The sequence below is a fragment of the Clostridium lundense DSM 17049 genome, assembly GCF_000619945.1.
Taxonomy (GTDB): Bacteria; Bacillota; Clostridia; order Clostridiales; family Clostridiaceae; genus Clostridium_AO; species Clostridium_AO lundense.
The window spans coordinates 461,371-576,713 of the sequence record NZ_JHVC01000001.1 but is presented as its reverse complement, the minus strand read 5'-3'; the positions used below and the strand labels follow the sequence as shown (position 1 = coordinate 576,713).

The 115,343-nt window shown below is 29.3% G+C and carries 110 protein-coding genes, 1 pseudogene, 1 riboswitch and 1 other annotated feature (1 of these 113 running past the window's edge); of the genes and pseudogenes, 23 read left to right on the top strand and 88 right to left on the bottom strand.

What is annotated here, in order from left to right:
• Positions 1-32: 32 nt before the first annotated feature.
• From T514_RS23725 to T514_RS0102700, 3 genes are all read right to left on the bottom strand, one after another.
• Complete coding sequence (locus tag T514_RS23725; protein ID WP_051541718.1) at positions 33-761, bottom strand: stage II sporulation protein P; 729 nt, start codon at positions 759-761, stop codon at positions 33-35.
• Positions 762-845: 84 nt separating this feature from the next.
• Positions 846-1,457 (bottom strand): class I SAM-dependent DNA methyltransferase, encoded by a 612-nt coding sequence (locus T514_RS0102705; RefSeq protein ID WP_027623373.1) that lies wholly within the window; start codon positions 1,455-1,457, stop codon positions 846-848.
• A gap of 219 nt (positions 1,458-1,676) precedes the next feature.
• Positions 1,677-1,841, bottom strand: a complete 165-nt coding sequence (locus tag T514_RS0102700; protein ID WP_027623372.1) for a zinc-ribbon domain-containing protein — start codon at positions 1,839-1,841, stop codon at positions 1,677-1,679.
• Between the two features lie 572 nt (positions 1,842-2,413).
• Here T514_RS0102700 and T514_RS0102690 point away from each other — a divergent pair.
• Positions 2,414-3,790: a sodium-dependent transporter gene (locus T514_RS0102690; RefSeq protein ID WP_027623371.1), complete on the top strand. Its 1,377-nt coding sequence runs from the start codon at positions 2,414-2,416 to the stop codon at positions 3,788-3,790.
• Positions 3,791-3,930: 140 nt separating this feature from the next.
• Here the strand turns inward: T514_RS0102690 and T514_RS0102685 are convergent, their stop codons facing one another.
• From T514_RS0102685 to T514_RS0102670, 4 genes are all read right to left on the bottom strand, one after another.
• Positions 3,931-5,178, bottom strand: coding sequence for a sensor histidine kinase (locus tag T514_RS0102685; protein WP_027623370.1), 1,248 nt, complete (start codon positions 5,176-5,178; stop codon positions 3,931-3,933).
• A gap of 6 nt (positions 5,179-5,184) precedes the next feature.
• Positions 5,185-5,880, bottom strand: a complete 696-nt coding sequence (locus T514_RS0102680; RefSeq protein ID WP_027623369.1) for a response regulator transcription factor — start codon at positions 5,878-5,880, stop codon at positions 5,185-5,187.
• A gap of 180 nt (positions 5,881-6,060) precedes the next feature.
• Positions 6,061-8,586: an ABC transporter permease gene (locus T514_RS0102675; RefSeq protein WP_027623368.1), complete on the bottom strand. Its 2,526-nt coding sequence runs from the start codon at positions 8,584-8,586 to the stop codon at positions 6,061-6,063.
• Between the two features lie 14 nt (positions 8,587-8,600).
• Positions 8,601-9,281 carry an ABC transporter ATP-binding protein gene (locus T514_RS0102670; protein ID WP_027623367.1) on the bottom strand — a complete coding sequence of 227 codons (681 nt, stop codon included), beginning with the start codon at positions 9,279-9,281 and terminating at the stop codon, positions 8,601-8,603.
• 415 nt (positions 9,282-9,696) lie between these two features.
• On the opposite strand from T514_RS0102670, the gene T514_RS0102665 reads away from it, so the two are divergent.
• The 3 genes from T514_RS0102665 (at position 9,697) to T514_RS0102655 (ending at position 13,560) form a co-directional block, all read left to right on the top strand.
• Positions 9,697-10,407, top strand: coding sequence for an ABC transporter ATP-binding protein (locus tag T514_RS0102665; RefSeq protein WP_034868071.1), 711 nt, complete (start codon positions 9,697-9,699; stop codon positions 10,405-10,407).
• Between the two features lie 41 nt (positions 10,408-10,448).
• Positions 10,449-12,056 carry a putative ABC exporter domain-containing protein gene (locus tag T514_RS0102660; RefSeq protein ID WP_027623365.1) on the top strand — a complete coding sequence of 536 codons (1,608 nt, stop codon included), beginning with the start codon at positions 10,449-10,451 and terminating at the stop codon, positions 12,054-12,056.
• A gap of 88 nt (positions 12,057-12,144) precedes the next feature.
• Positions 12,145-13,560 carry a glycoside hydrolase family 18 protein gene (locus tag T514_RS0102655; protein WP_027623364.1) on the top strand — a complete coding sequence of 472 codons (1,416 nt, stop codon included), beginning with the start codon at positions 12,145-12,147 and terminating at the stop codon, positions 13,558-13,560.
• Positions 13,561-13,595: 35 nt separating this feature from the next.
• On the opposite strand, the gene T514_RS0102650 is transcribed toward T514_RS0102655, so the two are convergent.
• Positions 13,596-14,108, bottom strand: a complete 513-nt coding sequence (locus T514_RS0102650; protein WP_027623363.1) for an NUDIX domain-containing protein — start codon at positions 14,106-14,108, stop codon at positions 13,596-13,598.
• Positions 14,109-14,366: 258 nt separating this feature from the next.
• On the opposite strand from T514_RS0102650, the gene T514_RS0102645 reads away from it, so the two are divergent.
• Positions 14,367-15,149, top strand: coding sequence for a putative hydro-lyase (locus T514_RS0102645; protein ID WP_027623362.1), 783 nt, complete (start codon positions 14,367-14,369; stop codon positions 15,147-15,149).
• Between the two features lie 124 nt (positions 15,150-15,273).
• Here the strand turns inward: T514_RS0102645 and bioA are convergent, their stop codons facing one another.
• The 5 genes from bioA to T514_RS26430 form a co-directional block, all read right to left on the bottom strand.
• Positions 15,274-16,464 carry an adenosylmethionine--8-amino-7-oxononanoate transaminase gene (gene bioA, locus T514_RS0102640; protein WP_027623361.1) on the bottom strand — a complete coding sequence of 397 codons (1,191 nt, stop codon included), beginning with the start codon at positions 16,462-16,464 and terminating at the stop codon, positions 15,274-15,276.
• A gap of 70 nt (positions 16,465-16,534) precedes the next feature.
• A complete protein-coding gene (gene bioD, locus T514_RS0102635) occupies positions 16,535-17,266 on the bottom strand; it encodes a dethiobiotin synthase (protein WP_027623360.1) in 732 nt (243 codons plus the stop codon).
• On the bottom strand, positions 17,259-18,236 hold the full coding sequence (bioB, locus tag T514_RS0102630) for a biotin synthase BioB (protein WP_027623359.1): 978 nt from the start codon (positions 18,234-18,236) through the stop codon (positions 17,259-17,261). Before bioB ends, bioD begins: the two co-directional genes overlap by 8 nt.
• Positions 18,237-18,255: 19 nt before the next feature.
• On the bottom strand, positions 18,256-18,825 hold the full coding sequence (locus T514_RS0102625) for a biotin transporter BioY (protein WP_027623358.1): 570 nt from the start codon (positions 18,823-18,825) through the stop codon (positions 18,256-18,258).
• A 392-nt stretch (positions 18,826-19,217) separates the two neighbouring features.
• A complete protein-coding gene (locus T514_RS26430) occupies positions 19,218-19,373 on the bottom strand; it encodes a hypothetical protein (protein WP_156939776.1) in 156 nt (51 codons plus the stop codon).
• A 436-nt stretch (positions 19,374-19,809) separates the two neighbouring features.
• On the opposite strand from T514_RS26430, the gene T514_RS0102615 reads away from it, so the two are divergent.
• Genes T514_RS0102615 through queC form a run of 6 tightly spaced genes read left to right on the top strand, consistent with a single transcriptional unit; the run spans position 19,810 to position 23,953 of the window.
• Positions 19,810-20,814 carry a 2-hydroxyacyl-CoA dehydratase family protein gene (locus tag T514_RS0102615; RefSeq protein WP_027623357.1) on the top strand — a complete coding sequence of 335 codons (1,005 nt, stop codon included), beginning with the start codon at positions 19,810-19,812 and terminating at the stop codon, positions 20,812-20,814.
• Positions 20,808-21,575: an acyl-CoA dehydratase activase gene (locus T514_RS0102610; RefSeq protein ID WP_027623356.1), complete on the top strand. Its 768-nt coding sequence runs from the start codon at positions 20,808-20,810 to the stop codon at positions 21,573-21,575. Before T514_RS0102615 ends, T514_RS0102610 begins: the two co-directional genes overlap by 7 nt.
• A gap of 10 nt (positions 21,576-21,585) precedes the next feature.
• Complete coding sequence (gene queD / locus T514_RS0102605; protein WP_027623355.1) at positions 21,586-22,017, top strand: 6-carboxytetrahydropterin synthase QueD; 432 nt, start codon at positions 21,586-21,588, stop codon at positions 22,015-22,017.
• A gap of 1 nt (position 22,018) precedes the next feature.
• On the top strand, positions 22,019-22,684 hold the full coding sequence (gene queE, locus T514_RS0102600) for a putative 7-carboxy-7-deazaguanine synthase QueE (protein ID WP_027623354.1): 666 nt from the start codon (positions 22,019-22,021) through the stop codon (positions 22,682-22,684).
• Positions 22,685-22,686: 2 nt separating this feature from the next.
• On the top strand, positions 22,687-23,274 hold the full coding sequence (folE, locus tag T514_RS0102595) for a GTP cyclohydrolase I FolE (protein ID WP_027623353.1): 588 nt from the start codon (positions 22,687-22,689) through the stop codon (positions 23,272-23,274).
• Between the two features lie 22 nt (positions 23,275-23,296).
• A complete protein-coding gene (queC, locus tag T514_RS0102590; protein ID WP_027623352.1) occupies positions 23,297-23,953 on the top strand; it encodes a 7-cyano-7-deazaguanine synthase QueC in 657 nt (218 codons plus the stop codon).
• A 112-nt stretch (positions 23,954-24,065) separates the two neighbouring features.
• On the opposite strand, the gene yqeC is transcribed toward queC, so the two are convergent.
• Genes yqeC through T514_RS0102565 form a run of 5 tightly spaced genes read right to left on the bottom strand, consistent with a single transcriptional unit; the run spans position 24,066 to position 29,755 of the window.
• On the bottom strand, positions 24,066-24,797 hold the full coding sequence (gene yqeC / locus T514_RS0102585) for a selenium cofactor biosynthesis protein YqeC (protein WP_027623351.1): 732 nt from the start codon (positions 24,795-24,797) through the stop codon (positions 24,066-24,068).
• Between the two features lie 54 nt (positions 24,798-24,851).
• Positions 24,852-27,125, bottom strand: coding sequence for a xanthine dehydrogenase family protein molybdopterin-binding subunit (locus T514_RS0102580; RefSeq protein ID WP_027623350.1), 2,274 nt, complete (start codon positions 27,123-27,125; stop codon positions 24,852-24,854).
• Positions 27,126-27,127: 2 nt separating this feature from the next.
• On the bottom strand, positions 27,128-27,577 hold the full coding sequence (locus T514_RS0102575) for a (2Fe-2S)-binding protein (protein WP_027623349.1): 450 nt from the start codon (positions 27,575-27,577) through the stop codon (positions 27,128-27,130).
• Entirely contained in the window at positions 27,568-28,365 is a 798-nt protein-coding gene (locus T514_RS0102570; RefSeq protein WP_027623348.1) for an FAD binding domain-containing protein, read from the bottom strand. Before T514_RS0102570 ends, T514_RS0102575 begins: the two co-directional genes overlap by 10 nt.
• 25 nt (positions 28,366-28,390) lie before the next feature.
• A complete protein-coding gene (locus tag T514_RS0102565) occupies positions 28,391-29,755 on the bottom strand; it encodes an amidohydrolase (RefSeq protein ID WP_027623347.1) in 1,365 nt (454 codons plus the stop codon).
• 150 nt (positions 29,756-29,905) lie between these two features.
• Positions 29,906-30,007: riboswitch (purine riboswitch) on the bottom strand.
• Between the two features lie 135 nt (positions 30,008-30,142).
• Here T514_RS0102565 and T514_RS26425 point away from each other — a divergent pair.
• Positions 30,143-30,286 carry a polynucleotide phosphorylase gene (locus tag T514_RS26425; protein ID WP_156939775.1) on the top strand — a complete coding sequence of 48 codons (144 nt, stop codon included), beginning with the start codon at positions 30,143-30,145 and terminating at the stop codon, positions 30,284-30,286.
• 186 nt (positions 30,287-30,472) lie between these two features.
• Here T514_RS26425 and T514_RS0102555 read toward each other — a convergent pair whose 3' ends face one another.
• Together T514_RS0102555 and T514_RS0102550 are read right to left on the bottom strand one after the other, a co-directional pair.
• The gene (locus T514_RS0102555) at positions 30,473-30,733 is read right to left on the bottom strand and encodes a YkuS family protein (protein WP_027623346.1); all 261 of its coding nucleotides are present in this window, start codon (positions 30,731-30,733) and stop codon (positions 30,473-30,475) included.
• A gap of 51 nt (positions 30,734-30,784) precedes the next feature.
• Entirely contained in the window at positions 30,785-31,255 is a 471-nt protein-coding gene (locus T514_RS0102550; protein WP_027623345.1) for a hypothetical protein, read from the bottom strand.
• 244 nt (positions 31,256-31,499) lie between these two features.
• Here T514_RS0102550 and T514_RS0102545 point away from each other — a divergent pair, with 244 nt between their 5' ends.
• Positions 31,500-32,426, top strand: a complete 927-nt coding sequence (locus T514_RS0102545) for a DMT family transporter (protein ID WP_027623344.1) — start codon at positions 31,500-31,502, stop codon at positions 32,424-32,426.
• Between the two features lie 54 nt (positions 32,427-32,480).
• Here T514_RS0102545 and phoU read toward each other — a convergent pair whose 3' ends face one another.
• The 15 genes from phoU to T514_RS0102470 form a co-directional block, all read right to left on the bottom strand.
• Entirely contained in the window at positions 32,481-33,137 is a 657-nt protein-coding gene (gene phoU, locus T514_RS0102540) for a phosphate signaling complex protein PhoU (protein ID WP_027623343.1), read from the bottom strand.
• 48 nt (positions 33,138-33,185) lie between these two features.
• Complete coding sequence (gene pstB / locus T514_RS0102535; protein WP_027623342.1) at positions 33,186-33,935, bottom strand: phosphate ABC transporter ATP-binding protein PstB; 750 nt, start codon at positions 33,933-33,935, stop codon at positions 33,186-33,188.
• A 13-nt stretch (positions 33,936-33,948) separates the two neighbouring features.
• Positions 33,949-34,836 (bottom strand): phosphate ABC transporter permease PstA, encoded by an 888-nt coding sequence (pstA, locus tag T514_RS0102530; protein ID WP_027623341.1) that lies wholly within the window; start codon positions 34,834-34,836, stop codon positions 33,949-33,951.
• The gene (gene pstC, locus T514_RS0102525) at positions 34,837-35,730 is read right to left on the bottom strand and encodes a phosphate ABC transporter permease subunit PstC (protein WP_034868067.1); all 894 of its coding nucleotides are present in this window, start codon (positions 35,728-35,730) and stop codon (positions 34,837-34,839) included.
• A gap of 112 nt (positions 35,731-35,842) precedes the next feature.
• The gene (locus tag T514_RS0102520; protein ID WP_027623339.1) at positions 35,843-36,730 is read right to left on the bottom strand and encodes a phosphate ABC transporter substrate-binding protein PstS family protein; all 888 of its coding nucleotides are present in this window, start codon (positions 36,728-36,730) and stop codon (positions 35,843-35,845) included.
• Positions 36,731-37,017: 287 nt separating this feature from the next.
• Positions 37,018-38,733: a two-component system histidine kinase PnpS gene (pnpS, locus tag T514_RS0102515; RefSeq protein ID WP_027623338.1), complete on the bottom strand. Its 1,716-nt coding sequence runs from the start codon at positions 38,731-38,733 to the stop codon at positions 37,018-37,020.
• Positions 38,734-38,751: 18 nt separating this feature from the next.
• Complete coding sequence (locus T514_RS0102510; protein WP_027623337.1) at positions 38,752-39,447, bottom strand: response regulator transcription factor; 696 nt, start codon at positions 39,445-39,447, stop codon at positions 38,752-38,754.
• Between the two features lie 227 nt (positions 39,448-39,674).
• Positions 39,675-40,130 carry a transcriptional regulator NrdR gene (gene nrdR / locus T514_RS0102505; protein WP_027623336.1) on the bottom strand — a complete coding sequence of 152 codons (456 nt, stop codon included), beginning with the start codon at positions 40,128-40,130 and terminating at the stop codon, positions 39,675-39,677.
• A 79-nt stretch (positions 40,131-40,209) separates the two neighbouring features.
• Positions 40,210-40,470, bottom strand: a complete 261-nt coding sequence (locus T514_RS0102500) for a YlmC/YmxH family sporulation protein (RefSeq protein WP_027623335.1) — start codon at positions 40,468-40,470, stop codon at positions 40,210-40,212.
• A 422-nt stretch (positions 40,471-40,892) separates the two neighbouring features.
• Entirely contained in the window at positions 40,893-41,666 is a 774-nt protein-coding gene (gene sigG / locus T514_RS0102495) for an RNA polymerase sporulation sigma factor SigG (protein WP_027623334.1), read from the bottom strand.
• 74 nt (positions 41,667-41,740) lie between these two features.
• On the bottom strand, positions 41,741-42,448 hold the full coding sequence (gene sigE, locus T514_RS0102490; RefSeq protein WP_027623333.1) for an RNA polymerase sporulation sigma factor SigE: 708 nt from the start codon (positions 42,446-42,448) through the stop codon (positions 41,741-41,743).
• A gap of 15 nt (positions 42,449-42,463) precedes the next feature.
• Complete coding sequence (gene spoIIGA / locus T514_RS0102485) at positions 42,464-43,264, bottom strand: sigma-E processing peptidase SpoIIGA (protein ID WP_027623332.1); 801 nt, start codon at positions 43,262-43,264, stop codon at positions 42,464-42,466.
• 156 nt (positions 43,265-43,420) lie between these two features.
• Positions 43,421-44,554 carry a cell division protein FtsZ gene (gene ftsZ / locus T514_RS0102480; RefSeq protein ID WP_027623331.1) on the bottom strand — a complete coding sequence of 378 codons (1,134 nt, stop codon included), beginning with the start codon at positions 44,552-44,554 and terminating at the stop codon, positions 43,421-43,423.
• Positions 44,555-44,569: 15 nt separating this feature from the next.
• On the bottom strand, positions 44,570-45,847 hold the full coding sequence (gene ftsA / locus T514_RS0102475; RefSeq protein WP_027623330.1) for a cell division protein FtsA: 1,278 nt from the start codon (positions 45,845-45,847) through the stop codon (positions 44,570-44,572).
• A 174-nt stretch (positions 45,848-46,021) separates the two neighbouring features.
• The gene (locus tag T514_RS0102470) at positions 46,022-47,302 is read right to left on the bottom strand and encodes a glycosyltransferase family 2 protein (protein ID WP_027623329.1); all 1,281 of its coding nucleotides are present in this window, start codon (positions 47,300-47,302) and stop codon (positions 46,022-46,024) included.
• A 404-nt stretch (positions 47,303-47,706) separates the two neighbouring features.
• On the opposite strand from T514_RS0102470, the gene T514_RS26420 reads away from it, so the two are divergent.
• On the top strand, positions 47,707-47,847 hold the full coding sequence (locus tag T514_RS26420; protein ID WP_156939774.1) for a hypothetical protein: 141 nt from the start codon (positions 47,707-47,709) through the stop codon (positions 47,845-47,847).
• A 42-nt stretch (positions 47,848-47,889) separates the two neighbouring features.
• Here T514_RS26420 and T514_RS0102460 read toward each other — a convergent pair whose 3' ends face one another.
• From T514_RS0102460 to T514_RS0102300, 33 genes are all read right to left on the bottom strand, one after another.
• Entirely contained in the window at positions 47,890-48,945 is a 1,056-nt protein-coding gene (locus T514_RS0102460) for a type IV pilus twitching motility protein PilT (RefSeq protein WP_027623328.1), read from the bottom strand.
• Between the two features lie 262 nt (positions 48,946-49,207).
• A complete protein-coding gene (gene sigK, locus T514_RS0102455; protein ID WP_027623327.1) occupies positions 49,208-49,906 on the bottom strand; it encodes an RNA polymerase sporulation sigma factor SigK in 699 nt (232 codons plus the stop codon).
• Between the two features lie 76 nt (positions 49,907-49,982).
• Positions 49,983-51,635: a penicillin-binding transpeptidase domain-containing protein gene (locus tag T514_RS0102450; protein ID WP_034867871.1), complete on the bottom strand. Its 1,653-nt coding sequence runs from the start codon at positions 51,633-51,635 to the stop codon at positions 49,983-49,985.
• 57 nt (positions 51,636-51,692) lie between these two features.
• On the bottom strand, positions 51,693-52,319 hold the full coding sequence (udk, locus tag T514_RS0102445; protein WP_027623325.1) for a uridine kinase: 627 nt from the start codon (positions 52,317-52,319) through the stop codon (positions 51,693-51,695).
• A 31-nt stretch (positions 52,320-52,350) separates the two neighbouring features.
• Positions 52,351-53,574 (bottom strand): peptidase U32 family protein, encoded by a 1,224-nt coding sequence (locus T514_RS0102440; protein WP_027623324.1) that lies wholly within the window; start codon positions 53,572-53,574, stop codon positions 52,351-52,353.
• The gene (locus tag T514_RS0102435; protein ID WP_027623323.1) at positions 53,574-54,221 is read right to left on the bottom strand and encodes an O-methyltransferase; all 648 of its coding nucleotides are present in this window, start codon (positions 54,219-54,221) and stop codon (positions 53,574-53,576) included. Before T514_RS0102435 ends, T514_RS0102440 begins: the two co-directional genes overlap by 1 nt.
• A gap of 25 nt (positions 54,222-54,246) precedes the next feature.
• A complete protein-coding gene (gene mltG / locus T514_RS0102430; RefSeq protein ID WP_169735793.1) occupies positions 54,247-55,257 on the bottom strand; it encodes an endolytic transglycosylase MltG in 1,011 nt (336 codons plus the stop codon).
• Positions 55,258-55,281: 24 nt separating this feature from the next.
• Positions 55,282-57,105, bottom strand: coding sequence for a translational GTPase TypA (gene typA, locus T514_RS0102425; RefSeq protein ID WP_027623321.1), 1,824 nt, complete (start codon positions 57,103-57,105; stop codon positions 55,282-55,284).
• A gap of 118 nt (positions 57,106-57,223) precedes the next feature.
• Positions 57,224-57,574 carry a YlbF/YmcA family competence regulator gene (locus T514_RS0102420; RefSeq protein WP_027623320.1) on the bottom strand — a complete coding sequence of 117 codons (351 nt, stop codon included), beginning with the start codon at positions 57,572-57,574 and terminating at the stop codon, positions 57,224-57,226.
• 135 nt (positions 57,575-57,709) lie between these two features.
• Complete coding sequence (locus tag T514_RS0102415) at positions 57,710-59,377, bottom strand: ribonuclease J (RefSeq protein ID WP_027623319.1); 1,668 nt, start codon at positions 59,375-59,377, stop codon at positions 57,710-57,712.
• A 41-nt stretch (positions 59,378-59,418) separates the two neighbouring features.
• Complete coding sequence (locus tag T514_RS0102410) at positions 59,419-59,877, bottom strand: Fur family transcriptional regulator (protein ID WP_027623318.1); 459 nt, start codon at positions 59,875-59,877, stop codon at positions 59,419-59,421.
• A 276-nt stretch (positions 59,878-60,153) separates the two neighbouring features.
• The gene (locus T514_RS0102405; protein WP_027623317.1) at positions 60,154-60,423 is read right to left on the bottom strand and encodes a DUF1292 domain-containing protein; all 270 of its coding nucleotides are present in this window, start codon (positions 60,421-60,423) and stop codon (positions 60,154-60,156) included.
• Positions 60,424-60,444: 21 nt separating this feature from the next.
• The gene (ruvX, locus tag T514_RS0102400) at positions 60,445-60,855 is read right to left on the bottom strand and encodes a Holliday junction resolvase RuvX (protein WP_027623316.1); all 411 of its coding nucleotides are present in this window, start codon (positions 60,853-60,855) and stop codon (positions 60,445-60,447) included.
• Positions 60,856-60,909: 54 nt separating this feature from the next.
• Complete coding sequence (locus T514_RS0102395) at positions 60,910-61,161, bottom strand: IreB family regulatory phosphoprotein (RefSeq protein WP_027623315.1); 252 nt, start codon at positions 61,159-61,161, stop codon at positions 60,910-60,912.
• 216 nt (positions 61,162-61,377) lie between these two features.
• The gene (gene alaS, locus T514_RS0102390) at positions 61,378-64,017 is read right to left on the bottom strand and encodes an alanine--tRNA ligase (RefSeq protein WP_027623314.1); all 2,640 of its coding nucleotides are present in this window, start codon (positions 64,015-64,017) and stop codon (positions 61,378-61,380) included.
• A gap of 169 nt (positions 64,018-64,186) precedes the next feature.
• Positions 64,187-64,364, bottom strand: a binding site (T-box leader).
• A gap of 52 nt (positions 64,365-64,416) precedes the next feature.
• Positions 64,417-67,605: a carbamoyl-phosphate synthase (glutamine-hydrolyzing) large subunit gene (carB, locus tag T514_RS0102385; RefSeq protein ID WP_027623313.1), complete on the bottom strand. Its 3,189-nt coding sequence runs from the start codon at positions 67,603-67,605 to the stop codon at positions 64,417-64,419.
• A gap of 78 nt (positions 67,606-67,683) precedes the next feature.
• A complete protein-coding gene (gene carA / locus T514_RS0102380; RefSeq protein WP_027623312.1) occupies positions 67,684-68,751 on the bottom strand; it encodes a glutamine-hydrolyzing carbamoyl-phosphate synthase small subunit in 1,068 nt (355 codons plus the stop codon).
• A 117-nt stretch (positions 68,752-68,868) separates the two neighbouring features.
• On the bottom strand, positions 68,869-69,864 hold the full coding sequence (gene argF / locus T514_RS0102375) for an ornithine carbamoyltransferase (RefSeq protein ID WP_027623311.1): 996 nt from the start codon (positions 69,862-69,864) through the stop codon (positions 68,869-68,871).
• Positions 69,865-69,888: 24 nt separating this feature from the next.
• Complete coding sequence (locus tag T514_RS0102370) at positions 69,889-70,677, bottom strand: ABC transporter substrate-binding protein (protein ID WP_027623310.1); 789 nt, start codon at positions 70,675-70,677, stop codon at positions 69,889-69,891.
• Positions 70,678-71,094: 417 nt separating this feature from the next.
• Entirely contained in the window at positions 71,095-72,120 is a 1,026-nt protein-coding gene (locus tag T514_RS0102365) for an AI-2E family transporter (RefSeq protein WP_027623309.1), read from the bottom strand.
• Positions 72,098-72,586, bottom strand: coding sequence for a PRC-barrel domain-containing protein (locus T514_RS0102360; RefSeq protein WP_169735792.1), 489 nt, complete (start codon positions 72,584-72,586; stop codon positions 72,098-72,100). The genes T514_RS0102365 and T514_RS0102360 overlap by 23 nt, the downstream gene beginning before the upstream one ends.
• A 230-nt stretch (positions 72,587-72,816) precedes the next feature.
• Entirely contained in the window at positions 72,817-73,239 is a 423-nt protein-coding gene (locus T514_RS25515) for a hypothetical protein (RefSeq protein WP_051541715.1), read from the bottom strand.
• A gap of 74 nt (positions 73,240-73,313) precedes the next feature.
• Positions 73,314-73,754, bottom strand: coding sequence for a cell wall hydrolase (locus T514_RS0102350; protein WP_027623307.1), 441 nt, complete (start codon positions 73,752-73,754; stop codon positions 73,314-73,316).
• Between the two features lie 354 nt (positions 73,755-74,108).
• Positions 74,109-75,176 carry a tRNA 2-thiouridine(34) synthase MnmA gene (gene mnmA, locus T514_RS0102345; protein WP_027623306.1) on the bottom strand — a complete coding sequence of 356 codons (1,068 nt, stop codon included), beginning with the start codon at positions 75,174-75,176 and terminating at the stop codon, positions 74,109-74,111.
• Between the two features lie 200 nt (positions 75,177-75,376).
• Positions 75,377-75,808 carry a Fe-S cluster assembly scaffold protein NifU gene (nifU, locus tag T514_RS0102340; RefSeq protein WP_034867863.1) on the bottom strand — a complete coding sequence of 144 codons (432 nt, stop codon included), beginning with the start codon at positions 75,806-75,808 and terminating at the stop codon, positions 75,377-75,379.
• A 2-nt stretch (positions 75,809-75,810) separates the two neighbouring features.
• On the bottom strand, positions 75,811-77,004 hold the full coding sequence (gene nifS, locus T514_RS0102335; RefSeq protein WP_027623304.1) for a cysteine desulfurase NifS: 1,194 nt from the start codon (positions 77,002-77,004) through the stop codon (positions 75,811-75,813).
• The gene (locus T514_RS0102330; RefSeq protein ID WP_027623303.1) at positions 77,005-77,442 is read right to left on the bottom strand and encodes an RrF2 family transcriptional regulator; all 438 of its coding nucleotides are present in this window, start codon (positions 77,440-77,442) and stop codon (positions 77,005-77,007) included.
• Positions 77,443-77,613: 171 nt separating this feature from the next.
• Entirely contained in the window at positions 77,614-78,885 is a 1,272-nt protein-coding gene (locus tag T514_RS0102325; protein ID WP_423219342.1) for a replication-associated recombination protein A, read from the bottom strand.
• Between the two features lie 51 nt (positions 78,886-78,936).
• Positions 78,937-79,908, bottom strand: coding sequence for a hypothetical protein (locus tag T514_RS23715; RefSeq protein ID WP_027623301.1), 972 nt, complete (start codon positions 79,906-79,908; stop codon positions 78,937-78,939).
• Between the two features lie 21 nt (positions 79,909-79,929).
• The gene (locus T514_RS0102315; RefSeq protein WP_027623300.1) at positions 79,930-80,424 is read right to left on the bottom strand and encodes a flavin reductase family protein; all 495 of its coding nucleotides are present in this window, start codon (positions 80,422-80,424) and stop codon (positions 79,930-79,932) included.
• A gap of 133 nt (positions 80,425-80,557) precedes the next feature.
• A complete protein-coding gene (locus T514_RS0102310; protein WP_027623299.1) occupies positions 80,558-81,346 on the bottom strand; it encodes a histidinol phosphate phosphatase in 789 nt (262 codons plus the stop codon).
• Positions 81,347-81,362: 16 nt separating this feature from the next.
• On the bottom strand, positions 81,363-82,271 hold the full coding sequence (locus T514_RS0102305; protein ID WP_027623298.1) for an AEC family transporter: 909 nt from the start codon (positions 82,269-82,271) through the stop codon (positions 81,363-81,365).
• 80 nt (positions 82,272-82,351) lie between these two features.
• Positions 82,352-83,377, bottom strand: a complete 1,026-nt coding sequence (locus tag T514_RS0102300) for a C45 family autoproteolytic acyltransferase/hydrolase (RefSeq protein WP_027623297.1) — start codon at positions 83,375-83,377, stop codon at positions 82,352-82,354.
• A 248-nt stretch (positions 83,378-83,625) separates the two neighbouring features.
• Here T514_RS0102300 and proB point away from each other — a divergent pair, with 248 nt between their 5' ends.
• Complete coding sequence (gene proB, locus T514_RS0102295) at positions 83,626-84,441, top strand: glutamate 5-kinase (RefSeq protein WP_051541713.1); 816 nt, start codon at positions 83,626-83,628, stop codon at positions 84,439-84,441.
• 17 nt (positions 84,442-84,458) lie between these two features.
• The gene (locus T514_RS0102290) at positions 84,459-85,748 is read left to right on the top strand and encodes a glutamate-5-semialdehyde dehydrogenase (protein WP_027623295.1); all 1,290 of its coding nucleotides are present in this window, start codon (positions 84,459-84,461) and stop codon (positions 85,746-85,748) included.
• 66 nt (positions 85,749-85,814) lie between these two features.
• Here the strand turns inward: T514_RS0102290 and T514_RS0102285 are convergent, their stop codons facing one another.
• The 4 genes from T514_RS0102285 to T514_RS0102270 form a co-directional block, all read right to left on the bottom strand.
• Positions 85,815-86,921 carry a DEAD/DEAH box helicase gene (locus T514_RS0102285; RefSeq protein WP_027623294.1) on the bottom strand — a complete coding sequence of 369 codons (1,107 nt, stop codon included), beginning with the start codon at positions 86,919-86,921 and terminating at the stop codon, positions 85,815-85,817.
• 181 nt (positions 86,922-87,102) lie between these two features.
• Positions 87,103-88,467, bottom strand: a complete 1,365-nt coding sequence (locus tag T514_RS0102280; protein WP_027623293.1) for a SpoVR family protein — start codon at positions 88,465-88,467, stop codon at positions 87,103-87,105.
• A 23-nt stretch (positions 88,468-88,490) separates the two neighbouring features.
• Entirely contained in the window at positions 88,491-89,681 is a 1,191-nt protein-coding gene (gene yhbH, locus T514_RS0102275) for a sporulation protein YhbH (protein WP_027623292.1), read from the bottom strand.
• Positions 89,682-89,685: 4 nt separating this feature from the next.
• Positions 89,686-91,608 carry a PrkA family serine protein kinase gene (locus T514_RS0102270; RefSeq protein ID WP_027623291.1) on the bottom strand — a complete coding sequence of 641 codons (1,923 nt, stop codon included), beginning with the start codon at positions 91,606-91,608 and terminating at the stop codon, positions 89,686-89,688.
• A 213-nt stretch (positions 91,609-91,821) separates the two neighbouring features.
• Between T514_RS0102270 and ltaE the strand changes: the two genes are divergently transcribed.
• Both ltaE and T514_RS0102260 read left to right on the top strand, forming a co-directional pair.
• Positions 91,822-92,853 carry a low-specificity L-threonine aldolase gene (gene ltaE / locus T514_RS0102265; protein ID WP_027623290.1) on the top strand — a complete coding sequence of 344 codons (1,032 nt, stop codon included), beginning with the start codon at positions 91,822-91,824 and terminating at the stop codon, positions 92,851-92,853.
• Between the two features lie 119 nt (positions 92,854-92,972).
• Positions 92,973-94,046 (top strand): GerMN domain-containing protein, encoded by a 1,074-nt coding sequence (locus tag T514_RS0102260; protein ID WP_027623289.1) that lies wholly within the window; start codon positions 92,973-92,975, stop codon positions 94,044-94,046.
• Between the two features lie 102 nt (positions 94,047-94,148).
• On the opposite strand, the gene T514_RS0102255 is transcribed toward T514_RS0102260, so the two are convergent.
• The 5 genes from T514_RS0102255 to T514_RS0102235 all read right to left on the bottom strand — a co-directional run bounded on the left by T514_RS0102255 (position 94,149) and on the right by T514_RS0102235 (position 97,739).
• Entirely contained in the window at positions 94,149-94,661 is a 513-nt protein-coding gene (locus tag T514_RS0102255; RefSeq protein ID WP_027623288.1) for an NUDIX hydrolase, read from the bottom strand.
• Positions 94,662-94,673: 12 nt separating this feature from the next.
• The gene (locus T514_RS0102250) at positions 94,674-96,032 is read right to left on the bottom strand and encodes a PFL family protein (protein WP_027623287.1); all 1,359 of its coding nucleotides are present in this window, start codon (positions 96,030-96,032) and stop codon (positions 94,674-94,676) included.
• 14 nt (positions 96,033-96,046) lie between these two features.
• The gene (locus T514_RS0102245) at positions 96,047-96,316 is read right to left on the bottom strand and encodes an ACT domain-containing protein (protein WP_027623286.1); all 270 of its coding nucleotides are present in this window, start codon (positions 96,314-96,316) and stop codon (positions 96,047-96,049) included.
• Between the two features lie 75 nt (positions 96,317-96,391).
• Positions 96,392-97,078 (bottom strand): hypothetical protein, encoded by a 687-nt coding sequence (locus T514_RS0102240; RefSeq protein WP_027623285.1) that lies wholly within the window; start codon positions 97,076-97,078, stop codon positions 96,392-96,394.
• Position 97,079: 1 nt separating this feature from the next.
• Positions 97,080-97,739: a tetratricopeptide repeat protein gene (locus T514_RS0102235; RefSeq protein WP_034867858.1), complete on the bottom strand. Its 660-nt coding sequence runs from the start codon at positions 97,737-97,739 to the stop codon at positions 97,080-97,082.
• A gap of 198 nt (positions 97,740-97,937) precedes the next feature.
• On the opposite strand from T514_RS0102235, the gene T514_RS0102230 reads away from it, so the two are divergent.
• On the top strand, positions 97,938-98,921 hold the full coding sequence (locus T514_RS0102230) for an alpha/beta hydrolase family protein (protein WP_027623283.1): 984 nt from the start codon (positions 97,938-97,940) through the stop codon (positions 98,919-98,921).
• Between the two features lie 81 nt (positions 98,922-99,002).
• On the opposite strand, the pseudogene T514_RS23710 reads toward T514_RS0102230, so the two are convergent.
• From T514_RS23710 to T514_RS0102205, 5 genes and pseudogenes are all read right to left on the bottom strand, one after another.
• A pseudogene (locus T514_RS23710) lies at positions 99,003-99,898 on the bottom strand (5'-nucleotidase).
• Positions 99,899-99,991: 93 nt separating this feature from the next.
• Positions 99,992-100,636: a DUF3267 domain-containing protein gene (locus tag T514_RS0102220; protein ID WP_242850543.1), complete on the bottom strand. Its 645-nt coding sequence runs from the start codon at positions 100,634-100,636 to the stop codon at positions 99,992-99,994.
• Between the two features lie 292 nt (positions 100,637-100,928).
• Complete coding sequence (locus tag T514_RS0102215) at positions 100,929-102,659, bottom strand: M56 family metallopeptidase (protein WP_027623281.1); 1,731 nt, start codon at positions 102,657-102,659, stop codon at positions 100,929-100,931.
• Position 102,660: 1 nt separating this feature from the next.
• On the bottom strand, positions 102,661-103,038 hold the full coding sequence (locus T514_RS0102210; RefSeq protein WP_027623280.1) for a BlaI/MecI/CopY family transcriptional regulator: 378 nt from the start codon (positions 103,036-103,038) through the stop codon (positions 102,661-102,663).
• Positions 103,039-103,521: 483 nt separating this feature from the next.
• Positions 103,522-107,292: a phosphoribosylformylglycinamidine synthase gene (locus T514_RS0102205; RefSeq protein WP_027623279.1), complete on the bottom strand. Its 3,771-nt coding sequence runs from the start codon at positions 107,290-107,292 to the stop codon at positions 103,522-103,524.
• Between the two features lie 196 nt (positions 107,293-107,488).
• Between T514_RS0102205 and T514_RS0102200 the strand changes: the two genes are divergently transcribed.
• The 4 genes from T514_RS0102200 (at position 107,489) to T514_RS0102185 (ending at position 111,423) form a co-directional block, all read left to right on the top strand.
• Positions 107,489-109,372 carry an LTA synthase family protein gene (locus T514_RS0102200; RefSeq protein WP_027623278.1) on the top strand — a complete coding sequence of 628 codons (1,884 nt, stop codon included), beginning with the start codon at positions 107,489-107,491 and terminating at the stop codon, positions 109,370-109,372.
• Positions 109,373-109,454: 82 nt separating this feature from the next.
• Positions 109,455-110,492: an FAD:protein FMN transferase gene (locus T514_RS0102195; protein ID WP_027623277.1), complete on the top strand. Its 1,038-nt coding sequence runs from the start codon at positions 109,455-109,457 to the stop codon at positions 110,490-110,492.
• A complete protein-coding gene (locus T514_RS0102190; RefSeq protein WP_027623276.1) occupies positions 110,476-110,865 on the top strand; it encodes a NusG domain II-containing protein in 390 nt (129 codons plus the stop codon). The genes T514_RS0102195 and T514_RS0102190 overlap by 17 nt, the downstream gene beginning before the upstream one ends.
• A gap of 27 nt (positions 110,866-110,892) precedes the next feature.
• A complete protein-coding gene (locus T514_RS0102185) occupies positions 110,893-111,423 on the top strand; it encodes a Gx transporter family protein (protein WP_027623275.1) in 531 nt (176 codons plus the stop codon).
• Positions 111,424-111,552: 129 nt separating this feature from the next.
• On the opposite strand, the gene T514_RS0102180 is transcribed toward T514_RS0102185, so the two are convergent.
• The 6 genes in view from T514_RS0102180 to rsxC are tightly spaced (at most 45 nt apart) and all read right to left on the bottom strand, a layout consistent with a single transcriptional unit that may run on beyond the window.
• Positions 111,553-112,362 carry an RnfABCDGE type electron transport complex subunit B gene (locus tag T514_RS0102180; RefSeq protein WP_027623274.1) on the bottom strand — a complete coding sequence of 270 codons (810 nt, stop codon included), beginning with the start codon at positions 112,360-112,362 and terminating at the stop codon, positions 111,553-111,555.
• A 12-nt stretch (positions 112,363-112,374) separates the two neighbouring features.
• Positions 112,375-112,950, bottom strand: coding sequence for an electron transport complex subunit RsxA (rsxA, locus tag T514_RS0102175; protein ID WP_027623273.1), 576 nt, complete (start codon positions 112,948-112,950; stop codon positions 112,375-112,377).
• Between the two features lie 45 nt (positions 112,951-112,995).
• Positions 112,996-113,601: an electron transport complex subunit RsxE gene (rsxE, locus tag T514_RS0102170; protein WP_156939771.1), complete on the bottom strand. Its 606-nt coding sequence runs from the start codon at positions 113,599-113,601 to the stop codon at positions 112,996-112,998.
• 2 nt (positions 113,602-113,603) lie between these two features.
• Positions 113,604-114,173 carry an RnfABCDGE type electron transport complex subunit G gene (locus tag T514_RS0102165; RefSeq protein WP_027623271.1) on the bottom strand — a complete coding sequence of 190 codons (570 nt, stop codon included), beginning with the start codon at positions 114,171-114,173 and terminating at the stop codon, positions 113,604-113,606.
• Position 114,174: 1 nt separating this feature from the next.
• Positions 114,175-115,107: an RnfABCDGE type electron transport complex subunit D gene (locus T514_RS0102160; RefSeq protein WP_027623270.1), complete on the bottom strand. Its 933-nt coding sequence runs from the start codon at positions 115,105-115,107 to the stop codon at positions 114,175-114,177.
• Positions 115,108-115,137: 30 nt separating this feature from the next.
• Positions 115,138-115,343, bottom strand: partial view of an electron transport complex subunit RsxC gene (gene rsxC / locus T514_RS0102155; protein WP_027623269.1) — the 3' end only. Its footprint extends 1,102 nt past the window's final position; only the last 206 of its 1,308 coding nucleotides appear in the window; its start codon lies beyond the right edge, outside the window; its stop codon occupies positions 115,138-115,140.

Genomic DNA, 115,343 nt, shown 5'->3' with positions numbered 1-115,343 from the left:
TAACGGCTTCATTCAATTAAATTATTTTAATTTTAAAGAGTTTTTTCAACATTTTTTAATGCTGAAATAAGTGCGTTCATACATTCTTCAATATCGCTGTTACTAGACTTATTATTGCCAAGCTCAATAAGAACCGCATTATTAGACAAATCTTGATTATAATACAATATTCCTTCATTACGTAATAATATTTCACATTTAACAGAGTTTGATTTATTTATCTCTTTTAATAAACTCTCAGCAAATTTTTTATTGGATTCATAGCATGGGTTCTTTTTAGTAAGCACTATTAGCATTCTTTTAGGATTCAACTTATGATCTCCAGATATATCTCTATGTATATCTAATAAAATTATATCTTCATATTTTTTTATATTTTTTGTTATTGCATCACGTGAAACCTCATATGCTTTCATATACTCCTTTGGTGGATCACATTTTATAAAGCTGCTATTTAACCCCTCATTATTAAGCCTATGGCTAATTAAAGCAGATATATCTGTTATTTTCTTACCAAAATCATATTCTTCATCAGCATGAGTATTATATATTACTATGTTATGCAAAGGTTTATCTATGTTCTTTTTTTCATTTAATTCCTTACTACTATTATTTTTTGTTTTATTCAAGGCAACATTACTTTTATCATTTGGGCTTTTAGCATTGGATTTTACCCTTAAATCGGAAAAATTGTACCATATTAAAATTCCTAAAATAAAAAATATAGCTATAATTATTATATTTTTATAAGCTTTTTTCATATTTTTTCACTTCCCTTCAACATAATTATATTAAAAACAAATTATATTATACTGAAGAGAAGTGAAATATTTATAATCTAATTACTATTTTCTTCCCTTAATTAAGAACAAAGAATAATTAATTTTTTCACCTTCAACAATTTTTTCATCATAAAAAAAAGTATTTGATTGTACATCCTTAAAACCTGCACTAATTAAAATGTTTTTAAATTCATCTTGATTAAACCCATTATGTCCATGAAAATCCGGATATTTTTTATGGAATTTGCCGTCATCTTCATCTAAATCTACTATACACAAATATCCATCCTCATTAAGTAATTCATAAAACTTACTTATAATAGCTTCAATATCATGAATATGATGTAATACCATAGAACTATATATAACATCAAATTTTTTATTTAATGAATCTTCATCCGTTATATCCAAACAATAAGGAAACATATTATCTATTTTAGATTTATCAATTTTAGATTTCACTATATCTATCATTCCTTTTGATGAGTCAATAAGAGTAATACTTTTAAATTTATTATAAAGATTAAAACTTACAAGACCTGTACCACATCCAAACTCCATAGCAGAATAATTATTTCCAATGTTAATTGAATTACTTATTTCATTTGCTATTATTTTTGCCCTATTAATTCTTTTATCAGTGTCCCAATTTTTAGCACTATCATCAAAATTCATTTATAAATCTCCCCTTATCCATAATTTTAAGATTACAACACTTCTAATTATTCTTTAACTTTTTAAATTTATAATCTTATTGCCTCTTTTATATTTAGATAATATATAATTAAATTAATGTTTCTCTTTTATCCCATTATTACTGATTTATTTATTAAAATAAAAATTTTTATATTAAAAAAAGCCATAAGAGAAAACTCTTATAGCTTTGATTAAATACTATCTATCGTATCTTCTGTTGTTGTTCTGTTGCTTTCTAGCTCTTCTGCAATCAGCACATCTTGTTGGTTCATTTTCGAATCCTTTTTCTTTGTAGAAAGCCTGTTCTCCTTCAGTGAAAACAAATTCCTTACCACAATCTCTGCATACTAAATTCTTATCCATAAATAATTCCTCCATCTTAAAGATATAGGTTGACTAACTAATCTCTAAAAGGAGAAAGTTATAATCTACTCAATCTTTATTTTTTTATTTTGTATTACTACTCAATTAGAATATCACATATTTAAATAATATGCAAGCATATTCTAATATTTAATTTACTTTGTAGTATTTCCTTTTTGGTTGTTAACTTGATGCTTTTGATTTGAATCCTTTGATTCTGAACGCTTTTTATTCCCTTTTTTAGCCATACATATCACTCCCTTCTATAGATATTCTTTGCAAGAAAATAAAATTAATTCATAGTTATATGTGTTTTTCATTATTTGTCACATGTTGTTTTAAGTGTATTTTCAATTAAAAATTTTTTTACTATTATAAGTATCATATTATAAAAAAACAGCATAAAATATGCAAAAATAATTTAAAATGTTGAGTTATGGTCATACCAATATTTACTGACAAATGATTTTTACCAAAAAAAATATTGCAAAAAACTATTGATTTATATATAAATATGCTTTATTATTTAATGAATTATTATTTTCATATTATATGGGGGTGGTTTCATTATCATGGAAAAAGAAAAAATCAATCGAGAAAGTTTTTCTGGTACACTGGCGGTTTTCTTTGCTACATTGGGGTCCGCTGTAGGTTTGGGTAACATATGGAAATTTCCATATGTGGTAGGTAAGAATGGTGGGGCAGCATTTATATTGGTTTATCTTATTTGTGTAGCATTTGTTGGCATACCTGTTATGGTAAGTGAATTCTATATAGGTAGAAAAACCCATAAAAATGTTATGGGTGCCTTAAAAGAATTAACACCTAATCCTCTTTGGAAAACCATAGGTGTCTTTGGCATTCTTACTGCATATTTTATTATGTTTTATTATTCTTGCGTTGCTGGATGGGTTTATTCCTATATATTTAAAGCTTTAAAAGGGGATTTTACAAATGTAACTGCTGATTCTGCTAGTACACTATTTGGCAAAACAGTAGTTGGTCCATGGCCTCCACTTGTATGGCAGTTTATTGCTATGGCTGTAGTTTCATTAATTCTTATTAAAGGCGTAGAAAAAGGTATTGAAAGAGTTACTAAAACACTCATTCCTGTATTATTTGTACTAATAATTGTATGTGGTATTAGAGCATTAACTCTTCCTGGAGCTTCTGAGGGACTAAAATTTTTATTTAAGGTTGATTTCTCTCAAATAACTCCTGGTGCAATATTAGCTGCAATGGGACTGGCCTTTTTTAAACTTTCTCTTGGCATGGGAACTATGGTAACCTATGGTAGCTATTTCACAAAAGATACCAATTTGATTTCTACATCAGCTAAAGTAGCTGTTGCTGACACAATAGTATCCTTGCTTGCAGGTATTGCTATATTTCCTACAGTATTCTCCTTTGGTATGAAACCTGAAGCTGGTCCTGGATTATTGTTCATGACTATACCATTAGTATTTTCAAAGTTACCTTTTGGTAATATTCTTTTAGTAGCTTTCTTTTTCTTAACTGCAATTGCAGCTACTACAGCTATGATATCTATAGTGGAGGTACTAATTGCCTACTTTACTGAAGAAAAAGGATTTAAAAGAAGTTCTGCTGTAATAATTAACGCTATCATAATATTATTAATGGGTTCTTTAGCAACATTATCTGCTGATAAGGCAAGTGTTTTAGGTAATTTATCAGTATTCTTTGGTAAAGGCTTCTTTGATACTTTTGATTTTATATCATCAAATATATTAATGCCTATTGGAGGACTTTTAATAGCTTTATTTGTAGGATATATTGTTAAAAAACAATCTTTAATTAATGAACTAAGTAATAATGAAAATCTTAAAAATATAGGACTTATTACAACTTTCAAATATGTATTGATGGGCATAACCCCAATATTATTGATAATAGTATTTTTAAGTTCACTAAATATTATAAAATTTTAATATCTTTCATTTATTGAAAACTTATTTATAATTTTTCAATATAATTAGGAACCTTATTTAAAATGCACTTCCAATGTTATATGTATACAATATTGGAAGTGCATTTTATATTCTCAGCTTCTTTTAGATTACCATTATAATTATATTGAATTCAAAAAAGTAATAGTAAAAGTGGTTCCTTCTTTTTCCTTACTTTTTACTTCTATCATTCCTTCATGTCCCTCTACTATAGATTTTGAAAGAGCTAATCCAATTCCAACAGATTCTGTATTTTTGCTTCTTTTTCCCTTATAAAATCTTTTAAATATATTGGGAATATCCTCTTTTGATATTCCTTCCCCGCTGTCCTGTACAATAACTCTAACACATACTGGAGTTCTTTCCGTAAATACTGTTACACTTCCACCATTATCTGTATGTTCTAGTGCATTTTTAATAATATTTATAAAGCACTCACTAAGCCAATTAGGATCATGTTTCATTATAATTTTTGAATTTCTATTTTTAAAAACAAGATTTATGCTTTCGTTCTCTGCCTTAACTGCTAATGTTTCTACTGCCTCTTCTACGGTTTTATTTATATCATAAACTTCCTTTTCAAATTTAATAACTCCTGCATCCAATTTTGCCAGCTTAAGTAAGCTTTTTACCAACCATTCTATTCTATTCAACTGATTCCCACTACTTTTTAAAAACTCTTTTCTCTTTTCTTCATCTAATTTTCTCTCTAAAAGTATATCATTATATATTATTAAAGAGGCTATAGGAGTTTTTAGCTGATGTGAAATATCTGATAATGTATCTACCAAAAACTGTTTTTCCTTTTGAACTGCTCCAAGATTATTTTTCATAATTATCCTCATATTATTAAAAGCATGTGCTAGCTTTGCAAAGGTTCCTTCTGCATTTTCATAAATTCCAATATCAAAATTATATTCTAATATATTTTGTGCTCCTATAATGAGTTTCTCAAGTCTTTTATAAATTATTTTATATTGGATACAATTCCCCACAAAAGCCACAGTAGAAAAACAAATTATTAGTATTAATATCCAATTTAAAACTGTAGTATAACTCTTTTTCATAGCTGGAATAAATTCAATGTTTAAACTTTCATTATAGCCATATTCATCTAGTATTTTTTTCCCTTGCTCTATGCTTTTTTCATTAGCTCCTTTAGTTACTAAAGGAATTATTTCATCCTTTAGCTGAGGATGATTTTTAACTAATTCTCCTACTATTGCTGTATTACTTTCTATATAACTTATTCTCATCTGCTCATAACCTTTATTTATAACAAAAAAAGAACAACTTAATGTTATAAAAGCTAAAATCAATATAATGGCTGAACTTCTTTTAAGTTCTGGATTACTAAAATATTTAAACATAATATGTTACCCCTTTTGCACTTCTGAATTCCAAATATATCCTAAACCTCTTTTTGTAATTATATATTCAGGACTTGATGAGTCATGTTCTATCTTTTCTCTAACTCTTTTTATGTATACAGAAAGAGTATTAGTATCAAAATATGAACCTGCTCCTTCTATTAATTTATCTAATATTTCTTCCCTACTCATTATTTTGTTAGGATTTGTCATAAATATTAAAAGAAGTTTATATTCCTGGGAAGAAAGAACTATTTCTATGCCATTTTTTTCAACCTTTGCATTTTCAGTATATAACACTATGTCACCACATTTAAATATATTTTCCCTTACAGATTTCTTTTCAAATCTTCTTTGTATAGCTTTTATCCTTGAAATAAGTTCTCTTACTCTAAAAGGCTTTGTTATATAGTCGTCCCCTCCTATATCTAAACCTAAAACCACATTTACCTCATCGTCGCAAGCAGTTAAAAATATTATAGGAACCTCACTTTTCTCTCTTATATGTTTACATACATCATATCCACTTCCATCTGGCAACATTACATCTAATAAAACTATATTAAATTCTTCTTTATTAAAAGCTTTTATGGCATCTTGTACACATGCACATCTAGTAACATCATATCCTTCATCCTTAAGTGTAAACTCTATCCCTAAAGCTAATGCTTCATCATCTTCTAAAAGAAGTATTTTATTCATATTGTAAAACCTCCCACCAAATCTATTTGTAGAATTATTATAACATAATTAAATCCATTACATAAAAAATAGTACAGCAATTTCCGGTTGACATTTTATGTTTATTAACGAACTAAAGCTTACCCTTAAGGTAAGCCTTCATCCTTTGCTACTTATTCTTTATTATTTATCATTTGCCCTCTACTCTTCTCCTCTTATTACCTCAACAATATTTTCTTTCTTAATTTTATTTAATGGTTTTACTGCTGAAATTAAACTTACTAATATTGCTATTAAAGCTGCACTGCCTATATGAGACCAAGGTATCGTCCATTTAAAACTTTTCAAACTTCTAAAGTTATAAGAATTCAAATATGACAGTACTGTTCCAATTATTCCACCATAAATACATCCATATAAAGCATACAAAATACTTTCTGTTAAAATCATTGATCGTATATTTTTATAGGTCATTCCTAATGCACTTAATGATGCAATTTCTTTTCTTCTCAAAATTAAATTAGTTGTAATAGTATTAATTATATTAACTACGCCTATTAGAGAAATTACTGCTATAAATCCATACATTAAAATTTGAATTTGGAGAATACTTGTTCTTCCTTCTTCATTTAGTTTTATAGTATTTATAATACTTACTCCACTATTATCTCCTAATGGCTGAATCCACTTTTGAAATTCCTGCTCTGCTTTTTCACTATTTAATACTATTTCTGCAGAAGCATAAGGAATTTTTTCTATATCTCTTCCACATATATTTTTAAATACATCCTTTGGAACTATTATTTGTAGTTGCTGTCCATTAGCAATAGATCTATATGGTGCATTGTCTACTACTGCCCCTACTTTAACCTTTATCATATTTTCTTTATTAAAATTAGTTATCTTATTATTAATTTTTTGATTATCTTTATTAGCTATTAAGGCATTTCTATAAATATAGAAACTGTCCCCTGGTTTCAAACTTGTAAGAGGACCTTCATACATTCCTTTCTTTCCTCTTATTAAATTATCTTTTACAATTATAATTTCATTGTCTTTAACCATTTTTTCTTTATTTATTTTTCCAGCTGTTACATAACTTTTAGTCCTATCGAGCTTAATGTCATCATAAATATCAAATGCTGTATTTAATACCATCATTTCTTCAGATTCAAATTTAGTCTTTGAGTATATATCAGGTACAATGCTTTCTGGCTCTTTTTCCTTTTTATCCTCTGAAATTAATGCTTTTGATATGTAATTTTGACGATTAGTAATTACTTCTTTTACTTCCTTATTGTTTTTTATTTTATTTATTATATCTTCTGTTAAAGAACTGTTATCTTTTTTATCTAATACACCCATTAAGAAAAAGTGAGCATTATCACTTTCCGTTTTTTTAGCTGTAAAATTCATAGTCATATTTGTAAATGAAGAGAAAAATATGAATAATGTTATGCTAATTACTATTGAAAACACTGTTATATTAAATCTCTTTTTATTTCTCTTTATATTTTTAAATGCCATTAAACTATTGATATTTAAGAATTTTTTAAATATCCTACCTCTATTTTTTCTTATTTTTTCCTTCACAATAGAATTTCTACTGCTAATAGCTACCAATGGAGATATTTTTCCTGCAAATCTTGCTGGTATTAATGCTGATACATATATAGATACTAATCCTACTAATGCACTTATAGCTAAAATTGTGTAAGATATATCCACATTCATTTGCGCAAATGCCGAATTTGACATCATTTTAAATATCTGAGCTACTACAAATATTGCAAAGACACCTGACAAAATCCCCATCGGTATTCCAACTAAACTCATTACAGTAGCTTCTCTTAAAACTATGCTTCTAATTTGCCTTGGAGTAGCACCTACAGCTCTTAAAAGACCAAATTGTTTTATTCTTTCAACAACACTAATTTGAAAAGAATTATATATAACCGCCACTGTGGCAATAACTACTATAGCAATTACAAATGCAGCTATAGAATATAATGCTTCATTAATGCTTTTATTTTCTCCCTCTCCTAAAAGTCTTATATAGTCTTCATTGGTCCCTACTTTTTTAAATGTTTTTTTCAACTCTTTAATTGTATCAGAAATATCGGCTTTTTTAGATATAGTCATATATATTGTAGCTTTATTCATATTAAATTTATCTGAATAAATTATTCCTTTAGATATTCCTCTATACTGATCATAAGCATCGTTTTTAATAAATCCTGTTAATTTAAATTCTTTTGTACTTCCATCTGAAAGTTTTAGTTTTATATTTTCTCCTATTTTGGGTGAATTATCCATATAATTTAATACCCAATTTTCCAAAGCTATTTCTCCTTCTGCTTTAGGAAGATTTCCTTCTACTGCTTTATAAGGTAAAAGTTCTAATGCGTTTTTATTAAATTTTATAAATTCTATACCCTTTGAGTTTTTTAAAGAAACTTTATTCCAGTCTTCTTTAAGTCCTATCTTTTCTATTTTAGGATTGTCATTAATTTTACTGTAATCTTTATCATTAATATCAGTAATTGATACATGAAAGGAACCATAACTCCTTATGGCATCCTGAATATAAGTATTTTGCATACTTTTTATAAATAATCCTATAGACGTAATAAGTGCTACAGAAAGTATTATTCCGCAAATTGTTAGAATACTTCTTTTTTTGTTATGCTTTAAATATTTATTAGTTATATCTTTATAGCTATTCATAACTATTTATCCTCCTACCTTATTCTTTCATCAGATTTGATTTGTCCATCTACTATGGTTATTACCCTGTCTGCCTGTTCTGCTATATTTATGTCATGAGTTATAACTATAAGTGTTTGATTATACTTTTTAGATGAAAGTCTTAAAAGCTCCATTACTTCTTTGCTATTTTTACTATCTAAATTTCCTGTAGGTTCATCTGCAAGAATTATAGCTGGTTTATTTATTAGAGCTCTTCCAATAGAAACCCTCTGTTGTTGTCCTCCTGATAATTCTGATGGAAGGTGATTTATTCTTTCTTTTAAACCTAGCATACTTATTACTTCTTCTAAGTAATCTTTGTCCACCTTTTCTTTATCTAGTAAAGCTGGAAGTCCTATATTTTCTTCTACATCTAGCACTGGTATCAAATTAAAAAATTGAAATACAAAGCCAATGTTTCTTCTTCTAAATATAGCTAACTTTTCTTCATTTAATTTATATATATTCTCTCCATCTAAATAAACTTTTCCGGAACTTGGTCTATCAAGCCCCCCTAATGCATGAAGCAAAGTACTTTTTCCCGAACCAGATGCCCCTATTATGGCAGTAAATTCTCCTCTATTAATAGAAAATGATACATCCTTTAGTGCTTCTACTTTGTTATTACCTTCACCATAAATTTTTGATAAATTTTCAACTTTTAATATTTCCATTTTTCTTACCTCTCTTTATTTTAAAATTAAACCGTAATTTTATAATTTATCCGATAGCTACGCTCCTGGATAAGTTCTTCTAAGGTTCAGATGGAGAGAGTAGTTCTCTTAAGCAAACTCCACCTGAACCTTAGAATCACTTGATAACTCATTGCTCATCTAAACTATGCTTCTATTATATTTTTTCACCACAGTTAAAACAATAACTCACATCTTACATATAAAAAACTTATCTTACAATTTTGTAATAGTTAAAATAACTCATTTACAAACCTATCTGCTAATTTTTAAAAGATAAGAATATTAATGTAGATAGTTATGGGATAAATATAAAGAATTTATAAAGTAATACTCATTATAGAAAAATTCAATTATAATGGAAATAGCTTAAAAGGAGGAGATAATTTTGATCTCAATGGAAGTCAAAAATCTAGTTAAAAACTTTGGAAAAACTGAGGCACTTAAAGGTATATCTTTTAAACTAAATGCTGGAGAAATCACTATTCTAGCAGGACCTAATGGTGCAGGTAAAACTACAACTATAAAATGCATACTATCTCTTTTAAGAAAAAATGAAGGTGATGTATTTATATTTGGTAAAAGTATAAAAGATAAATATGTACGAGAAAAATTAGCCTATATGCCAGAAACTCCTGACATATATCCATATCTTACAGTTTGGGAACACTTAAAATTTATAGCATTAGCTTATAAACTAAATAACTGGGAAAACAAAGCTTATGAAACACTAAAGACTTTTAATATTTTAGATAAAAAAAATACTTTAGGCAAAAATTTATCTAAAGGAATGAAACAAAAATTATCTATTTCTATGGGACTTTTACATAATCCAGATATATTTTTAATAGACGAGCCTTTTGTAGGACTTGATCCTAAGGGAATTAAAGATTTAAAATCTATTTTAAGTTTACTTAGAGATGAAGGTAAAACTATACTTATAAGTACACATATTCTGTCTTCTGTAGAAGAGATAAGTGATAATATTGTAATAATGAAAGAAGGTAAAGTTCTAGCTCATGGGACAAAAGAAGATTTACAAAATATGATTAATTCAAAAGAAAAAATGTCCTTAGAAGATATATTCTTAGATATTTCAAGTAGATAAAAACGAACTTAATTTAAAGACTTTGGAGGGAAGAACTTATTATGTTTAAAGACTTTACAACCCTTTCTTATATAAAAATTGCTCAAATAAAAAATAAAATTAAATATTTTTTAACCAATCCAATAACAGCTCTTAGAGAACTGGAAAATCTTATTCTTCCTATTATATTTATTTTATTAGATATGATAAGAAGAAATAATAAAAAAAGCTTTATTAATTTTTCTAATTTGAATATAGATTTAATTGGAGTATTAATTATAGCCATACTTTTTATAATTACTTTACATGTTTTATTAAAAGCATCCTCTAATTATAAACCAATGGACTTTGCTATACAGGATGTTCATTACTTATTTCCTTCGCCTATAGGCGAGAAATCACTTTGGATATTTTCTATAGTTTCAGGTACTCTCCAATTTATATTAAACTATTTCTTCTATGTAATTTTAATATGGATTGTATTATTTAGATCCCTAAGTTTAAGTATTCCAAAATTATTTTTTAGTCTAATTGGGGTATCAATAATTGTATTATTTTTCAAATGCTTAAACTTTTTAATTTACTCTATAAAAATTAGATTTAATGCTAACAAAATAGTAAGGAGAATGTGTGTATTTCTTAATATATTTATAATAATATATTTAGGAATAACCTTTTGGTTTACTGCCTCTAAATCATTTTTACATACTATTAATATTTTAAGTGCTAAAACCCCATTACTATGCTGGATGAAAAACATAATAATATATCCATTAAGTAAGGAAGGTTTTCCTTTAATAGATTTTATTTTAATTTTATTCTTAACAGTTCTAATATTTATATTTACTATCATTCTTGCTGTGGACTACTACGAAGTAGTTAGTGAAAATATAGAATTAAAAAATTTAAATATAGATGAAAGAAGCTTAGACCAAATTATTATTGAAGACTCTATGCCAAAAGATAACGATGAATTAATAACTCCAGTAAAAGAAAACTTTTTTCATAAAATAAAAGGCGAAGGAGCTTTTTTATATAAAAATTCTATATTAAGTAAAAGAAATGGATCACTAAAAAGACATTTTATTATATGTTCAGTATTAACCTTAATTTCTTTTATAGGGGGATATTATTTAAGAACTTATCCAAATAGAGATAACATTTACGCAGTAATGCTTATAATGTGCCTTTCTATGTCCCTTGGAATTAATCCTGTTTCTTCAATTAAATATGAGCTTAGTAAAACATATATTTATTTACTACCTGGAAGTGTAAAAAAGAAGCTTCTATATATAATTTTTCACAATTATACATTTTCTATATTTATATTGATGAGTATAATACTTCCTATTGGGTTAACTAGTAAAGAATACTTTCTTACATCACTTATATATTTAATAGCTTTAATAATAGTTAACTTAGCTAAAGGTCTTTCAAAAATAATAGTACATTTTTTCATTCCAGTAGATGATAAAGGAAATGGTGGAATTTTAGAAGGTATTATACAATACATTATTTTCTTCCTTCCTATAATACCGGGACTTATTATATATATTAAATTTAGACTTATGAATATTGCATTTTTATGTATAAATATTTTAGCATTTATTCTATTAATTTTTATATTATTTATAAGTGAAAAACTATTTCATTATATAGAATTAAAATAACTTAATAAGACATGAATTTAATATAATCTGTAATCGAAATATATATAATGCATAAAATAATTATATATATGTTTATAGGAGGAAGTTCATGCTTATTCATGTAGTAACGCCTGGTGAAACACTTTGGCAAATCTCAATTTATTATGGCATTCCAATTGACAGAATACAAAATGCCAATAAGCTACCAAATCCGGGGCAATTAGTAATTGGGCAATCTATATTGATTCCAATAGAAGGTACTTATCATACTGTAAGTGCAGGGGAAACATTATGGAGAATTGCTCAAACTTATGGAACTACTGTGGTCGCGATTATGAAACTCAATGGAATTACTAATGCCTATAATATTTACCCTGGTCTTACTCTATTTATACCAGCACCTATATATCAGGTTCAACGTGGAGAAACCTTATCACAAATTGCACAAAAATTTGGAGTTACCATACAAAATTTAATGAAAGTTAATAGCATTACTGATGAAAACATTGTATATCCTGGTATGACATTAGTTATTCCCATTAAAGAAAGACCTGTTATTAATGTAAATGCCTATATTGATCAGATGGGACAAGAAGCTGTGCCTATTGTATTGGAAGATGCGGAGAATTTAACTTATCTTAGTCCATTTGCCTATAAAATTCGTGAAGATGGTAGCCTACAGCCTATAGATGATGTTCCAATAATTAAGGCTGGTTATTCTAAAAATGCAGTTCCTATGATGGCTATTACCAACTTTACAGCTACAGAATTAGGTGGAAATGTTGCACATATTGTTCTTTCTAGTCCCGAAATCAGTAACCGATTAATTACAAATATTATTAATACAATGAAAGATAAGAATTATAAAGGAGTAAATATTGACTTTGAAAATGTTCTTCCAGCTGATCGTGAATTGTATAATCAGTTTCTTCAGCGTACAGTGGATCGTCTGCACCCAGAAGGCTTCTTTGTTTCCACTGCATTAGCACCAAAAACAAGTGCAGAACAAAAAGGTTCCTTATATGAAGCTCATGATTATGAAGCTCATGGTAGAATTGTTGACTTTGTAGTTTTAATGACCTATGAATGGGGATATAGACTTGGACCTCCTCAGCCAATTTCACCTTTAAATGAAATAAAACGTGTATTAGATTATGCTGTCTCTGTTATACCCAGAGAAAAAATTTATTTTGGTTTTCAATTATATGCTCGTGATTGGGTTCTTCCACATGTTCAAGGGCAGGAAGCTGAAACCTTTAGCATGCAGGAAGCTATAAGAAGAGCAGCTAAGTATGGTACAATAATCGGATATAATTCAATTGCACAATCTCCATACTATCGTTATAGGGATGAAAAAGGAGTAATGCATGAAGTGTGGTTTGAAGATGCTCGAAGTGCTCAAGCAAAGTTTGACACAGTAAAAGACTATAAACTAAGTGGCATTAGCTATTGGGTTTTAGGATATCCATTTCCACAAAACTGGACATTACTTCAAGATAACTTTACTGTTAGAAAATTAATATAGTTTATAAGTCATAGGTATTGCCTATGACTTATTTTTTAAATCCCCAATTTTTTAGCCTCTAATAAAAATGTCTTATCTCTTTCTTTAATAAATTTCCCCATATACTTATCTGGTTCGTCCTTCTCTAAAGTTAAGATAGCTTCATCAAAATCCATCCATTTAAGTATAAACCCACATTCTATCTCCTCTTTTGTATAACTTGGCTTTTGAATTTTTCCTACTACCCTTGAATAATAACAATATGATATCTGTAGTTGTTTAAAATCATCTCTAAATTCTAATATAGTTCCTACTTCCCCTAAGGTTTCAATATCTGCACCTACTTCTTCCTTAACTTCTCTTTTTAGAGCTTCTTCAATATTTTCTCCTAGCTCTATTCCTCCACCTGGTAATTTATGATAGTGGTCTTTAGAAACATACAGTATAGCTACTTTCCCACAACTATCAAAAAGTATTGTTCTAGCAGCCTTTCTAACTTTATAGCTAATATCTTCAGCTTTCTTATTTATTCCTATATGTTTTTCATAGATTTCTTTTATTAATTTCATTTTATACTCCCCCATTTACTTTCCTCTGCTAATTCTCTCATGCTATAGAATTATAATCTATATATCCTAATTATAGTATATCCTTCCACTGAAACAAAAGCACACACTATTTTAAATAAAACAGACTACTAATAAAAACATTAGAGAATCATATGTATGACTAGAATTTCCATACTTGATTTATATTATTTAAGTTCTAATATGTAAACTCCCGTATAAAATAATGAATAAGAAATAATATTAAAAGGGGTAATATTTTTGACTATTATAACAGGGGAACAAGCACGAAATGAAATTAGGACGGGGAATTTGAAAAGTCCAACACCTGGTATTGCATACGGTTATACTCAGGCTAACCTCGTAGTACTGCCATATAAATATGCTATAGATTTTTTTATATTCTGTCAGCGTAATCCTAAACCGTGCCCAATCTTAGATGTGTGCGAACCGGGGAAATTTACTCCAGTACTTACTGCCCCGTCAGCAGATATTCGTACAGACATACCTAAATACAGAATATATAGAAACGGAGAAATAAAAGAAGAAGTTAATGACATATTAAACCTTTGGTCTGATGACTTAGTAACTTTTCTTTTAGGTTGCAGCTTTACATTTGAAAAGGCTCTTTCAGATGCTGGTATTGATATACGTCATATTGAGGAAGAAAAAAATGTTCCTATGTATATTACTAATATTGAATGTATACCTGCTGGTATATTCAATGGTCCCATGGTTGTAAGTATGAGACCTATTCCTGAAGAGTTAGTTAAAAAAGCTACTGAAATAACCTCAAAATATCCAAGAGTTCATGGTGCACCTATTCATACAGGTAATCCATTAAAAATTGGCATAAAAGATATTTCAAAACCTGATTTTGGAGATGCAGTAACTATAAAAAAAGGCGAAGTACCTGTGTTTTGGGCTTGTGGAGTCACGCCTCAAGCCGCAGTTATGAGAGTAAAGCCAGAGCTCGTAATTACTCATGCTCCAGGTTATATGTTTATCTCCGATATTAAAGATGATGACCTTGTATTCTATTAAATTTAAATCTTATGTCCAAACATGCAAAAGGGAGTATGTCCCCTTTTGCATTATTTTATTACTATATCTGTAATAACAAAGACTAAAAATCACTATTTCCTCTTCTGTACAACATTGAAATTTTTTATATTTTAAAATATTCATTAATACTTTCAAAGCATGTATTTATCATAAACTCAATGTCATGCTTATTTATTACGTATGGAGGAAGAAAATATAGCACATTTCCAATAGGTCTTAATAACAACCCCTTCTCTAGAGCTATTTTATAAATCTCATATCCTACCCTTTCCTCCCAAGGAAAGGTTTCCTTTGTTTCCTTATTTTTGATAAGTTCTATTGCAGTAATCATCCCCATACTTCTCACTTCTCCAACATAAGGATGATCCTTAGCCAAATCTTTTGTTAACTTTTTTATTAATTCACCTTTTCCTTTATTATTTTCTATAACATTTTCTTCTTCAAATATTTTAAGATTTTCTAGAGCAATTGCACAGGCCATAGCATTTCCTGCATAAGTATGGCTATGCAAAAAAGCTTTTAACTCTTTATATTCTCCATAAAAAACATCATATATGTTGTTGCTAGTCATTACTACTGACATAGGCATATATCCCGCTGATATGCCCTTTGAAAGACACATTATATCTGGACTTATTTCTGCATGTTCACAAGCAAACATTTTTCCTGTCCTTCCAAATCCAACAGCTATTTCATCTGCTATAAGATGTATATTGTACCTATCACATGCTTCTCTAAGTTTTTTCAAATACATTGGTGAATATATCTTCATGCCAGCAGCTCCTTGAACTATAGGTTCTATAATTATGCCACAAAGCTCCTCATGACTCTCTTCTAATGCCCTTTCCATATGCTCAAAACATTCTGCATTACAGCTTTCTCTGGCTTTTCCATAGCTGCATCTATAACAATCTGGTCCCTTAACTCTTAAGGTATTTAAAAGCAAAGGCTTGTATATTTTATTATATAAATCTAAATCACATACAGATAAAGCTCCTAAAGTTTCACCATGATAAGCGTCACCTATAGCAGCAAATCTAATTTTTTTATTATTTCCCTTATGTTGATGATAATGAAAGCTCATTTTTAATGCATCATTAACCCTTTTATTACTATGTCCAAATAAATTTGTCCACCATGAAGATATACAATCTAAATAACTTTTTCCTTCAATATCATATAAATAACATCCTTCTCCTTTTTGGATTACTTTAAGTGGAAGTTCTTCATAGTCCTTCATTTGAGAACAAGGATGCCATATGTATTTTAAATCTTTTTCTATATAATTATTCATTTTTTCTCCTCTCTTATATATCTAATCTATATTCCTCTACACTAATTGATTTTATTTATTTTGTATGACCTTATAAATCATCCATGCATTTAATTAAATCTTCTTCATTTAAGGATTTTTCTATTGCTGATCTTATGTTTTTTATCCTTAAATTTTTTTCTTCTACTTCTAGTCCATCTATCCAAGGAACCACCGCTAAAATAGGAACATTGGTAAGCTTTTTAATAATCTCTATATTGTCATTGCAAAGCAGATTATCTTTATATCCATTTATTATTATGCCTTTCACTTCTATATTAAGTCTTTGAATATACTTTACGGTAATAGTAGTATGATTTATAGTACCAAGTCCTGCCCTAGCTACAACTATCACACCAATATTTAAATCTTTAATTAAATCCTGTAAAAGATAAATACCTTTTTCATCATGTATTAGTGGACATACTATTCCTCCACTTCCTTCTACTATAATATAGTCATATTTCTCTTTTAAATTGTTGTATTTATCGAGTATCTTTTCCTTGCTTATGCTGTTACCTTCTATTTTTCCCGCCAAATGTGGTGATACTGGCGTTTTAAAAATATATGGTGTTATATTTTCAAAATTCTCCTTTAAATTACTAACCTGACATACAATGCTTGTATCCATTAAAACATCATTGCCATTTTGTGCTCCACTTAAAGCCGCTTTAAAGTATGTAGCTTTATATCCTTTTGACCTAAGTAGATATAAAAGTCCCGAAGTTACTATGGTTTTTCCTACATCAGTGTCTGTACCAGTTATAAATATGCCTTTAGTCATTTCTTCTCACCTCAAACCCAAGTTCTTTTATCATTTCAATATCATCTGAAATCTTATTTCCCGAAGTAGTTAAATAGTTACCTGATATAGTAGCATTTGCACCTACTCTGAAACATTTCCTTCCAAAATCTTTTATAAGGTTTCTTCCCCCTGCCAATCTAATATATGCTCTTGGATTTATAAATCTAAAAATTGCTACGGTTTTCAATATTTCTTCTTCACTTAATCTTTTCATATTTTCAAGTGGAGTACCTTTTATAGGGTTTAATATATTAATAGGAATAGATGTAACCTCCAATTCTCTAAGTTGTATAGCTAATTTAATTCTATCTCCCATGTCCTCCCCCATACCTATAATTCCTCCAGAGCATACCTGAAGTCCAGCTTTCTTAACATTATTTATAGTTTCAATCCTTTCATCATAAGAGTGGGTTGTACATATCTTTTTATAATAATCTCTGCTTGTTTCTAAATTATGATGATACATGTTAACTCCTGTTTCTTTTAATGTTAGAAGCTGTTCATAATCTAATATGCCAAGTGAAGCACACAACTCCATGTTCACTTCATTCTTTAATTTTTCATATATTTTTATAACCTTTTGGAAGTCCCGTCCCTTTGTCTCTCTTCCACTTGTAACTAAAGAAAATCTATTTACACCACAATGCTGATTTTCTTTAGCTAAATCTAAAACTTCATCTATTGATACAATTTCATGTTCTTCAATATTTGTTTTATAGTGTGCTGATTGCGCACAAAATTTGCAGTCTTCTGAACATGAACCGCATTTAGCATTTATGATGGAGCACAAATTAACTATGTTACCATTAAATTTATCACGTATTCTATCCGCTGCTATAAACAATTCATTGATATACTCATTATTTATTTGTGTAAGCTTAACTGCTTCATAAAAACTGATATTTTCTCCTGCATATATTTTATTTTCTAGTAATGATATAAGATCCATAGTTTACCCTCCAAAATAATTATTGTTCTATTTTCATATATGTACATAGACCTATTTTCCTAGTTACTTTAATGATCTTAACAGAGGCTACTGCTGCTACAAGGCTTAAAACTATGTCCCCTAAAAAGCAAACTATAAAGCCATAAAATATTGCCATATAAAAAGACATACTCTTTCCTAAATATAGATTGCATATTGCATACAAATATAAAACTCCAAATAAATAAACAAAAAATAAACCTGATAAGATAATTAAAAGGGATTTAAAAATTGTAAGATCTTTAAATCTTTCTGTTAACTTTCCAATAACATATGCTGCAGCAATAAATCCAACAAGATACCCAAAGGTAGGTTTGAAGATATATGCTATTCCTCCACCTTCCGTAAATATAGGAAGCCCTAATAATCCCGTCCCAACATAAACAATCTGTGATAAAGCTCCTAGTCTAGCTCCCAATATCATTCCTGAAAACGCACAAAACAAAAACTGTAATGTAAATGGAACATATGGAATAGGAATTTTTATAAAAGCCCCTATTGCTGTTAGCGCTGCAAACATAGCTGCTAAAATTAAATCTCTAGCTTTCAAAATATCACAACTCCTTAAAATTCAATATTTAATATAACTTCTTAAAAATAATATACACTATCGAAATAGTATTGTAAACTATTTTTATACTTTAGGTTGACAATGCTCACATAGTATTATCAGACATCAACTCACAACTATTGCTCATAGAAGAGTACCACAAACTCATCTACTACTACTTATATAATGAGTAACTTTGTGATATTTTATTATGTTAATTTTTCTAATTCCTACTAAAAAACAAAAGCCTTGGATATCCAAAGCTTTTTATAGAACATACTATTAATATATTATTAAATGGTATAACATAAAATTCCATTACCGGTTTTTATGTAAAATCTTTGTTTAACTCTCCCATGTTTATTTTCCTTATTCTGATTAATTTAGTTTGCCTAAACCTTAGGTTTATATATATTATGCCTTATATTTTTAAGAACTTCAGAGAATGTTTTCTCTTTATCATCAGCATATTGCTTCTTCTGTATAAATTCAGTTCTTCCTTTATGTTCATAATTCTTGTTAGTTTCTATTATTCTATTAACCCTCATCCTGAATCCCTCCTATATATCTATACATTAGAATCTTAAAATTTAAGGGGTACAAAAATACATCCTGATTATTTCGCAATAGTTTATAACTTCATAATTCTCTATCTATTCAACTAACTTTTATCCGATTACTACCAGCTATAATACTCTCATCTTCTCAAAAGTGGGAATATTATAGCTGGTACGTCTCTGGATAGCGATTTCTCCTAAGAATTCTGTTAATAAGTTTCAGATGGAATAAAAACTCCCCCAAACATCCATTTGACTTCCTATCTTTCATGTAGTAAACTATATAATTGTAAAAACATAATAAAGACAGTTCGTAACCATCCTGTCTATAAACAAAACTAGGACGTAACTACCGGCTTAGGTAGTTTTTTGTTTAGGGGCAGATTCTGCCCTTTTTTTATTTGCAAAAATATCAGGAGGAAATATAATGAAAAAAATAGGATTAACAACTACAGTACCTGTAGAAGTTCTTATTGCCGCAGGATATACACCTGTGGATTTAAATAATATTTTTATAACATCTGATAATTATTTAAAATATATAGATATAGCTGAAAGAGATGGATTCCCTAAAAGCTTATGTGCTTGGATAAAGGGAATATATGGAGCATGCTTAGAAAATAACATAAAAGAAATAGTTGGGGTTATGGAAGGAGACTGTTCTAACACAAAAGCTCTAATTGAAGTTCTTCAATTAAAAGGAATTAAAATTTATCCTTTTTCCTTTCCTCATAGTCACAAAAAAGAAGATGTAGAAATTGAAATAAAAAAGTTTATGCATATGTTCAATGTAACCCTTGAGCAAGTTGAAGCTGTTAGAAAAAGACTTAATGAAGTTAGAAAATTAGCTAAAGAAATTGATGAATTAACATATAAACAAAACAAAGCTACTGGATTTGAAAATCATTTATATCAAGTAAGCTTCAGTGATTTTAATGGAAATATAGACTCCTTTGAAGCTGATCTAAAAAAAGTTATAAGTGATATAAAAAAAAGATCCCCAATAAATAAAAAGTTAAGATTAGGTTATATAGGAGTTCCTCCTATGACTGGTGATATATATGAATTTGTGCAAAAGTTTAATGCTCATTTTGTATATAATGAAGTTCAAAGAGAATTTGCCTTTCCTAGAGCAAATGATAGTTTAAATATATTTGAACAATATTATGATTACACTTATCCTTATAATACTGAATTTAGAATAAAAGAATTAAAAAAACAAATTAAAAAAAGAAAGTTAGATGCTATAATTCACTACACTCAAGCTTTCTGCTATAGATCAGTAGAAGATATAGTTTTAAAACAAAATTTGGATATTCCAATACTAAATATAGAAGGAGATAAGTTAAATACTTTAGATGCAAGAACTAAACTTAGATTAGAAGCTTTTCTTGATATGTTATTGGATTTAAAGGAGAGTAAAAAATGCTAGTGTTAGGTATAGATTTAGGAAGTAGAGAAGTTAAGATTGTTTTAATGGAAAATAATAAGATAATTCAAAAGAAAAAAATAAGTACCATGAGCTTTTACAGAGATTACTGTAGCTTTGATGGTAAGGTTATTGTAGATTTAGAAAAGTTAAATATAGGTCCAGTAGATAAAGCTGTATCTACTGGTTACGGAAGAAACAATACTGATTTAAAGCTTTTTACTCCAATAAATGAAATAAAGGCTCATGTATACGGAGGCATCTATCAAACTGGTTTAAAGGATTTTATACTTTTAGATGTAGGCGGCCAAGATGTTAAAGTAGTTAAAGTAGAAAAAGGCATAACTACAGACCTAGAACTTAATGAAAAATGTGCCGCTTCCTGTGGTAGATATTTAGAAAATATGGCAAGTGTACTTGAAATATCTCTTAATGAAATGAGTAAATACTATGAAAATCCCATAGAACTAAATTCAACTTGTGCAGTATTCTCCGAATCAGAGTTAATTGGTAAAATAGCTGAAGGTGTAACTATAAAAGAACTATGTGCAGGTGTTAACTATTCTTTGTATAAAAGATTACACCCTCTTTTAAGCAAATTTAAAGGTAAAAATTTAGTTTTAACTGGTGGAGTTGCTAATAATACTGCAATAAAAACATATTTAAAAACAGACTATGAAAATATATTATCTATTGAAGAACCCCAATTTAACGGAGCAATTGGATGCTGTTGTTATGGAAGTAATATTTTAAAGAAATTTTAGGAGGAAGCATATGTATATTTTAAAAGCAGAACATAGCTTTGATAGTGCCCATTTTCTTGCTGGATACGAAGGGAAATGTGGAAATATCCATGGACATAGATGGAAAGTACAAATTGAAGTTCAATCAGCTACTTTGATAGAAGGCGGTCAACTTGATGGTATGGTAATAGATTTTGGTGATTTAAAAAAAGATGTTAAAGAAATGGTAGATCATTATGATCACGCCTTGATTATTCAAGAAGGAACTATGCGGTATGAAACCTTAAATTGCATTACTTCAGATGGTTTTAAAGTAATTAATGTAAATTTTAGGCCAACAGCTGAAAACTTTGCAACATTTTTCTTTAAAATCATGAAAAATAAAGGTTATAACATAAAAAGAGCTACAGTTTATGAAACCCCTACTAATGGTGCCATATATGAAGAAAGTGAGGTAATATAAGATGCAATTTAAAGTAGTTGAAAAATTTATAAGTATAAATGGAGAAGGTACTCTTTCAGGACAATTAGCAGTATTTATAAGGTTTGCAGGTTGTAATTTAAATTGTAGTTATTGTGATACAGCTTGGGCAAATAAAAAGGATGCTTCTTATGAGTGGATGACTTCTAAAGACATTTATGAATATATAAAATCTACAGGAGTTAGAAATGTAACTTTAACTGGTGGAGAACCCCTTCTTCAAGAAGGACTAATAGAATTATTAGAAATAATCTCCAAGGATAAAAAACTTCATGTGGAAATAGAAACTAATGGTAGTGTTTTAATAGATAAATTTTCTAATTTAGAAAATCCACCTAGCTTTACTATGGATTACAAGCTGACTTCAAGCAACATGGAAGGTAAAATGGAGTTAGGCAACTTTAAGTATTTAACCAAAAAAGATACAGTTAAATTTGTATCTGGAACTATAGAAGATTTACAAAAGACTAAACACATAATAGATAAATATAATCTTGTAGATAAAACCAATCTGTACATTAGTCCAGTGTTCGGAAAAATTTCTATGGATAATATTGTAGAATTTATGAAAGCTAACAAAATGAATGGTGTTAATCTTCAAATCCAACTTCATAAAATTATTTGGGATCCAAATGAGAGAGGTGTATAAATATGGCCATTGATGTAAAAGCAATTGAGGAGCATATAAAAGGTATTTTAATAGCTTTAGGTGATGATCCTAATAGAGAAGGACTTAAGGATACACCTAACCGTGTAGCTAAAATGTATGCAGAAATATTTGAAGGAATGTGTTACAGTAATGATGAAATTGCTGAAATGTTTAATAAAACCTTTGAAGATGACTTGTCAGTAGAAGAAAACACTAATGATATAGTACTAATGAAGGACATAGAAATATTTAGTCATTGTGAACATCACTTAGCATTAATGTACAACATGAAAGTAGCAGTAGCATATATTCCTAATAAAAAAATTATTGGTTTAAGTAAAATTGCAAGAATAGCTGATATGGTAGGCAAAAGATTGCAACTTCAGGAAAGAATAGGAACAGATATAGCTTATATTATACAAAAGGTAACTGGTTCAGAGGATGTAGCTGTAATCATTGAAGGAGAACATGGATGCATGACTACTAGAGGTATAAGAAAACCAGGTACTAAAACAATCTCCACTACTTTAAGAGGAAAATTTAATAGTGATGTAATCTTAAATAATAAATTAATGATGCTTTATAAATAGCATAAAGGGACGGTGACATATGATGAATAAAGAAAAAGCAGTAGTAGTTTTCAGTGGTGGCCAAGATAGTACAACTTGTTTATTTTGGGCAAAGAAAAAATATAAAGAAGTTATAGCAGTATCTTTTGATTATAACCAAAAGCATAAATTAGAGTTACAATGTGCAAAGGATATATGTAAAAAATATAATGTAGAACACCATATTTTAGATTTAAATTTGTTAAATCAATTAGCACCTAATTCATTAACTAGACAAGATATACAAGTGGATAAAGATGCACCTATAGATGGTGTACCTAATTCCTTCGTAGATGGTAGAAACATGTTATTTTTAACCTTTGTTGCAGTTTTTGCAAAACAAAGAGGAATAAATACAATTATAACCGGAGTATCTCAAAGTGATTTTAGTGGATATCCAGATTGTAGAGATGTATTTATAAAATCTTTAAATGTTACATTAAACTTGGCTATGGATTATGAATTTGAGCTTCTCACTCCTTTAATGTGGATTAATAAAGCAGAAACCTGGAAAATGGCTTATGATTTAGGTGTTCTTTCCATAGTTAAAGAAGAAACTTTAACTTGTTATAATGGAATAAAAGGTAATGGTTGCGGAGAATGTCCTGCATGTAAATTAAGAAAAAATGGATACTTAGAATTTAAAAAAATGCATCTATAAAATTAATTTAATATTTTATATTGAGATTAAATTTCTTAATATCCATATAGGAAATGGAAAAGTCCCCTGTTCTTAACACTGGTGCTTTTCCATTTTTCTATGCTAAAAAATATTAACTATCTATTTTTTTATATATATTATATTTTGCACTTCCAGCCACAATGAGCTTAATATATTCTTCATTCATACTCTCTATAACTTTCTTTAATCTATATGAAAGTAATGTATCCTCATAATTCTCTGCCTTATTAATAAAAAGTATCCTTTCGCCACAAGAGTTTTTAAAAAGTCCTTTTTCATGCAATATTAACTTTGCTGCATAATCTATGGTCATATTTTCATAAACGGATGCTCCCGTAATATTTAAAAATTCCTCTACATTATGGACTAAATCATTATCTATAATCTTTCCTATGGTACTTATATCAAATACACCTATAGTCTTATTAGTGCCAGTTGGTACCACAGGCTCACATTCTTTCCACCCCTTCAATAGTTTCTCTTTTGAACCATCACTTTCAACTAGTACATAGTCAAAATAATTTTTAAGTTTACTACATACCTCTTTATCTATACCTATAAGTTTATTCTGTGAATTTATTTCTTTACCATAAACATATATTCCTTTTTCATTTAAATCACTAGAAGTTGAAATTTCTTCTTCCCCAACAGTTATAAAATCATATTGACTCATACGTGGAAGAAAAATTTTAGTTGTTGTAGTAACAAGTACTTTATTATCACTTCTTAAATTTTCTGCCAAAGAGAACATAAGGCTTGTTTTGCCTCCTGCTCCAACTATTGATATAAGATCATTTTTATTTAAATTAAATATCTTCTTCATAACTCCCCCTAAAAATGCAGAACACTTTTTTATTATGTGCTCTATTTTATAAATTTACTTTTCATGCATAGCCATAAATACCTTTTCTGGAGTTATAGGTAATGTTCTTATATTAACTCCTACCGCATTATATATTGCAGCTGCTATTGCAGGAGCTGGAGTATTTATTACTACCTCCCCTATAGATTTCGCTCCAAAAGGTCCTGATGGCTCATAGCTTTCCTCAAATTCTACCCTTACACTATTAATATCTTTTCTACAAGGTATCTTATATTGCATAAATGAATCTGTATCCATCTTACCTTTATAATTATATTTTACATCTTCATACATTGCTAATCCTATTCCTTGTACTATTCCGCCTTCAGCCTGTATTCTTGCAAGGTTAGGATTTATTACAGTTCCACAGTCCACTACTGCAACATAATCAATAAGCTCTGTTTTTCCTGTTTCCTTATCAACTTCAACTTCTGCAAAACCTGCCACAAAAGGAGGTGGAGAAATTTCACTACCGTAAGTTCCCATACCTGTAAGCTGCTTTGAATTAGGACCAACTATAACATTCTGGGCTAACTCCCCTAAGGTTAATTCTTTTTTATCATTTACTATTATTGCTTCTCCATCAAAATCCACATGTTCTTTTGAAATTTTTAATACTCTTGCCGCTGCTTCCTTTATCTTTCCCAAAAGCTCCTCTGCTGCTCTTACTACTGCCATTCCTGTAACATAAGTAGTACTTGAAGCATAAGAACCTGGATCATAAGGTGATACATCAGTATCTGCTGCAATAACAGTTATATTTTCCATTGATGTGTTAAGCACTTCACAAGCCATCTGTGAAAGAATAGTATCACTACCAGTACCCATATCCGTGGAACCTATTAGTAATGTATAGCTTCCATCTTCATTTACTCTTATTTCTGCTGAAGCAGCATCAATATTTGCAATACCTGATCCTTGCATTGTAATTGCCATACCTACTCCTCTAACCTTGTTAGGAGCTACTTCTTTTGAAGGATATTTTTCATTCCAGTGGATCATCTCTTTACCCTTTTCAATACATTTATCTAAGGTTGAGCTATAAAAAGTTTCTCCACCAAATGCAATAGACTTTTCCCCTTGTCTCATTAAGTTTTTCAATCTTATTTCCGTTGGATCCATATTTAATTTTACTGCTAATTCATTTAATGTAGATTCCAGAGCAAAGGTTCCTTGTGTTGCTCCATAACCTCTAAATGCTCCTGCTGTAACTTTATTTGTATAAACTACATTGCCACTAAACTTAAGGGCAGTGGCTTTATAAAGAGGTAATGTCTTTTCTCCTACCACCCAAAATGTAGTGCAAGCATGTTCTCCATAAGCTCCTGTATCTGATAACCCTTCTATGTCAACAACTCTAATCAAACCTTCTGTGTCAGCTCCAAGTCTTACTTTTAATCTCATAGCATGTCTACCAGTAGTGCAAGTAAAAGTTTCTTTTCTATCATAAATTATCATTGAAGGCTTTCCAGTTTTCCATGTAACTATAGCTGTAAATATTTCAACAGCACCTGTTTGCTTTCCTCCAAAGCCTCCTCCTAATCTTGGTTTTATAACTCTTATTTTACTTGCTGATATACCTAAAGCTCTTGAAAGTTGTCTTCTTACATGGAAAGGTATTTGTGTTGATGATACAACCACTAGTCTTCCTGTATGATCAATATAACTGAATGCCCTATAAGTTTCCATCATAGCATGTACTTGAGCCTGGGTATAATAGGTTCTCTCTATTACTACAGCACATTTTTTAATTTCCTCTTCTACATGGCCAAATTCCACATTATGAGTACATACTATATTTCTTTCTTGCTGCATTCCAATATCTATATTACAATGCAAATCATCTTCTCTATGAATAACTGTAGGGTTATCTATTGCTTTTTCAAAATCAAGAACAGCATCAAAGACCTCATATTTCACCTTTATTAATTTGATAGCTTTTAAAGCTGTTTTTTCATCCACTGCAGCTATAATAGCTACTTCATCTCCCACATATCTTACTATTTCGTCAAGTATAAGTCTATCATAAGGAGATGGTTCTGGATAAGTTTGTCCAGCCAGAGTAAATCTATTTTTAGGAACATCCTTATAGGTTAAAATACATTCAACACCTTCAATTTTCTCTGCATTTGAAGTATCTATAGATTTAATCCTTGCATAAGCATAAGGACTTCTTAAAATTTTAATACAAAGAGCATCCTTGGGAGCTAAATCTTCAGTATATACAGGCTTACCAGTGGCAATAGACATTCCATCAATCTTAGTATATGGTTTTCCTACAACTTTCATTATTATTCTACCTCCAAATACTTTTTAACTGCTCTTAATTGTCCCATATATCCTGTACATCTACAAAGATTACCAGCTAAATAATGTTTTATTTCATCATCCGTTGGATTATTAAACTCTTTTTTCATGGCTATAACAGTCATAACAAAGCCCGGACTGCAGAAACCACATTGTTCTGCTCCTTCTCTGGTAAAAATGTTTGCAAATTTTTCTGCTTCCTCCTGAAGCCCTTCAATGGTAGTTACATTTTTACCATTTGCTCTTATTGAAAGAGTTGAACATGAAAGAATTGGTTTTCCCTCTAGCCAAACTGTGCATAATCCACAACAGCTAGTATCACATCCCCTTTTCACGCTTAAATATCCTGCCTGTCTTAACGTATCTAGTAAAAATTCGTCCTTGTCAATGTCTAAAGAATGTTTTTTCCCATTTACTGTAATGTCTATTTGCATTGTACCACCTCCATAATTGCCCTTTTAACTAGCGTGCTACAAATTGCTTTTCTATATTCAGAAGAAGCTCTCATATTACTTCCAAAACTCAATTCCTCTGAAGCAACTTTTGCTGCCTGTTCAATACTAGCTTCATTTATTTCTTCTTTTGATAATAATTCAGAAGCCTTTTTAGCAATACTGGCAACCATAGGTTTTGCTCCTACAACAATCTTCCATTGATGATTAAGTTCAGATACAGATACATTTAGTATTGCATAATCACTTAAAGAATTTCTAAAGCTTTTATATACAGCTTTTCTTCCATTCTTTTTTAAATATATATTACAAAGAATGTCCTTTTCATAAGGTCTTACTAAAAAATCATCTAGTGACATTCTTCCTCCCCTGTATAGCTCTACTTCCGTATCTAAAGCTAAAAGTGCAGTAATTAAATCTGAAAAGCCATACTTCGAAAACACAGTACCTCCCACAGTAACTATATTTCTAAATTGAACACCTATTATATTTTTTACTGAATCACATAAAGCACCATTAAAATTATTATTTATTATAGGACTTACCTCTAAATCTCTAAATGTAGTCTCCGCACCTATCTTTATATATTCTTCTTCATCTATAATATAATTTAAATTTAATCTAGATAAATCAATAGCTGTTCCTATGTTCTTCTTTCCCATTTTTAAAAATACACATCCACCTAAAACAGTATTACTTCTTCTAGAAATAAGTATTGAATAAGCTTCTTCAATTGTTTGTGGTTGAACTAAATCCATTATAGTGAACACTATTTTATTCCTCCTTAAATATTCTTTATCTTATTGTTGGAAATCGATCAGGAAGGATTATACCTGCTCTTTTTCTTATTGCATCTGCCATCTTTTCTGCTTCATTTAATACATCCTCTTCTGATATAAATGTTATTTTTCTATCCTTCATTATCCATTTACCATTACACATGGTAGATTGAACATTTGTTGAATGCATTGAATAAACTATATTTGCTATTGGATCATGTAGTGGCATACTTCCTATTCCTCTTGGATTTATAATTATAAGATCTGCTTTCTTTCCCTCTTGAAGGCTTCCTATCTCATCTTCTTGAAGAAGTGTTTTTGCACCATTTATAGTTGCCATTTGGAGTATGGTTTCTGCTGGAACTGCTTTGGGATTTAGTGTTCTTCCTTTATGAATTAGTGCTGTAAGATACATTTCATCCATCATATCCATTCTATTATTACATGGTGCACCATCTGTACCAATAGATACTACAATTCCCTTTTTAAGCATTTCATAAACTTTTGCAAATCCTAAAACTTTCATTGCTGCTGCTGGATTGTGAGATGACTTCACATTGTGTAAACGAAATAAGTCAACTTCCTTATCAGTAAGCCAAACTGTATGCGCACCTAATATATTTTTATCTAAAAACCCTATTTTAGATAAATGCTCTACAGTTGAATCTCCACCTGTTCTTTCTTTTACATAATCAATTTCCTCTGGAATCTCTGCTATATGCATATGCACTCCTGTTTTATATTTATCCGCAAGTTCCTTAGTTCTAATTAATAACTCATCTGTTGCATTAAATATTGTTCTTATTGCAAACCAGTATTTAATGCGGTCATCCCCTTTGTTATTCCATTTTTCATAAGCTTCTATTTGTTTGTTTAATGTATAGTCTGTGCTTTCTCTCCAGTTAAGTGGAAGTCCTTCACCTGTATCCATAGTAGAACGAGCAAGTGCACACCTAATACCTATTTTTTCTACAGCTTTACCCAATCCATCTATATGAAAGCCCCCTGATTCTGCAAAAGATGTAACTCCTGACTTTATCATTTCTATACAGCATGCTAATGCTGATATATATTGTTCTTCTTCACTCATACTACTCTCATAAGGCCATATTCTTTCTCTAAGCCATGTTAAAAGATCCACATCATCCCCAAGTCCACGTCCAAGTTGCTGTGTCATGTGTACATGTGTATTTGAAAGGCCTGGCATTACTATTTTTCCTTTACAATCTATAATCTCTGCATCACCTTTTATTTTATCAATAGAAACATGTCCAACTTCTATTATTCTATCATTTTCAATAAGTAAATCTCCCTTTTCATATACTTGTCTAGAATCATTCATGGTTATTATATAAGCATCTTTTAGTAAAACTTGACTCATAAAAATCTCTCCTTTAATCTGATATATTTATTTTAGTAACTTGTATAAGTTCTTAAAAAATAAAAAACTCCCGAATTTTCTTCAGGAGTTTATATACATGATTAGACTTATATATACCAAATACTAAAACATTTAAAAATTTACAAGTAAAATCATAACATAAACACCCATAGTCAGGCTATTTAAGGTTGCCTGGTAGAAACACTGGAACCATATTATCCAGCATATACGAGCACGAACATCATTTATATTTTATATAATATTATTCGCTTTTAATCATTTAATATTATAATATGCCATTTTTGTGAAAATATCAACATAATATTTGAGCTATCCCAATACATATTTATAAAACTTAGTGGAAACAATTATTATGAGGTGATAAATATGAATAGTAATACAGACTCTAATAAAAAGCTTGAATTTGCAAATTTGCAAGAACAGCAACAAAAAAGAATTAAAGAAGTAGAAAGCCAATTTAATACTGAATTTGGAACAGACTACTATTTAATGGCTATGAAAAAAGATTAACATTTAAGTAGGCTGTCGCATTAAAGAATTTACATACAATATACTGTTTTGCAAGTTTGAACTCAACTCAATATATTGTAGGATTTATTCTTAGTGCGACAGCCTCTATTTGCTTAATACCATAAGAAAAAACCTATATAGCCATTTATTATTAGTTACTATATAGGTCTAAAAAAGTTAGTATATCTACTTATTAATTTCTTTATCAATTCTATTCTTTATTTCTTGTGGAGTTAATCCACTAGCATTTATTACTGGTGCCTTAGTTTCAGTATTGCTATATCCTAACATATCAGTATTATAATCTGCTGTTACAATGGCATCCATGCTATTTAATTTTGATAAATTGCTTTCTATTGACTCACTTAATATTTGTACGGAATAACCTTCCTTAGTTAAAAAATCTGCCACATTTTTTAATCCTTTTTCTACACCAATTGTTTTCATAAATCTATCACCTCGTGATTATTTTATACAAATCTCTAATAAGATATACTTCTAAATATTTGTATTATAAAACTTGTCTTTTACAAAATTATATCTAATACCTGAATATACAAAACTTATTGCAGCTAAAAAAATTGCAAGTCCCAAACCAATATAAAAAGTTGCCAAGTAAATATGTGGTATAATATCTGCTTTTCTTAAAGTAATACCTGCTGTGATCATAAAAAACATAATAATATAACCCTTTATATCAAAAAATGAAAACATACAAGGAAATTCAGATCTAGAATTTATAATTCTTTTTGTATGTTTTAAATACATTTTATAAAATACATATTTGAAGAAAAGATAAAATATAACTAGACCTATTGCAATGTTTATCCAGTAATCCGTTGTATTTTTTATAACATCAATTAAACCTAAATTTAAAATTTTATAAGATGCAAACACCCAAACAAAAGCTGCTAGGAAGAAAAGAATTCTTTTAGGAACAGCTGGTTTAATCTTATTAATCATATTCATATAAAAAACCTCCCTCATAAATTGAACATAGTTCATTTAAAGTCAAAAAAATAAATCACGTGAACTGTATATAATTGTTTTGAACCACGTTCATATTATACTCTAAAGAAAATTTCTTTGTCAATATAAATAATTCATATATATTTTCAACCATTTAGTCAATATTTTTACAAAGTATTAATTTAATGATATACTCTTATGGAAATTAAAAATAAGTTTTATATATTTCGAGAGGTAATTTTAAATGCTTAAAGAGGATGAAAAGAAAGGCTTTATTTTAGTTATTGTAGCTGCATTGTTTTGGGGATACATGGGAGTTCCTACTAAAAATTTAGGTGATTATAGTTTTGATCCATGTTCAGTATCATTTTTTAGAACTTCTATAGCTGGAATTTTTTATTTTTTATATTGTTTTATAAAAGATAGGACTTTATTAAAAACAGATAAAAAAGGTATTCTGTTTTTTATTTTTTATGGAGTTATAGCTTTTGGCGCTACATTTATTAGCTACAATGTAGCAGTTAACTATATTTCTATAGCTCTAGGCACCATGTTTATGTTTACTAGTCAAATTTGGGTTATAATTCTTTCATATTTTATATTTAAAGAAGAGTTTACTGTAAAAAAAATAGTATCTATATTATTAACTTTAACTGGCTGTTTTATGATGTGTAAAATATATGACTTAAATAATATTTCTTTAAATCCGAAAGGTATTATTTATGGACTTTTATCTGGTTTTACTTTTGCTCTTCAAATTATTTTTGCTAAGATAAACTCTAATAAGTATAATCAAAATACCTTACTTGCTTATTCTTTTATATTTGCTTCATTAAGCTTAATTCCTTTTATGGACATAAAAAATACTATACACATAATAAGTAGTTCTAATAATATATATTTTATATTAAAAAATATAATTATTATTGGGCTATTAAACACAGTTATAGCTAATGGTGCTTATGTAAAATCTGTCCAATATATAGAAGTTGGAATAGCTAGTATTATAGCTTCATTGGAAATTGTTATAGCTTCAATTATAGCTTACTTTGTATTCCATGAAACTTTAGATATAGTACAAGTTATAGGCATGATCTTAATTATTGTGTCTATCATAATATTAGAAGTAAAAAAAGAGACTTTACCTAAGCTATTTAAATTTCTAACTTAAAGCCAGTAAAACCCCATAAATAATATTTAAAGATTTTACTGGCCTAATTATAAACTATTCATTTAAATCCTTAATTTCTCCTGTAACTAAATAAATTGTCCATTCGCATATATTTGTTACATGGTCAGCCACTCTCTCTAAATATTTACATACAAATAAAAATTGAGTAGCTTGGTTAATAGTACTTTGATCCTTAGCCATAATAGGGAGCATTTCCTTAAAAACTCCACGATATATATCATCTACTTCATCATCTTTTTTACATACTAGATAAGCTTTATCCACATCACCTTCTACATAAGCATCTAAGCCTTCTCTTATCATATTTTTCACTAGTCCTGCCATTTTAGGAATATCCACTAGAGGTTTAATAAACTTTTCATCTTTTAGTACTATAGCAATCTTAGCAATATCTACAGCATGATCCGCCATTCTTTCTAAATCTGTTACAATCTTAGTAGATGTAAATATCATTCTTAAATCTTTTGCTAAAGGCTGTTCCTTTGCAATAAGTTTTATGCATCTATCCTCTATTTCCTTTTCTAAATTATCCACTATATCATCATCATCAATTACCTTTTTAGCTAATTCTAAATCTTGTTTATGAAGAGCTTCAGTAGCATCATAAATTTGTTTTTCTACAATACTACCCATTCTTAATATATAATTATGCAATGACTCTAAGTGTAAATCGAAAGTTCCCCTTGACACAGTAATCACCTCTTTTATTGTTACTATACTAGTATATATATTATAATATTAACCAAATCTTCCTGTAATATAATCCTCTGTCCTTTTATCTTTAGGTTTATAAAATATATCTTCTGTTTTACTAAACTCTACTACTTCGCCACTAAGGAAAAATGCTGTATAATCTGATATTCTCCCTGCCTGCTGCATATTATGAGTAACAATTATAACCGTATATTTTTCTTTTAAAGTATCCATAAGTTCTTCAACTTTTGAGGTGGATATAGGGTCTAAAGCAGAAGTTGGTTCATCCATTAAAAGTATTTCTGGCTCTACAGCTAAAGTTCTAGCAATACAAAGTCTTTGCTGTTGTCCTCCTGAAAGCCCTAATGCATTTTTCTTTAATCTGTCCTTTACTTCATCCCATAATGCCGCTCCCTTTAAACTTTTCTCAACTATTTCATCTAACTTATTTTTATCATTAAGACCATGTATTCTTGGACCATAAGCTATATTATCATATATAGACATTGGAAATGGGTTAGGTCTTTGAAATACCATTCCTATTCTTTTTCTTAATTCTATTTCATCAAAATCCTTATATAAATCTTTTCCTTCAAATAATAATTGCCCATCTATACGAACTCCTTCTATAAGATCATTCATTCTATTTAATGTTCTTAAAAATGTTGACTTACCACAACCTGATGGCCCTATTAGTGCTGTAACTGCATTTTTCTCTATACTAAGATTTATTTTTTTTAATGCTTGAGTACTACCATAATATAAATCTAAATCTTTAACTTCTACTACTCCCATCCACTTATCCTCCTTATATCTTTCCTGTATAACGTTCATATATAGCATTTCCAATTATTCTTGCTAAAATATTAAACAATAAAACCATTATAATAAGCACTGCTGAAGCACCGTTCCCTACCTTAGTAGCATCAGGTATCATTCCTTCAGAGTTTACTTGCCAAATATACACAGCTAATGTTTCTGCTGGTCTCATAAGACTAAAAGGTGACCCTGAAGATACAATATTACTTGCTGAAAAGTCAAGTGGTGGTGCACTCATACCTGATGTATATAATAGTGCCGCTGCTTCTCCAAAAATTCTTCCTCCAGCTAAAATAATTCCTGTAAGTATCTGAGGCATAGCAGAAGGTAATATAACATTTTTTATAGTCTGCCATCTAGTAGCACCTAGTCCTAAACTAGCCTCCTTTACTCCTGCGGAAGCCGCTCTTATAGCATTTTCACTAATTCTAGTTAATGATGGTAAATTCAATATTGCTATAGCTAATGCACCAGATAATAACGTAAATCCCCAACCTGTAAATTTAACAAATATCAATAATCCAAAAAGACCTACTACTATAGATGGCAAAGATGCCATAGTTTCTATACTTAATCTTATTATATTTAATATTTTTCCTTCCTTTGCATATTCCGCAAGATAAATACCTGCCCCAATACCAAAAGGAGCTGTTATAAGAAGTGACACAATTAACATATAAAATGAGTTGAATAACTGCGGACCTATACCTCCACCCGCTTCTCCCACCTTAGGATTTCCAAATAAAAATGAAGGTGTTATTGCAGTCAACCCTTTAAATAAAATATATCCTATCAGGGCTACTAAAAGGAGTACCACAAAACCGGAAACAACATATAAAATACCCGTCCATAATCTGTCTTTTAATTTTGCATTCATTTATTTTACTTCACTCCTTCTGCCAATAGCTCTTATTATCAAAATAAATATAAATGAAACTAATAAAAGTATTGTAGCTAATGTCCATAAAGCATCATTCCAAGCAGTTCCTGATACAGTATTTGCCATATCCATGGTTAACACTGAAGTAAGTGTAGTTGTAGGACTAATAAGATTTTTGGGAAACTGAATTGTATTTCCTATAACCATTTGAACTGCTAATGCTTCTCCAAATGCTCTAGCAATACCTAATACTATTGCTGTAAGAATACCGTTCTTTGCTGCAGGCACAATTACCTTGCTTATAGTTTGCCATCTTGTAGCCCCCAATCCATAAGAAGCTTCCACGAAATCCTTTGGCACAACTTTAATAGCATCGGATGATATACTTGCTATGGTTGGAAGTATCATTATACTTAATACTAATATCCCTGCAAGTAAACTAAAACCTACTCCACCAAATCCCTTTTTTAGAAATGGTAGAAGTACTGTAATGCCTATCCATCCATATACTACAGAAGGGATTCCAACAAATAATTCTAAAGCTGGTTGAAGTACTTTCTTACCTAATCTAGGTGATATATTATTCATGAAAATTGCTAGGGCTACACTTATGGGCGCACTGATTAAAACCGCTCCAATAGATACTAAAGTAGATCCTACAATAAAAATTCTTGCTCCAAATTGAGGATTATCTGCATCCGGCTTCCACTTAGAAGAAAATAAAAATTCACTTAGTGAATAACCTTCCTTTGTAAATATATTTATTCCTTTTGAAACTATAAAAAATATGATTGCTATAGTTAGCGCTACAATAGTTACTCCACATAATGAAGCATAAATTCTTCCTATATATTCAGTTCTTATTTTTTTTAACATACTACTTTTTTTCATATCTATCATCTTCCCTATTATACTATTCTCCATTTATACACAACCTCAATATATCTATTCATATTTTGAAAATAGAGCCAGCTGCTGCTGCAACCAGCCCTTCTTATTTATACTATTTAATATCTGTAACTGGAATATAACCTAACTTTTCTATCACACTTTTATTTTCATCACTTACCATATAGTCAAGGAAAGCTTTTGTAACTCCAGTTGGCTCTCCTTTAGTATACATATGTTCAAAAGACCAGAATGGATATTTCTTAGCTACTATATTTTCTTTTGTCCCTTCCACTCCTTCAATCTTTAATACCTTTAAATTTTGTCTTTTTTCAGCAGTTAAATAAGATAATGCTAAATAACTTATTGATCCAGGTGTTGAAGCTACTGTTTTTTCTACTGATCCGCTAGAATCCTGAGTTGTTCCTAATCCCTCTTTTTCATCTATTTTATTCATTACTGTATCTTTAAATGCGGCTCTTGTTCCTGATGACTTTGGTCTATTAATTAAGTTTATTGGTAAGCTTTCTTTAGCTCCCACTTGATTCCAATTAGTATATTTTCCTGTAAATATTCCTTGTATTTGTTCTTTTGTTAAAGAATCAACTTTAACATCTTTATGTGTTACCATTGCAAATCCAATAGCACAGACCTTATGATCAACTAGCTGTTTTACTATTTCTGCATTTTTAAGTTTTGACTCAGCAGTTACATCTGAATTTCCTATTTGCACTGTTCCTTCTGCTACCTGGTTTAATCCAGCTCCACTTCCTCCACCTTGTACGTTTATAGTAGCACTTGGATTTTTTTCTTTAAAGTTTTTAGCCACCTGTTCAACTAAAGGTTGAAGAGCTGTAGATCCAACTGAAGTTATAGTTCCTGAAATCTTGCCTTCCTGTTTTGCAGGTTCTTTCTTTTCTCCCGCACCACATCCTACAAAAACACCTGTAGTCATAGTAATTGCTAATGCAGTGATTATTGCCTTTAAACTTTTTCTTTTCATTAAGAAAAACCTCCATTCAAATTTCATTCTATCCATTACTGTTTATAAAAATAATATACTGCATCAAAGTTAAGTCATTATTATAGTTATGTTAATTATAATTAACATTAAGCTACAAAATTCTGCATAATTAATCTATGTATTATATTCCTCTACAATAATATAATTATCATTATATTAAGATTCTATACTTATAAAAAAGTATACAAAATATTTTTAATTAAAGTTGAAGGAACACATTAATCTTTATTTATTATTTCAAAAAAATAATAAGACACCCCTAAATTTTAGGAATGTCTTACCCTTTTTTTCGGTAAAGTTATTATAAACTTACTTCCCTTTCCAACTTCACTATCTACATTAATAGTTCCATCAAAACCAAGCACAATATGTTTTACAATAGCTAACCCTAACCCTGTGCCACCTTGTGCTCTACTTCTGGCTTTATCCACTCTATAAAATCTTTCAAACAATCTATCTATGTGTTCTTTAGGAATACCAACTCCAGTATCCTGTACCCAAATAATAACCTTATTATTCTGAGTTTCTGTACCTATAGTAACCTTTCCCCCATCTTCTGTATATTTTATAGCATTGTCAACTAAATTTATTATCATCTGTTTCAACTTATCACTATCACCTATAATATGAGGCACATCATCTTCTTTAATATATATTTCTATATTCTTTTTATCTGCTGAGTTCTTCATTAGATACCAAACATCTTCTATATTTTTATTCACATCTATATTTTCTTCTTTTATTTCTTTTCTATTTTCAATATCAGATAAAATTAATATATCATTTATTAATCTAGTAAGTCTTTCTGCTTCATCATTAATTATATTTAAAAATTTTTCTTTATTATTCTCATCTTCTACATATCTTAATGTTTCTGCAAATCCTTTTATAGACGTTAGTGGTGTCTTAAGCTCATGAGATACATTTGCCACAAATTGAGATCGTATATTTTCAAGCTTCTTAATATCTGTAACGTCCTGTACAACTGCTACAATACCAATAAGTTGTTTTCCATTATTTATATCTGCAGTTTTTATTCTTAAATCTCTTTCTTTAGGATAAAATATTTTTATTTCCTTATATTCATCTATTTTATTTCTAAATGAATCTTCTAATTCAAAACTTCTTATATGATCTAATAAGTTTTTTCCAATAATATCTTTATCTAATCCAAATATCTTTTTAGCATATGGATTTATCATAATTACCTTTAAATTTTTATCTACTGCTATAACTCCACTATCCATACTTTTTAAAATTGCTTCCAATTTATTTTGCTTATCCACTGCATCATTTATAGTTAACTGGAGCTTTTGTGCCATATTATTGAAGGTTTCTCCTAATTGTCCTATTTCATCCTGTGAGTATATGTTTACTCTTCTATCTAATTCTCCTGTTGCTATTCTAGAAGTTATAAACTCCAAATCCTTAATTGGCTTAACAAGCCCTACTGATAATTTCGATGAAAAAATTATGGAGATGAATATAGCAATAATAGTTACACCTATATAATACTTTACATATTTCCCTTCAAATCCAGTTATTATATTCATAGTTATAGAACTTCTTATTACATATCCATTATTTAATGCTGTAGCAAAATACATAGTATCGTTTTCAGTAGAACTACTATGTCTGATAATATTAGCAAATTTATTTCTTCTAGAACTTATTATCTCTTCCCTATTATTATGATTATTCATTTTATTTATATCTAGTAAAGAATCACCTAAAACTTTTCCATTATTATCTATATAGGTAACTCTTATTTCATTGTTTTTAAAACTATTTTTAATAAACTTATCTACATCTGATATCTTTTCTCCAGATAATATATCTATTACTAACTGATTGTTTGACTTTAATAATTTTTTTGTGTTTTCAGTATACTGATAATTCATAATAATGATAAAAAAAGCCATTATTAAAGACAAACTAATCATTAAAGTAGTCAACATATAAATCATCAATTTTTTTTTCATATAATCACCTTACATATTTTACTCCATAAAATTAAACCTATATCCTACACCTCGAATAGTTTCTATATATTTAGGACTCTTATCATCATCCTCAACTTTTTTCCTAATGTGTCTTATGTGTACATCTACAGTCCTAGTTTCCCCTATATATTCATATCCCCATATTTTATCTAATAAAAAATCTCTTGTTAAAACTCTTCCTTTATTTTTTATAAGTATTTCTAATAATTCGAATTCCTTTAAGGTTAAATCTATCTTTTCATTATCTTTTGCTACTTCATGCTTTTCAAAGTCAATCATTATATTTCCGAATTTAAAACACCTATCTACAAGTTGAATGGAAGTTCTTCTAAGCACAGCTTTTACCCTAGCCATCAACTCTCTTACAGAAAATGGCTTAGTAATATAATCATCAGCACCTAATTCCAATCCTAAAACCTTGTCTAATTCCTCACTTTTTGCAGTAAGCATTATTATAGGGGTTGTAGAAATATTATTATCTTTTCTTATTTCTTTGCAAACATCATATCCATCCATACCCGGCAACATTAAATCCAATAAAATTAACGCTGGTCTTTCCAATTTTGCAATTTTTATAGCTTGAATTCCATCCTCTGCGCAAATAGTATTATACCCATTACTCTCTAAATTAAATTTTAATAATTCTCTAATGTGTTCTTCATCGTCAATAATTAAAATTTTTTCTTCTGCCATAATAACCCTCCAACAAGTTTTTTATGTTATTTTTTATCCGATGACTGCCCGCTCTAATACTCCTATCTTCTTCAAAGTGAGAGTATTAGAGCAGCTACGTCCCTGGATAATAATTTCCCCTAAAGAATAACAACTTCTAAAGAGTAAAACTCCTTAGAATTCTGTTTATAAAAAATAATAGCTTCATGATTATTTTATCATAAAGCTATTATTTTTTATATGTAAAATTACTTATTTGAGATAAGTCTAGCTATCTCCTCCATAAAGGTATTTACATCTTTAAATTGCCTGTATACTGATGCAAATCTAACATAGGATACCTCATCAATTTTCTTTAAATTTTCCATTATCATTTCTCCTATATACTCAGATTTCACTTCTGTAAGCATTTCATTATTTATAGTTTTTTCTACTTCATCTGCAATACCCTCAATTTGACTTCTTGATACAGGTCTTTTTTGGCACGCCTTAATAAGCCCATTTACTATTTTTGATCTATCAAAGTACTCTCTACTCAGATTCTTCTTTATAACTAATATTGGCACATTTTCAACTTTTTCATAAGTAGTATATCTTTTACTACACTTAAGGCATTCCCTTCTTCTTCTAATGGACATATCATCTTCTGTTGATCTTGAATCTACAACCTTACTTTCATTATATCCACAATATGGACATTTCATATATACTCTCCCGCCTTCTTACCTTAGCATTTTTATGTTATATATATTTATATTATACACATTTTCAATATTATTTCTACTACGATTTATCCATTACATACTCACTTCCATCAACTAATATTACATCTAACCCTATTTTCTTAACTTTTTCCCATGGTATTTCTATGTCATTATCCTTGCCAAACCATGACATTTTCTGTGAAGGCAATATTATTGATAAAACTTTACACTCATCTGTATCTATTTTTAGATCCTTTATATATCCAAGTTTGACTCCTGAATTTATATCTATTATCTCCATAGTTTTTAAATTATTTATTGAAAAATACCCCATTTCCATAAATACTCTCCCCCTTATAACATCTATAATATATATTTATGTAATAATGAACTTAATATAACAAATAAAAAAATTCTCACCAATTTTTTCACGGTTTTCTTAAAATGAATCTTTACTTTGGTCTAACTGAAAATTAGAAAAACTTATTCCATAACTACAAATATCTATATAAATTAAAAAACTGACTCCTATTCAATACAGGAATCAGTTTTTAATTTCATAGGCATTTTTAAAATATCCTTGACATAGATTATATTTTAAATTTAGTATGCCAACTTATTATTTATCTCTGGCTCAATAACAATACCAATTCATTAATCCTTATAAGGTCACGCGCAACATGTTGTAATTTAAAATTTTTCATAATTTTAATAAAAAATTCTTCTTATCTGTACTGTAAAAAATTGCTTAGTAATTTTTTATCAAACGTATTTTCTCATATGCTTTAAAGCTGTTTTTTCTAATCTTGAAACTTGTGCTTGAGATATACCTATCTCATCTGCTACCTCCATTTGAGTTCTTCCATCAAAAAACCTTAGTGTTAATATAAGCTTTTCTCGGTTATTTAACTTTTTCATCGCCTCTTTTATAGATATATTCTCCAACCAACTGTCATCTACATTCTTATTATCACTAATTTGATCCATTACATATATGGCATCACCGCCATCATGGTATATTGGTTCAAATAAAGATACAGGATCTTGTATTGCATCTAGTGCAAATACTACTTCTTCCCTAGGAACATTTAGTTCCTTAGCTATTTCTGAAACCGTTGGTTCCTTATTATTCTCACCAATTAATTTATCTCTGACTTGTAATGCTCTATAAGCTACATCTCTTAAAGATCTACTCACTCTTATAGAATTATTATCTCTTAAATATCTTCTAATTTCTCCTATAATCATAGGTACTGCATATGTAGAAAATTTTACATTTTGACTTAAATCAAAATTATCAATAGCTTTTATTAACCCAATACAGCCAACTTGAAATAAATCATCTACATTTTCACCTCTATTATTGAATCTTTGTATTACACTTAGTACAAGTCTTAAATTACCTTTTATGAATTTTTCCCTACATTCATCATCCCCATTCTTCATTCGAAGCAACAATTCATTCATTTCTTTCTCTTTAAGTACCGGTAATTTAGAAGTATTCACGCCACAAATTTCAACTTTATTAATCATCATAAGTAATCAGCCCCTTCAGTGTAATTGCATTTTAATTATTTCCATAGAGACCGATTTTTATACAAAGACAAACTTTATAGCATCTTATTTATTTCTTTTTTTAATCTTTTTATAATTCTTTTTTCCAATCTAGATATGTAAGATTGAGATATACCAAGCATATCTGCTACCTCTTTTTGCGTTTTTTCTCCCTTTCCTCCTAGACCAAATCTTAAGTTAACTATTTCCTTTTCTCTACAACTTAATTTATCCATAGCTATAAGTAAGAGCTGTTTGTCTACCTCATCTTCAATTAAATTATATACTACATCATTATCAGTACCTAAAATGTCTGATAGTAAAAGCTCATTACCATCCCAATCTACATTTAAAGGCTCATAAAATGAAATTTCTGCCTTAACTTTACTGTTTCTTCTTAAATACATAAGTATCTCATTTTCTATGCATCTAGATGCATAAGTAGCAAGCTTTATTTTCTTGTCTGGATCAAAAGTATTTACTGCTTTAATTAAACCTATTGTACCTACAGAAACTAAATCCTCAACATTTACTCCAGTATTTTCAAACTTTCTTGCTATATAAACAACTAACCTTAAATTTCTTTCTATTAATATAGCTCTAACACTTTCATCACCACATACTAATTTATATACTAAATCTTCTTCTTCCTGTTTTGTTAATGGAGGAGGAAGTGCATCATTTCCACCTATATAATATACCTTTCTAGCAAATAATTTTAACTTGGATAAAATATTATTAAGCAACAATTTTATTTTTAGCATAATCTTTCCCCCTATTTATATTATTCCTCTTGATAATAAAGCTTGATAATCCCCATTATTACTTAATTTCTTCTCACAAAAGGCTACTAAAACATCCTTTTCTTCTAAATAATTTTCCTTGTGAATTTTTACATACTCAGGTTTTATAGCTTTTAGCTTTCCATAGTTTCCATTAATTACAGAATACGGTATGTAGAATGTGTCATATCCTTTAATGTCCTCATCATTAAATAAATCTTTTTCTACAATTACAACTGGCAAATTTGTTACAGGCTCAACTAATTCATTTCCTGTATCTAAAAATGCTTTTACTTCTTTTTGTGAATTTTTTAAAACAATGTCTATTTCATATATGAAAGTATTCATTTCTTTTCTATCTTTTACAAAAAATACTACTCTATGAATTACTAGATATATAATCATTATTGATAGCATAAGCTTTTTATGAGAGAAATTATATATAACTCCCTGCATCATATGTGAGTTATTATGATTAAATTCTATAAATACACAAATTCCAGCTAGTAACATAGAATATAAAATAAAAATAATTGAAGCCTTTACATTAAACAATAAATTTTTTTTTCTAAAAGTAATGAATACCATAATGAATGCCATCAATATTTTTATAATAATATTATTAAAATACCTTAGACTATCAATTAATATTGTAAATATAAATAAACTACCCAATAGCCCTCCTAAAGCTGTATAAATTCCATTTGTCCTACATCTTAGCGTATGAGCTGTAATTGAAAGTAAAAAGCTATTTACAATAAAATTTTCTAATAATAATACATCAATGTAAACAATCACATATTCTCACCTCTAGATACTATTATATACCCAACCATTTCAAAATTTTGTCATTTTTTAATATGAATTCCAGTTTTTATAATTTATAATATGGCAAAAAAATAAAAAAATCTGACCTTTTTCTTTATAGGTCAGATTTTTCATCACTTTTATTTATTATCTTCTTTGTCTTCTTAAAAAAGTTGGTATTTCTAAATCATTTTCGTTATAATTGTCAAAATTATTATCTGCTGCTGCCTCTGAATTAGCTTGAGATTGAGATTGGTTATTGGTATTATTAGCATTATTAGCTATGTTACCAACATTAAAGTTTTCACTTTCCCTCTTCTTTTCTTTTTCACATTCAAAGCCAGTAGCTATAACAGTTATTCTAATTTCATCTTTTAAATTTTCATCAATTACTGCACCAAATATAATATTTGCATCTGGATCAGCAGCTTGCTGAACTATTTCAGCAGCTTCGTTTATTTCAAGAAGTCCTAAATCGCATCCTCCAGTTATATTTAATAATACTCCAGTAGCACCAACTATTGAAGTTTCAAGTAATGGACTAGATATAGCTTGTTTTGCGGCTTCTTGAGCTCTATTGTCTCCACTTCCCTTACCTACACCCATATGCGCAAGACCTCTATCTGTCATAATAGTTCTTACGTCAGCAAAGTCCAAGTTTACAAGACCTGGTATAGTAATTAAGTCAGAAATACCTTGAACACCTTGTCTTAATACGTCATCTGCTAATTTAAAAGAATCCATAAGTGTTGTCTTTTTATCAACTATAGTTAAAAGTCTCTCATTTGGTATTGTAACTAAAGTATCTACACTATCTTTTAAATTTTTAACTCCCATTTCTGCATGAAGCATCCTTTTTCTTCCTTCAAATGGAAATGGCTTTGTTACTACTCCTACGGTTAGTATTCCCATAGATTTAGCTATTTGAGCTATAACAGGTGCTGCTCCAGTTCCAGTACCGCCTCCCATTCCTGCGGTAATAAATACCATATCAGCTCCTTTTATAGCCTGAGATATTTCTTCTTTACTTTCTTCAGCTGCTTTTTGTCCAATCTCTGGATTTGCTCCAGCTCCAAGACCCTTAGTTAATTTATCCCCAATTTGTATCTTTTGTGATGCTTGAGATAACATCAATGCCTGTTTATCTGTATTTATAGCTATAAACTCAACATTCTTTAACCCCTCTGTTATCATTCTATTTAAAGCGTTATTTCCGCCACCGCCAGTTCCAATTACCTTTATCTGAGCGAATTGCTTAACATCTACATCAAAATCTAGCACAATAATACCTCCTTATTAGAAAAAATCTGAAAAAAATCCTTTTATTTTTGATAATATACCATTATTATTTTCTTCGGAATAAGATTCATCATCTTCTTCCTCCCATACAGCCCTACCATCATTTCTTTTATGATGATTTTCTGAATTTGTATTTTGAGTTAAATTTACTTTTCCTGTTTCTATTACATCTTTAACTATTCCTACTGCAGTAGCATATATTGGGCTAGCTGCTCCTACATACTCAGGAATACCTACTCTTACCGGCTTGTCCATTATGTTCTTACATAATTCTATGCTACCTTTTGTTAAAGCTATACCTCCTCCTACTACAACTATTCCTGATACTTGTTCAAGACATCCACTCATATTTAGTTTTTTCTTAACTAAATACAAAATTTCTTCAACTCTTGCACTTATTATCTGGATAAGTAAACTATAATCTACTTCCACTACATTATCGTAGTTTGCGTTTATTTTTATTTTAAAATCTTCATCGGAAGCTTCATTATTAATTCTACCATATTTTATTTTTAATTTCTCGGCTTCAGATAAAGGTAATTTTAAACATAGAGAAATATCATTAGCTATAGTGTTTCCACCTATAGGTAACATATCACTATAAATTAGCCTGTTATTATTAAATACTGTAATATTTGTGGTTTCTCCTCCTATATCTAAAAGAAGAACACCTATTTTCATTTCCTCTTTATTCAATACTGCCTCAGCATTGGCAAGAGGCTGAAATACCATACCATTTACATTAATTCCTGCCTTTTTTATACCTTTAAATATGTTACTTATTATAGTTGACTGGCATAAAATTATTTGAGCATCAACTTCCAATCTTAACCCACACATTCCTATAGGGTCTATTATATTATCATAACCATCTACTATAAATTGTTCTGGTATTACTCCTATAATTTCTTTATCGGATGGTATTGAAATAATTTTAGCTGCTTTTAAAACTCTTTCTACATCATTTTTTTTAATTTCTCTATCTTCAGATGATACTGCTACAACTCCCCTATTTAATGTAAGCTCACAAATTTCTCCTGGTATTGATATATAAGCTTCTGTAATTTTTGAATCAATCATTCTTTCCAATTGTTCCACACAATTTTTAATACCAATAGCTGTATTATCTATATCAACAACTATACCTCTTTTTACCCCATCACAAGGAACTGAGGTAATCCCAGTTATTTGAATCTTTCCGTGCTTATCAAATATACCCGCTGCAGCACAAACTTTTGAAGATCCTATATCGATTCCTACTACATATTCATTCATCAGCATTTTCCCTCCCTAAGAGAACCATTACATTAGTATATATTCAACAAAAGATACTTTTTTCCTCTCTAGCATTTAAAATTTTTTAAATAATTTTTTAAATTAAATTGAATACTGGCATTGTATTCCATTTATCAAAAAAAGAAAGATTAAAAATCTTTCTTTTTACTATAACTAATTAGCCTTTTCCAATTCACTTATATCTACATTTCTTGTATGCATAGTATGACTCCATTCCTTGTCATTTCTATGCATTATTCCTTGTATGGATATTGGAAGCCAAGTTATAGCATAAATTGGATAAATAACATAGTACCAAAAAATTTTTAAGTCTAGTTTTTTTTCTAAAATTAATATAAAAGGTGTGTAAATAAATTGAAATATGGAAATTAAAATACCTGCAAATGTAATCATATTAAAATTCATAGAATATATATATATATAATTACTCAAGTTTGTCATAATATTGTATCCTTTAACAACATAGTTAAAGGCACCCATAATCATAGAAAATCCAAAAAGTATTATTATTATAGGTTGTATACTATATAAAGCACAATCTAAAGCCGTAAAACTAAATTTCTTTATAGCCCTTTTCATAAGCTTAAAAAAGTATCTATGTGCTACATCTGCAAAACCTTGCATCCATCTTCTTCTTTGAAACCAAGATTGCGTTAATGTTAAAGGTTTTTCATCATATATTACTGCATCATGAGCCCATCCAACCTTATATCCATTTAATACTAATTTACATGAGAATTCCAAATCCTCTGTTAAACATGTAGCTCCCCATCCAATTTCTTTTAATATCTTAGTATCTATAGAGAATCCAGTTCCACCCAGCTGATTAGATAAACCTAAATTACTCCTAGATAGCTGAAACATTCTATTTGATGTCCAGAAAGATATAGAATAACTTCCTGTTATCCAAGTATCGTTAGGATTTTTGCTATCCAAATAACCTTGAACTACCTTATATCCCTGACACATTTTTTTATTCATTTCTAATAAAAAATCCTTGTGGACTAAGTTATCTGCATCGAATACAGATACAGCATCATAGTTTTTTTCCATATTAAATATCTTATCGAACATCCATTCTAGCGCATAGCCTTTTCCTCTTTTTTCTTTATTAACTCTTTCATAAACTATAGCACCTTTTTCTCTTGCTTTTATTGCGGTTTCATCTGTACAATTATCTGCAATAACATAAACATCATACAATTCCTTAGGATATTCTAAATTGTTCAAACTATCAACTATGTTGCCTATTACAATTTCTTCATTATGAGCTGCTACTATTAATGCAAAACTTTTTTTGGGTTCTACCTTTATATTCTCTTTTTTTCTCCATATACCAAAAAATGAAATGAACAAATAATACATTGAAATAATAAATACTGTAATAGTAATAATACGGGAAATTTCATGTATTATACTGCTAACTACTTCCACTTTAACTCCCCCCTAATTCACAGTTATTTTAGCATAAATACTGCATAATTACTATACACTTGAAGTAAAAAAATTAATTATTTTATAGAAAACTATATAAAATTCCAATTTTAAGCTTTATATATAAAAGTTAAAGCATACAAATATATATTTATATATATCCATTTATAAACCTTTTATTATGCCTTTTATCGGACTTTATAGACTTTGTATACACTTTTATAATATGATATACTTATATTAAACAGTTGTTAAACTTTAAGCAACCAGAAAAGGGGGTAGAGCCTTATGAGGCGCTACGAACTGATCTATTATTTTGACCTAAGAAAGCTTCATAAAAAAGACGAATCCTTCTGGTAAATTCCTCCCTTTTACCATCAAAATATATAAAAGGAGGATTTATCATGGAATCTAATGTAAACAAAAAAAATATAAGTATATCTTCTACTACTAATGGTGATAAAAAGAAAAAAGATGTACAACTAAGTAAGGCCATGATATCTAATCAGTTTTGCATAAAAATGTTTGATTATATGATATTCTAATAAAAAGGGATCTATATAGATCCCTTTTTATTTTAGACATATTTATAATGAAATTATCTTAGATAACATTTCTCTGTCAACAGAATAACTCATAGCATCGTCATAAGATATTAAACCTTTTTTATACATTTCCGCTATACACATATCCATAGTTTTCATACCATATTTCGAGCCTGTTTGTATAGAAGATTCTATTTGATAGGTTTTTCCTTCCCTAATCATATTTTGAATAGCTGGTGTAGATATCATTATTTCAAGAGCAGCAACTCTTCCATCTCCATTTATTTTTGGGATTAATTGTTGAGATATTACACCTTTCAATACTGCCGCCAGCTGAACCTTAATTTGCTGTTGTTGATAAGGTGGAAAAACGTCTATAATTCTATCAACAGTTTTAGCAGCTCCAATAGTATGTAATGTTGAAAATACTAAATGTCCTGTTTCAGCTGCAGTTATAGCTACAGAAATTGTTTCTAAATCCCTCATTTCCCCAACCAATATAACATCTGGATCTTCTCTTAAAACAGATTTAAGTGCATTTGCATAACTTTTAGTATCTTTTCCTATTTCTCTTTGGTTTATTATAGATTTATTATGCTTATGTAAATATTCTATAGGGTCTTCTAAAGTTATTATATGCCCAGCTCTAGTGGCATTTATTTCATTTATCATTGCTGCTAGGGTAGTACTCTTACCACTGCCTGTTGGTCCTGTAACAATTACTAATCCCCTTTGTTTTGTAGTTAACTCCCTTATTATAGGGGGAAAACTTAAGTCTGATAAAGTTGGGATTTTTAGTCCAACCACTCTAATAGCCGCAGCATCACTTCCCCTTTGCTTAAAAATATTCACCCTAAATCTACCCAATCCACCTACTGAGAAGGATGTATCCATTTCCCCTTTATTACAATATTCTTCATATAAATCCCCTAATATTTCTTTAACATAATTTTCTGTATCTGTTGTAGTTAGTTTTTCACTACCTATATGAGTTAGCTGTCCATTGATTCTTATAGTTGGTGCTACACCTACAGTAAGATGTAAATCTGATGCTTTTTCTCTAACGGTAGTTTCTAATAATGAATTTAATGATATCAATTTCTTTCTCCTCTCTAATATGTAAACTTTATAATCCTTTGTTTTTCTAATATTTAAAACTTTGTTTATACCTTTAGGTATCTTTAGGGTTGCAACTTATACCAATATAGTAAAATATAACCCACTATAGTATTTCGTATACTTTAGATTAATTTTAATACTTTTCCTTATTTTACCCCAAAAGTTTACATTGTAATAATTTCTTTTTCATCCTATCTCATATTTATTTTACAATAAATTTCCCATAATATCAAAATATATATTAAATTTTCCCATTCATTTCCCTATAAAGTTTTTTTAGAGCTCTCTTTTCTATCCTAGATACATAAGATCTCGATATACCAAGTAGTGCTGCTATTTCCCGTTGAGTTTTTGCCTTACCATCCACTAAACCATATCTCATTTCAATAACCGATCTTTCTCTATTTTGAAGACATGTGCAAATCTTATTATATAATTTTTTTATTTGTATCTTATTTTCTACTATTTCAGTTATAGAATCTTCTTCACTGCTTAAAACATCCATTAAAGAAATTTCATTTCCTTCTTTATCTATACCAATTGGATCTTGTAGATATACTTCTCCCTTTATCTTTTTATTACTTCTAATTAGCATTAATATCTCATTTTCTATACACTTTGCTGCATAAGTAGCAAGTCTCGTACCCTTGTCGCTATTAAATGAATCTATAGCCTTAATTAATCCTACAGTACCAATGGATATTAAATCGTCTACATCTTTTCCTGGGTAAGAATATTTCTTAACTATATGAGCTACTAATCTTAAATTTCTTTCAACTAAAACACTTTTTGCTAAAGCATCCCCTTCTTTTAGTTTATTTAAATAATATTTTTCTTCTTCTTCATCTAATGGTTGTGGAAAAGAATTGTTACCTGTAACATAGGCTGTCAAAAAAATACTATCACCGATTATATTTAATAAACAATTTACTAGAAACACAGTAGTTCCTCCAAATAGTGCTTATTAATATAATATGATTTTTTTTTATAAAAGTGCATGTCTATATGAATATTATTTATTTTTTTATAACTTTTTCTACAACATCTTTAAATACAGGTGCTGCAGTGGTCCCACCACTTTCTAAATTTTTATCTATATTCTTTACAAACACTACCATAGAGTAATATCTATTATCCCATTTAAAGTATCCTATAAACCATCCATCTGAATATTGTTTTTTTTCATCTTTATTATCTTTATTTTTAATAATTTCAATCCTCTCTGTAGAACCAGTCTTTCCACCAATCTGTACTCCTGGAACTGCAGCAGCTATTCCTGTACCCTGATCTACAACTTTTTTCATTGTTTGTTTTAACTTATTGGCTGTATCTATTGATAATACTTGCCTTTCTTCCTTTCGCACTTTTTCCATCTCTACATTATTACTATCAACATAGCTATCTATAATATTAGGCCTTATATATTTTCCGTTATTAACAACAGTATTTACTATACTTATCGCTTCTAAGGGAGTTATTCTTATATTTTGACCTATGGAGGTTATACCTAAACTTCCATCTTCCGCTTTAGGATTCTTTATCTCTAAATCTCCACTTTGTTCTCTATCCATTCCAATTACCTTTTTAAAAAGTCCTTGCCTTTCGGATAATTCACATATTTTTTCAGATCCTATTTTTATTCCTAGTTGCGTATAAATATCATTACATGAGACTACAAAAGCTTCTTCTAAAGACAGTGTTCCATGATTTTTTGTTTCTTTATTTTTTCTATTTTCATGAGTTCCTTTACAAATAAATTTATCTTGTAATGATATATCTCCTCTTTCTAAAGCTCCCTCTAAAACTATAGTTTTAAATATTGATCCGGGGAAAAAACCATTTAAAGTTTCAGCACCTATATTAACATTAGGTAATGTATCATCTTTTTGCACCATTGCCCTAATTTTTCCCGTATCATTTTCCATTAGTATTACGCCAATTTGTTCATACTTATTATATTTACTGTTCAACATTTCTTTTATATTTTCTTGTAGATTTTTATCTATAGTTAATCTTATGTTATTATTATTATTTAAAACTTCTTCTTTGCTTTCTGTTATATTTCCATCTATATCAATATTGAAATCTATTTGAGGTATTTTATTGTTTTTTAGTTTATTATATAAATACATCTCTAAAGAATTCTTATTCTTAAAAGAATTATCACTTGAACTTTTAATACTTGTAATCATATTTTCTATATTCCAAGCTTCATTTCTATCTACCTGAGAATATTCAAAAGCATAAAATCCTTTTATACCTTTTATTTCTTTTAGCTTTTCATAGGTAACCTTATCAATATCAAAATACAATTTTTGACTACTGGATAGATATTTTTTATCTGTAAGATCATAATCACTATTATAACTTTTTAATATGTATAATAACTTTAAAAATTCTTCATAGTCTGTATCCATGTTATTTTTAATAAATATATTAGGTATTATTACAGCCTTATATTTTTTTTTATACTCTAATAGATCTTTTCCATTACAATCCAATAACTTATAATTCAATTCTTCCTTATTTTCCCTATATTTATATTGAGAATCTGCTATAACACTTAATTCATCAGCTTTCTTATACTGAAGATTTACCATTTGTGTAGCTAATATAGAAAAGCAAATTATAAACACAAAAAAAATAATATAACATCTTTTTTTAAACATAAAAAAGTACCTCACTTTCAACTATAATTTTAGCCAAAGTGAGGTATTTTATTCCTATTATTCTCCATATTGAAGTAGTTGCCTAATGTTACCTACTATTACGTCAATGGCCACTTTATTATGACCACCTTCAGGTATTATTATATCTGCATATCTTTTACTAGGTTCGATGAATTGCATATGCATAGGTCTTACTACATTTAGATATTGATTAATAACAGAATCTACTGTTCTGCCTCTTTCGTTTATATCCCTTACCAATCTTCTTATTATTCTTACATCCGCATCTGTATCCACATAAATCTTTATATCTAATAAATCCCTTAAATCCTTTTCTTCTAAAACTAAAATGCCTTCTACAATTATTATATCTCTGGGTTGAACTTTTATATTTTCAATTTTTCTATTATGTTTTTCGAAATCATAAATAGGTTTTTCTATTTCTTTTCCCTGTAATAACATTTTTAAATGATTTACTAAAAGAACAGTATCAAAAGCATCTGGATGATCATAATTAGTTTTAGTTCTTTCATCAAAAGATAAATGACTTTGATCCTTATAATAGGAATCTTGCTCTATCATCGCTATACAATCTTCATTAAATTTTTTATAAATTTCTTTTGCAATAGTACTCTTTCCAGAACCTGTTCCACCTGTTATACCTATAAGAATTGGACGCTTCATAATACTTTATTTTTCCCCCTTAATATAATAATTATTTTTCTTTACTTTTTATTAGCATATCGTTTTTCTTAAGTTCTAAATCTGTCTTTGCTGTATATATCATTTGAGCCACAGGAGTTGCCTCTATAGTATTACCATTCTCATCTTTAAGATTATTTAGTTTAACTTCAAAATTATCTCCCATAGGTCTTAATACTTCTACAGTATCTCCTTCAAAGATTTTATTTCTTTGCTCAATAATTGCTTCTTTTGATTCCTTATTGTAGCCTTTTACCACACCAACTATATCAAAATCTCTTATGTATGAGGAATTTTCATATATTTGACTATCCTTATCACCAAAATAAAATCCTGTGTAATAAGCTCTATGACTTGTTCTTAATAAATTATTCATCCATTGTTTTTTGAACACATACTTTTCAGGATTATCAAAATAACTATCTACTGCTTCCCTGTAAGATTTTACAACCGCTGCTACATAATATGCACTTTTCATTCTTCCTTCAATCTTAAAGGAATTAATTCCAGCATTGACTAGCTCTGGTATGTGTTCTATCATACATAAATCCTTTGAATTAAATATATAAGTCCCTTTTTCATCCTCATTTACTGGGAAGTACTGATTAGGTCTTTTCTCTTCTACTAAAAAGTATTTATATCTACAAGGTTGAGCACATTGCCCTCTATTTGAATCTCTTCCTGTCATATAATTGGATAGTAAACATCTTCCTGAATAAGACATACACATTGAACCATGAACAAAAGCTTCTATATCACAGTCCTGTGGTAACTTTTCTCTTATTTCCTTTATTTCTTCTAAAGACATTTCTCTTGCTAAAACTATCCTTTTTACTCCTGCATTATACCAAAATATTGCTGATTTCCAGTTTACGTTATTTGCCTGAGTACTTAAATGTATCTCTAAATTTGGTACTACCTCTCTTGCAGTCATTATTATACCTGGATCAGATACTATAATGGCGTCTACATTTAAACTATATAACTTAATTAAATATTCTTCTAATCCTTTTAAATCTTCATTGTGAGGAAAGACATTTAAAGTTATATATACTTTTCTTCCTCTATCATGAGCAAATTCTATACCTTCCTTTAATTCCTCATCACTGAAATTATCTGCAAAAGCTCTTAAATTTAATTTACTTCCTCCAAGATATACAGCATCTGCTCCAAATATTATGGCAGTCTTTAACTTTTCCAAACTTCCAGCTGGTGCTAATACTTCCGGTTTATTCATTATTTCTCCCTCCTTGTGATAACTGCTATTCCATCACCCATTGGAATTACAGAGGTTATAAATTCATCCTCTGATACCATTTCCAAGAATTTTCTCATTCTTTTTACAATAGTTATCTTTCTTCTTTTAACTAACTCATTTGAAGCTATCATTCCCCTAAAAAGCACATTATCTGCCACAATAACTCCATCTTTATTTAAAAGTCTTAAACAATGGGGAAGAAAATGATTATAATGTCCCTTACCTGCATCCATAAATATTAAATCAAATTCACCTTGAAGATTTTCTAGTACATCTAAACAATCACCTTGAACTATTTTTATATCCTTAGAAACTCCATACTTCTCTATATTATTCTGTGCTAAGTTTATCATATCCTGATCTCTTTCTACGGTTACTATTTCACAGTCTTCAATACAAGCTGTTTTCATTAAAATAGCTGAGTAACCTATAGCAGTACCCAATTCTAATATTTTTTTTGGCCTTTTTATATTTATCATAAGTTCCAAAAATTTTCCAACTTCTTTTTGTATTATTGGAACATTATTTTTATGAGCATACTCTTCCAATTCCTTAAGTATTGGGTTACTTTCCTTTATAAGCCCTCTAATATATTCCTCCATGTAGTCATAAGTAATACCGCTCATTTACAACCTCCTAGCTTAAAAGAAACTAATTCCCTTGAGTTTGTTTTTTCACCTTCAAAAACTCTTTATAATCTCTTGTAAAGAAATGAGTTCCATTATTATAAGATACAAAATACAAATAATTTGTCTTATCTGGATTTATAGCTGCCTTTATAGATGATATACCTGGACTACATATTGGTCCTGGAGGAAAGCCCTTAATAATATACGTATTATATGGGGATTTTATTTTCAAATCACTATAGTATAATTTGTTTTTGTGCTTTCCTAGAGCATATAGCACTGTAGCACAAGATTCCATTTTCATCCCTATATTTATTCTATTATAAAACACAGAAGCTACTTTTCCTCTTTCTTCATCTCTTTCAGCTTCTCTTTCTACCATAGATGCCATTGTTATTATTGTATCAATTTTATTATCATCTATGCTGTACTTATTTCTTAGTTCATTAATAGACCTATTAAATCTATTATACATAATATCAATAATATCTTTTCCTTGCATACCTTTAACTAATTCATAGGTATCTGGAAATAAATATCCTTCTAAATTATATTTTCTATTACCTACATTCTTTATATAACGTGGAAGAGGAAATTCTCTACAACTTTGTAGGAATTCCTCTTTTTTTATTATATCTTTTTCTTCCAATAGTAAAGCAATTTTTTCTATATCATATCCTTCTGGAATAGTAACTTTTACTAGATTCTTATTAAAAATCCCCTTATTTAAATCTATCATAAGTTCTTTCAAGGTTACGTCAGAGCTTATCTGATAATTTCCTGGTTTAATAGTAGTATTTAAATTATTTCTTTTTATATAAGTTTTTATTAAAATTAAATTCTTTATTTCTTTTTTATTATCTAAAGAATTTAATACCTTATATAAACTATCACCATTATTAACAATAACCCCTATATCTTTTCCTTTATCTTTGAAAGGATGATTTACTACAGATCTATAATAAGAGTAAATTCCAACTATCATAACCAGTAAAATCAAGAAACTTGTAAGTATCCTTTTTACCTTTCGCATAGCCCCCTCCATGATTATAAAAAATTACTTTCTTCTATTTGATTTTTTTCTCATTTCTGCATTTAGTATTCTTTTTCTCATTCTAATATTTTTAGGTGTAACTTCTACCAATTCATCTGATGCTATAAATTCAAGACATTGCTCTAATGACATTGGAGTTATTGGAGTTAATTTCAACGCTTCATCTGCTCCTGAAGATCTTGTATTAGATAAATGTTTCTTCTTACAAACATTAACTTCTATATCGTCTGCTCTTGAACATTCACCTGCTATCATTCCTTCATAAACCTCAGTACCTGCTCCAATAAATAGAGTACCTCTTTCTTGAGCATTGAATAATCCATAAGTTATAGATGTACCAGATTCAAATACTACTAAGGATCCCCTACTTCTTTCTGGAATATCTCCCTTATAAGCTTCATAGCCTTCAAAAAGATGATTCATTATACCATTTCCTTTAGTGTCAGTCATAAATTCATTTCTAAAGCCTATTAATCCCCTTGCAGGTACAGTAAATTCTAATCTAGTATAACCATTTACAGCTGAAGTCATATTAACCATTTCTGCTTTTCTTGGTCCTAGCTTTTCCATAACAACGCCCATAAATTCTTCTGGTACGTCTATAGTTAAATATTCAATTGGTTCTAATTTTTTACCATTTTCTTCTTTAAATATTACGCTAGGCTTTGAAACCTGGAATTCATAACCTTCTCTTCTCATAGTTTCAATAAGAATAGATAAATGTAATTCTCCTCTTCCACTTACCTTAAAGCATTCTGCTGAATCTGTTTCCTCAACCCTTAAGCTTACATTAGTTTCCAACTCTTTCATAAGTCTATCTCTTAAATGTCTTGATGTTACATACTCTCCTTCTTTTCCCGCAAAAGGTGAGTTATTTACCATAAAATTCATACTTAAAGTTGGTTCATCTATCTCTACAAAAGGTAGTGCTTCTGGTGAACCTGCATCTGCTAAAGTTTCACCTATATTAATATCAGATATTCCTGCAACAGCAACTATATCTCCTAATTTAGCTTCATCTGTTTCTTCTCTTTTAAGTCCATTATAAACAAAAACACTGCTTACTTTAACATTATCTACTTTACCATCTTTTCTTATAAGAGCAGCCTGTTGATTTCTCTTTATTGATCCTCTGTATATTTTTCCTATAGCAATTCTTCCCACATATTCATTTGAATCAATAGTTGTAATTAACATTTGAAGAGGCTGATCAATATATCCTTCTGGTGCTTTTACATTTTTAATTATAATATCAAATAAAGGATCCATATTATTGCTTTCTTCATCTAATTCTTTCATAGCTATACCTTTTTTAGCTGAACAATAAACAACAGGGAAATCCAATTGCTCATCGGAAGCACCTAATTCTACAAATAGATCAAATACTTCATCTAAAACTTCACCAGCTCTAGCATCTGGTTTATCAATTTTATTTATAACTACTATAGGTCTTAAATCAAGTTCTAAAGCTTTCTTTAAAACGAATTTTGTCTGAGGCATAGGTCCTTCATAAGAGTCAACTACAAGTAAAACACTATCTACCATTTTTAATACACGTTCTACTTCTCCACCAAAATCAGCGTGTCCTGGTGTATCAATTATATTGATTTTTATGCCATTATGCATAACAGAAGTATTTTTAGAAAGAATAGTGATACCTCTTTCTCTTTCAAGATCGTTTGAGTCCATTACTCTTTCTTGAACCTTTTCATTTTCTCTAAAAACATGGCTTTGTCTAAGCATCGCATCAACTAGAGTAGTCTTACCATGGTCAACGTGCGCTATTATAGCTATATTTCTTATATCATTTCTTGTAAATAAATTCATATTATTTCCCCCAATAAATTTAAATTTTTCTCAAAAAAATTGGATACCTAGGAGTATCCAACTTACGCTAATACATTCATTCTAATATTACTATCGTAAAAAGTCAACTTATGTAAAATTATTTCCCTATTCCGAAAGTTAAATCAATATCTACAGCTTCATTCAATATTTTCATAATGTCTTCCCATATTACACCGAATCTCGCTTCTGCCTGAAGATACAAAGAAACCTCTGGATTCATAGAAATAATAGATCCTAAGTTGTTTAACTTCCCTTCCATTTCCTTGGATAATTTTCCACAGCTCATTTGTTCAGAATATGCTTCATACTGCAATTTTCTGAAATCATTCAACATTTTCTTATTAGTCTCACTATTCTCTATTTTTTTAACTGCATTTCTAAGTTCTATAACTTCTGGACAATCTTTTAAAATTTTAGCTAATTCATGAGTTTTATCATAAATATTCATTTAAAAGCCTCCCAAATTTTCAATAATAAAACAGAACACCTTTTAGAGTATAGAGTATAGAGTATAGAGTATAAAGCATAGATTTAATTAAAAATCTATTATCTGTGCTCTATGCTCTGCACTCTGTGCTCTGAATTAAATTTCCATTATAATAGGAAGTATCATTGGTTTTCTCTTTGTCCTTTCATATAAGAACATTCTTAGAGAATCCTTTATATTTGACTTTATAGTAGCCCATTCTGTTATATGTTTTTCTTCACATTCTTTTAATGCATCTCTTACTATATTTCTTGCTTCTTCCATTAAGTCCTCTGATTCTCTTACATATACAAATCCTCTTGAAATAATATCAGGACCTGCTATAACTAATCCAGATTCTTTTTCAATAGTTACAACTACTGTAAGAATACCATCTTGAGAAAGATGTTTTCTATCTCTTAAAACGATATTACCAACATCCCCCACTCCTAAGCCATCTACAAATACCTGACCTGAAGTAACTACTCCATTTTTTCTTATGAAGTCTCTATTAGCTTCGATTACATCTCCATTATCAGCAATTATAACATTATTACTTGGAAGTCCAAGTTTTATAGCTAATTCTGCATGCTGCTTTAAATGTCTATATTCCCCATGTACAGGAACAAAGAATTTAGGTCTTACAAGAGTATGCATCAATTTTAATTCTTCCTGGCAAGCGTGACCAGATACATGAACATCAGCTAAAGCTTCATATATTACTTCAGCTCCTTTTTTAAACAATTGATTTATAACCCTTGATACTAATTTTTCATTTCCTGGAATTGGCGTAGCTGAAATTATAACCATATCTCCTGGTATTATATTTACTTTCTTGTGTTCTGAAGCAGCCATTCTTGATAAAGCTGACATAGGTTCTCCTTGACTTCCAGTAGTTATTATAACTACCTTATCCTCTGGATATTTATTAATCAAATCGATATCTATGAACATTTCATTAGCTGCATCAATATAACCTAATTCTTTAGAAACTTCCACAATATTTTCCATACTTCTTCCGGAAAACGCCACTTTTCTTCCATACTTATCAGCTGCACTTATAACTTGCTGTATTCTATGTATATGTGAAGCAAAGGTTGCTACAATTATTCTTCCTTTTGCTGTAGCAAAAATATCCTCAAAAGCTTCTCCTACAGTGCTTTCGGACATAGTATATCCTGCTCTTTCTACATTTGTACTATCTGCAAGCATAAGTATTACACCTTTTTTCCCAAGTTCTGCAAACCTAGTCAAATCCGCTACACAACCGTCTATAGGTGTATAATCAATTTTAAAATCACCTGTATGGAGTATTACTCCAAGTGGTGTATGTATAGCAATAGCAACTGAATCCGCTATACTATGACTTGTTCTTATGAATTCTACTGATGCATTTTCAAGCTTTATTATATCTCTTGCTTTTACGCATATCAATTCAACAGAACCCAGTAAATTATGCTCTTTCAACTTAGTTTCTAGAATACCTAATGTAAGTTTCGTTCCATACACAGGAACATTTAATTGTTTTAACACATAAGGAAGTGCACCTATGTGATCCTCATGTCCATGTGTTAAAAATACTCCTTTTACTCTTTCTCTATTTTTTAATAAATAACTTATATCAGGTATAACTACATCTATACCCAACATTTCTTCATCAGGAAATTTTAAGCCACAATCAATAACAATAATATCATTTTTATATTCTATAACTGTTAAATTTTTGCCTATTTCATTTACTCCGCCTAGTGGAATAACTTTAACTTTGTCTCTTTCCCTTCTCATTTTCTCCCCTCCTTTTTTATTCTTTTACTTTAGGTAATCTATTATTTTAACTCATTAGAGCATTCACTGCATAATCCATAAAATTTAACACTATGATCTTGAATTTTAAATTTATACTTTAATTCTATACTGTGCTCTAGCTCCTCTAAAAGATCTCCTTCCACCTCAATAACCTTGCCACATTTATTACACACAAGATGATGATGTTGATGGTTTTCATCTTCGTGAACTAATTCATATCTACTACATCCATCATTTAAGTCTAGCTTTGTAACTATACCCATTTCTTCAAGTAAAAGAACTGTTCTATAAACTGTAGCTAAACCTATTTCTGGACACTCCACTTTCACAAGATTGTATAATTCCTCAGTAGTTAAATGATTTCCTTCATTTTTTATAATTATATCCACAATAGCTCTTCTTTGAGGAGTAAGCTTATATCCTTTTTCTTTTAAAGAATTTTTTAATCTTTCTATTTCTTCATAAGAAAACTTTCCCATATAGGTACCTCATTTCATATATTAATAAAAATTTCTACACTTAATTATATATTTAATACTAAAGTATTGTCAATTGATAATCATTACATTAAGTTTTTCTTAGCTTCAGATAAAATTTATATTAAAAATAAATATCTTAATCTGAAGCTTAGAATAACCTATCTATACCCAACCTATTCTTATAAAATGTCATCCTTAAAATAGGTAGCTATTAGATAAAATGTTATGTAAAAAATAATAAAAGCTATGTATGGGCAACATAGCTTTTATTATGCACTAGTTTAATTCACTATCTTCTTCAGCAAATAAAGTTTCATATGCCTCTACGACAATGGCAAACTCATCATCGTCATCTACAGTAACCAATATATCATTTCCATCTTCATCTTTATCTATTCTTAATGCTATCGCTTCATCGGTATCTTCATCCTTTGGCACTACAATTACATATTCTTTATCTTCAATATCTAATTTAGTAACTACCTCAAATTCAGTTTCGTTACCTTCTTCATCCGTCAATACAATTGATGTAACATCATTTTCCATAGTTTTCACCTCACAAATTTATTAATAAATACTATCTAAGTAGCCTTGAAGTATGTATGTAGCAGCAATTTTATCTACTATTTTTTTTCTTTTCGAACGTGATAAATCTGCTTCTAACATAGCTTTATGTGCAGCTACAGTAGTAAGTCTTTCATCCCACATTATTATTTCTAAAGAAATTTCACTTTTTAAAACATCACAAAATTCTAGTACCTTTTCACTTTGTGGGCCTAAAGTACCATTCATATTTTTAGGTAATCCAGATACTATCTTTTGGACTTCATATTGAGCACATATCTTTTTTAACTCTTCTATATCATTGTCTATACCTTTTCTTCTTATAGTAGTTATTCCTTGAGCTGTTAAACCTAATGGATCGCTTACTGCAACTCCTATGGTTCTATCTCCTACATCAAGCCCTAATATTCTCATATTCTTCTCCTTTATTATGCTCAATTTTAAAATAAAAATGCCATTAAGGCATTTTTATTTTATACCTAAGTAATTTTTTAATACTTCTTCTAATATCTCATCTCTTTCAAGTTTTCTAACCAAAGCTCTAGCTCCATTGTAATTTGTAATATAAGTAGGATCTCCTGATATTAAATATCCTACCATTTGATTAACAGGATTATATCCCTTTTCTTTTAAAGAATCATATACTTGGGTAAGAATCTCTTTAGTTAAATCTCTTTTATTCTTTACCGCATCAAATTGAATAGTATTATCATTCCCCATTTTTTCTTCACCCCACTTGCCTATATATGTATTTTAAATTAAGAATTTAATATTTAAAAATATAAAGAAGCTATAAATATTTTTTCTTCACTGATGCTAGATGAACTAATTTTTTCTAGATCAGTGAGAAAAATAACGCTTTTTATTAACTGTCAACTGTTATTCAAACAATGTTGTATTTATTTATATTATAGACTATATTTTATAAATTGTATACTATTTTGCTAAATTTGACAGTATATCTTCTACCTTAGCTATTGCTTCATTAAGTTTTTCCGGAAGTTTTCCACCTGCTTGGGCCATATCCGGTCTTCCACCACCGCCGCCTCCAGCAATTGAAGCAACTTCTTTTATGATCTTTCCACAGTGGGCTCCTTTAGCTACTGCTCCCTTTGAAGCCATTGCAATAAATTGAACTTTTCCTTCAATAGCACTTCCTAATACTACTACGCCATCAGCTATCTTATCTCGAAGCTTATCTCCTAATTCTCTTAAAGTATTACCATCTACATCTTCTAATACTCCAGTAATTAACTTTATACCTTTTACTTCTTTTACATTATTTAATAGTTCATCCTCTGCTCCACTAGCTAATTTACTCTTAAGTTCATTTATTTCCTTTTCTTTATTCTTAAGCTCTACTAAATTTGAATTTATTTTACTTATTATATCCTTTTCTCCACATTTTAGTGTTTCTCCTATGGATTTTAAGGTATTTTCTTTTTCTTCCATAAAGTTTATAGCATTTAACCCAGTAACCGCTTCAATTCTTCTTATTCCTGCAGCTACTCCTGACTCAGAAATTACTTTAAACAATCCAATTTCTCCTGAATTTCTAACATGAGTTCCACCACAAAGTTCTTTGCTAAACTCTCCTACAGAAACTACTCTTACATCTTCTTTATATTTATCATCAAATAATGCTACAGCACCACTTGCCTTAGCTTCCTCTATATTCATCACCTTAGTTGCTACAGGATATACTTTCATTATATTTAAGTTAACTAATCTTTCTACAGTCTTTAGCTCCTCTTCAGTAAGTCCTGCAAAATGATTAAAGTCAAATCTCAATCTTTCACTATCTACATAAGAACCAGATTGCTGCACATGATCTCCTAGTACTTCTCTTAATGCTTCATGAAGCATATGGGTAGCTGTATGATTTTTTCTTATACTATTTCTTCTATCTTCATCTACTTTTAAAGTCACAATACTGTCTTTCTTAACTTCTCCTTCTATTACTTTAACAAAATGAAGTATTTTCCCACCTACATTCTTTTTACAATCCATTACTTCAGCTTTGCCACTTTCAAAGCTTATTATACCTGTATCTCCAATTTGTCCTCCCATTTCAGCATAGAAAGGAGTTTTCTCTACTAATATTACCCCTTCTTCTCCTGAAGTCAAAGAATTAACTAATTCTTCTCCTTTTACTATTAAAGTAATCTTTGAATCAGTTTCTACATTATCATAACCAACAAATTCCGTATCTATTTCTTTTGGTAATTTATTTATTAAAGTATCTTCGGCTCCCATGTAGTTAGATTCTCCTCTGGCAGCTCTAGCTCTCTGTCTTTGTTCATTCATTTCTTTATTAAAGCCTTCTATATCAACTTTCATTCCCTTTTCTTCTAATATTTCTTCAGTTAATTCTAAAGGGAATCCATAAGTATCATATAATTTAAAAGCTTTATCTCCTGAAAGAACCTTTTCTCCTTTTTTATTAAGTTCTTCTATATATTCATTTAAAATTTGAATACCACTGTCTATAGTTTCAGCAAATCTTTCTTCTTCTAGTTTTATAACTTTCTTTATGTATTCTTCTTTTTCTTTTAACTCAGGGTATGCACCACAAGAATTTGATATTACTATATCACATATATTGTAAAGAAAATTATGATTCACTCCTAATAATCTTCCATGTCTAGCAGCTCTTCTAAGTAGTCTTCTTAGAACATATCCTCTTCCTTCATTAGAAGGTAATATACCATCTGAAATCATGAAAGTTACACTTCTTACATGGTCTGTTATAACTCTTAAGGATATGTCAGTATTCTTATCTTTTCCATAAACTGCACCTGATACTTTAGTTACTTCATCTAGTATAGCTCTTATAGTATCTACTTCAAATATGCTATTTGTTCCTTGCATAATTGTAGCTATTCTTTCAAGACCCATTCCAGTATCTATATTAGGATGTGCTAATCTATTGTAATTTCCGTTTTCATCTTTATCAAACTGAGTAAATACTAGGTTCCAGAATTCAACTACTTTGTCTTCATCTCCTGCTTTAACAAATTCTTCTGCAGTAGTTATCTTTCCAGCTCCTCTATCAAAATGTATTTCTGAACATGGTCCACAAGGTCCTTGACCTATTTCCCAGAAATTATCATCTTTTCCTAATCTGAATATTCTTGATGGATCTATATCTGTAGATTTAGTCCATATTTCAAATGCTTCATCATCTTCTAAATATATTGTTACATATAATTTATCTTTTGGAAGTTTTAATACTTCAGTTACAAATTCCCATGCCCATGGAATAACTTCTTTTTTAAAGTAATTTCCAAAGGAGAAGTTTCCTAACATCTCAAAAAAAGTACCATGTCTTGAAGTTTTACCTACATTTTCTATATCACCAGTTCTTATACATTTTTGACATGTAGTAATCCTATTTCTAGGTGGCACTTGAACTCCTGTAAAATAAGGCTTTAATGGAGCCATTCCTGCATTAATCAACAGCAAACTATTATCATTTTTAGGCACTAAAGGAAAACTTTGTAACCTTAAGTGCTCCTTACTTTCAAAAAACTTTAAATATGCTTCTCTTAATTCGTTCAAACCCATTTTTTCCATGAATTATCTCCTCCGTTTATTTAGTTAATAGTTGAAATTGAGAGTTATAGAAGGAATCTTGTTGGCCAAAATTCCAAGTCATTTTCTTCATCTCTCCCTTTAACGTTGTAAAAATATTTTTAATAAATTTAATTAATTTTGGCATCAAAAAAGAAGCCTTGTCTCTTGAATAAGGGACGAAAGCTTCTCCGCGGTACCACCCTAATTATATAAGTTATGTAACTTATATCTCTCAGATATAATAAAGGCTCCAAAATAGCTTCAATACATTTTCCAAGAAGTTTTCACCAGCCACTTCCTCTCTTAATGGTAAAAATGTATTTACTCATTTTCTTCATAACCAAAATATTCATTTTGATAAAAATTATAAATTAAAAAATATCACATGTCAACATCTAGCTAAATTTTATATTGGCTTAAGGATTTATATTCTATATTTTCTCCATTTTTTTCAATCTTTATTCCTTGAATATACAGTTTAGCTGTGTCTAAACATGTAAAAATAGTAACATTATTTTCCACAGCCTTTCTTCTTAATTTAAACCCGTTTCTATTCATATTTTTTCCTTCAGTAGGTGTATTTATAATCAAATCTATTTCTTTATTTTTAATAAATTCACAAGCTTCTTCTATGGATAACAAATTACATTTTACACCACTTTCCATTAAGTATTTATAGCTTCCATAAGATGCATATATAGTAAATCCCAAAGTTTCATATTCCTTAATTATATTTACTCCTTCATGCTTATTATTATCATCTAAAGATACAAATATATTTCCATTAGTTATAAAATCAATACCTGCAGCTTTAAATCCCTTGTATATAGCCTTATTCAAATTATAATCTATACCTAATACTTCTCCTGTAGACTTCATTTCTGGTCCTAAAGCCACTTCTACTCCCTGCAATTTTTTTGTTGAAAATACAGGTACTTTTACTGCATAAAACTTTTCCTTTCTATATAAACCTGTAGGATATCCTAGCTCTTTTAAAGTTTTTCCTAGTATTATTCCCACAGATAAATCTACCATAGGTATTCCTGTAACTTTACTAAAAATAGGTACTGTTCTAGAAGCTCTTGCATTAACTTCAATTACATAAATATCCTTCCCATCATAGGCATATTGTATATTTATTAGTCCTTTTATTTTTAATTTCTCTGAAATTTCCAAAGTATATTGATGGATTTTTTCTAAAACATTTTCTCCTAAGCTAACAGAAGGATATATAGTAATGCTATCTCCTGAATGCACTCCTGTTCTCTCAACATGTTCCATTATACCTGGTATTAATATATTTTCCCCATCACATATAGCGTCTACTTCTATTTCTTTTCCCATGACATATTTATCTATAAGCACAGGACTTTCTTCAGACAAACTAACCGCTTCCTTAAGATATTTATATAACTCCTCTTTATGATAAATTATTTCCATGCCTCTTCCACCTATTACATAGGAAGGTCTTACAATTACAGGAAGACCTATTTTATCTACTAAATCATATGCTTCCTGTAGATTTATCACAGCTCCTCCTATAGGAGTTTTTATATTTAACTTTTCTAAAAAGTGTCTAAATTTATTTCTATCCTCTGCTAAGTCAATTGAACGAAAAGAAGTACCCAATATATTTACACCTTTTTCACTTAACTTCTTACATAGATTTAATGCAGTTTGTCCTCCAAACTGTACAATTACACCTTTTACTTTCTCTCGTTTTATAACATTCATAACATCATCTATATATAACGGTTCAAAATATAGTTTATCAGCAATATCAAAATCCGTACTAACAGTTTCTGGATTATTATTAATAATTATAGCTTCGTAGCCTAATTTATTAATAGCCCAAACACCATGAACACAGCTGTAATCAAATTCTATTCCTTGTCCTATTCTTATAGGTCCAGAGCCTATAACTAAAATCTTATCACCTTTTGTTATTATATTATCATCTTCAGAATCATAACAAGAATAGTAATAGGACGTTTGGCACTGAAACTCTCCACTACATGTATCCACCATTTTATAAACTGGTGCTATATTATTCGTACTTTTTAATTCCTCTAAGTTTTCTCTTGATATACCAATAATTTTGCATATATATTCATCTGTAAATCCCATAGCCTCAGCCTTATGAACCATGCTAATATCAGGTGTGTGATTTATTAATTCTTTTTCCATATTCACAATATTATTAATAGCATTTAAAAACCATTTATCTATCTTTGTAACACTATGAATTTCTTGTATGGTTACGCCTTTTCTTAGTCCTTCAGCTATAGCAAATAATCTTTCATCATCCTGCAGCTTTATTTTATTTATTATTTCCCCCTTAGACATATCATTCAAATTTGGTAAATTTAATCCTATTATTTCTCCCTCTAGACTTATAGCAGCCTTTAGTAAGGCACTTTCAAAACATCTATCAATAGCCATAACTTCTCCTGTTGCCTTCATTTGTGTGCCTAACTTTCTATTAGCATCTTTAAATTTATCAAAAGGCCATTTAGGTATTTTTACAACACAGTAATCTAATGCTGGCTCAAAAAAAGCACTTGAATTACCTGTTACATAATTTTTTAATTCATCCAAAGTATATCCCAACGCAATTTTTCCAGCAATTTTAGCTATAGGATATCCTGCAGCTTTTGAAGCCAAAGCACTAGATCTACTAACTCTAGGGTTCACTTCTATAACCATATAATTTTCACTATATGGATCTAATGCAAATTGTATATTACATCCTCCCTCTATTTTTAAACTTTTAATTATTTTAATAGAAGCCCTTCTTAGCATTTGGTATTGCCCATTTCCTAAAGTTTGACTTGGAGCAACTACTATACTGTCTCCTGTGTGTATTCCTACTGGATCTAAATTTTCCATATTACATACTATAATACAATTGTTCTTGCTATCTCTTATAACTTCATATTCTATCTCTTTCCATCCTACAAGGCTTTTTTCTAACAATATCTGCCCTATAGGGCTTTCTTTTATACCATGCTGACATATATTTTCTAGTTCCTCATGATTATAAGCTACACCTCCACCTGTACCACCTAGAGTATAGGCAGGTCTAATAATAACCGGAAAACCTATCTCTTTTACAAAATTTCTACATTGTTGCATATTTGTTGCAATAACGCTTGGTGGTATTGGTTCTCCTATTTCCTCCATGAGTTTTTTAAATTCTTCTCTATCCTCTGCTTTCTTTATAGACTGCTCTTTTATCCCCAAAAGCTTCACATTATATTTATCCAATATACCTATTTTTTTTAATTCCATAGCCAAATTTAAAGCTGTCTGTCCACCAAATCCAGCTAAAATCCCATAGGGTCTTTCTTTCTTTATAATTTCAGTTACAGCTTGAACTGTTAAAGGTTCTATATAAACTCTATCAGCTATATGCTCATCTGTCATAATAGTAGCAGGATTACTATTAACTAAAATAGTTTCTATTTCCTCCTCTTTTATAGCTTTACAGGCTTGTGTACCCGAATAGTCAAATTCAGCAGCTTGACCAATTATTATAGGACCAGAACCTATTATTAAAACCTTATCTATATTCTTATTTAATGGCATAATTTTTCCTCCTTTAATTTTAGCAAATAGTCCTCTATCACTATTTGCTCTCCTATAAAGTTCCATTATCTGTGCTTACTACAATCTTTCACCTGCACATTTAATAAACTTATCAAATAAATAAGAAGTATCCGTTGGTCCTGGTGCTCCTTCTGGATGAAATTGCACTGAAAAAACAGGTAAACTTTTATGTCTTATTCCTTCAATAGTTCTATCGTTTAAATTTATATGTGTTACCACTACATCCAAATCTTTTAAACTTTCTGCTTCTACTGCATAACCATGATTTTGAGAAGTTATATAGGCTTTATCTTTTTCTATATCATAAACCCCATGATTTCCTCCTCTATGACCAAACTTCATTTTATAGGTGTTTCCTCCCAAAGCTAAAGTCAATATTTGATGGCCTAGGCACACTCCAAATATTGGAACCTTATCAATAAGCTTTTTTACTTCCTGTACACTATGAAGCACATCCTTTGGATCTCCTGGACCATTGCTTAGCAAAACTCCATCAGGATTAATACTCATAATTTCATCATAAAAGCTATTATATGGAAATATTGTTACTTCACATCCTCTTTTAGTTAAGTCTTTTATTATGCTTTTTTTAACTCCAAAATCTAAAACTGCTATCTTTACCGCTTCTCCTTTTATATGTCTAGTACAATCTACACTTACTTGTTGGACTAAATTTTCCTTTCCCTGTGAAAGCATTATTTCTTTAATTTCATGAATTGATAAATCTTCATTAGAAATTACACATTTCATTGAACCAAAATTTCGTATTTTTTTAGTAATACTTCTTGTATCTAACCCACATACCCCAACTATATTTTCTTCTTTTAAAAATTCATTTAGGGATTTTTGACTTAGATAGTTTGAAGGTGTATCACATATAGACTTTACCACTATTCCTCTAGCATAGGATCTTGAAGATTCCTTATGCGCATTGTTTACTCCATAATTACCTATAAATGGATAACACATGTTTATTACTTGTCCAGCATAAGATGGATCCGTTAGTACTTCTTCATAACCTGTGGTAGATGTATTAAATACTAGTTCTCCTACAGAAGTGCCTTTTTTACCTATACCTTCTCCTATATATATAGTTCCGTCCTCTAAATATAACAATCCCTTCATCCTAAAACCTTCTTCCTAAAATTTATCCGATAGATGAACTCCCTAATAAGTTCTTCTAATCTTAGTTGGAGTAGTGTATTTCTTTTAATCAAACTCCATCTAAGGCTAAGAATCACTTTATGTCAATGTAGCTACCATAACCGATTTAATGGTATGCAATCTATTTTCAGCCTGTTGAAATACTATGGAATACTTACTCTCAAACACATCTTCTGTAACCTCTAAAGACTTTAAACCAAATTTTTCATATATCTTTTTTCCTATTTCAGTTTCCATATTATGATAAGCCGGAAGACAATGCATAAATTTAACCTTTTCATTTTCGCATTTCTTTATTAGTTCCATATCCACTATATATGGTAATAGCAGTTTTATTCTATTCACCCACACTTGTTCAGATTCTCCCATGGATACCCATACGTCTGTATATATCACATCCGCCCCTTTTATTTCTTCATCAATATTATCTGTGATAACTATTTTCCCACCTGACTTATTTCCTTCTTCCACACAATACTTTATTAAGTCTGTTTTAGGATATAGCTCCTTAGGGCAAATAATTTTAAAATTCATACCTACTTTACTAGCTCCCACCATCAAAGCATTTGCTACATTATTTCTTCCATCTCCTATATATACAAAATTTATAGAATTGAGAGGCTTATTAAAACTCTCCTTTATAGTTAAAAAATCCGCCAAAACTTGAGTTGGATGATCTTCATCTGTAAGACCATTCCATACAGGAACTCCTGAAAATTCTGATAAAACTTCCACTGTTTCTTGAGCATATCCTCTGTATTCAATACCATGAAACATACTTCCTAATACTCTAGCAGTATCTTTTATGGATTCCTTTTTACCAATATGGCTTTCTTTTGAATTTATATAGGTAACATTAGCTCCTTGATCATAAGCCGCTACTTCAAAGGAGCATCTTGTTCTTAATGATTCTTTTTCAAAAATCAAGGCTATATTTTTGCCTATTAACTTTTTCTCCTCCTGACCATTGTTTTTTTCTTCTTTTAATTTTATTGATAAATTCAATAAATATTCTATTTCATTTAAAGAAAAATCCTTTAATGTTAACAAACTTTTGTTTTTTAATTTAGTCATTATTCTCACTCCCAAATTACAATATTATTTATAGCTATCAAAGCCAAACCACTTAATTGAAAGCTTTGATAATGTTCCATCCTTTTCCATACTATCTATTATCTTATCTATTTCCTCTCTTACCTCTTTGTCCCCTTTTCTATAACCAATTCCCATAGGTTCCTTACTTATTATTTCATTTATAATTTGGTATTCTCCCTTTTTCTTGCTAATATAGTAACCACCAACCTGAGCATCCATAATTACTGCATCTACCCTTTTAGCAGATAATTCTTGGAAAGCTTCAGTTACTTTGTCATACTTTTTTAAGCTCTTTAATCCCTTTATAGTTCCAGCCACATTTTCCCCTGTAGTTCCTAACTGACAAGCCAATATCTTTCCCTGTAAATCACCTACATTTTTAATAGCTTCATTTCCCTTTTTAATCGCTAATACTTGTCCACCCATTATGTAAGGCTTAGAAAAATCTATGGATTCTTTTCGTTTATCTGTTATGCTTATACTAGCTATGGCTATATCGAATTTTTTAGAGTTGAGAGCCATTATTAGTCCACTAAAATCTACTACAGTAAATTCTGTAGTTACCCCTAGTCTTTTTCCTATTTCCTTAGCAAAGTCCACATCAAATCCAACTAAATTTCTATTTTCATCTCTAAATTCCATAGGCGGATAACCTTCTTCAATTCCTACTACTATTTTTTTAGATTCTTTAATGTTTTCCAATAAATTTAAGTTTTTCTCTTTTTTACTGCATCCTGACAATACAGCTACCATAAGAAATATTGGAATAAACATTTTAATAATTTTTTTCATAAAAAAGCCCCCTTAGATTATATTTATATATACACTTATGAATAAATATACAGTATATATTTTTCAATTTATCAAATCGCAAAATAATCTCGCGCTACATGTCATCGGTATCAGTTCTCATTAGGAATTTCCCAAAATACACCTGAATAAATTGTTGTTTATAATTATACTCAATTATTTATATTTATGCAATACTTTTTCAAAATTTTTTTTTAGACTACAGAGTATAGATTATAGTTCGACCTAATTTATAGTTGGTAATATAAAATGTATAAAAAATAGAGTAAATGAAATAATTTTTAATGCAAAATCATCTCATTTACTCTATTCATAATATTTATTCCAATACCTTTACTTCTTATATCCCCTTTATAACCTTAATGAAAGTTATTATAATTAGTATAATTTTATGTAAAGTTAAAAAATATAATAATTTATATCTTCGTATATAACTTTAATTATTACCCCTATAGGAACTGCTAATACCATTCCAAAAAAACCCCATAACTTTCCACCAATAACTAAAAGTAAAATAACTATTAAAGGATGCATACTTATATTATCTCCTATGAATTTTGGTGATATTATATTTCCTTCTACTTGCTGAATTAGATATAACCATATAGCCGTCCATAAAGCTACTTGAGGTGATTTTAAAAATGCCACAATAATCCCTGGTAAAGCCCCAAATATAGGTCCAAAATAAGGAATAATATTAAAAAAAGCATTTAAAAGAGATAACATCAAAGGAAATTCCACCTTTAAAAGTAATAATACTATGAAAGTAAGAACACCAACTATAATACATAAAATAACTTGCGTTGCTATATATCTACCTAATATTTTATCGATATCCTTAGATACTTTTCTTATTATGTTTCTACTTTTTACTGGGAAAAGTGTAAGCAATCTATTTTTTATTTCTTTTCCATCTGCAAGAAAATAATAAGCTATTATTGGTACAATTGCAAAAGATACTAAATTCTCTCCTACTTTTAAAATTCTCTCAAATGCAGTATTAAAAGCATTATCAAAGGTAGCATTAATCCTGCCATAAACATTTTGCAAAATATTATAAAACATTTTATTATTACTTAGGGGTTTTATTTTTTCATAAAATTCATTAATAAACATCTCAATTTTATATATAGTTTCATTTATGTTAGCACTTTCTCTAAATAAAGTAGGAATTAAAAAAGTTGTACTTAATACAATAATAAATATAATCAATATAATAAGCAAAACAGATGAAAAACATCTATTAAAGCCTATCTGAACCAATCTTTCATTTAGCGGTTTTAATACATAAGCCACTATAAAGGATATAAATACTAAATAACTAATATCTTTTATTATTTTTATTTTAAATAGCAATAAGGATATAATGATAAAAAGAATAAAATAGACTACATATTTTATATTATTCTTTGATAATCTCTTCATTATTTTTTCCTGCATTTAATATGTTTCCTGGTATATTAGAAAATATTAATTTATCCCTATCACCATGATATAATATACAATCCTTGCCAATAATTATATCCTTTATTAAAAAAATTTTTTTGCCATATAAAAAATTAGTAATATATCCTGTGGATACAATAACACCATATATTAAAAAAGTTTTTTCATCAAATATTATATCTTCAATCAATCCAATTATGTTTCCACGTAAATCTATTATATTCATATACATTACATCATTAAGGTGAAGAAAACTTCCCTTGTTATAAGAACTTACTATCATAGTATCATCAAATGAAAGTATATCATTTTTTAAAACATATAAAGATGGCCCAAATATCATATAAGATGTTATAGAAAATCCTAGCACTGCTCCTATATTAAAATCCACTATTATATCTTTTATGAATCCTATGCTTCTACCTTTTATATTGCTTACCTTCATAAAGAGGAAATCTTTTTTTCTATACATCATATCAACTCCAACTTATTAGGCACATTAAAATAAATAACAAGTATTTATTTTTTAAATGTGCCTTAATTCATTTTATATTTTTTCCTTTAGTATAAAAAATTATGCTTACCCTATACCAGTTAAAAATAAAGGGTAAGGAAATATCAAAATAATTCCTTACCCATTATAGATAAATACTAATATAAACCATTTAAAATTATTTAAGGATATATGTTTACAAATTTAATGGAATAAATATCTGCCAATATTGAGTAGTCTGCTGATAAATCTCTCAATATTATATAACTAATTCCAACATCAGTTAAAATTCCGTCTCTATCTTGAATTATATTTGCACCAAGTAAGAAGGTAACTTTAACTCTTTTCCCAATTTGAGTTTTTAAATATCCTTGAGTATATTCAATTCCCAATGATGTTGGAGAGCCAGGAGCAACCTCAAAATTCGACTGAAATTCAGTGGACTGTGGTGCCTGTTGCATTTGTTGTTGTAGTGGCTGTTGCTGCATTTGTTGTTGAGAAACATTAGGCATTGGCATATTTTGCATGCCACACCTGCCTTGGGCATTAGAAATACTTCTATAATAGTACGGACAATTATAATTTAAGTACCAATTAGGTGTCATGAACATCCTCCTATTTAAAATTAATTTTAAATCTTGTAATAAGTTATTTAACAATATGATGTCATTTCAGTAGATTAAGTTTGAGCATAAAGCTCTGTTGGATTATAGAAACAATGATTTAATATAGTTATTTGAAAACTACCCGTTCCATTATACGGAAATAAATATGGACACGGAGCATATGGATTAAAATACCATAGCGAGTAACCTATTGGAAATAGTCTATTGCCAGCTAATGCCCAATCTGCTATATCATAGTGTATTTGTTCTGGTGGATTTGACCAAATAGTTTGAGGATTAGGTACACCTTTTATTACTGGCCTCATACAATCATACTGACCCTCTTGATAAAGCACCTTTCTAATGTCTCCTTGACCTATTCTATGGTATTCACCATATGGAATTCGTACCCTATTCATTATAGAGGTAGCTACGGCCTTCATACCATTGTCCCCTTCACCGCCAGCTTCACATTTAATAATTCTTGCTAACAATTCCCTATCTGAAAACGCCATATATAAAACTTCTTAAAATAATATTGCTTACAATTCCAATTTATTCATCATATCCAAAAGTGTGCTTATTTATTTAAAATTACTTCATAAATAAGAAAAAATAAAACCCTGCAAAGTTGCAAGGTTTTATTAATATTCTAGAATTTTTGTTCCATAAAATTCTTTCTTTAAGGCATATGAAAAGAAATAACTAGTCAAAGATGTGACGGATATTTTGTATCAGACAAGAAGACAGGTTCCGCTGATAGTTTGTTCTATCAAAGGGTTCTGTCGACGTAGTATGATATAAAATAGACTAACATACTGACTAGTCCTTTCTTTGAATATGCCTAATTGTTCATTGTTAACTGCTAGCTAATTAACAGTTTCAATAATTCCTCCACCAAGTAGCAAATTCTCTATATAAAACACTACAGATTGTCCTCTAGTTATTGCCCTTTGTTTTTCATCAAATACTACTCTTACTCTGCCATTTTCTAAAGGTTCAATAGTAGCCAAAGAAGTTTGGGAAGAATATCTTATTTTAGCTGTAACTCTCATACTACCTTCTAGCTTATCAAATGGAATAAAGTTAACATCTTTTGCTATTAGTTCATTTTTAAATATTTTATCCTCGTCCCCTAGTACCACCTGATTTTTTGAAGGAATTATATCCGTAACAAAAACAGGTTTTCCTAGTGCAATACCTAATCCCTTTCTTTGACCTATAGTATAATATATTATTCCCTTATGCTTACCTAAAACTCTACCATTTTCATCCACAAAGTTTCCCGCCATTATTTTTTTCGGGCAATTCTTTATTATATATTTACCATGATCATTATCTGGAATAAAACAAATTTCTTCGCTGTCCTTTTTATTGTGTACATCTAATCCTATTTCTTTTGCTATTTCCCTTATTCTATCCTTTGAATAATCACCACAAGGCATCAAAACATATTTTAATTGATGCTGCTTAATATTATAGAGCATATAGGTCTGATCTTTTCTATCATCCTCTGCTTTATAAATTAAATATCTATCCCCACCTTTTTCAATTCTACAATAGTGTCCTGTAGCTATATAATCTGCTCCTAACTCTAATGCCTTTTGTAATAGAGCATCAAATTTTATATATTTATTGCAAAAAACACAAGGGTTAGGAGTTCTACCCTCAATATATTCATCAATAAAAGGAGCTACTACCTTCTGGTTAAATTCTTCAATTAAATTCACTTCGTAAAAAGGTATGCCTAAATCATCGCATACTTTCTTAGCATTCTCTACTATTATTTCAGATTCACTTTTATTTCCATTACATTTATTTCCTGGGAAAACCTTCATAGTTATCCCTATAACATCATATCCCTGCTTCTTTAAAAGATAAGCTGTAACAGAACTATCTACTCCTCCGCTCATTCCAACTGCTACTTTTTTTGTCATGCAATTCACCAATCCTCTTTCAAAAATAATAAAGATTATATACCTAATCTTCTCCATTTTCAATGATTAACTAGATTAATCTTCTCATAAAATTTTAAAACTATCAATAAATTTATATTTTTTAATAATTTGCTATAAAAAGGTAGAAATTCGCCATAGGCGAATTTCTTATTTCTTATTTATTCTTTATGCTTTGAATATTATTCTCCATGTACTTCTTCATGAATATGTTCTGAATGAGATTTCATTTCCCAAGGTTGAAGTCCTACTGATTCTCTATAGTTATTTATCGCCTTGTGTATTGCTTCTTCAGCAAGTACTGAACAGTGCATTTTTACTGGTGGAAGTCCATCTAACGCTTCTGCTACAGCTTTGTTGGTTAACTCCCATGCTTCATCTACAGTTTTTCCCTTTATAAGCTCTGTAGCCATACTGGATGAAGCTATGGCTGAACCACATCCAAAAGTCTTAAATTTTACATCCTTTATTATATTGTCTTCAACTTTTAAATATATTTTCATTATATCTCCACATTGAGGATTTCCTACTTCTCCTATACCATTTGCATCTGCAATTTCTCCAACATTTCTTGGATTTCTAAAATGGTCCATTACTTTTTCACTGTATATCATAATTATTTATCCCCTTTCTTTATAAAATCTTCCCATAACGGTGACATATTTCTTAATCTTTCTACAATTCCTGGCAATATATCTAAGACATAATCTACATCTTGTTCCGTACTTCCTGCACCTAATGATAATCTTAATGATCCATGAGCTAATTCATGTGGCAATCCAAGAGCTAATAAAACGTGTGATGGATCCAATGATCCAGAAGCACAGGCACTACCTGTAGAAGCGCAAATCCCTTCAAAATCTAAGGATAATAATAAGGCTTCACCTTCTAATCCAATAAAACTGAAGTTTGCACTACCTGGAAGTCTATTATCTCCAGCTGGGCCATTAAGCTTAGTATGAGGTATTCTTTCCATAACACCTTTTATAAGTTTATCTCTTAAACCTCTTAATCTAATAGCTTCTTCATCTAATTCAGAAACAGCTAACTCTATAGCCTTTCCTATACCTACTATACCAGGCACATTTTCTGTAGTTGCTCTTTTTCCTCTTTCCTGACCACCACCATGAATAAGATTTTCTATTCTTATTCCTTTTCTAATATATAATGCTCCTACACCTTTAGGGCCATAGAATTTATGACCAGCCATAGAAAGCAAATCTATGTTCATATCCTTTACATCTATTGGCACATGTCCAATAGCCTGAACAGCATCTGTGTGAAAAAGAATCTTTCTTTCTTTACAAATAGCCCCTATTTCTTTTATTGGCTGAATTGAAGCTACTTCATTATTAGCAAACATAACTGACACTAATATAGTTGTATCCTTTATTGCATTTTTTAAATCTTCTATATTAACTAATCCATATTCATCTACAGGTAAATAAGTAACCTCAAATCCGTTCTTTTCTAAAAATTTGCATGTATAAAGTACTGCATGATGTTCTATAGCTGTAGTTATTATATGATTTCCTTTATTTTTATTTGCAAAAGCTATTCCTTTTATAGCCCAGTTATCTGATTCTGATCCACCAGCTGTAAAATATATTTCATCCTTTTCAGCATTTATTGCTTTAGCAACTCTTCCTCTAGCTTTATCAATAGCAGTTCTTGGTTCCTCTGATATTGAATAAAATTTTGATGAAGGATTAGCAAATTTCTCTGTGAAGTATGGTAACATCTCCTCTAATACCTCTGGTTTTGTAAATGTAGTTGCTGAATAATCCATATAAACATACTTTCTATCCATTTAATTTTTCTCCTTTCGTGAAGTAGCTTTTAATTTATTATAATCATTTACCAAATCTTGTAAAGTTGTTGTTTTTGTTATCTGATCTACACTTTCTTTTATTCTAGTCCATAGAAGTCTAGTTGAACAACAATGCATGTTGCTACAGCTTCCATCTAGTGTACAATCAGCTAAATCTATTGGACCCTCTAAAACTTGTATAATTTCAGCTATACTTATATCTTTAGGTTCTCTACTTAATATATAACCACCTTGGGCTCCTCTTATACTTTTTACTAAATTAGCTTTTCTTAGAGAAGAAAATAGCTGTTCTAAATAGTATTCTGATATATTTTGTCTTTCAGATATTGATTTTATTGAAACGGGTTCATTGCCATAGTTTATAGCTAAATCTGCCATAGCTCTAACACCATATCTTCCTTTCGTTGATAGCTTCATTTCCTCACCTCTCTAGCCTTCCATGAAAGTTGACCAATTTACTAAACTTTCAAATTTATAATATCAAATCAGAGTAAACTTGTCAACTATAAAAACAAAAAAATTGGTAATAATTTTTGAAAAGAAATAGATAATAGAGTCGGATTTTTACGAAGCAAAAATCCGACTCTATTATCTACTATCTCGAATATATTTCATATATTGTAGTACCTTTTCTTCCAACTTATTTTCTCCAGGAACATAATAAGCTGAATCCTTAATATTATCCGGTAGATACTGTTGCTTAACAAAATGGTTTTTATAGTTATGTGGATACTTATATCCTATACCCCTACCTAACTTTTCTGCCCCGTTATAATGAGCATCTTTAAGATAAGATGGTATTTCACCAACATCCTTACTTTTTATATCTTGTAAAGCTTTATCTATAGCGACTATTACAGAATTAGATTTAGGTGCTGTAGCTAAAAGAATTACTGCCTGTGCAAGGGGTATTCTTCCTTCCGGTAATCCTAATTGCATTGTTGAGTCTACACAACTCTTCACAATAGAAATAGCATTAGGATATGCCATTCCTACGTCCTCAGAGGCTATAACTAAAAGTCTTCTGCATATTGATGGTAAATCCCCGGCCTCTATAAGTCTAGCTAAATAGTGAATGGAAGCATCTACATCACTACCCCTTATAGATTTTTGAAAAGCACTTAATATATCGTAGTGACTATCTCCAAATTTATCATAGTTTAATATTTTAGTTTGAGTACAATCCTTGGCGGTTTCCTCATCTATATATATTATTTCTTCATCATTAGCTCTTGTTGAATATACGGAAAGTTCTACAGCATTTAGTGCCTTTCTTAAATCTCCATTACTTACTTCTGCTATATATTCTATAGACTCTTTAGTAAATTGGATTTTTTTATTTTCAAATTCCGTCTCCAAAATACCTAGGGCTCTTTTTATTCCCCATGCTATATCCTCTTTAGTTAGGGATTTAAATTCAAATATAGTAGATCTGCTTAATATAGCTTTATATATGTAATGATAAGGATTTTCTGTAGTACTAGCTATAAGAGTTATTTTTCCGTTCTCCATAAATTCTAAAAGAGATTGCTGCTGTTTTTTATTAAAATTTTGTATTTCATCTAAATACAACAACGCTCCCTTAATTCCCATAAGTCCATCCAAATCTGATATTATATTTTTTATATCACTTAAAGATGCATTTGTAGCATTTAATTTATAGAAAGTCTTATTAGCCTTTTTAGCTATTATACTTGCCACTGTAGTTTTCCCCACACCTGGTGGGCCATAAAATATCATATTTGTTATTTTTCCTGAACTTATTATTCTATTTAATATTTTATCTTCACCTAAAATATGTCTTTGACCAACCACCTGGTTTATCTCCATTGGCCTTATTCTATCAGCTAGTGGTTTTATCTCCATAAAATCTTTTATAATCCTTTCTGAAATTATATTTTTAGTAAAAAGTTAATCTTTCAAAAGGCTATCTACGGTTTTATCTATAATTCTTTCACTGGTATTTAATATTTTCTTACTTTGATTTCTTACCGCATTTACTGTACCTTTAAATACTGCACTGACAATATTGTTATTAAATGCATATTTAAAGCTTTTTACATTTTTTTTATCTATTTCACCTAAATAAAATAAAATTTCATTTTTACCATCTAAAGAAGCTACTTTTAAAGCTTCTCTTAAGTACTTTTTAGCCATTATATTAAAGTTATCCTTCTCCATTGGTTCTTTAGTATGCATAGCTAAAAGTTGCGCACTTCTTCCAATACAAACCAAATTTTTTTCATCTTTAATTTTACTTTTTATACTCAAATTAATACTTTTTAGCAAAGCTCTTTTATAAGTCCATTTATCCTTATCTAAAACTTCCTCTATGTATTCTCCTCCAAATTCAGTTCCTAAATCAATTACTGTACCTAGTGGATCTACAGGTGACTTAGCTAAATTAAGTATAAAAAAGGCTTTTTTATAATAATTAATGCATTGAGCTAAAATCAACCAACAATATGGGTCATCTGGGTTATTTTGCACCATCTTTTGAACCCTTTCTATGTCAGAAGCCCCTTCTACTATGTCATCAACTAAAGATATTACTGGAACACCTTTAAACTCTTTTTTCATTCTACTAACAAAATTTAAGTTCTTATTTTCTTCTTCCCTTTTCCCTTTTGATTCTTTTACTTCACTTTTAAGAAGTGATTTAGCTACTTGTCTTTTCAATTTTTCTTTTTTCTTTATTTCTTCAATTTTATTTGAAATGTTGTTCTTTTGGCATTGCAACGATGCAATATTACTGTTTTCTATATTTTTTATCTCTTTATCAATTTTTTCGGCCTTAGTTTTTAAATAGCTTTCCTGCGCCTTTTCCTTTACTTTACTTAACCCAATAGTACTTAAATTGCTAATCTTTTTTATAAAACTCATAAAGAAACCTTTCTTTCTAAATTATTTAAAATAACAATCTACTATTTCTCCATAATAAAAACTATGATAGTCTCCATTTTTATAGCAACCTTCTTTTATTTCATCACATAATAGATCTGGATTCATTTTTTCCTTATATATAATTTTACATTCAAAATGCAAATCACAGTTACCTATTATAGGAGTTATAACTTTTCTACCCTGTTCAACTTGTAGATTACATTCTTTAAACTTATCCATGTCTCTTCCCGATTTAGTACCGCATAGTGTTAATTCTTTCTTCAAGTCTACATTCACAGGAATGCTTACTGTAAACTCTGAAGAGTTTTCTATAATATCAAAAGTATATCTTGACTCTCTAACCATTACAGCTAAAACTGGTTTTTTCCATTGATATCCTATATTTGCCCATCCTATAGTCATAGTATTTACTCTGTTATCATCTTTTACAGTTAAAAAAGCTCCCTTATCTTTTATAGCCTCTATTGCCTCTTCCATATGATTTAAAAATTCCATAATCCATTCCTCCTATATTTTAAATTTGAAATAACTAATAATAAAATAATTTTTTCTCTATTGACATTACAAAAATTTAAAATTGACCGTCAAAAATAAAGAATTGAGAGTTTAAGAGTTTATTATTCACCTTCTACTCTTTGTTATCTAAAACAATTGGTTTTCTCTCTTTAAAATATACAACCTTTAATCCACATTCCTTAGCAAACTCTTTTGCTAAACATATGTGCTTACCAACATTTTCTGGTCTATGAGAATCTGATCCTAAAGTTACTATCTTCCCACCCAATTCATTGAATCTTTTATATATTTTTTTCAGAATATCTATAGCTTCTTTATTGTCAAATCTTCTAGTGTTTATTTCAATAGCCTTTTCTCTGTAAATTAATTCTTTTAGTATTTCATCAATTAACTCATTATATTCCTCATAATATATATTACTATCATTATATGGAGCATATCTACATATATAATCAATATGAGATAGCGAATCTATATAATCATGCTCTTTTACACATTGAAGCATATATTTAAGGTAATCTTTATAGACTTCTTTTTTATTTTTGCCATTATAAAAATCATCTCCATATATATCATAATATAATCCATTATTCTCCACAACATGTACAGATCCTAAAATAAAATCAAAGTTGTATTTTTCACTTATTTCCCTATTTTCTTCTATGCAATCTGGCCTCATACCCATTTCCACACCTAACAGTAATTTATGGTTTCTATAGTTAATATACTTATTAAAATATTCATCTATATTAAATATAAATTCACCTGGTTGCATAAAATTTAAATCTAAATGTTCAGTTATAATAGTTCCTATATTATTATCTTTAGCTGCTTTAATAACCTCTTCTATATTCATAGAACAATCTGTTGAAAAATCCGTGTGTATATGACAGTCAAACATTGTGTACCTCCTAATTTTATAATAATGTTATTACTAATGGTATTGTAAAAATGGATAAAACTGTTGTAACAAAAACGCACTTAGCTGAAAATATTCTATCACTATTATATAATTCTGCAAAGACCGTAGTCATTGCTGCTGCAGGCATAGCTTCTAATATTACACATAATTTTAGTATATAATCATCTGCTTTTATAATTTTTAGTATTAAATATATCATAAAGGGTACTACTAATAATCTAATAAACGATATATAGTATAACTTGAAATCTTTTAATATGCTACCTACTGAAGTTTTAGCAAAACTTGCTCCTACAATCATCATAGACATTGGTGTAGTCATAGCTCCAACCATATTCAAGGTTTTATTTATTGAATCAGGAAGCTTAATGCTAAATAAAAATATAAATATTCCTATCAGTACAAATAATATGCCAGGTTGCATAACTATATCTTTTATTTTAAAATTATGCTTATCTTTCTTATTAAATAGAATTACTCCATAAGTTAACAGTATTATATTAAATGGTATACCAAAAACAGAAGCATAAAACACTCCTATTTTCCCATAAATGCCCTCAACTATAGGATAGCCCATAAATCCAAAATTGGAAAATACAGCTACAAACCTTAATATTTTCTTTTTGCTTTCATCGCATTTTATAAAAAACAATTTACTAATAAGGATTAAAAATATATGTATAATTAAAGAATATATAAAAATCAATTTTACATTTTCCCATAGATCCCTTGAAAACTCCACATTAAAAGATGATAATATTAAGCATGGTAATGTGATATTCATTAAAATATCTGTTAAACTTTTTATTGTCTGCTCTTTTATATATTCTTTTTTTCTTCCATAAAGGCCTAAAAGCATAATTATGCATAATACTACTACTTGATTTATTATATCACTGTTCATTTTATCCCCCATATAAATCTGTTATCTGTGATCCATATTCTCCGCTATGTAATCCAAAAAGATTGTTCATTTTTAAATCTTTATTTATAATCTACAAAAAATCCTTCTTGAGTATCAAAAAACTGAAGCCATGCCTTGTTCTTTTCTCTTGTATCAATAGCAAATCTAGCGCAGGTAAAATTAGGCTCATTCTTTAATGCTAAAATTGAATCACTATATTTTGTTCCTCTATAATTTAACATTTCTATAAAGCTATCAACATTTAGTTTATCGCCTTGATTTTCTATTCCTTTTATTAATAGTTCTTTTCCCTTATTTAGTCTAAAAATAGACGTACTCCCTTCTTGGACATTTATAATACCTTTATTTATATCCTTATGTATATAGTGGTTAGTATGTACATAATAATCTTTAATTTCCTCTACACTAATATGTGACGCAGTAGTTTCAATAGATACGCATTGGTTTTTATTTATATCCAAAGCAATAGCATGAAATCCTGAAGCTCTATTTGCTATATTGCATCTATTTATAAAATCATTTAAGGATTTTGCCTCACTTATATGTCTTTGAATAAAATATCTTGGAATACCTTCTATGTTCATATCATCACTGTAACAATAATTAATAGTTTTAACTATACCATGACTATTAAAACTAAAAGCATTTCCAAAAGGCATATTACAATAATCATAAGTTGTAAACCATTCATTGCCCATATCACATTTAGTAATGGCTGAATTTGATGGCTTATAAATATCATCTTCATTGTGAGCTAAAATAAATGTTCCATCTTCTCTTTTATAAACTAAAGAAGTACATCCCACCCCTTCATTTAATATTTCTGGACACATTATTAAAAAATAAACATCTCTGTTTACTGATGCTCCATCTGCTCTGCCATTTACCTCCTGTAAATATTCAGGGAATGTATCTTCTATAACTTTTTTAACCTTGTCTACCTTCTCCATGATTTCTTTATTATGTAACAAGTGTTTATAGTTTTCTAGCTCCCTTTGAATAGCTTGTCTTAGTTCTATCCCTGACATTCTGCCTCTTTCATAAGCTGTACCCTTTACATGTAAAAATCTCATCTTGTTTTCCATAATAAGCCTCCAATAAAAATATTATACTTTATTATAATATAACATTTAGATATAATAATAAAAGGTTAAGAAATATAAATTAAAATACTAATCCAAATTATATATTAAATTTAACTATTATTTTTTCACTATACATAACATAAATATAGACTTATATTTACCCATTAATTATAATAAGCATAAGTAAGATGTTTTTTGTTTTCTTAAATTTATGAGATGAGCATATAAAAAATAAGGGGGCTAAAACTATGGATAATGGAATAAAAAACAATAGAAGCGAACAAATAAAAAATGTAAAAAATATTGTAGTTAAGGTTGGATCCTCCACTTTAACTTATAGCAATGGACTACTAAATTTATCTCATATCGAACACTTAGTTCGCCAATTATCTGATCTACACAATAGAGGATATGGAATTATTCTAGTTAGTTCCGGTGCTATAGGGGCAGGTATGGGGAAACTTGGTCTTAAGAAAAGACCTGAGAGTATTCCAGAAAAACAAGCTGCTGCTGCAGTTGGCCAAGGAATATTAATGCACATGTACGAAAAAGTTTTTTCAGAGTATGGAAAAACTGTTGGGCAAATACTTCTTACAAAAGAAGATATGACAGACCCTATAAGACGTAGCAATGCTCACAATGCCTTTACTTCCCTACTGGAACAAAGGGTTATTCCAATAATAAATGAAAATGATGCAGTAGTAGTAGATGAAATAAAGGTTGGAGATAACGATACCTTATCTGCATTAGTAGCTAAACTAGTTGGAGTGGATTTATTAATCCTTATGTCTGATATAGATGGTTTATATGACTCAGATCCAAGAAAAAATAAAAATGCAAAACTTATCTATTTCGTAGATGAAATTACTGAAGAAATAGTATCTTGCGCTGGTGGTGCTGGTTCAAATCTTGGAACAGGAGGCATGGCTACAAAAATTAATGCTGCAAAAATTGCTACCTCTTCAGGTATCTCCATGGTTATAGTTAATGGAGATAATGCTGAGGTTTTAAGAGATATTTTAGATGAAAAAGAAGTTGGAACTTGGTTTAAGGCTAATAAATAATTACAGGAGGATACACTATGGATAATTTAAAAGAATATTTAATAGAAAAGGGAAAAAAGGCTCAACTAGCTGCAAGGGTACTATCTACCCTTGATACCGACTCAAAAAATAAGGTTTTACATGCTATGGCTAAAGCTTTAGAAAATAATATGAATTCTATAATAGAAGCCAACCTTATGGATATGAAAAATGGCGAAGAAAAAGGCTTAAGTAGAGCAATGCTAGACAGACTTTTAATAAATGAAAAAAGAATTTTAGATATGAGCGAAGGCTTAAGACAGGTATCTGAATTACCAGACCCTATCGGAGAAATCACAAAGATGTGGAAAAGACCAAATGGTATTACTATAGGACAAAAAAGAGTTCCTTTAGGAGTTATTGGTATAATTTATGAAGCAAGACCTAATGTTACTGTTGACGCTGCAGCACTTTGCTTAAAATCTGGTAATGCAGTAATTCTTAGAGGTGGTTCTGAAGCTATAAACACTAATAAAGTTGTAGCTAATATATTAAGTAATGCCTGTAAAGAATGTGGTCTTCCTGAAGGAACAGTACAACTTATAGAAACTACTGATAGAGAAGCTGTTAACATGATGTTAAAGTTAAATGAATATATAGATGTACTAATTCCTAGAGGTGGAAAAGGTCTTATACAAACTGTAGTTAAAAATGCTACAGTACCTGTAATAGAAACAGGGGTTGGTAACTGTCATGTATTTGTAGATGAAAGTGCAAATTTAAAAATGGCAGAAGATATTATAATAAATGCCAAGGTTCAAAGACCTGCTGTATGTAATGCTATGGAAAGTTTACTTATACACCAAAATGTAGCAGAAAAATTCTTACCTATAATTGCTACTTCACTTTCAAAATTAGGAGTAGAAGTAAGAGTTTGTGGTGAAGGTAAAAAAATAATTGTAAGCTCCACAAAAGATGAGGAAATTTTAAAACATATTGTAGATGCTACAGATGCAGATTGGGATACTGAATTCTTAGACTTAATATTATCTGTTAAAGTAGTGCCTTCTTTAGATGAAGCACTAGACCATATATACAAACATGGAACTAAACATTCAGAATCTATAATTACAGAAAACTATTCTAATTCACAGAGATTTTTAAATGAAGTAGATGCTGCTGCAGTATATGTCAATGCTTCCACAAGATTTACAGATGGCTTTGAATATGGCTTTGGTGCTGAAATAGGCATAAGTACTCAAAAACTTCATGCAAGAGGCCCAATGGGACTTGAGCAGCTTACTACAACAAAATATATTGTTTACGGAAATGGACAGATTAGAAAATAAAGTTAATAAAAGCATAGAGACATGAATATAGTATTTCTGTCCCTATGCTTTTTAATATTCTAGATTTTAATATAATTTTCTTATAGGTATTTTAAATTTTATAGTTTTTTCTATTTCTTCTAGATCTCTTTTATCTTTTTCATCTATAAATAAACAAGTGTAACCAGTTTCACCAGCTCGCCCTGTTCTACCAATACGATGTATATAGCTTTCCACATTTTCTGGAATATCATAATTATATATATGACTAACTCCGCTTATATCTAAACCTCTTGCTGCTACATCTGTAGCTATTAAATACTGAATATCTGCATTTCTAAAAGATTTCATTATTCTCTCACGTTTTGCTTGAGGTATATCACTATGTATTTTTACACAGTTATATCCACGCCCATAAAGTACTACTTCAAGTTCATCTACTCTTCTCTTAGTTCTACAAAATATAATAGCCATAAACGGATTATCTTCCTCTAAAACTTTGCATAGATCATTTCTTTTATTTCTATCTGTTGTTTCTACTACCTGCTGCTTAATATTATTAAGCGTAACTTCTTGTTTTTTAACTGCAATCATTACTGCATCATTTACATATCTATAAGCTAATTTTTTAACTTCAGAATCCATAGTTGCAGAGAAGCATAAGGTTTGACGTTTTTTAGATGTTTTCTTTACAATAGATTCTATATCATTTTTAAAACCCATAAATAATAGCTGATCCGCTTCATCTAGTACTAAAGTTTTTAATTTACTAAGATCCACTGTCCCTCTGTCTATATGATCTAAAAGTCTACCTGGTGTTGCAATAATTAAATGAATATTTTTATTTAACTTTTTTAGTTGAGACCCTATGTCTTTTCCACCATATATAGATAAGATATTTATGTCCTTAGCTTTATTAAGTTTCATAGCCTGCTCAGTTATTTGAATAGCAAGCTCTCTTGTAGGTGTTACAATAAGTACTTGAATTTCATTTATATTTTGTTTTATATTTTCAAAAATAGGAAGTAAAAAAGCAAGTGTTTTGCCTGTGCCCGTTTGTGACTCTCCTATAACATCTTTTCCTGCTTTAATAAGTCCAATACTATCCTCTTGAATTTGGGTAGGCTTCGTAATACCCATATTTTCTAATACTTTTATTATATCTTCACTAATTCCTAAATCTTTAAATTCCATAATTTATTTCCTTTCGTTATTGATTTAATCAACTTATAATAGCATAACGTTATGATTAATAGCAAATAAAAAGCACTTAGCCTTTTATGAAAGCTAAATGCTCTTTATTATATCTTAAACCTTTTTACATTAATAATATACACATCTAAAAAAGTCTATGATTACTACTAATTTATTAATTTTAAACGTAGGTAATTTGTTTATCAGTGTCACATACAATATCCAATGATTTATCATTAGAACTAGTTTTTAAAATAACTTTATGCTGCCATAATTGGACTATATATTTTAAGGTCTCTACAGCATAATTTAAATCCAATTCTCTACCATCAAACTTATGCTCTAAAAGTAAGGTTTTATTAAAAGAACTCATATCACTAACAGTAATATAAGGGATCATTCCCATACCACAGGAACTACATAGTGTGTTTTTTATTTCCTTGTATCCATCTTCATCTGAAACCTCTTCAATAACATAGTCTTTATCATGTTTGCCATATTGGAAAAGATTCATTTCAAGGCATAATTCTTCTGTTAAATATCTCCTTATAAAAGATTCATCTCTTTCCATAGATCTTACTTCAAAAATCTTTTCTTTTCCGTATTTATCCTCTAGCTCCGTAAATATTTTAAAGCCCATATAATACGGATTTATTCTTCCTTCTAATGGAGTTATTACATCATTGTGTCTTTTCAAAAATTCTAGATATAAGTCTTGAGGTAGATCTAATTTTTTTAGTATATTGTAGTGCCAATAACTTGCCCAACCTTCATTCATTATCTTTGTCTCTATTTGAGGTATAAAATATTTTGTCTCTTCTCTTACTATTTCTATAATATCATTTTCCCACGAGGATAAATCCCCATATTCTGCTATAAATCTTAAAATATCTTCTTCTGGCTCTAAAGGAATTTTATTTATATTACCTAATTCTTTTTTAACCTTGGGTTTTAATATATCATTATCCTCAAAACTTTTATAATCTTTTATTATTCTTGTTTTAAGTTCTTCATTAGTTAATTTTTTTATTCCAATACTTCTATCTCGCTGGAGCTTTATTGCATGAGCTGCATCTAAAATATTTTCTACTTCATTATATCCAATGCTAGGATCATTTATATAGTCCCTTATTCTATCTCCATGATTTTTAAACATTTCTATTGTATATTTTGCATCTGTTCCTACAACAAACAGTCTGTTATTTTTAAAGAAATCATTGTGTCCATATACATGGGCAATGGTTAATATTTGGAGTAATAAAGTATTATCTTTCATTAAATATGCTATACAAGGATCAGAGTTTATAACCATCTCATAAGGTAGTCCTGTAAGATTATATTGATAAAGTGTTTTTAGCCTGTCATAAGCCTTACCAAAGCTCCAGTGAGGATACCTTGCAGGCATTCCCAGATAAACTTCATAAGCAAGCATATCATTATAATCAATTATTTCAAATTCCTGTGGATAATAATCTAATCCGAAATCTTTTGCTATTTCTTCAATTTTTTCATTCCAGTATTCAAGTTCTTTCAAAGTATAACTCAACGAGGCCTCACCTCCTCTTATAATTAGCCGTTTATTTTTATTTCAGCTTTTAATAATTCCTTTAAAGCATTCCATAAATCTTCTTTCTTCTGCATAGTTACAGGAACGAAATTATTCTTTTTTACTTCCTGCCCATATCTTTTTCTAATAGTACTTGTATATCCATATGTCATTATTTCTACATATCCAAACAAATTACAAACATCACTTAATTCATTAGCGGCCTTTATTGCCCTTTCATTATCTTCACTCCAGTTGTCTCCATCACTAGCATGAAAAGCATATATATTATAATTTTCCGGATTATATTTTTCATTTATTATATCTAATGCCATATTATATCCACTAGATATATAAGTTCCACCAGATTCAACTTTATGAAAGAACTCATCCTCTGTTACTAACTTTGCAGTAGTAGAATGAGATATGAAAACTATTTCAGCACTTTCATATTTCATTTTTATAAAGCTATATATCATAAAAAAGAAGGATCTAGCTAAATATTTTTTATTTTGGTCCATTGAGGCAGAAGTATCCATAATGCAGATAACTACAGCATTGTATTCCTTCTTTCTGCGTGGCTTTACTCTGTAATATCTTAAATCATCTTTTTTAAACGGAAATCTTTCTATTTCTACAGTCCTTCCTTCATCATGTAATTCTTGCTGTCTTTCTCTAAGCACCCTCTTCATTCCCTGTTTCCTTTTTAGTTTTTCTACCACAGTTCTTTTTTTGGCTAGTCTTGGAGGAATACCATTTTTTTGATATCCACACTTCTTTTTTGAACCCTCCATTAGTATTTCTGAAAACTTCTTTTTCCTTAAATTAGGAAGTTCCAAATCATCAAATATATATGAAAATACATCCTCAATAGTTATTTCTGTTTCAAATATATCTTCTCCCTCTTCATTTCCTGCTCCGGCATTTCCTTTTCCACTATCCCCTTTTTCTGTACCAATTTTATCTCCCCTTTTTTCAGTACCATCTCCACTACCTACACCAGAAGAATTTTTGCCATACACAAATTGATATTCTTTAATTCCTCTTATAGGAATCTTAATTTTTTTATTCTTTGTTTGCCCAATTAAACTTTCCTCAGAAAGTATATCAACCAAATTTTTTTTGATAGACTCCTCTACTAATTTTTGATGTCTTCTTCTATCTTCTGCTGACCTATCATGGGGGATAGGATTAAATTCTCTAAATACTGCCATTATATCAATCCTTCCATAGATTATTAGCAGCATATTTTAATATTACATCACAACATTCATAGCAATATCCATTCTTCTTCATTTCTTCTACCATGGCATTATATTTTTCATTTTGTTCTTTATCTCTTACTCTGGATTTTGTTATTATTCTTGACATTTCCCTAACTGAATAAGTTAATTTCTTTTCTATGGCTTCCTTTAATGGTTCATAAGATGTGTAATCTATCTTAGCGCCCTTCCTTACCAAATAGAACATATATGATGTAACATCTGATCTAAAGCCTTTAGAGGAGGAATCGGAAATTCCTATTTGTTCTTCTATAGATCTCATAAACTTTTCGTCAGGATCTAATTGTTCTCCTGTAGCCTTATCCTTAATTTTAGTTTTGTTAACAAAGGCTTCTGCATGATCTAAATAATTATTAAAAAGACTTTCTGCTTGTTCTCTAAAACTTTGTATAAAAGCTTTAGTTATCTCTTTTTCTAATATTTTATTATATTCTTTTCTTATAGTATCTTGTAAAAAGGCTAAATATTTCTTTCTTTCATCATCAGATATATCTAAATCCTTAACTGACTTTATCATACTCTCCATAACACTTAATGGATTAATGCAATTACATTTTGACTCTGATAAAGCATTATCAATAGACTTTATTATAAATCTTGTGGATATTCCACTCATTCCTTCTCCAAGTCCTGCCTCTTCCCTTAATTCTGATATATCAACTTTTTTAGTTGTTCCCTTTTCTACTATTTCTTCACCATTATATATTTTAAGTTTAGTTAGCAAATCTACTTTGTTTGATGGAGTAAGTCTAGTGAGTATCGCAAACATAGCTGCTACATCTATAGTATGTGGTGCTATGTGAGCTGTAAAACTGCTCTTTTTAAGTATTTTTTCATATATCTTTTTCTCTTCATTTAGTTCTAAACAATAAGGTACTTCTACCTTCACTATTCTATCTAATATTGCCTCATTAGTATGATCAGATTTAAATTTATTCCACTCTGCTTCATTTGAATGAGCTACTATAACTCCATCAAAATATATCATTGAGCCTTTTCCCGGAGAAGGAATAGACTTTTCCTGAGTAGCAGTAATGATAGTGTGTAGATACTCTACATCATTTTTAAATACTTCAATAAATTCAACAAGGCCTCTATTTCCTACATTAAAAGCTCCATTTAGGGAAAAGATCCTTGGATCATCTTCAGAATATAAATCCATCTTTGATATATCTACTGAACCAATAAGCACCGATGTATCTTGATTGTTTGGATCTACCGGTGGAACTACTCCAATTCCTTTTCTTGATCTAATTGAAAAATCAACTTTCTCTATTGGGAATTTCTCATATTCTCCCTTATACTCTTCTTTTAATCTATATCTACATACTGGACATAAATCTCCTTCTATTTTTATACCTAATTCTTTTTCAAAATCTTTTCTCAAATGCTTAGGTATAAGATGCAGAGGTTCTTCTCTCATTGGACAGCCTTTTATTGCATAAATGGATTCACTATTTTCTATAGCCTTCTTTAAAGACTCTACAATAGAAGATTTTCCTGAGCCTACGGGTCCTACTAAATACAATACCTGCCTTGATTCCTCTCCTCTCATGGAAGCTGAATAAAAATAGTTAACTAATTTCATTAAAGTTTTATCAATGCCAAAAAAGTCCTTATTAAAAAAATTATAGCTCCTTATTACTTCATTACCATATATTTTCCTAACTCTTATATTTTCCTCTGGATCTAAAATTTCAATTCCCTCTTTAGTTATTAAATTATACATTCTCATATGAGCCAAATTGCATATTTCAGGATTATTCTTAATAATTTCTAAATAATCCATAAGAGTTCCTTGAAACTTTTCTCCTTTTCTTTTTTCTCTATCTTTTTCAATTAACTCTTTAAAATTCATAATTCCCTCCATAAAAATTGATAATTGTAGCCATATATTTTATTGTATTTATATTAATTTTTACTAGATTTTAGAACAAACTTTGTGTTAGCGAATAGTAATCAATAATTTTTCTATTTATAAATAACTATTATTGGAATATAATAAAATTAAGAAAGCATAGATTTATGCTATTAAAAATTAACTCTTTTAAATAACAAGGAGGGAATTATAATGAACTTTATTGATTTAAGAAGTGATACTGTAACTAAACCTACAGAAGAAATGAGAAAGGCTATGTATAAAGCCGAGGTTGGAGATGATGTTTATGGTGATGATCCAACAATAACTGAATTGGAAAGTTATGCTGCTGAATTAGTTCATAAGGAAGCATCCTTATTTGTTCCGAGTGGTACCTTTGGAAATCAACTTTCTTTGTTTACACATTGTAATAGGGGAAATGAAGTAATACTTGGAGAAGACTGCCACATAGTAATGCATGAAGTTGGTGCCCCTGCAATTATTGCTGGTGTACAGTTAAGACCTATAAAAAGTAATAAAGGTGAAATAAATCCATTTGAAGTAGAGAAGAGAATAAGAGGTGTAGACATTCACTTCCCAGAAACAGCCCTTATATGTGTTGAAAATGCTCATTCAAATGGAAAAGTTATATCTCTAGAAAACATGAAAGATATATATGAAATTGGACTAAAACATAATATTCCTGTACATTTAGATGGAGCAAGGTTATTTAATGCAGCAGCCTATCTTAATGTTCATCCTAAAGAAATTACTAAGTATTGTGACTCTGTAATGTTCTGTCTCTCTAAAGGGCTTTGTGCTCCTGTTGGCTCCATACTTGCAGGAAGTAAGGATTTTATACAAAAGGCACGAAAAAAAAGAAAAATCATGGGTGGAGGTTTAAGACAAGCTGGTATATTAGCTGCTGCTGGATTAATAGCTTTAAAAGACATGAGAAAGTATTTAAAAGAAGATCATGAAAATGCCCTTTATTTGGGTGAACAATTATCTAAAATACCTGGAATAAACATAAATCTTGACGATATCAATATAAATATGGTATTCTTTAACATGAATGATGAACTATATAATATGGATAAATTAGTAGAAGAATTTTATAAAAAAGGCATAAAAATTAATGGCCCAGAAAATGGAGAATTAAGATTTGTAACAAATTATTGGATTAAACGAGAAGATATAGATTATGTTATAAAAACCTTAAAAGAAATTTTAAATAGAAAATAAAGCCTAATTGTAAAGGTATTTCTAGTTATGTCCCCTCGCTTTTTACCATATGATTTTAATATATCCATATTTATTATCTTTCATATATATTACAAGAACTATATTAAGGAGGGTTATACATGAAAAAATATATACTAATATTTCTTTTACCTTTTATTCTACTAACTTCCTGTAATAAACCTAATACTAATGCGGAAAAAGATAAAAGTGAAAATACAAAAATAGAAACTCCTGCATCAGATAAAAATAATAATTATACTATCAAAAATTACTTTCCTTTCAAAGAAAACATTAGAATGAAATATGAAGGAAAAGGAAATGAATTTGCAGAAAAATCTGTTTACACTGATTATATACAAGGAGATAGAATTCAATTAAGAATTGTAAATCCAGGTACAACCTCTGCAAACGTACTAGAAATAAAAGATGGAGAACTACGAGCTATAGCTTCACAAGGAGAATTTTATCATAGAGATAGTATAATTGATACAAAAAATGACAATTATGAAATTTTGTTAAAAGAACCACTAGCTAAGGGAACTTCTTGGACTTTAGCTAATGGAAGCAAAAGATTTATATCTGATGTAGATAAAGAAATAGAAACTCCTGCTGGAAAATTTAAAGCTATAGAAGTTACTACAGAGGATACTGAATCTAAGACATTTGATTATTATGTTTTAAATATAGGACTTGTAAAAACGGTTTTCCAATCAAAAGGTTTAGAAGTTATAACTTCGCTTCAAAAGATTGAAGAAAATGTTCCTGTTATCCAAACTGTTAAATTCTATTATCCAAATTATAATGAAGACAAAATTATATTTGTAAATAGAACATTGCGATTTAATACTAATAACGACTTAAAGAGCATTTTAGAAAAGAATTTTAAAGAAGTTCCTAATAAAAACATAAATAAAGTTATGCCTGAAAATGTAAAGATAAATAAAGTATCTGTAGATAGTAAAGCTAATATAGTAAAAATTGATGTTACTGATAACTTTGTAAAAGAAATGAATGCTGGTAGTGGTTTAGAAGCAGCTATATTAAGAAGTATTACTAATACATTAGGTGATTATTATAATGTAGATAAAGTTTCTATAACTTTATCGGGTAAACCATACGCTTCTGGTCATATAATTCTAAAAGAAAATGAAACTCTTAAAGTAGATTATAAGGGCGTATCAGAATATAAATAAAGTAAAAAATCTGTTGAGTTAACCTCAACAGATTTTTTTACTTTCTATTTTTATACATATTAAATTAATACCTAATACCCTGTACTTACATTTAAACAATGCTCATATCTTATTTTTACTCTTTAAATAAAAATAAGCCATTATAGTCTTATCATCTTCTATCTTTCCTTGTGATATCATATCCTCAAATTCTTTAAAAGGTATCCAAAATCCTTCTGTTACATCTCCATCTTTAATTTTTTCTGAACTAAAAGAATCCCTCTTTACCTTTACTTTAAATAAATGCATAGTACTTGCACTAAACCCTAAAATAGGTTTATATGAAATGATTTTTTCTAATTCCTCCGTTTTTACATCTAACGCAGTCTCCTCTTTAAGTTCCCTAACTAAACATTCATCTATACTCTCCCCTTCTATATCTAAAAGCCCTGCTGGTATTTCTAAGGTTTCTTTCATAATAGAAGGTCTAAATTGTTTAACTAATAATATTTCATCAAATTCATTAATAACAGCAGCTGAAACTGCGCTATGATTTTTTACTATTTCATAGTTTTTTCCATTTATATTTCTTTTATATAACTTTAGCCAACCATCATATATACAAGTATCCCCCACATAAATCCCTCCTTAATTTTTAAAGCTATGTATAGGCGCAGGTATTCTGCCTCCCCTATTTACAAAATCAACACTAGAAAACTTACTTACAGCCATAATTGGAGCCTTTCCTAAAAGACCTCCAAACTCTACAGTATCACCAACAGTTTTCCCTGGTACAGGAATAATTCTAACTGCAGTTGTTTTATTATTAATAACTCCTATAGCCGCTTCATCTGCTATTATAGCAGAAATAGTTTCTTCTGGTGTATCTCCAGGTATCCCTATCATATCCAGCCCTACTGAACACACACAGGTCATAGCTTCTAATTTCTCTATATTTAAAGCTCCTCTTTCCACAGCATTTATCATTCCAATGTCTTCACTTACTGGTATAAAAGCTCCACTAAGTCCTCCTACATGGCTACATGCCATTACTCCACCTTTTTTTACTGCGTCATTTAAAAGCGCAAGAGCTGCTGTAGTTCCAGGAGCTCCACAACTTTCAATACCCATCTCTTCTAAAATATGAGCAACACTATCACCTACTGAAGGAGTTGGAGCTAAAGATAAATCTACTATACCAAATGGAACATTAAGTCTTTTAGATGCTTCTCTTGCAACTAGTTGACCCATTCTTGTAATTTTAAAAGAGGTCTTCTTTATAGTTTCAGCCACTATATCAAAACTTTCACCCCTTATACTTTCCAATGCAGACTTAACTACCCCTGGTCCACTTACACCTACATTTATTACACATTCTCCCTCTCCTACACCATGAAAAGCTCCTGCCATAAAAGGATTATCTTCTACCGCATTAGCAAACACTACAAGTTTAGCACTACCTATACCATCTCTATCTTTGGTTAACTCTGCTGTACTCTTAATTATTCTTCCCATTTGCTTTACAGCATCCATATTTATACCTGTTTTTGAAGAGCCAATATTCACAGAAGAGCATACTTTTTCAGTTACCCTAAGTGCTTCTGGTATAGATTCTATAAGAATTTTATCTCCCTTTGTATACCCTTTATGAACAAGGGCAGAAAAACCTCCTATAAAGTTTATCCCTACTGTATCTGCTGCTTTATCTAAAATTTTTGCAAACTCTACATAATCCTTATCATCTGAAGCCCCTGCTATTAGTGATATAGGAGTTACTGATATTCTTTTATGTATTATAGGTATTCCATATTCTCTTTCTATGTCTTCCCCAACCTTAACTAACTTTTCAGCTTTAGTTGTTATCTTATCATATATTTTCCCTCTTGCTACTTTACCATCAGAATTTATGCAATCTAAAAGAGAAATTCCCATTGTAATGGTTCTTATATCCAATTTCTCCTTTTCTATCATTCTTATAGTCTCTAAAATATCATATGAATTAATCATTTGCCTTCCCCCTTTTATATGCGGTGCATAGACTCAAATATTTCTTCATGCTGTATTCTAATGGATACTCCTAATTCTTCACCCTTTTTATTTAATGCATCTTTTATCCCCTCAAAAGATACATTAGATTTTCCCATATCTACTAACATAATCATAGTAAAATACTCTTGGATTATTGTTTGACTTATATCCAAAATATTTACCTTCATACTTGAAAGTTCACCGCTTACACCGGCAATTATTCCTACTTTGTCCTTACCAATTACAGTTATTATAGCCCTCATTTTATTACCCACCTTTATTTATTATTATATTTAATCCCCAAAATTTCACAAATAAATTTTGGGGATATATGCTAATTAAAAATCACACTCTATATTCATTTCTTTTAAGAATTTAATCTTTCTATCATATATTTCTTCTCTTTCTTTTATGATAGCATTCATAGGAGAATCATTACAAATTGGATTATAGGCTAGCTGCCAAGCTCTTAAATATTCCATTGATTTAATTATGGCACTACCCTGAGTATAAAACTGCTTACCTTGCATTATATCAGTTAGTTTATCACAAAACTGAAGTAATAATTCTTTTTCTAATTTTCCGCCTCCAGCCCAAACTAGCTTCGGAGATAATGAACTCCATAGATCTGATTTTGTATCTTTCCATAACTTTATAGCCTTATTTTTATCTTCATTTTTTCTAAATAATTCTTTTAATTCATTATCCATACTTTCATTAATTTCCCCATGGAATAAATTTAATATTCCTCCTGTTTTCTTATATACAGATTGATATAAAAATTCTGTTTTATCTAATGGAAGCATCTTATTATATTCTTCTAAAATAGGGGAATTTTTTAATTCAGGAAGAATTTTTAGTATTCCTGACTTGTCATTATTTATTATTGTATATTCATAAAGTGTTTTTCCATCTAATTGCTCATAAGTTTCGTTAATTGAAAATTCTATTTGAGCTAAAAATAATTTTACTGCTGATAACTGATTTGGAAACCATACACTTTTTTCTTTTGTATTATTCTCCATATTATTCTTCCTCCTTTAAAGTTCTTAAAGTTGCCATTGCTCTATCATAATCAGGATCTTCTTCTAAAATGTTATTTAATATCTCTTCGGCTCTTTCATAATCATTATCTACAGTTATATAATAAACTGCAATATTATGAAGAGACTTTAGCTTAATTTCCTTTGCATCATCAGCATTTTCGCTATAATATACAGCTTTATTAAAACACTCCAAAGATTTGTCAAAAACCCCCAATAGATTATATATAAATCCAAGATCATAATATGAGTTAGAATCATTTGGCTTTAATTCCAATGCTTTTGTAAATTTATCTTTTGATTCAAAAATATTTCCATAATACATTAAATTAATATCGCCTAATATGTATTCTTCAAAATAATTTTCAGGATAAGATTTTAATTTTTTATAAAATTCCTCTACTCCTGTTACATCCTTTTTCTCAGCAGATTTTATAAATAAGTACATTAAGCATCCCCATTCTAAATCTAATGCTTCATTATTTTTTTTCATGTAATCTTTAAAATAGTTCTGCAAACACTTTTTTCCATCTATTTCTTTCAATATACGTTCCTTATAATTTTCTTCAATTATTGCAGTTTGATACTTTTCTAAAATTGTTTTTTGATAATTTTTAGTAGTATATTTAATACTGTTACTCATTTGCTTCACTCCTTGTATTATGGTTAACATTTCTATTATATATCTAATTATATAAAAAAATCTACCCTATACTATGTTTTTAATCAATAGTTATTAATAAATATACATTTTTTCACTTTAATTTACAAGCATTTTGATAATTTATTATTTTTATTGTACAATTAAATTGGATATTTAAATTTTTAAGGAGCTGCACTTATGAAGAAATTTTTTAAGTTTATTAAAATATTTTTATTGTTAATTTTTATTTTAGTTTCATGTTTTGCTTTTATCTATAGGGGTCAAATTAAATTTTATGTGAATATAGGGAAAAAATATATTTCTTTAAAGCAAAATGTCTCTTCAATTCCTAATACTAAAAGTTTGGGTAAATCAAGTACTGCTGATATTAAAAATGTTGTTTATAAAAATACTAACAATGTTCCATTGACCTTAGATATTTATAAATCTAAAAAGGGGCTTTCTAAAGGCTCTCCAGTAATTATATATATTCATGGTGGTTCATGGGTTTATGGTAATAAAAATATTCCATCAATACTTTCTCCTATATTAGATTCTTTTCGTGAAGAAGGTTTTACTATAGTAAGCGTTGAATACGAACTTATGAAACCTGGAGTTAATTTTGACAAACTTGTATCTGATGTTAAAGATGCTATACGATGGGTTTACAAGAATAAAGATATTTATAATTTTAATACCAATGAGATAGGACTTTTAGGTATTTCAGCAGGAGCCCATTTATCTTTACTTGCATCATACTCAAACAACAATGAGTTTAGAGATGATAAAACTTTAGAAAACTATCCTTCCAAAGTTAAATATATTATTGACTTTTTAGGACCTACTGATTTAAATACTTTAGATTTTTCAAAAGTTAATTGGGATATCAATAATATTTTAAGATCTATTCCTAATATAAGTGAAATAACTTTAAAATATAATCCTGTAAGTTATATTCATAAAGAAGCTCCAAAAACATTAATGATTTATAGCAAAAATGATACTATAGTTCCTTATAAAAATGGCATTGAACTTTATAATAAATGTAAAGAAAATAATATTTGGTCAAAACTAGTTACTCTTGAAAATAGTAGCCATGATCTATCAGGCTTAAACAAAGAAGATATTCTTACCTTATCTAAAGAAGTATTAAGATTTATTCTTCAAAACTCAACTATTTAAAAACAAAGACAAAGAGTATCACACTATAGTTAATACATATAACGTGATACTCTATATTCACTATTTCATACTATATTTAATTTATAAATCTGATTTGTAAGGCACTCTGGCAGATGGTATAACCTCTGATGCAGGTCCTGCATGGGTATCCTGATCATCGAAAAATATATGTGCATTAAAAGCTTTTAATATTTTATCCTTTGATATTCCACCTAAAAAAAAGCTTCATCAACATGAACACCCCATTGTCTAAGTGTTAAAATAACTCTTTTATGTGCTGGGCTATTTCTCGCTGTTACAATTGCAATTCTTAAATACTCTGAATTTGCTACTTCCTTATCTTTTATTAGGGATAAAGTTTTTAATAGTTTACCAAATGGTCCTTCAGATAAAGGTTTATTTACATTGATTCTTTCATTTTCTAAAAATGCTTCTAACCCTTTTTCCTTATAAATTTTCTCCGATTCTTCTGAAAATATAACAGCATCTGCATCAAATGCGATTCTAATCTCATCTTTACTACCATCAAAATTTTTAGGAAGATCATAGACATGTGCTGCTGCAAAACCATTATCTACTGCCTTTTGAACATCTTCTTCACTTTTAGATAAAAAAAGATCAATCTTAAATGCATCTAAATATGGTGTAATAGATTTTCCTCCTGTAAAAGCCGCCCTTATTATATCAAGATTATAATAGTTAATTGAGTTAAATACTCTCAGTCCAGTTTCCGGACTATTTCTTGACATAACTATAACTTCTACTACTGGTTTATCAAATTTTTTATTTAAATTAAGTAAAGCTTCTATTAAGGGAAATGCGGCTCCTTTTTCTAATATTTCATCCTCATGTTCTATTTGATATTTTGAATACTCTTCCACACCATTTTTCTCATAAATATTATTTTCTTCTTCTAGATTAAATAATGCTCTGGATGAAATACCTATTACTAGTTTGTCCTTTAAATCATATGCCATAATACTTCCCTCCTTACTCAACCTTTTTATTTTGTAAAATCGTACCAATATTTTATATTACATTGAATTTCTTAAAACAAACCATAATATTTTTTAAATTTTCTTCCAGTAAGTATTCATACCACAACTTGTTAAATTTGAGCTAGAAGGTACTTGGAATAATACATTAATCAAGTTCAAAATATCTACTGAAGCGCCCATAGAGTTTAAAAGTATTAAAAACTTCATAGATGGACTTAATAATCCTAAAACTCCTAATATCAATGGTAGTATTATTGAAATAACAATAAAAGGAGCAATAGTAATAAGAATGTATCTTGATTTAGCTATTACTTCTTCTGAATACACATATCCACCAAAAGGAGTAAGCCCTATAAATGTTTCATCTGATTTTATAAAGTTTGGTATAAAAATTAAATGTATAAACTCATGTATTATTAATGTTAAAAATATCCCTAAAATTTGAAATCCATTAATGTTTATAGAAAAAGAATTTTCACTTAATCCAAATTCTTTCAAAGAAATTGGTGAGACTATGTTAATTATTGATACTGTAATTATAGCATTTAGTATCATTATTGGAACTGATATTAATATAGCACTTCCAATAGATTTTGGCTCTTTTAATTGTACCCATTGTTCTTTAACTAATGCTAAATGTTTTTCTTTGTCTGCTTTGGGCATATTATTTTTTACTTTGATATTTCCCACTCCTTTTTGCCATAATATTAACTTCAAATAATATGCTAATATTATATTTTTTATATTTCTCTCTGTCTAATTTTACAAATTAATTTTCTATATGCAGTAATTACTATATACAACTCATTACACAAATTATAGCATATTTTATCATATATTGTGTTATAACTTAATAAAACTTTTAATTAATAACTATCTAATTTAACTTAGACCACTTTTAATGTATAAAAAGCTGCTGATAAATATATTACCAACAGCTCATTATATTTAACTTATGCAATATATTGTTGTGGTTTACAAAATTCCTCCTCCCCACTGAGCAAATATCTTATTGTAAAACTTGAGAAAATTTTTCATACCACTGTTCTGGAGAGGCATACGAACCTTCTTTTACATTATTTCTATCCCCTAATAAATCAATGCATAATGACATCATAATATGAGACTTGAGCCCCTTTGTTTTTTTATCCTTAAATAAAGAAAGCATATATTCCAAAGCTTCATCTCCCATCTTTAAAATATTTTCATATTCTTTTCTATGAATCTTAATATAATCTGAAGGATTTGATGATGTCTTTGGAGAGGATATTATTATCTCTAGATTTTTTTCTACTTCATCTCTAATAAAGGTACTTGAATTGCTTGCTTTTTCCTTTATTTCACTCCAATCTTGCTTCTTTATCATAGGTATAAATTCATCTTTAAATATTTTTAATGATGAAGAATATTCTCTTATATTCTTTCCAAATGCACTATTAAAAAGGCCTCGATTAAATGAAAAATTGTCACTTTTCTCTCCATCACAAAATTCAAATGTAACTGTGTCAACATTATCTACAAGACAAAATATTACTGCTGCATTTTCTAGTACTTTATTATAGCTTATTTCTGAAAATACTTCAGGCTTAATTTTATAGTTTATAGTTATACCATAAGGTTCAGATTTTGTCTGTAAAGAAAATTGATTCTTATACTCAGAATAATTTAGGTAATCAGTAAGATTACCAACTTTATACGCTGTCCCCACATACTGCGTCTTGTATTCATATAGTTTTTCAGATTTTGACTTATTAAATTTCCCATGAGATTTTATCACTGGATTTGTAAGACAAGTTACTGCAATGAAAGTTACAATAACAACTATAGCAATGCTCCATATTACTTTTGGTTCCTTAAAATAGGCAATATATTTGATTCTTTTAGTTACATCTTTCTCTCCATTTTGAAGTGATGTAGTTCCTAATATAAACTTATTTTTTCTTAAAGCAGTTTTAAGAAGTACATTAGAATATTCCTTTTTATTTTTATTAATTTCTAAAACTCTATAATCACATAAAATCTCCATATCTCTTCTAAATACAAAAGAACAATACCACATAATAGGATTATACCAATAAACACAAAGTAATATTGTGCTTATAATATTCCATAAAACATCTTTATGCTTATAATGTATAAGTTCATGGGTAAATACGCTTATAAGTTCTTCTTTTGTATATCCTTCTGGTAATAAAATTTCTGGTTTTATTATCCCCTTTAACATAGGAGTTTCTCCACCTAATCTTACAATAACATCTTTATTTATTTCTACTGCTTTCCTACATTTATCTAATATAGACATAATATCGGAATCACTTAATATTTTAAGTTTTCTTGTTTTCTTATGAAATGAGTAATATGTGATACTCATAAACAATAACATAATTACTGCACCAACTGCCCAGATAAAAAATATATTATCTACTAAAACTTCACTAAGAACAAATTCTTTATTTTTTTCTCCTAAAGTAATATTTTCTGTAGCAAAATCTTTAGTCCCAGATGGAATACTTTTTATAAACTTTTGGGAAACTTCTATATCTTTAACCTGTGGCACAGTATTAAAAATGCTCATATTACTTTTAGGCAAAACAGGAATTACAAGTCTCATAAAAAGTACAATCCAAATGATGAATTGCCAATTGGGAGAAATTTTGCTTTTAAGAAGTTTCTTTACTATTAAAATGATACATGCTGTAATAGAAGTGGTAATAGTTATATTTATAAAATAATCTATCATACTACTCACCACCATCCATACTTTCTATAATTTTCTTAAGCTCTTCAACCTCTTTTGAAGAAAGTTCCTCCTGCTTAGCTAAAGCTGAAATCATCATTGATACAGATCCATTAAAAACCCGTGTAAGAAAATTTTTTGTTTCCTGAACTTTACATTCCTTTTCTGATACAACAGGAAAGTATTTGAAATTTGAAGATGATGATTTATCTGCATCAATTGCTCCTTTCTCCATAAGTCTTGTTACCAATGTTCTTATAGTACTATAACTCCACTTTGTATCTTTAAGATTTTGTGAAATTTGTTTTAAAGTTAAATTTGATTCTTTCCATAAACATGTCATCACTTTCCATTCTGCTTCACTAATATTATATTTTCCCATAGCACATACCTCCGACCACATTTGTAGTTATATATTCAGTCTACATCTGTGGTCGGCTCTTGTCAATATTAAGTAGTTAATTTTGTTTTTTAAATGTATATTATTGATCTATAGTACCTAAACAATACTTTATTACAATTGGATCACTACATCTGCTTGTGTAAATTCTCTAAAACCTAACCTATCAGTCTGAATTATATTCATATTTCTCTATCTCTTATATGATATATTTCTCATTTATTTACTATTAAATCTTGCTTTCATTGTACAAAATATGGAAACTATAATCAAATATACGACATATTGTAAACAAATTACCCCAAAAATAAAAACATACATAGATTTAATTTATATAATTCTATGTATGTTCTTTATTATTTATAATTTTTATTCTAAGTTTTTCTATAGTGTAATGGAGTAAAATCCTTCTAATCTATGCTCTATACTCTGTTATCTATACTCTTAAATAAAGTGTACAGCACTTTATTTAAAGTATTCCACTCCAGACTTGAAAATCTTCATATCCATTTCTCCATATACATTGATGCTAACTCTTTCTCCTATTCTCTCTGAGTGTGCCATTTTACCTAGCACTCTTCCATCTGGACTTGTTATTCCTTCTACTGCATAATAAGATCCATTAGGATTAAATTCTATGTCATAAGTAGCATTTCCATCAAAGTCTACATATTGAGTAGCTATTTGCCCATTAGCAATAAGTCTTTTTATTTCTTCTTCACAAGCTACAAATCTTCCCTCACCATGAGATACTGGCACTGTAAAAATGTCTTCTACATTTACATTGCTAAACCAAGGAGACTTATTTGAAACTACCTTTGTTCTAACCATACGAGATACGTGTCTTCCAATTTTATTGTAAGTTAGTGTTGGAGAATCCTCAGTTATTTCTCTTATTTCACCATAAGGTACAAGTCCTAACTTAATTAATGCTTGGAATCCATTGCATATACCTAAAGCTAATCCATCTCTTTTATTTAAAAGATTCATAGTAGCCTCCTTAATCCTTTCATTTCTAAATACAGTTGCAATAAATTTTCCTGATCCGTCAGGTTCATCTCCTGCACTAAAACCTCCAGGAATCATTAATATGTTACATGAATTTATAGCCTTTACCATAGCTTCTATGGATTCTTCTATATCCATTATGCTATTATTTTTAAACACTACTATATTAGATTTTGCACCTGCCTTTTTAAATGCCCTACTAGTATCATACTCACAGTTAGTTCCTGGAAATACAGGTATAAATACTTCTGGTTTAATATTTTTTAATATTGAAGTCTTCTTTACTTCACTATTGTATTTAATGTTTTCAATGTTTATATCAATAGCTTCTGCTTTAGTTTTAAATACGCTTTCTAAAGAATATTCCCAACTCTGAATTAATTTGTCTAAATTAATTTTTTCATCACCTATAACAAAATAGGACTCAGCTGTTGTTTCTCCTAATAATTTATAAGAAATACCTTTTAATTCTTCTTCCTCTTTTACTTCATTATTAAGTTCTACTACTATAGAGCCATATTCTGGTGAAAGCAAGTTGTCTATATTTATCCAAGAATCTTTTTCAAATCTAACTCCAATTTTATTACCAAAAGCCATTTTACTTACAGCCTCTACTATACCACCTTCTCCTACTGCATAAGCTGAAATTATTTTTCCTGTCTTTATAAGAGAATTAATTCTTTCATAGTTTTTCTTCAACTCTTCAAAATTTGGTACATGGTGTTTATCTCTTGGAAGACTTATTAATACTACTTTATGACCTTCATTCTTAAATTCTGGTGATATTACATTTTTCACATTTACTACATTTACTCCAAAAGCTATTAAAGTAGGTGGTACATGCAATTCTTTAAAGCTTCCTGACATACTATCTTTTCCACCTATAGCTGGTATATCTAAAGCAGTTTGAACTTTTAATGCTCCTAATAGTGCCGCAAAAGGCTTGCCCCATTTTTCTGGATTGTCACCAAGCTTTTCAAAGTATTCTTGACAACTTAATCTTATTTTACTATAATCTCCACCTGCTGCTACTATTTTAGCTACGGCTTCAATTACAGCATATAATCCTCCATGAAATGGACTCCACTCTCCAATATAAGGGTTATAGCCATAACTCATTATAGTACCAGCATTAGTTTCTCCTTCTAACATAGGAACTTTAGCAACCATACTTTGAGAAGGTGTTAATGAATATTTTCCTCCAAAAGGCATTACAACAGTTCCAGCTCCTATAGATGAATCAAATCTTTCTACTAAGCCCTTTTGACTGCATACATTTAATTTTTCTAAAGTTTTAATAAATGCACTTTCATAATTTTCATAGTCTTTATTATAGTTATCAAAGAAGTTTTCACTTTCTACTGGAGCCTTTACCATTATATTTGTATAGCTTGATGCTCCACTAGAATTTAAAAATTCTCTATCTAAATCTACAATTAAATTTTCTCTCCAATACATTCTAAGCCTTTTTTCTTCTGTTACTTCCCCAATTTTTGTAGCCTCTAAGTTTTCTTCATGGGCAAGTTTTATAAATCTATCTACATTATCTGAACTGATTGCTATAGCCATTCTTTCCTGAGACTCAGATATAGCAAGTTCTGTTCCATCTAATCCTTCGTATTTTTTAGGAACTAAATCTAAATTTATATTTAAGCCATCAGCAATTTCTCCTACAGCTACAGATACTCCACCAGCACCAAAGTCATTACATCTTTTAATCATTTTAATTACTTCTTCATTTCTAAAAAATCTTTGAATTTTTCTTTCTGTTGGTGCATTTCCTTTTTGAACTTCCGAACTACATTCTACTATAGACTTTTCATCATGTTCCTTTGAGGAACCAGTTGCTCCGCCACAACCGTCTCTTCCTGTTTTTCCTCCTAATAAGATAATGCAATCTGTTGCCACTGGAGTTTCTCTTATTACATTTTCTTTCTTTACTGCTCCTATAACTGCTCCTACTTCCATTCTCTTAGCCACAAAGCCTTCATGATAAACTTCTGACACATGACCAGTAGCTAGTCCAATTTGATTACCGTAAGAACTATAACCCTTAGCAGCTGATAGTGTTATTTTTTTCTGAGGTAATTTCCCCTCTAAAGTTTCCTCAATACTTTTTCTAGGATCTCCGCTTCCTGTTACTCTCATAGCTTGATATACATATGCTCTTCCGGATAGTGGATCCCTTATAGCTCCTCCTAAGCAAGTAGCTGCTCCACCAAAAGGTTCTATTTCTGTAGGATGATTATGAGTTTCATTTTTAAACATAACTAGCCATTTTTCCAATTTTCCATCCACTTCTATATCTACTGCAATACTACATGCATTTATTTCTTCACTTTTATCTAAATCATTTAATTTTCCTTCTTTAGATAACTTTTTCATAGCAATAGTAGCTATATCCATAAGTGAAAGCTTTTTATCTCTTCCAATATATAAATCTTTTCTAATACTCAAATAATTTTCATAACTTTCTCTTAAAGGTATGTTTTCTTCTTTGTTCTCTATATTAACCTCTTCAATTATTGTATTAAAAGTTGTATGTCTACAATGATCAGACCAATAGGTATCAATTACTTTAATTTCAGTAATGGAAGGATTTCTATTTTCCTTTATAAAATATTCCTTACAAAACTTTAAATCATTTAATGAAAGAGCTAATCCTTCATTATTTAAAAAGTGTTTTAATTCTTCTTCATTAAAATTAATGAAATTATCTATAATTTTTATATCACTTGGAGTTTCTAAATTCAACTCTAATGATGCAGATTTCTCTAAACTAGCTTCTTTTGAGTCTACACTATTTATACAATATGTCTTTATTTTTTTAAATTCTTCTTCAGTTACATTTCCTTTTATAACATAAATTTTTGCAGTTTTTATATTAACCGAACTACTTTGGGTAAGTATTTGAACACATTGAATTGCAGAATCCGCTCTTTGATCATATTGTCCTGGTAAATATTCCACTCCAAATATTCTTTCGCTTGTAGCTAAAGATAATTCTTCTTCATATACATAATCCACTACTGGCTCTGAAAAAATTATATCTATAGATTTGTTTAGTTGTTCCTTAGTAATTCCTTCTATGTCATATCTATTTATTACTCTAATATTCTTTAGACTGTTTATTCCTAAAGTTAATTTTATATCTTTTAAAATTTCATCTCCTTCTACATCTATTTCCTTTTTTTTCTCCACATAAATTCTAAATATTTCAGTTTTCATAATGCTTTTTATCCCCCTCATTACGAACAATATTTTATAATCCATACTTTTTATTCGTATTTATTATAACATATAATTTATATTATTCATAGATAAAATTTAAAAATTAATAAATAGTTTATTGTTATTAATTCTTCCTTATGTTATCTTAAATAGTGGACAAATTTAATCATTTTTAGACTTAAGGAGGACAACTATGATACTACTAAAAAATTATATCAATAATATTTATAATATTTTATATAAATTTATTGATATAATAGTGTTTTTGTTTTTAGCTATTTTTAAATCCATACATCTTCAAAAAATTATTTCTCCAACATATTTTAATTATAAAAGTATATTAAAACCTACTTTATTTCCTCTTTTAATGCTACTTTCTATAGGATTATTATTTAAACAAAAAAGTAGAGTTATTTATTTGTATATTATAAATATAATTATAAGTTTGTTATATGTAGTAGATTTTAGTTATTTTAAAAGTTCTAGTGATTTATTATCCATAGTCTCCATAAAAAACGGCTATTTTAAGGATATAATTTTTACTAATTCATTTATTAATTTAGTAAATACACAAACCTTATTTTTTATTTTAGATATTTTGATTTTAATTCCCATTATACTTATATATAGAAATAAAATAAACTCTCATATAAATATAATTAAACGAATAATAGTTTCCCTAATACTTTTTTTAACAAGCATTGTATTTAATAGCTCATATATAAATGATTTAGATAATGAACAACCTGGACTTTTAAAGAACATGTCAAACAAGCTTTATGTAGGAAGAATCCTTGGAGATATAAATTTTCATTCTATAGATATATATAATTACTTTATACGAAATAATAAAGATATGGGTAACACAAATTACAGTGAGAAAGAAATAACTAATTTTTTATTAAATAATATGTCTGAGAAAAAAACTAATGAATTCACTAGCATAGGAGAAGGTAAAAATTTAATAGTAATACAATTTGAGTCACTACAAAACTTCCTTATAAATAAAAAGATTAATGGTGAAGAAATAACACCTAACCTAAATAAATTTATAAAAAGAAGTTTATACTATGATAATTGTTTTTATCAGGTTATGGAGGGTAACACCTCTGATAGTGAGTTTATATGTAATAATTCCTTATACCCATTGTCTTCAGGAGCAATTTACTATAAATATGCTGCAAATTATTATAATTCATTACCTAAATTATTAGAAAACAAAGGTTATACTACTGCAGTTTTTCATGGAAATAATGAGGGCTTTTGGAATAGAAGTGTCATGTACAAGTCTCTTGGTTTTCAAAATTTCTATGGGGCTCATAGCTTTAATTTAGATGAAGAAATAGTCATGGGACTTAGTGATAAATCATTCTTTAATCAAAGTTTTGATAAAATTAATTCCTTTAAAGAACCTTTTTATTCCTTCTTGATAACTTTAAGTAGCCATTATCCTTTTACTAATACTGATAATACCTTTAATAAAGGAAATCTTAAAGAAACCTTTTTAGGAGATTATTTTTCCTCTATACATTATTCTGATAAACAACTAGGGATATTTCTTAAAAATTTAGATAGAAGTGGGCTTTTAGATAAATCAATAATAATTATATATGGAGATCATAATGGAGTTACCTCTAATCATATGGAAGATGTCTATAAGCTAGATGGAATTAACTCTCCAAATGAATTCAATTATTTTATGTATCAAAAGGTTCCTTTATTAATTCATTTTCCTAAAGATGAATACAAAGGAATAAATAACAGATATGTAGGTCAAATGGATATATATCCTACTATAGATAATTTGTTTAATTTAAGAAATCCTTATATGTTTGGAAAAGATATTTTAACTTCTTCATCAAATAAAGTTCTTTTTTCTAGTGGTTCATTTATAGATAATGATATACTATATTTTTCAGCCTATGATAGTTACTACAACATAAAATCAGGCGTGAAAATACCTTGTTCCAATAAACTAAAAGATTTAACTACACTTTATAAAAAAGAATTAGATTATTCTCATACTATACTTAAAAATGATTTAATTAAAAAATTCACCCAAAGTAATTCGTATTAATTTTTAATAAAGAATTAATATGGTATAATTACTTTGTGTATCTATTTTAAACTATAATCTTATATCAAGGTGGGATAAACATATGAAAAAAAAATACACTTTATTTTTTACAATAATTTTTATATCATCTATTTTATTTACTTCTTGTGCTAAAAAAGAAGAGCCTTCAGTTACAAAAGAAAATTATTTATTAGGTACTATAGTTCAATTAACTGTATACGGAAAAAATGCTGAAAAAGCCGTGAATAAGGCTATGGATATAATTTCTGATATTGATGATAAAATGTCACCTAGTAAAGAAAATAGTGAAGTATCTAAAATAAATAAAAATGCTGGTAAAGCTTTTGTAAAGGTTAGTGACGATACCTTTACAGTAATAAAAAAATCTTTAGAATACTCTAAGCTATCAAATGGAGCTTTTGATATTACTGTAGGCCCTTTGGTTAATATGTGGGCAATAGGCACAGACAAAGCTAGAATACCATCTCCACAAGAAATAAAAACTGGTTTAAATTTAATAAATTATAAAGATGTTATATTAGATGAAAATACTAAATCTATTAAGTTACGAAAACCCAATGAAGCTATTGACTTAGGTGCTATAGCAAAAGGCTATACAGCAGACAAAGTTAAAGAAACTCTAATTAAAGAAGGAGTTAAAACTGCTTTTATAAATTTAGGTGGAAACATAGTCACTGTTGGAAACAAATTAGATGGATCACTATGGAATATTGCTATTCAAGATCCTTTAAAAATCAGAGGTGAATATTTTGGTATAGCAAAAGTATCTCACAAATCTGTAGTAAGCTCGGGCAACTATGAAAGATACTTTATAAAGAATGGTAAAAGATATCATCATATTTTAGATACAAAAACAGGATATCCTTCAGATAATGGCTTAATAGCCACTACAATTATTTCAGACAATTCCATAGATGGAGATGCTCTTTCTACTACAACCTATGTATTAGGCTTAGATAAGGGCATGAAATTAGTAGAATCCATAAAAGGTGTTGAAGCTGTTTTTGTAACTAAAGATAAAAAAGTTTATACAACCTCTGGGTTAAAAGATTCATTTAAAATAACAAATGAGGAGTATATTTATGAAAAAGGGAGATAAGATAATATTCATTTCCATATTAGTTATAATTACATTGGGATTCGCAGGTACTTTTGTTTATAAAAATTATATGAAATCTCATGACAAAATTGCTTTAATAAAACAGGATGGAAAAGTAATTGACAAAATTAATTTAACAAACTTTACTGGAACTAAAGAAATGACTATAAAAACTAATGATGGTCATTTCAATAAAATATTGATTGAAAAAGATAAGATAAGCATAACTGATGCTGATTGTCCTGATAGAGTTTGTGTTAAAACAGGACCTATTTCTCAGCCTGGAGATACTGTTGTTTGTCTCCCACATAAACTTATGATAACTATAGAAGGAACTAAAGAAAAAGGAGAAATAGATGCTACAGCTTATTAAAATTATTCAATATGTGCAGGTGATCAAATGAAGAATATTAGAAAGTTAATATTTTTAAGCTTACTTACAAGTATTGCATTGGTTATATATATTATAGAAGCTCAAATTCCCATATTAATACCTGGAGTTCCTGGTATTAAATTAGGTCTTGCAAATTCTATATCATTATTTGCACTTATTACTTTAGGTGGAAAAGAAGCTATTTTAATAATGTTTTTAAGGACTATTCTAGGCTCTTTTTTAGGTGGAAATATGTATTCTTTTATCTACAGTATTGCAGGAGGATTACTTAGTAATATTGTAATGATACTGCTTTATAAAAGATTTAATAAATATTTAAGTCTTTGGAGTATTAGTGTCTGTGGTGCTGTATTTCACAATATTGGACAGTTATTAATTGCATCTTTAGTTATACAGGATTTAAGAGTTTATTTATATCTACCGATACTTTTAATAGCTGGAGTACTTACTGGTTATTTTATTGGTGTAGTTACTAGTTTTTTAAATAAACACATGAAAAAAGTACCTCTATATAATAAATTAAAGACCTTAGACTAAAAAAGTCAGTTAAATTAATTTAGCTTACCCTTAAGGGTAAGCTTTCCTTTACTTTTCATTCTTCACTCTTAATTATTCATTAAAAAAAGCGTGGTATAAACCACGCTTTTTTAATAGCTGTTTAACAGCTTAAGCTTCTACTTTTGCATTTAAGTTTGCAATTGCTTTTGTTGGACATTTTCCTACACATACACCACATTGTGTACATTTATCGTAATCTATTACTGGTAAGTTGTTAACCATAGTGATTGCTTCACTTGGACAATTTCTTACACATAGACCACAGGAAAGACATCCTACAGCACAAGCATTCTTAACTTCTATTCCTTTATCATGTGAATTACATGAAATACGTACTTTCTTTGATACAGGTGTTAATTCAATAACTGATTTAGGACAAATATTAACACAAGCACCACAGCCTGTACATGCTTCTTCATCTACAACAGCTATGCCGTTTTCTACATGTATAGCATCAAATGCACATACCTGAACACAACTTCCTAATCCCATACATCCAAATCCACAAGATTTTGAACCTGATCCTGGAATGTTAGCTGCATCTACACAAGTCATAGCTCCATAGTATTCATATTTTTCTTTAGCTTTATCGCAAGTTCCTTGACATTTTACATATGCCTTTTTAGGTTCTGAATTATCTACTTCAACACCCATTATTTCAGCTATTTGAGCTGCTGCTGCTGCTCCACCAACTGGACATCCATTTGGTTTTGCCCCTGCATTAACTACGGCGTCAGCATAAGCGTCACATCCAGCAAATCCGCAACCACCACAGTTAGCACCTGGTAATGCTGCTCTAACCTTTGGAACTCTTTCATCAACTTCAACAGCAAACTTATTTGCTGCATATCCTAGAAGAAGACCAAATACTACACCAAGTCCACCTAGGGCTAGTATAGGAAATAATAAACCATTCATAGTGACACCTCCTTAAATTAAGCCCTGGAAGCCTAAGAAAGCTATAGCCATTAATCCTGCTGTTACCAATGTTATTGGTAAGCCTTTTAAAGCTTCTGGAATGTATTCATTTGTTTCCATTTTTTCTCTAATACCTGCAAGTAAAATAAGTGCAAGTGTAAATCCAAGTGCTGCACCAACTGAGTTTACAACAGATTGGATTAAATTATATTTTTCGTTACTGTTAATAACTGCCACACCAAGAACAGCACAGTTTGTAGTTATAAGTGGAAGATAAATACCTAATGCTTTATATAAGTCTGGACTTACCTTTTTTATAACCATTTCAACGAACTGAACTAGTGATGCAATAACAAGTATAAATGCTAATGTTGATAAATATTCTATGTGTAATGGTTGAAGAATTAATCTTTCAACTAAGAAAGTCATCATTGAGGCTAAAGCCATAACAAATGTAACCGCAGCTCCCATACCAGTAGCTGTTTCAACTTTCTTAGAAACACCTAGGAATGGACATATTCCTAAGAATCTTGACAAAACGAAGTTATTAACCAATAAGGCACTTAAAAATATAGTAAAAATACTCATTTTTCAATTTTTCCACCTTTCCTTTTAGATTAAGGCACTTTAACTTTAATTAGCTTTAGCTTTTTTTAATTTTCTTCTATTTAATAGAGCCATTAATATTGCTAATGTAAAGAATCCACCTGGAGCTAGTATCATTATTAAAGCTGGCTGATATGCATCTGGAGTAACCTGTATTCCAAATACTTTACCAGTTCCTAGTATTTCTCTTATTATACCTAATACTGTTAATGAGCAAGTAAATCCAAGTCCCATACCTAATCCATCAAAGAGAGATGCGCCTATGCTATTTTTATTTGCATATGCTTCAGCTCTACCAAGAATTATACAGTTAACAACTATAAGTGGTATAAATATACCAAGTGCTTTATTTAGTGCTGGTAAATAAGCTTGTAATAAAAATTGAAGCACTGTAACTATTGTTGCAATTACAGTTATATATGCTGGTATACGTATTTCATCTGGAATTACTTTCTTAAGTGCTGATATCGCAATGTTTGATGCTATTAAAACTACAGTAGCAGAAAGTCCCATACCAACTCCGTTTGTGGCACTAGTAGTAACTGCTAATGTAGGACACATACCAAGAACCTGTACGAAAGTAGCATTTTCTTTTATTATACCGTTATATAATCTTTCGGAAACTACTCCCATTATTATTTTCCTCCCTTCAATTTGGAGTCATAAAATTTTATAGCTTCATTAACTCCCAATGTTACTGCTTTTGAAGTTATTGTTGCACCAGTTATAGCAGAGATCTGATTATCTCCTGATGCTGCACTTTTTACAACCTGTAATTCTTTTGCAGGTTTATTTGTATATTGACCTGAGAATTTTGGATCTGTAGCATTTGCTCCAAGACCTGGAGTTTCTGCATGATTTAATATTTTAATACCAGTAACTTTTCCTTCAGTTGATATACCAACCATCATTTCGATAGCACCTGCATATCCTTTTGGAGCAACTTTTATTGTATATCCTTTTACATCTGCTCCTGATTTACCTTCAGTAACACCTAAAACAATCCCTTCACCTTTTATATCAGTTCTTTCAGCAAATTCTGACGCTTCAGGTAGTATTGATTTATTTGCTTCATCTAAAGTTTTCTTATTCTGCTTTGCTATTGGTTCTGCTGTTACTTGGCTAACTCCACCAAGTATAAAACCACAAATAGCAGCTATTAATAATAAAATTATTCCTAATTTAACACTGCTTACCTTTTTCATATTACTTCACCTTCCCAAATATTTTTGGAGTTGTCCATCTTTCAATTAATGGAACAAATAGGTTCATTATAAGTATTGAGTAAGATACTCCTTCTGGATATCCTCCAAATATACGAATAAGAGAAGTAATTACTCCACAACCAACTCCAAATATAATTCTTCCAAGAGGAGTAATTGGTGATGTAGCATAATCTGTAGCCATAAATATAGCACCTAACATTAATCCACCAGCAAATAATTCATAAACTGGGCTAGAAGCTCTTCCTGCTATAGCAGTAAACACAAATGTAGTAGCTATAAAGGATACAGGAATTCTCCAATCTATTATGTGTTTATAGAAAAGATATGCTCCTCCTATTAAAAGAGCTAATGCTGATGTTTCACCTATACATCCACCAACATGTCCAATAAATACACTCATTAAATCTGGTGCTACTGCTCCAGTTGCTTCTTTTCCTTTTAATATTGCAAGTGGCGTAGCTGTTGTAACACCATCTAATGTCCAAGTAGTCATTTGTACTGGCCAAGAAGCAAGTAAAAATGCTCTTGCAGCTAACGCTGGGTTTACGATATTTTGTCCTAGTCCACCAAAGAACTGTTTAACTATTATAATTGCAAAGAAACCACCTATAACTGGTATCCATAGTGGAACTGCTGCTGGTAAGTTAAAAGCTAAAAGTAAACCTGTTACTACAGCACTATAATCTCCTACTGTAATTTTTTTATTTGATGCCTTCTGCCAAATGTATTCAGCAGCTACACAGGATAATACTGATGCAAGTATTACTAATAATCCCTGTAATTTAAAGAAGTAAATCCCTGCAATAGTTGCTGGAAGTAACGCAATTGCAACATCTCTCATTATTGATTTTGTAGTATCTTTAGCACGAATATGTGGAGATGAGGATACGGTATACATTGTTGTTTCAGACATTTATATTCACCTCTTTATTCTTTCTATATATTATTTCTTTTTAGAAACTGCTTTTTTACCTGAACGAATTCTCTGTAATAAATGACGTCTTGCTGGACATACAAATGAACAACATCCACATTCGATACAGTCTCTTCCACTAAACTCATTGAACATATCATTATTATTTAATGCTGCTGCTGTAGCAATTTTTGTAGGCATTAAATTCATTGGACAGACATGTACACATTTTCCGC

Excerpts from the sequence above, each read along its gene's own strand:
- T514_RS23725 (WP_051541718.1), bottom strand. The coding sequence starts at position 761 with ATGAAAAAAGCTTATAAAAATATAATAATTATAGCTATATTTTTTATT.
- T514_RS0102705 (WP_027623373.1), bottom strand. The coding sequence starts at position 1,457 with ATGAATTTTGATGATAGTGCTAAAAATTGGGACACTGATAAAAGAATT.
- T514_RS0102700 (WP_027623372.1), bottom strand. The coding sequence starts at position 1,841 with ATGGATAAGAATTTAGTATGCAGAGATTGTGGTAAGGAATTTGTTTTC.
- T514_RS0102690 (WP_027623371.1), top strand. The coding sequence starts at position 2,414 with ATGGAAAAAGAAAAAATCAATCGAGAAAGTTTTTCTGGTACACTGGCG.
- T514_RS0102685 (WP_027623370.1), bottom strand. The coding sequence starts at position 5,178 with ATGTTTAAATATTTTAGTAATCCAGAACTTAAAAGAAGTTCAGCCATT.
- T514_RS0102680 (WP_027623369.1), bottom strand. The coding sequence starts at position 5,880 with ATGAATAAAATACTTCTTTTAGAAGATGATGAAGCATTAGCTTTAGGG.
- T514_RS0102675 (WP_027623368.1), bottom strand. The coding sequence starts at position 8,586 with ATGAATAGCTATAAAGATATAACTAATAAATATTTAAAGCATAACAAA.
- T514_RS0102670 (WP_027623367.1), bottom strand. The coding sequence starts at position 9,281 with ATGGAAATATTAAAAGTTGAAAATTTATCAAAAATTTATGGTGAAGGT.
- T514_RS0102665 (WP_034868071.1), top strand. The coding sequence starts at position 9,697 with ATGGAAGTCAAAAATCTAGTTAAAAACTTTGGAAAAACTGAGGCACTT.
- T514_RS0102660 (WP_027623365.1), top strand. The coding sequence starts at position 10,449 with ATGTTTAAAGACTTTACAACCCTTTCTTATATAAAAATTGCTCAAATA.
- T514_RS0102655 (WP_027623364.1), top strand. The coding sequence starts at position 12,145 with ATGCTTATTCATGTAGTAACGCCTGGTGAAACACTTTGGCAAATCTCA.
- T514_RS0102650 (WP_027623363.1), bottom strand. The coding sequence starts at position 14,108 with ATGAAATTAATAAAAGAAATCTATGAAAAACATATAGGAATAAATAAG.
- bioA (WP_027623361.1), bottom strand. The coding sequence starts at position 16,464 with ATGAATAATTATATAGAAAAAGATTTAAAATACATATGGCATCCTTGT.
- bioD (WP_027623360.1), bottom strand. The coding sequence starts at position 17,266 with ATGACTAAAGGCATATTTATAACTGGTACAGACACTGATGTAGGAAAA.
- bioB (WP_027623359.1), bottom strand. The coding sequence starts at position 18,236 with ATGGATCTTATATCATTACTAGAAAATAAAATATATGCAGGAGAAAAT.
- T514_RS26430 (WP_156939776.1), bottom strand. The coding sequence starts at position 19,373 with ATGAGGGTTAATAGAATAATAGAAACTAACAAGAATTATGAACATAAA.
- T514_RS0102615 (WP_027623357.1), top strand. The coding sequence starts at position 19,810 with ATGAAAAAAATAGGATTAACAACTACAGTACCTGTAGAAGTTCTTATT.
- T514_RS0102610 (WP_027623356.1), top strand. The coding sequence starts at position 20,808 with ATGCTAGTGTTAGGTATAGATTTAGGAAGTAGAGAAGTTAAGATTGTT.
- queD (WP_027623355.1), top strand. The coding sequence starts at position 21,586 with ATGTATATTTTAAAAGCAGAACATAGCTTTGATAGTGCCCATTTTCTT.
- queE (WP_027623354.1), top strand. The coding sequence starts at position 22,019 with ATGCAATTTAAAGTAGTTGAAAAATTTATAAGTATAAATGGAGAAGGT.
- folE (WP_027623353.1), top strand. The coding sequence starts at position 22,687 with ATGGCCATTGATGTAAAAGCAATTGAGGAGCATATAAAAGGTATTTTA.
- queC (WP_027623352.1), top strand. The coding sequence starts at position 23,297 with ATGAATAAAGAAAAAGCAGTAGTAGTTTTCAGTGGTGGCCAAGATAGT.
- yqeC (WP_027623351.1), bottom strand. The coding sequence starts at position 24,797 with ATGAAGAAGATATTTAATTTAAATAAAAATGATCTTATATCAATAGTT.
- T514_RS0102580 (WP_027623350.1), bottom strand. The coding sequence starts at position 27,125 with ATGAAAGTTGTAGGAAAACCATATACTAAGATTGATGGAATGTCTATT.
- T514_RS0102575 (WP_027623349.1), bottom strand. The coding sequence starts at position 27,577 with ATGCAAATAGACATTACAGTAAATGGGAAAAAACATTCTTTAGACATT.
- T514_RS0102565 (WP_027623347.1), bottom strand. The coding sequence starts at position 29,755 with ATGAGTCAAGTTTTACTAAAAGATGCTTATATAATAACCATGAATGAT.
- T514_RS26425 (WP_156939775.1), top strand. The coding sequence starts at position 30,143 with ATGAATAGTAATACAGACTCTAATAAAAAGCTTGAATTTGCAAATTTG.
- T514_RS0102555 (WP_027623346.1), bottom strand. The coding sequence starts at position 30,733 with ATGAAAACAATTGGTGTAGAAAAAGGATTAAAAAATGTGGCAGATTTT.
- T514_RS0102550 (WP_027623345.1), bottom strand. The coding sequence starts at position 31,255 with ATGAATATGATTAATAAGATTAAACCAGCTGTTCCTAAAAGAATTCTT.
- T514_RS0102545 (WP_027623344.1), top strand. The coding sequence starts at position 31,500 with ATGCTTAAAGAGGATGAAAAGAAAGGCTTTATTTTAGTTATTGTAGCT.
- pstB (WP_027623342.1), bottom strand. The coding sequence starts at position 33,935 with ATGGGAGTAGTAGAAGTTAAAGATTTAGATTTATATTATGGTAGTACT.
- pstA (WP_027623341.1), bottom strand. The coding sequence starts at position 34,836 with ATGAATGCAAAATTAAAAGACAGATTATGGACGGGTATTTTATATGTT.
- pstC (WP_034868067.1), bottom strand. The coding sequence starts at position 35,730 with ATGAAAAAAAGTAGTATGTTAAAAAAAATAAGAACTGAATATATAGGA.
- T514_RS0102520 (WP_027623339.1), bottom strand. The coding sequence starts at position 36,730 with ATGAAAAGAAAAAGTTTAAAGGCAATAATCACTGCATTAGCAATTACT.
- pnpS (WP_027623338.1), bottom strand. The coding sequence starts at position 38,733 with ATGAAAAAAAAATTGATGATTTATATGTTGACTACTTTAATGATTAGT.
- T514_RS0102510 (WP_027623337.1), bottom strand. The coding sequence starts at position 39,447 with ATGGCAGAAGAAAAAATTTTAATTATTGACGATGAAGAACACATTAGA.
- nrdR (WP_027623336.1), bottom strand. The coding sequence starts at position 40,130 with ATGAAATGTCCATATTGTGGATATAATGAAAGTAAGGTTGTAGATTCA.
- T514_RS0102500 (WP_027623335.1), bottom strand. The coding sequence starts at position 40,470 with ATGGAAATGGGGTATTTTTCAATAAATAATTTAAAAACTATGGAGATA.
- sigG (WP_027623334.1), bottom strand. The coding sequence starts at position 41,666 with ATGATGATTAATAAAGTTGAAATTTGTGGCGTGAATACTTCTAAATTA.
- sigE (WP_027623333.1), bottom strand. The coding sequence starts at position 42,448 with ATGCTAAAAATAAAATTGTTGCTTAATAATATTTTATCCAAGTTAAAA.
- ftsA (WP_027623330.1), bottom strand. The coding sequence starts at position 45,847 with ATGAATGAATATGTAGTAGGAATCGATATAGGATCTTCAAAAGTTTGT.
- T514_RS26420 (WP_156939774.1), top strand. The coding sequence starts at position 47,707 with ATGGAATCTAATGTAAACAAAAAAAATATAAGTATATCTTCTACTACT.
- T514_RS0102450 (WP_034867871.1), bottom strand. The coding sequence starts at position 51,635 with ATGTTTAAAAAAAGATGTTATATTATTTTTTTTGTGTTTATAATTTGC.
- udk (WP_027623325.1), bottom strand. The coding sequence starts at position 52,319 with ATGAAGCGTCCAATTCTTATAGGTATAACAGGTGGAACAGGTTCTGGA.
- T514_RS0102440 (WP_027623324.1), bottom strand. The coding sequence starts at position 53,574 with ATGAATAAACCGGAAGTATTAGCACCAGCTGGAAGTTTGGAAAAGTTA.
- T514_RS0102435 (WP_027623323.1), bottom strand. The coding sequence starts at position 54,221 with ATGAGCGGTATTACTTATGACTACATGGAGGAATATATTAGAGGGCTT.
- mltG (WP_169735793.1), bottom strand. The coding sequence starts at position 55,257 with ATGCGAAAGGTAAAAAGGATACTTACAAGTTTCTTGATTTTACTGGTT.
- typA (WP_027623321.1), bottom strand. The coding sequence starts at position 57,105 with ATGAATTTATTTACAAGAAATGATATAAGAAATATAGCTATAATAGCG.
- T514_RS0102420 (WP_027623320.1), bottom strand. The coding sequence starts at position 57,574 with ATGAATATTTATGATAAAACTCATGAATTAGCTAAAATTTTAAAAGAT.
- T514_RS0102415 (WP_027623319.1), bottom strand. The coding sequence starts at position 59,377 with ATGAGAAGGGAAAGAGACAAAGTTAAAGTTATTCCACTAGGCGGAGTA.
- T514_RS0102410 (WP_027623318.1), bottom strand. The coding sequence starts at position 59,877 with ATGGGAAAGTTTTCTTATGAAGAAATAGAAAGATTAAAAAATTCTTTA.
- T514_RS0102405 (WP_027623317.1), bottom strand. The coding sequence starts at position 60,423 with ATGGAAAATGATGTTACATCAATTGTATTGACGGATGAAGAAGGTAAC.
- ruvX (WP_027623316.1), bottom strand. The coding sequence starts at position 60,855 with ATGAGAATATTAGGGCTTGATGTAGGAGATAGAACCATAGGAGTTGCA.
- T514_RS0102395 (WP_027623315.1), bottom strand. The coding sequence starts at position 61,161 with ATGGGGAATGATAATACTATTCAATTTGATGCGGTAAAGAATAAAAGA.
- alaS (WP_027623314.1), bottom strand. The coding sequence starts at position 64,017 with ATGGAAAAAATGGGTTTGAACGAATTAAGAGAAGCATATTTAAAGTTT.
- carB (WP_027623313.1), bottom strand. The coding sequence starts at position 67,605 with ATGCCATTAAATAAGAATATAGATAAGGTTTTAATAATAGGTTCTGGT.
- carA (WP_027623312.1), bottom strand. The coding sequence starts at position 68,751 with ATGAAGGGATTGTTATATTTAGAGGACGGAACTATATATATAGGAGAA.
- argF (WP_027623311.1), bottom strand. The coding sequence starts at position 69,864 with ATGACTAAATTAAAAAACAAAAGTTTGTTAACATTAAAGGATTTTTCT.
- T514_RS0102370 (WP_027623310.1), bottom strand. The coding sequence starts at position 70,677 with ATGAAAAAAATTATTAAAATGTTTATTCCAATATTTCTTATGGTAGCT.
- T514_RS0102365 (WP_027623309.1), bottom strand. The coding sequence starts at position 72,120 with ATGAAGAGATTATCAAAGAATAATATAAAATATGTAGTCTATTTTATT.
- T514_RS0102360 (WP_169735792.1), bottom strand. The coding sequence starts at position 72,586 with ATGAAGGTAAGCAATATAAAAGGTAGAAGCATAGGATTCATAAAAGAT.
- T514_RS25515 (WP_051541715.1), bottom strand. The coding sequence starts at position 73,239 with ATGACACCTAATTGGTACTTAAATTATAATTGTCCGTACTATTATAGA.
- T514_RS0102350 (WP_027623307.1), bottom strand. The coding sequence starts at position 73,754 with ATGGCGTTTTCAGATAGGGAATTGTTAGCAAGAATTATTAAATGTGAA.
- mnmA (WP_027623306.1), bottom strand. The coding sequence starts at position 75,176 with ATGACAAAAAAAGTAGCAGTTGGAATGAGCGGAGGAGTAGATAGTTCT.
- nifU (WP_034867863.1), bottom strand. The coding sequence starts at position 75,808 with ATGATATACAGTGAAAAAGTAATGGACCATTTTAGAAATCCAAGAAAT.
- nifS (WP_027623304.1), bottom strand. The coding sequence starts at position 77,004 with ATGGATAGAAAGTATGTTTATATGGATTATTCAGCAACTACATTTACA.
- T514_RS0102330 (WP_027623303.1), bottom strand. The coding sequence starts at position 77,442 with ATGAAGCTATCAACGAAAGGAAGATATGGTGTTAGAGCTATGGCAGAT.
- T514_RS23715 (WP_027623301.1), bottom strand. The coding sequence starts at position 79,908 with ATGAGTTTTATAAAAAAGATTAGCAATTTAAGTACTATTGGGTTAAGT.
- T514_RS0102315 (WP_027623300.1), bottom strand. The coding sequence starts at position 80,424 with ATGGAATTTTTAAATCATATGGAAGAGGCAATAGAGGCTATAAAAGAT.
- T514_RS0102310 (WP_027623299.1), bottom strand. The coding sequence starts at position 81,346 with ATGTTTGACTGTCATATACACACGGATTTTTCAACAGATTGTTCTATG.
- T514_RS0102305 (WP_027623298.1), bottom strand. The coding sequence starts at position 82,271 with ATGAACAGTGATATAATAAATCAAGTAGTAGTATTATGCATAATTATG.
- T514_RS0102300 (WP_027623297.1), bottom strand. The coding sequence starts at position 83,377 with ATGGAAAACAAGATGAGATTTTTACATGTAAAGGGTACAGCTTATGAA.
- proB (WP_051541713.1), top strand. The coding sequence starts at position 83,626 with ATGGATAATGGAATAAAAAACAATAGAAGCGAACAAATAAAAAATGTA.
- T514_RS0102290 (WP_027623295.1), top strand. The coding sequence starts at position 84,459 with ATGGATAATTTAAAAGAATATTTAATAGAAAAGGGAAAAAAGGCTCAA.
- T514_RS0102285 (WP_027623294.1), bottom strand. The coding sequence starts at position 86,921 with ATGGAATTTAAAGATTTAGGAATTAGTGAAGATATAATAAAAGTATTA.
- yhbH (WP_027623292.1), bottom strand. The coding sequence starts at position 89,681 with ATGGCAGTATTTAGAGAATTTAATCCTATCCCCCATGATAGGTCAGCA.
- T514_RS0102270 (WP_027623291.1), bottom strand. The coding sequence starts at position 91,608 with ATGAATTTTAAAGAGTTAATTGAAAAAGATAGAGAAAAAAGAAAAGGA.
- ltaE (WP_027623290.1), top strand. The coding sequence starts at position 91,822 with ATGAACTTTATTGATTTAAGAAGTGATACTGTAACTAAACCTACAGAA.
- T514_RS0102260 (WP_027623289.1), top strand. The coding sequence starts at position 92,973 with ATGAAAAAATATATACTAATATTTCTTTTACCTTTTATTCTACTAACT.
- T514_RS0102250 (WP_027623287.1), bottom strand. The coding sequence starts at position 96,032 with ATGATTAATTCATATGATATTTTAGAGACTATAAGAATGATAGAAAAG.
- T514_RS0102245 (WP_027623286.1), bottom strand. The coding sequence starts at position 96,316 with ATGAGGGCTATAATAACTGTAATTGGTAAGGACAAAGTAGGAATAATT.
- T514_RS0102240 (WP_027623285.1), bottom strand. The coding sequence starts at position 97,078 with ATGGAGAATAATACAAAAGAAAAAAGTGTATGGTTTCCAAATCAGTTA.
- T514_RS0102235 (WP_034867858.1), bottom strand. The coding sequence starts at position 97,739 with ATGAGTAACAGTATTAAATATACTACTAAAAATTATCAAAAAACAATT.
- T514_RS0102230 (WP_027623283.1), top strand. The coding sequence starts at position 97,938 with ATGAAGAAATTTTTTAAGTTTATTAAAATATTTTTATTGTTAATTTTT.
- T514_RS0102215 (WP_027623281.1), bottom strand. The coding sequence starts at position 102,659 with ATGATAGATTATTTTATAAATATAACTATTACCACTTCTATTACAGCA.
- T514_RS0102210 (WP_027623280.1), bottom strand. The coding sequence starts at position 103,038 with ATGGGAAAATATAATATTAGTGAAGCAGAATGGAAAGTGATGACATGT.
- T514_RS0102205 (WP_027623279.1), bottom strand. The coding sequence starts at position 107,292 with ATGAAAACTGAAATATTTAGAATTTATGTGGAGAAAAAAAAGGAAATA.
- T514_RS0102200 (WP_027623278.1), top strand. The coding sequence starts at position 107,489 with ATGATACTACTAAAAAATTATATCAATAATATTTATAATATTTTATAT.
- T514_RS0102195 (WP_027623277.1), top strand. The coding sequence starts at position 109,455 with ATGAAAAAAAAATACACTTTATTTTTTACAATAATTTTTATATCATCT.
- T514_RS0102190 (WP_027623276.1), top strand. The coding sequence starts at position 110,476 with ATGAAAAAGGGAGATAAGATAATATTCATTTCCATATTAGTTATAATT.
- T514_RS0102185 (WP_027623275.1), top strand. The coding sequence starts at position 110,893 with ATGAAGAATATTAGAAAGTTAATATTTTTAAGCTTACTTACAAGTATT.
- T514_RS0102180 (WP_027623274.1), bottom strand. The coding sequence starts at position 112,362 with ATGAATGGTTTATTATTTCCTATACTAGCCCTAGGTGGACTTGGTGTA.
- rsxA (WP_027623273.1), bottom strand. The coding sequence starts at position 112,950 with ATGAGTATTTTTACTATATTTTTAAGTGCCTTATTGGTTAATAACTTC.
- rsxE (WP_156939771.1), bottom strand. The coding sequence starts at position 113,601 with ATGGGAGTAGTTTCCGAAAGATTATATAACGGTATAATAAAAGAAAAT.
- T514_RS0102165 (WP_027623271.1), bottom strand. The coding sequence starts at position 114,173 with ATGAAAAAGGTAAGCAGTGTTAAATTAGGAATAATTTTATTATTAATA.
- T514_RS0102160 (WP_027623270.1), bottom strand. The coding sequence starts at position 115,107 with ATGTCTGAAACAACAATGTATACCGTATCCTCATCTCCACATATTCGT.